The sequence below is a fragment of the Cellulosilyticum ruminicola JCM 14822 genome, assembly GCF_001311925.1.
GTDB classification, from domain to species: domain Bacteria; phylum Bacillota; class Clostridia; order Lachnospirales; family Cellulosilyticaceae; genus Cellulosilyticum; species Cellulosilyticum ruminicola.
In genome coordinates this window covers 57672-167734 of record NZ_BBCG01000002.1, presented here as the reverse complement: position 1 = coordinate 167734, position 110063 = coordinate 57672, and the positions used below count along the sequence as shown (strand labels likewise).

Here is a 110063-nt window from a genome sequence, read left to right as displayed (position 1 = left end):
ATAAAATGAATATTGTAAAAAATTTGGTAAAATGTTAATATATTTATGCATAAATGAATTCAAACTTATTCTAAAATTGCACTTATGAATAGTTAGGAGGGATTGCATGAATAAAAAAGAGATGATTGCCATGCTTTTAGCAGGTGGACAAGGAAGTAGGTTAGGCATTCTAACTAAGCAGATTGCTAAACCTGCTGTAATGTTCGGTGGAAAATATAGAATTATAGACTTTCCACTAAGCAACTGTATTAATTCAGGTATTGATACAGTTGGAGTACTTACGCAGTATGAACCACTTCTTCTTACAAGGCATATAGGTATTGGTATACCTTGGGACTTAGATAGAAGAAATGGTGGGGTAACAGTTTTACCACCATTCGTAAAAGGAAATGAAGGATCTTGGTATTCAGGAACAGCCAATGCTATATATCATAATATTCGATATATAGATGAATATAACCCAGAATATATTTTGGTTCTTTCAGGAGACCATGTTTATAAAATGGATTATAGCGCAATGCTTGAAGAACATAAGAAAAATAATGCGGATGCTACAATTGCAGTTATTGAAGTTCCAATGGATATTGCAAATCAGTTTGGTATTATGAACACAAATGAAGAAGGAAGAATCGTCGAGTTTGAAGAAAAGCCAGCAAAGCCAAAGAGTAATTTAGCATCTATGGGTATTTACATCTTCACATGGGATGTACTTAAAAAGGCTTTAATTAAAGATAATACTATTCATGAAGCAAGCGATTTTGGTAAACATATTATTCCAGATATGATTAACAGTGAAAAGAATGTATATGCATATAAATTCAATGATTACTGGCGTGATATCGGAACAATTGAAGCTTACTGGAAAGCGAATATGGAGCTTACAGAAACAGTACCTGTATTTAATTTATATGATGAGTTTTGGAAAATTTATACTAACATTGAGCATCAATTACCACAGTACATTGGTGAAGGTGCCAAGGTAAGTCAATCCCTTATATCAGAGGGGTGTGAGGTCTATGGGGAAGTACATAATTCAGTATTAGGACCAAGAGTGATTATTGAAGAAGGTGCAGTTGTAAAGAATTCAATTATTATGGCTGAAACTGTAATTCGAAAAGGTGCACAACTTGACACATGTATCGTATCTGAGAAATCAGAGATTGGTGAAAACACTGAGATTGGTGTAGGAGAAAATGTGCCACATATTACTAAAGCACGCATTTATTCAAGTGGTATTACAGTTATTGGCGATAATACAGTTGTACCTGCTAATATTATAATTGGCAAAAACTGTGAAGTAGGTGGACATACACTTGAAGAACATTACTTAGATGGAGTATTAGAAAGTGGACATTCATTAATTGTGTAAGGGGGGAATGAAATGAGAGCTATAGGTATTGTATTAGCAGGTGGAAAAAGAACAACACTTGGTGTACTTACAAAACAAAGAAATGTAGCGGCTATGCCAATTGGTGGGTCATACCGTTCTATTGACTTTGCGCTTAGTAATTTAAGTAACTCAGGTATTAAAAAAGTAGCAGTTATTTCCCAATATAGTGCAAGATCACTTGCTGACCATATTGGATCATCTAAATGGTGGGATTTCGGAAGAAAAAAGACAGGTCTTTTCCTATTTACACCTAATATGTCTAGTCAAGACGCTTTTGGCTTTAGAGGGACAGCTGATAGTATCTTCCAAAATATTGAGTTCCTTAAAAAGAGTAATGAACCATATGTCGTCATCACATCCGGCGAAGAGATATATAAAATTGATTATGAGAAGGTAATTAAATATCACGAACAAAAAGGTTCTGATATAACTATTATATGTAAGGATATGAAAACTTACGAAGTGCAAGATTATGGTGTCATTGGATTAGATGAAAATGACAGAATGATAGAGTTTGAAGAAAAACCATTAGATCCTCAATATACAACTGTATCACTAGGTGAATATGTAATCGGTAGAGAGCTTCTTATTAGATTACTCGAGGAACTAGAAGCAGATGGACGATATAGCATTGTTAATGATATCGTTATGCGTTATCGTAAAAAATTAAAAATTAATGGTTATCGCTATGAAGGATATTGGAGAAGAATTAGAGATATTCCAGAGTTTTATCATCTCAATATGGATTTCTTAACACCAGAAGTACGTGGATTATTTTTTAATGAATATCCATATATTTCAACTAAAGCTAAAGATGAACCACCGGCTAAATTTAATGCACAATCAAGCATTTCTAATAGTATTATTAGTGGTGGAGATATTATTAATGGAAAAGTTGAGAGTTCTGTGCTCTTTAGAAGAGTATTCATTGGTGAAGGTTCTGTTGTAAAGAACTCGATTATTATGGAAGGTGCAACAATTGGTAAAGGCTGTATTATTGAAAATGCAATATTAGATAAGCAAGTATTTGTGTCAGATGGTCAAAAAGTAATCGGTACGAAAGATAAGATTATTTTGCTTGAAAAGAGAAATATTGTATAAAATGCATAAAAAAAAGACGAAAAAAAAAATTATTTATAGTTAAATAAAATAAATGACTTATGGAATTATGAACCAAAAGAAAAAAATATTGACTATTTATTGAAAATAACTTATAATTCAAATAATAATAGATATATAAATAGGATAGCCGACAAAAGGCGCTAGATAAAAACAGGGAGGATTTGCTCATGGAAATTACAGATATCAGAGTAAGAAAAATTAATAAAGATGGAAAAATGAAAGCAGTTGTATCAGTAACATTTGATAATGAATTCGTTGTTCATGATATCAAAGTTATTGAAGGAGATAAAGGACGTTTCATTGCTATGCCAAGTCGTAAAACACTTGATGGGGAATTTAGAGACATAGCTCATCCTATTAATTCAGAAACAAGAGATCGTATTCAAAATCAAGTACTTGAAAAATATGAAATGATTTTACTTTCTGATGAGGTTGCTATTGCAGATGAAAATGATTTAGATATTCAAGAATAATTGAAAAGCAAAAGATGTTGTACTCATTTACAGCATCTTTTTTATGTAATATTATAATTAAAAATAAGTGTATGAGGATGATTATATAAGTATTGCATAAATTATAATAAGGTGAGAAAATACAAAAGGAATACAAACGTGAAAGGAAGAGTAAAATGAGAACAAAAGCATTAATACTTGCTGCTGGTCAGGGGACACGTATGAAATCAAATGAACTTAAAGTTCTTCATACTGTATTTGGTAAAGCACTTGTAGAATATCCTATTGAAGCAGCAAAATATGTAGGTGTGGAGGAAGTATGTATTATTATTGGGCATAAAGCAGAAAATATTAAAGCTAAGCTTGGTGAAGATATGACATATGTACTTCAAAAAGAACAATTAGGAACAGGGCATGCGGTGATGCAAGCTAAAGAATTCATTGAAGATGCAGATGAAGTCCTTGTTTTATGTGGGGATACACCACTTATTACAGGGGAAACTTTAGAAAAAATGTTAGCATTCCATAGAAGTGAAAACAATGCATTAACAGTATTATCAGCAATTATGGACAATCCAACAGGATACGGGCGTATTGTAAGAGATGAAAATGGCCATTTATTAAAAATCGTTGAACAAAAAGATGCCAATGAAGAAGAAAAACAAATTCAAGAAATCAATGGCGGAATGTATGTATTTAACGGTAAGTTATTGAATGAAGCTTTATCAAAAATTACAAATGATAATGTACAAAATGAATATTACCTTACAGATACAATAGAGATTTTACGCAATGAAGGTTATCTTGTAGATGCTGTAGCAACAGAAGAAAGAGACGATATTACAGGTGTAAACTCTAGAACCCAACTTGCAGCAGTAACAGAAATAATGAAACAACGTATTAATACAAAACATATGGCAAATGGGGTAACACTTGTTGACCCTAATAACACATATATTTGCCCAGAAGTTGTAATTGGTAAAGATACAATTATCGAACCAGGTTGCATGTTAGAAGGCAAAACAGTTATTGGTGAAGGATGCCGTATTGGTTATAATTCAAAACTTAAAAATACAGAACTTAAAGATAATGTAGAGGTAGAAATTAGTGTGATTTTAGATAGTTTCGTAGATGAAGGCACACATGTAGGGCCATTTGCTTATATTAGGCCAAATTCACATATTGGTAAAAATATTAAAGTTGGAGATTTCGTAGAAATCAAAAATGCTAATATTGGGGATGGTACAAAAATTTCTCATCTTACTTATGTTGGAGATGCAGATGTAGGATCTAATGTTAACTTTGGATGTGGTACTGTAGTTGTAAATTATGATGGTCAAAAGAAATATCGTACTTCAATTGGAGATAATGCATTTATTGGATGTAATACAAACCTCGTATCGCCAGTAACAGTAGAAGACAATGCTTATACTGCAGCAGGTTCAACAATAACTGCCACAGTTCCTAAAAATAGTTTAGCAATAGCACGTGCAAAACAAGAAAATAAACTAGAATGGGTTACAAAAAAATGCAAAAAATAGATTAAAACATGGTATATTGTTACGAAAATAAATTGTACGCTTTGCATTTTGTATACAATCGTGGTATAATATTTGTGGAAAACATGGTCGTTATATTGAAGGAGGACTAACTCAAATGATTAGAAATTACACTGATATTAAAGTGTTTACTTGCAACGCGCATCCAGTACTTGCCCAAGAAATTGCTCAAAAATTAGATGTTACTCTTGGTAAATCAGAAGTTATGAAATTTAGTGATGGTGAAATTAGCGTTAAAATTGATGAAAAGGTACGTGGTACAGATGTTTATATCATTCAACCAACATCAACACCAGCTAATGAACACCTTATGGAATTATTAATTATGATTGATGCTATGAAACGTGCTTCAGCAGGACGTATCACAGCAGTACTCCCATACTATGGTTATGCAAGACAAGATAGAAAAACTAGAGCCAGAGATCCAATTAGCTCAAAATTAGTAGCAGATATTCTTCAAACTGCTGGTGCAGATAGAGTACTTACAATGGACTTACACTGTGCACAAATTCAAGGATTCTTCAACATCCCAGTAGATCACTTAGTAGGAATGCCACTTTTAACAAAATACTATGCAGACAAATTAGGTGAACACGTAGATGATGTTGTAGCTGTATCGCCAGACCTCGGTAGTGTAGGAAGAGTTAGATCTTTTGCAACTAAATTAGATATACCTCTTGCTATTATTGATAAGAGAAGACCAAAAGCTAATGTATCTGAAATTATGAATATCATTGGTGATGTTTCTGGTAAGCGTGTAATTTTAGTAGATGATATGATTGACACAGCAGGAACAATTTGTAATGCAGCAAATGCGCTTAAAGAAAGAGGAGCAACAGCAGTGTATGCTTGTTGTACACATGGAGTTCTCTCTGGTCCAGCGATGGAAAGAATCGAATCTTCAGCTATTGAAGAACTTGTAATTCTTAATACAATCGCTATTCCAGAAGAAAAGAAAATTAGCAAGATCAAAGAGATTTCAGTAGCACCTATCTTTGCTGATGCTATTAGACGTATTCACGAAGATTTATCAGTATCTAAATTATTTGATTAGTAGAGTTTAAAATCACCGTGTGGGGTGATTTTTTTGTTTTAATGAGGTTTATTGTGGGAAGACTTTTAGTGGAAGGAAATAATTACGAGGCATAGACAGAGAAAGAATATCTCATACTGAAAGTAGAAAATATAAAGTTTTAAAATAGCTATAAGTAAATCTATAAATTGGTAAATAGCATAAAATCGTGTTATGATAAAGAGAAAGAAAATTTGCAAATACAAAAATTTGGAGGAACATATGAAGTTAATAGTAGGACTTGGTAATCCGGGTATGCAGTATGTGGCAACTCGTCACAATATTGGATTTGAGGTTATAGATAGCCTTGCAGAAACGTATGATATACAAGTTAATAAAAATAAATATAAAGCCCTTATTGGAGAAGGTAGAATAGGTGGCGAACGTGTTATTTTAATGAAGCCTCAAACATTTATGAATTTAAGTGGTGAGGCTATTCGTGCATGTATGGATTTTCAAAAGTTAAGCAATGAAGATGTAATTGTTATTTATGATGATATTTCATTAGATGTAGGACAAATTCGAATTCGCGCTAATGGTAGTGCCGGTGGACATAATGGAATTAAGAGTGTCATTGCATATATGAATACACAAGAATTTCCTAGAATTAAAGTAGGGGTAGGACAAAAACCACCAGGGTGGGATCTTGCAAATTATGTGTTAGGGAGATTTTCAGAAGATGATATGAAAATTATAGGGCCTAAACTTAATGATGTTGTAAAGGCTGTAGAATGCATGGTAACAGCGGATATTAATAAGGCTATGAATGTATATAACAAAAAATAAGTTGGTGATAAATTGTGGCATATAAATACAAGGGGCTCGTAGAGCCTTTAAAAGAACTTTCGGGTATGGAAGAAGTGTTGAAGTTACTTCAAAGTAATAAGATGGCTAATGTAAAAGTTACAAATATGGTAGATGCATGTAAAGGACATTTTATTTATGGATTAAGTGAATTTACAAATCTTCCAACTGTAGTTATTACTTATGATGAGGTAAGTACAAAACGAATATTTGAAGATTTAGCAGCACTTAAAGGTGAAGAAAAAGTATATACTTATCCTTCAAGAGATATTCTTTTTTATAATGCAGATGTGCATAGTATGGATATTACATCTGCGCGTATTCGTGTAATTGAAGCACTTAATAATAAAGAAGATATTACTTTAATTATTCCAGTACAATCATTACTAAATCCACTTTCTCCAAAAGCAACCTGGCAGTCTTATTGTAAATGTATAAGGGTGGGGGAAGTTATTAATGTTGCAGCGCTTCAAAGCAACTTAGTACAAATAGGGTATGAAAGAGTAGGCAGCGTAGAAAGTATCGGCCAATTTGCTGTAAGAGGTGGCATTATTGATATTTATCCACCAACTATGGATGAACCTTATCGCATAGAGTTATGGATGATGAGATAGATTCTATTCGTAGCTTCAATGTGCAGACACAACGTTCTATAGAAAAGGTAGAAGAGTTTTTAATTGTACCAAATCAAGAAATCGTTTTTGCAACGTCTTTATTAAGAGATGCTGTACCAGCTATTAGAGAAGATCTTCAAAATGTTGTAAAAAAACTTCGAGAAGAAGGTAAGAAAGATAGTGTAGATAAAATTAAGGAGCAAGTTGAAGAAGCTATTGAGCAAATTGAAAATGATATTAGCCCTAAAGGTTTAGAAGTATATGTTCCTTATACCGATTTGGAAATGGTATCTATCCTAGATTATTTACCAAAGAATACACTTGTTTTCATTGATGAACCTATTAAAGCAAAAGATAAAAGTGAGCGTACTTTGTTTGAATATCGTGAGAGTATGAAAGATCGTTTAGATTACGGACATATTTTACCAAGGCAAATAGAACTTATTTTTGAATATAAAGCCATTGATAAGCGTTTAGAACAACTAAAAAAGGTATATTTACTGAAGTTTGAAGCAAGTGAAAAAGACTTTCCAGTAGATTTTAATATGCCTTTAGATGTTTATGAGCATAGTAATGTCTATCGTAACGTGGATATACTAGAGGAAGATTTGAAGAAATGGAAAGATGATAGGGAAAGGGTTATGATTTTATGCGGTATGCGTGCTAAGATGCAACGCTTAAGCGACGTGTTAGAAGAACGTGGACTTAGCGTAAGTCAAACAGAAAATTCTGAGGAACAAGTATTACCAGGACAAATTCTTCTTTATAAAGGGGCCCTTGAAAAAGGATTTTATTATAAAGATTTAAATTGGCATATTGTAGCAGATAAGGATTTGTTCGGACAAGATAAGAAGCCTAAAAAACTGAAAAAGAAATATAGTGGTGCTAAAATACAAAGTTTCTTAGAATTGATACCTGGAGATTATGTAGTACATGAAATGCATGGCATTGGTGTGTTTAAGGGCATTGAACAGATTGTTTTTGAAGGAATTAGCCGTGATAATTTAAAAATTGAATATGCGGATAATAACATTCTCTATGTGAACATTAATCAAATGGATATGGTGCAGAAGTATGTAGGAGCAGAGGGAAAAGCGCCTAAGCTTAGTAAATTAGATGGTTCTGAGTGGCGAAAGTCTAAAGCAAAAGTTAAAAGTGCTATTAAAGATATTGCCAAAGATCTCATTAAACTTTATAGTCAAAGACAATATAGCCGTGGCTTCAAATATGATCCGGATAATGTGTGGCAGAGAGAGTTTGAAGAAATGTTTCCATATGAAGAGACAGATGATCAATTAGAAGCTATTGAAGATGTTAAAAAGGATATGGAAAGTGACCGTATTATGGACCGTTTAATTTGTGGAGATGTTGGATATGGGAAAACGGAAGTTGCTATACGTGCTGCTTTCAAAGCGGTGCAAAGTAATAAACAAGTAGCCTATTTGGTGCCGACAACCATTTTAGCTCAGCAGCATCATAAACGTTTTGCTGAGCGTATGGCGGATTATCCTATTAATGTAGAGCTTTTATCTAGATTTCGTACAGCTAAACAGGTTAAACAAACTATTGAAGGACTTGCAAGTGGAAGAGTAGATATCGTTGTAGGTACCCATAGGTTACTTTCTAAAGATGTTAAGTTTAAGGACTTAGGACTTGTAATCATTGATGAAGAACAACGTTTCGGTGTAACGCATAAAGAAAGACTTAAACAAATGCGCACACAAGTGGATGTTATGAATTTAACGGCTACACCTATTCCAAGGACACTTCATATGAGTCTGATTGGTATACGAGAAATGAGTGTCTTGGAAGAAGCACCTCTTGAAAGAAAACCTGTTCAAACTTATGTTATTGAATATAGTGAGGACTTTATTAAAGATGCAATTAATAGGGAACTTGGACGAGGTGGTCAAGTTTATTATCTTCATAATAAAGTTAAAAATATTGAAGAAGAAGCTATGAAGCTCCAAAGACTTATTCCTCATGCGAGAATAGCATTTGCACATGGTCAGATGAGTGAACGCGAGCTAGAGAAGATTATGGTATCATTCATTGAACAGGAAATTGATGTTTTAGTATGTACAACAATTATTGAAACTGGTCTAGATATTCCTAATGCGAATACAATCATTATGAATGATGCAGACCGTATGGGACTTAGTCAGCTTTATCAGCTCCGCGGACGTGTAGGACGATCTAATAAGATGGGATATGCATATTTAATGTATCAAAAGAACAAGGTTCTTAAAGAAATTGCTGAAAAGAGACTTCAAGCAATTAAGCAGTTTACAGAATTGGGCGCAGGATTTAAAATCGCTATGCGTGACCTTGAAATACGTGGTGCAGGAAACCTTTTAGGTGCTCAGCAACATGGACATATGGAAAGCATCGGATATGACTTGTATTGTAAGATGCTTGGTGAAGCTGTAAATGAAGAAAAAGGTGAAATTACTGAAGAAGAGTTTGAGACAACTATTGAGATTAAGATTAATGCCTATATTCCAAATAGCTATATACCAGATGAAGTACAAAAACTTGATATTTATAAGAAAATTGCTTCTATCCAAACGGAAAATGAATATATGGATGTTATAGAGGAAATAGAAGACCGCTATGGAAATATTCCACAATCAGTTTATAATCTATTAGACATTGCTATGATTAAAGCGATGGCTCATGATATATATATGACACTTGTATCGGAAAATCAAAAAATTGTTACTTTTAAATTTAAAGAGAATACGAGTTTAAATACAGAGTTTATTCCTGAAATTGTAGGTGCTTATTGTGGTAACATGAAGTTTGTCTCAGGCAAAGAAGCTATGATTAAAATACTTGTACAAGATGTGCCTAAGAAAGAGTTATTGGCTTATATTAAGAATGTGTTACGTGAGTTTAAAAAATTGAAGAGTGACAATTAATAAGCTATAATAAGAAGTAAATAGAAATAATATATTTATATAACCAACTTATATAAAGCTATAACAAAAGCTTAAGGAGAGAGATGCAAGTGAAGGGCAAAAAGACAATATTAGCTTATATATTAATAATTGTTATGACAGCTATGGGTGTAACGGGCTGTATGAAGTCAGAACAAACTGTAGCGATTATAAATGGTGAAAAAATTTCTGAACCTGTATATAGAATTTGTTTATGGATTACACAAAGATATTTTGAAAGTGTAACAACAAATATATGGGAAATGGACAGTGTAGAAGGGAGAACACCTGAAGAATATGCAAAGGACAAAGCACTTAATTCGTTAAAACTTTCAGTAGTAGCTAAGCAAAAAGCAGATGAATTGGGTGTAAAACTCACAAAAGCTGATAAAAAACAAATTAAAGATTCTGCAAAAGGCTACATGAAAGATAATGAATCATTTGTAAAAGTCTTTAAGATTAGGCAAAAAGACTTTGAGCAATTTTTAAGTTATAGTGCAGTATTTGATGAAGTGATTCGAAGACTTGGTGAAAACTATATACCAAATGAAGATGAACTTAATAAAGCTGTTAAAGAGATTAAAGCTCAAAAAGAAACGGTGACAATAGAACACATTCTTATTTCTAATCGTAATGAACAAGATGAATTATTACCGAGTGATAAGAATGAATCTGCTAGAAGAGAGTCTGAAACAGTATTAGCTAAAGCACTTGTAGGGGATGAGAGTACGTTTAAAGATCTTATTACAAGTTATTCCGAAGATGAAGCAGTAAGTGATAATCAAGGAAGTTATACAATACTTAGAGGTCAAGTAGATGAAGCAATAGAAAATGTGGCATTTGAAAAAGGTACAGTAAATGAAGTGTATCCTCAAGTTATAGAGACTGCCAACGGTTATGAAATTATAAGAATTGTAGAAAGAAACTTTTTAGATGATACTGTGGCAGAAGAAGAAGCACTTAATCAAATACGTACACAATTTGCAACTAATGAATTAAATGAAATTAGTGAAACACTGAAAATTGAAAAGTTACCAGCATATGATAATGTTAATATAATGAAATAATAATGGGGGCAGAGACTTGAATAAAATAAGGTTACAGATGATAAATTTGTAGCCTTATTTTTGTATAAATAATTGTAAAAAACTAACTAGATATGCATATTTTTGTAAATTATGTAGCATAATACATATAAACGAAGATATGAAATATATATTTTTTTAGACATTAAGGAGGTTGTTTTGTTTGAAAGCAACAGGCATCGTTAGACGAATAGACGACTTAGGACGTGTAGTTATTCCAAAAGAGATAAGAAGAACGTTGCGCATTAGAGAAGGCGACCCGCTAGAAATTTTTACTGATAATGAAGGGCAGGTTATACTTAAAAAGTATTCACCTGTAGGCGAACTAAGTTCGTTTGTAAAAGAATATGCGGATGCTTTAGCACAAGCTACAGGGCATATTACATGTATTGCTGATAAAGATCAAGTTATAGCTGTTGCCGGAGGCTCCAAAAAAGAATTTTTAGATAAAAGTATTAGTAGTAATTTAGAAAAGGTGATTGAAAGTCGTGCGATATTTAAAGCATCTAAGGATGATGCTAAATTCGTTCCTATTTTATCTGAAGGTAATACAGATGTCTATCAATCAGAAGTGATTTCTCCTATTATATGTGAAGGAGATGCCATTGGTGCAGTTATTTTCCTATCTTCAAATAAAGATGAGATGGGAGAAGTTGAAGAAAAACTAGCTTATTCCGCATCAGGATTCATTGGAAAACAAATGGAACAATAGAAATAAAGGCCAATAACTTTTGAAGTTACTGGCTTTTTCTATGAAATTTAAGTAGAATTAAGATGTTTAAAAGTGCAATGCGTGAAGATATGGTAAAATGTTAAATAGAGTTTAGAAATCTATAACAGCCATATGGAAATATAATATATTAAGGAGTAGATTATGGAAAAGAAATATACTTATGAGGAATTTCTAGAAATTATAGCTCAGTTAAGAAGTGAAAATGGATGCCCTTGGGATAAAGAGCAAACGCATGAAAGCCTTAAAGCCTGTTTATTAGAAGAAAGTTATGAGTTAGTAGATGCAATTCAAAATAAGGATATTACTAATATGCGTGAAGAGCTAGGAGATGTTTTACTGCAGGTTGTAATGCATGCACAGATAGCAAAAGAAGCTAATGAATTTACTATGGAGGATGTAGTAAATGATATAGCAAGTAAAATGGTATATCGTCATCCACATGTATTTGGTGAAATGAAGGATGTAAATACTGCAGAAGATGTACTTGTGAACTGGGAAAAATTAAAACAAGAAGAAAAAAATGAAGAAACACCCCTTGAAGCAATGGAGAGAGTTGCGAAAGCATTACCAGCTCTTACAAGGGGCCAAAAGGTTTACAGAAAGGCTAAGAAATCTAAGCTTATAAATGAGGATGTTTTAGGCACTATTTCAGCGATGAGAAAGAGGCTTGAAACCCTTGAAAATACCCTACAAACAACAGAAAATGTGCAATTTGATGAAGAAATAGGAAATTTACTGCTTGACATAGTAAAATTATCCACTTTTTTTAACATAAATGCGGAATTTGCCTTGACAAAGTCAGTGGAAAAGTTTATAAATAGATTTAGATATATTGAAAACTAAGGTTTTGCGCAAGGAAAACAGGTTTTAAATTGGTTTTATAGAAACCGTTTAGAGCGGACGTGGAGCATTGAGCAAGACTAGTCTTCAATACATATATCCATGTGAAATGCATGAATAGAGGAGGAAGAAATAATGAACAAATCTGAATTAGTAGCAGCTATGGCTGTAAAAGCAGAATTAAGCAAAAAAGATGCAGAGAAAGCTCTTAAAGCATTCGAAGATGTTGTTATGGAAGAACTTAAAGCTGGGGGAAAAATTCAATTAGTAGGTTTCGGTACATTCGAAGTTACAGAACGTAAACCACGTGTTGGTAGAAATCCAAAAACAAATGAAGAAATGCCAATCCCAGGTGGAAAAGCTCCTAAATTTAAAGCTGGTAAACAACTTAAAGACATCGTTCGTGGCTAATTAAGAGTTTGATGTTTATATAAGTAAGAGATATGTTGTAGATTATATTTACAATATATCTCTTCTTTTTTGCCCACAAGTCTGACCATCTTTTCAACAACCTTTATATTCCTTTTTGATTTGAATCACATATTTATAAATTGGCGATGGGTATACTAAGTCTATAAACAATATGAAAAGAGAGGACAAATAATTAGAGAGGGTATTTAATATGATAGCGAAACAATTTATAGATATAAAATCACCGTTAACAGATGAAGTAATAGGTAAAGTTCCTGCAATGAGTAGAGAAGACGTGGATGAGATTATTCAGAGGGCAAAGAATGGCTTTAAAATATGGCGTGATAAACCACTTCATGAGAGAGTGGAGTATTTATATAAAGTAGCTGAGTTGTTATTAGAACATGAAGTGGAACTTACAAGTTTACTGATTAAAGAAGTTGGTAAAGATCAAAAGAGTGCAAAGTCAGAAGTAGTCAGAACAGCAGATCTTATTAAATTTACAGCAGATACAGCTAAAAACATGCATGGGCAAAATATAAATGCAGATAGTTTCCCGGGTGGAAATAAAGGGAAGTTTGCGATTATTAAACATGTACCTATAGGTGTAGTATTAGCCGTTTCACCATTTAACTATCCTGTGAATTTAGCAGCATCTAAAATAGCGCCTGCATTAGTGAGTGGCAATGCGGTTGTTTTCAAACCGGCTACACAAGGAAGTTTATCAGGGAGCTTTTTGGCTAAATTATTTATTGAAGTAGGACTTCCAGAAGGTGTATTAGGGATTGTAACGGGTAAGGGAAGTCAAATTGGAGATTATATTGTAACACACTGTGATATTAACTTTATCAATTTTACTGGAAGTACAGAAGTTGGTAATCATATTGCAAAAGAAGCAAAGATGGTGCCGCTTCTTATGGAGCTTGGCGGAAAAGATGCAGCTGTTGTTTTAGAAGATGCAGATTTAGATTTAACTGCAAGTCATATTGTAGGTGGAGCATTTGCATATTCAGGACAAAGATGTACAGCTATTAAACGTGTTATTGTTGTAAATGAAGTAGCAGATGCCTTGGCAGAAAAAATAAAAGAACAAATGAAGAAACTTAAAGTAGGAAATCCTGTGGAGATAGAGGGTACATTAGATGTAGTACCTCTTATTAATGAAGGATCGGCTGATTTTGTAGAAGGACTTATTGAAGAAGCGAAAATAAAAGGTGCTAAATTACTTTGTGGTGGAGAAAGAAAAGGTAATTTAATTACACCAACATTGTTTGATTATGTTACAACTGATATGCGCCTTGCGTGGGAAGAACCTTTTGGTCCTGTACTCCCGATTATTCGTGTGAATTCAGAAGAAGAAGCTATTCAAATTACAAATGCTTCGGAATATGGTCTGCAAGCTTCAGTATTTACAACAAATATGCATAGAGCTTTTGAAGTGGCAGATAAATTAGAAGTAGGAACTGTGCAAATTAACAATAAAACAGAACGAGGCCCAGACCATCTACCATTTTTAGGTGTAAAAAGTTCTGGTATAGGTGTACAAGGAATCTCGTATTCAATAGAGGCTATGACTCGTATTAAATCTACGGTTATTAATTTATAGATTTTAAAAAGTTGTTTATGGAACATCCATAAGCAGCTTTTTATTATGTCTTAATTTAATTAGGGTATAAGAGGGGTAACTTTCATTGGTAGCTAGTGATACTTCAGCTAGGAAGAAAACTTATTATAATATACTCAATAAGAAAAAGAGATTTAAGTGTAATAAGGAGAAGGTAATGAAGGTAAAGGGTTGTAGTAATTGTCAAAGAAAACTTTGTGCAAGCAAGGTATCTATATTTGAGAATTTAGATTGTGAGGAATTTGAAAAAATTGTAAATAAGATAAAGCATTATTTGTTCAATAAAGGTGAAATGATTTTTAATAAGGAAGATGTTTCAGATGCACTTTGTTTTGTAAATACGGGTAAGATTAAGTTATATAAATATACGAGAGATGGTAAAGAACAAATATTATATGTGCTATCAGAGGGAGAATTTTTTTGAGAGTTAGAACTTTTACGTAGTTCTACATATAAATTTAATGCTAAAGCAATTGAAAAAACAAATATATGTGTTCTTAAAAAGCGTGAAATAAAAGATATTATTATGCAAAATCCGGAGATTGGGATTAAGCTACTAGAAAATGTAAGTGCACGTTTAGCCTCAGTTGAATCACTAGTACAAAACTTAGCTACTAATGATGTGGATTCTAGGATGGCTTATTTACTTATGGATTTAGGTGAAAAGTATGGGAACATAAAAGAAGGAAAAGTTATAATTAAATTACCTATTTCTAGAGAAGAAATGACTAATTATATAGGAATAACCCGTGAGACAATTAGTAGAAAGCTAAAGAAGTTTGAAGAAGAGGGACTTATAGAAATCGTTGGGACTAAAACGATTATTATTTTAGATTAAGAAGGAATAGAAGCATATGTATAAAATACATTAAATGTTTTTATAAAAATGATATAATTTGATTCAAATCACATTCTTTAAAATGCGTTGCAGATATAATTAACTTATCAAAAACGCAAAACATAAATAGGAGTGATTAGAAATGAAGATTGTTTATTATAGTACATCAGGAAATACAGAAGTAATGGCACAGTTAATGAAAGATGGAATTGAAGCAGCAGGCAAACAAGCAGAGCTTATAGTGGCAGCAGATGCAAATGCAGATGAGATTGCAAATGAAGAAGTGATTATTTTAGGATGTTCAGCATACGGCGCAGAACAATTAGATGAAGAATATATGGAACCATTAGTAAATGCATTAAGTGATAAAGTAAATGGTAAAAAAGTAGCTTTATTTGGTTCATATAGCTGGGGTGAAGGTGAATGGATGAAAGAATGGGAAGAACGTATGAAATCATATGGTGCACAACTAGTGGGAGATGGATTGATTATTCAAGAAACACCAGAAGATGATGAAGCAGTAGAAGCTTGCAAAGTTTTTGGCAAAATGCTGGCGAATTTATAATAACTAAATCGGCTATAATTGATATTATTTAGAAAAAAAGGTATACTAAATAAGTAGGAAAAAATCTACACATAAAGTGTAGATTTTTCTTTATATATAAGTTTATATAAATAAAATGATGCGTAAAGACAAAATAAGTATTTATAGAATCTATAGGAAGATATAGATTTTTATAAGGTACTATTAATATTTAAGGAGGTTCATATGCGTATTGATAAATATTTAAAATTAAGTCGTATTATTAAAAGAAGAACAATTGCGCAAGAAGCTTGTGATGCAGGACGTGTTATGATTAATAACAAAGTAGCTAAAGCAAGTACTGATGTAAAAATTGGTGATGTGATTGAGATTAGATTTGGTGAACAAACTACTAAATATGAGGTAGTACAAATCAAAGAGCATGTTAAGAAAGAAGAAACAGCTGACTTGTACCGTATTGTGTAATAAAACAATTTTACCTTCATATAAATAGATAATAGGTAATTAGCTATTGTATGAAAGGGTGAAATGAAATGGAAGATAAAATGTCTAAGAAGCATGTTATAAATATGATTGATAGACAAAGACTTTCTATAAGTGGTGTAAGTGATGTGTTCTCATTTGATGAAAATATAATAGAGTTAGAAACAAGTAGAGGTTATGTAGATATCAAAGGAAATGGTTTGCATATTGTAAAAATGACTTTGGATGATGGTGAATTGATTGTTGAAGGGACAATAGATGATCTAGTGTATCATGATAGTCAAGGTTCTGGAAAGAAGAAAGGTTCCATCATGTCAAAACTATTTAAGTAAGATGGTGATGATGGATGAATGAAATTGTAAGTAGCCAAGCTTTATTGTTTATAACCTCTATTGAAATAGGTATCATTTTGGGAATGCTTTTTGATATCATAAGAGTTACACGAAAGATTGTAAAAATCCCTGATTTACTGGTACAAATAGAAGATGTGTTGTATTGGATTGTAAGCGGTCTGGTTGGTTTTTATATATTGTATATTACTAATTATGCTGCCATTAGGCATTTATATTTGTGGGTATGATATTAGGTGCAGTATTTTACTTCGCCACATTTAGTATAGTATTTATGAAAGCTGCAACAGCCGTAATTAACTATGTAAAGGCTTTGCTAAAAAGGCTCTGGCAGCTTTTTTAATCCCTGTAAGATGGTGTGTTAAGACAGTTAAACGACCTATACGATATATAAATAATCAAATTGAACTTAAAAAAGAAAAACAATATTTTTTTGTATCATAAAAAGAAACGTATTAAATATCAACAAGAAGCAGATAAGCGTACACAAAAATTAGTAGATGCTAAATTTAAAAAGATTAATCTAGAAGAAAAACAAAAAGAAAGAGCAGCTGAGAAACTTAAACGAGAAACAGAAAAACAAGAAAAGGCAATTAAAAAACTTGATGCAGCTAATAAAAATAAAACAGCTAAATAGGTTATATAAAATACTGTAAATAATCCATTTACAAAATACTGTGAATTTACTAAGATGTAAGTAGGAAAAATAATACAAAAGCAGGGATGTATATGAAACAAAAGAAGCTTGTTAAAAAGATTACATTTGGTATTACAATCTGTTGTTTAACAGGATTAATGATTAGTACATATCAGATTAATAAGTTGACTAGAAAGATAGAAGTTGATATTACAAATAATAGAGCAGAATTAGAAAAACAAAAAAATAAACTTACAGAGCTTAAACAAGAAGTAAAAGAAATGGAGTCGACTGAATATATAGAACGTGTAGCTAGAGAACAATTAGGAATGGTGGATTCTGATACAATTATTATTAGAGCAAAACCGTAGCCTTGACAAATAGAAAAATAGATTTATACTGAGTTTATAAATAGTGCGGGGTGGAGCAGTTGGCAGCTCGTCGGGCTCATAACCCGAAGGTCATAGGTTCAAGTCCTATCTCCGCTATGTAAAGCAGTATCACGACAGATTGTGATGCTGCTTTTTTTATGAGCAGAAAAAATGCTATGTACTTTTGGTTTAATAAAAGTTTATAAAAAGATAAAAAAGTGTTGAATATATACTAGAAGGCAATATATGATTAAAGAGAATAGACAATAAGGAGTGATAAGATGTTAGAAATGGAACAGCTACAAGTGTCGCTAATGCCATACAAAACAAAATTAATAGAAATGGGGAACTCTCTTTGACATCGATAAGTGTAAAAAGCGAATAGAAGAGCTGGAAGCATTATCTATGCAAACTGAGTTTTGGAATGATATAGACCGTGCACAACAAACTTTGCAGCAGCTTAAAGGTTATAAAGATACAACAGAAAAGTATGATAAGCTTTGTGCTAATTATGAGGATGTACTTGTACTCATTGAAATGGCTAATGAAGAAGATGATCAAGAATTAGCAGGCGAAGCAGTGGAAAGTGCAAAACAATTTGAAGAAGATTATAATGAAATGCTTATTGCTACACTATTAGATGGTGAGTATGATAAAAATAATGCAATCTTAGAACTTCATCCAGGAGCTGGCGGAACAGAGGCTTGTGATTGGGTAGCAATGCTGCTTCGTATGTACACAAGATGGGCAGAGAGCCGTGGCTTCAAGGTGGAAGTACTAGATTATTTAGATGGAGATGAAGCTGGTGTAAAATCAGTTACTTTACAAATCAGTGGTGAAAATGCATATGGTTATTTAAAATCAGAAAAAGGTATTCATCGTCTTGTACGTATTTCTCCATTTGATTCTTCAGGCAGAAGACACACATCTTTTGCATCTTGTGATGTAATGCCAGAAATTACAGATGAAATTGAAGTAGAAGTACGTATGGAAGATTTACGTATTGATACTTATCGTTCAACAGGAGCTGGTGGACAGCACGTCAATACAACGGATTCAGCTGTACGTATTACACATATACCAACAGGAATCGTTGTACAATGTCAAAATGAACGTTCTCAGATTCAAAACAGAGAAAAAGCAATGCAAATGTTAAAGGCTAAACTTCATGAAAAAGAAGAGCAAGAACGCATGGATACATTAGATGGAATTCGTGGAGAAAAGAAAGATATTGCATGGGGAAGTCAAATTAGATCTTATGTATTCCATCCATATAATATGGTGAAAGATCATAGGACAAGCGAAGAAACTGGTAATACAGGAGCCGTGATGGATGGAAATATTGATAAATTTATGAATGCATATTTAGCTTGGATTCACCAAAAAGATTAATTAGATATAGGGGGCTGTTTTATGACTACGAAGCAAATTGTAGTATTTCAATTACAAGGGCAAAAATTTGGTATAGATATTATGAGTGTATTAGAAATCCTAAATTATAGTACAATTAGAACGGTGCCAGAAGTGCCGTCTTACATTCAAGGTATTATTAATGTAAGAGGAACTGTTTATCCAATTGTAAACTTATGTACAAGATTAGGACTTGAAGCATTTAAAGATGAGAGTAGTTGTCAGTTTATATTGCTTAATTTAGAAGATGTTAGAGTAGGTTTTATGGTAGATAAAGTCTTAGAAATACTTACAATAGAAACGAAGGACGTAGAACAAGGACCACAAATTACTGAAGTAGATAAAGTAAGTTGTGTAAATGGCATTATAAAAGAACAAGAGCATATTATTTTACTTTTAGATATAGATATTCTTATTTCAGAAAGTAAGCAAATTGTATTAAAGTAAATATATAATCAATGCAAGAAGAGGTGGTTAAACACCTCTTTTTTATAAAACATATTATGAGTAAAGAGGAGATACTTATATGAAAAAAATAATTGTAGCAACTCAAAATCAAGGCAAGGTAAAAGAAATCAAAGCAGTACTAGGAGATTTACCAGTAGAAGTATATACAATGGGCGAAGTAGGATTAGACATGGAAATCGAAGAAAATGGAACAACATTTGAAGCAAATGCTATTATTAAGGCAGAAGCTTTAAAGCAGCACACAGATGCTATAGTTATAGCAGATGATTCAGGACTTGAAATTGACTATTTAAATAAAGAACCAGGTGTATATTCAGCAAGATATTTAGGGAAAGATACACCATATACAGAGAAAAACCAAATCATCTTAGATCGTTTAAAAGATGTTAAAAGAGAAGAACGTACAGCAAGATTCGTATGTGCAATTGCGATGGCTATGAAGGGAAAAGAAACACAAACAGCGGTAGAAACAATTGAAGGTTATATTGGATATAAAGCTCAAGGAACAAATGGTTTTGGATATGACCCTATATTCTTCGTACCAGGACTTGAACGTTCAACTGCTGAACTTACAATGGAAGAAAAAAATAAAATTAGCCACCGCGCAAAAGCACTTCGCACTATGAAAGAAAAGATTAAAGATATGTTAGATTAATTTTAGGGTACGCAATAAAGGAGTTAGTGAATGAAAGTATTAGTAATAAGTGACACACATAGAAATATTAGTAATGTGGAAGAAGTATTAGAACAAGTGATTCCAAGAGGTGTAACGACTATTTTACATTGTGGAGACAATATTGATGATGCAAGAAGACTTCAAAAATTATATCCAGAGCTTACTATACATGCAGTGTATGGCAATTGTGATGGGTTAGGATATGGAGATGACTATACAAAAATTGTGGAAGTAGGAGGCGTACCTATATTTATGACACACGGTCATCGCTATGATGTAAAGTGGGGAGATTATGAAAATCTTATGTTAGACGCCCAGGCTTATGAAGCAAAAGCGGCAGTATGTGGTCATTCTCACTGCGCCCATGTAGAAAAGCATGGGAGTTTTATTGTGTTAAATCCAGGAAGTATGAGTGAACCAAGAGATGGTTTTGGATATTCATATGCTATTTTAGACATAGAAAATAAAAAAATAACAAATATTGCAATTATGCAAATGGATCGAAACCATTGTATATCAATGCATCCGGCGTGTAGAAATGTTTTTTATAAAAAAGTTAAAAAAAGTGTTGACGTATGCAAAGGTCTTAGATATAATATGTTTTGTCAGTGAGCGAGACACGCCAAGAGCGAAACGCTTGTTGATAAAACATATGAGATATGCGGGTGTAGTTCAATGGTAGAACTTCAGCCTTCCAAGCTGACTACGTGGGTTCGATTCCCATCACCGCTCTGTGTATCCATAGCTCAGCTGGATAGAGCAACGCCCTTCTAAGGCGTGGGTCCGGGGTTCGAATCCCTGTGGATACGGTATATGGTGGGTATAGCTCAGTTGGTAGTAGCACTGGATTGTGGTTCCAGGTGTCGTGGGTTCGAGCCCCATTACCCACCTTGGGTTATGAATTTCATAACTGTTAATGTAGGGTTATCGCCAAGCGGTAAGGCACAGGATTTTGATTCCTGCATTCGAAGGTTCAAATCCTTCTAGCCCTGCTTGAGTTAGGTTTTTACCTAACCATGGGTCACTAGCTCAGTCGGTAGAGCACTTGACTTTTAATCAAGTTGTCCGGGGTTCGATTCCCCGGTGGCTCATTACTTGACAATCAAGTCACAATGTGATAAGATGTTAAAGTAGTTAATTAATATGCGGGCGTGGCGGAATTGGCAGACGCACTAGACTTAGGATCTAGCGCCGCGAGGTGTAAGGGTTCGACTCCCTTCGCCCGCATGTGATATAATAAAAGTATAAAGTGATATGCGGGTGTAGTTCAATGGTAGAACTTCAGCCTTCCAAGCTGACTACGTGGGTTCGATTCCCATCACCCGCTCTGTGTATCCATAGCTCAGCTGGATAGAGCAACGCCCTTCTAAGGCGTGGGTCCGGGGTTCGAATCCCTGTGGATACGGTATATAGGGTTATCGCCAAGCGGTAAGGCACAGGATTTTGATTCCTGCATTCGAAGGTTCGAATCCTTCTAGCCCTGTATTTTGAAAGTTGTAGAATTTGATCTACAGCTTTTTATTATTTTGCAGATTAATAAATATAATATAAGAAGAGGTGCTGTAATAGAAATTTTTTGCAGCACCTCTTTGCTTTAATAAAGTGATTTGAGTTTTATGGCTTACCGTGTAAAGCAAGCTGATTATTTTTGTAACGTGCATCAAAAGTAATGTCTTCACCAAACCAATTTGGGGCAGTAAAAATATTAGCGGCTTCTTCACTATTAAATTCAACTTCAACAGTAAGCAAACCTTCTAAAAAACCGTGATATAAGTCTAATTCGGCCGTTAGATTATTGGTAAGTGGTATATAATATCTTGTTTTTTCTATAGCAGTACCTTCAACTTTGTTTAATAATGACAGATATTCTTCGTGACTAATAGGCATTTCAAATTCATTACGTATAAGATGTCCAGCAGATTTGACAGTTAAGAAGAAATCTTCATTCATTTGACGTAATCTTATAACTGGTTTAGTGCTTATATAAGCTTGTGTCAGTTTTTTATAGGTATAAAGAGAAAGATCAGGTAAGTTTTTGACTAAGTATTTGCGTTCTATTTCCATATAAATGCTCCTTTATGCGTGATAAATATAGTATATAGCATAAAAAGTAATGATAAAAGAAATATATTGTATTAGAATAGTATAGGAAACATATTATAAGAGAAAAATGTAACAGAAAGGATGTTATAAATGAAAGTAGCAGTATATTTTGCAACTGGTTATGAAGAAGTAGAAGCATTAGCAGTTGTAGATGTTTTAAGAAGAGGCGGCGTGGATGTAAGTATGGTAGGCGTAACAGGTAAAGCTGTAGCTAGTGCTCGTCAAATTAGTATTAATATGGATCAAACAATTGATGAAGTGAATCATGATGAAATTGATATGATGGTATTACCAGGAGGAATTCCAGGTGTAGATAATTTAAAAGCTAATGAAACATTAGTAGAAAATTTAAAAGCATTTAAAAAAGAAGGTAAATGGATTGCTGCTATTTGTGCGGGACCAACTATCTTAGGTGAACTTGGATTATTAGAGGGTGAAAAAGCAACTTGTTATCCAGGGTGTGAAGATGCATTAACTGGTGCAACTGTTGTCAATGAACGTGCAGTAGTAAGTAATAAAATCATTACAGGAAAAGGGGCAGGTGCGGCTTTAGAGTTTGGACTTGCTATCTTAAGTGTCATTAAAGGTGAAGAAGCAGCTTGTAAGATAGCTAAAGCTATGATTGTAAGTGAATAATATATAAAGGTGTTACAAGTATAATGTGCACTACATGTAACACCTTTAAAATAAAGTATAAATTTTATAAGAACGACATATTAATAGAGTAGTTTATTAGGGATATACATATTAGAATTTAAATATGGAAATATGTATGCGTTTAAAAATCTCTATTAAATCTTCTTCATGAGCAACACTGATGCGTAACTCCTCAAAGGCACTTGTTACTTTATGAATATTAAGTTTATAAATATGCGCAATCATTTCTGACGTATAATATGATGCATTTTGATACTGCCATTGACGTTTAATAAGGTGACAGATGTCATGAGGCAAGTGGCATATAAGCATAAAAATACTTGTACGGTCTAAGGTAGTTAGATTGTGCTCCGTCATAATTTGAGTAATACTATGAGGAGAGATTTCAAAAAGATTTGCAACCTCATCGATATTATAAGGTGCTGGTGTTGTTTTTAAAAAAGTATCTATTGCCTCTAATTTTGGTCTAATATTAGTGTTATATATTTTGTCAAAAGTTGTGAGAGACATATAGCTACGGGAAAATTGATCCATGCTATTACCCTTTCCTCTTATCAAAGTACATATTACAAAGTATTACATATTAATATTATATTGCAGGGCATACTGTAATTCTAGATGTAATACTTGGAATATGTGAGAGTCCTAGAAAGTGCTAAATTATAAATTTATAAAACAAAAAGACTAAAAAATTTCAAAAAAATAAAAAATTAATATGAAATATTGTAAAATATATTATAGATTTTCTCATAAGACTATGGTATAATAACGAAATGTTAGTTTAAAATGCTATATTTATGCGTATACATTATTAAAACATGTGATTTTAACCTTAAGGAGGATAAATTTTAATGAGTACACAAGTAGAAAAAATGGAAAAAAGCCAAGTAAAACTTACAGTAGAGGTAGAAGGCGCTAAAGTTGTTGCAGCAATCGACAAAGCTTATGAAGCTATGAAAAAAGACTTCCATATACAAGGATTCCGTAAAGGTAAAGTACCAAAAGCTGTGATTGAAAAAATGTATGGTGTAGAAGTATTCTATAACAAAGCAGCAGACATCTTAATCGATGAAACATTATTCGATGCAGTAGAAGAAAACAAAATCGAAATGGCTGCACGTATCAGAAATAACGAATTAGTAGTAGAAGAAATGTCTAAAGAAGGCATGAAATATACAGCTATCATCACAGTTAAACCAGAAGTAACACTTGGAGATTACAAAGGATTAACAGTAGAAGTAGAAAAAGCTGAAGTTACAGATGAAGAAGTAGACGCTAAAGTAGCTGCTGAAGCACAAAAAAATGCTCGTGAAATCACAGTAACAGATAGAGCAGTTATGCCACAAGATAAAACAACAATCGACTTCGAAGGTTTCGTAGATGGTGAAACATTCGAAGGTGGGAAAGGAACAGATTATCCATTAGTAATTGGTTCAAAATCATTCATCGATAACTTCGAAGATCAATTAATCGGTAAAAACATTGGTGAAGAAGTAGAAGTTAACGTTACATTCCCAACTGAATACCATGTAGCAGCACTTGCAGGTAAACCAGCAATGTTCAAAGTAAGAGTTAAATCTATCACAGTAAATGAATTACCAGAAATCAACGATGAATTTGCAGCAGATATTTCAGAATTTGAAACATTAGCTGAATATAAAGCTGATGTTAAGGCAAAACTTGAAAAAGAAAAACAAACAGCTAACAAAGCAGCTGCTGAACAACAAGCAATTGACAAAGCTGTAGAAAATGCTAACATTGAAGTACCAGAAGCTATGATCGAAGAAAACGTTGATAGAAACGTACAAACATTCGCTAGCCGTATGCAAGCTCAAGGTTTACAATTAGAGCAATACTTACAATTCACAGGACAAACAATGGATGCTTTCAGAGAAAACTTCAAAACTGACTCTGAAAAACAAATCGCTACACGTCTTGTACTTGAAAAAGTTGCAGAATTAGAAAACATCACAGTTTCTGATGAAGAAGCAGATGAAGAATTAAAACAAATGGCATTACACTACAACATGAAATTCGAAGATATCAAAAAATCATTTGATGGATTCCAATTAGAATCTTTAAAACAAGATATCAAAGTTCAAAATGCAGCTAAAGTTATTACAGAATCTGCCAATGTTGTAGAAAAATAATAAGTAATCTTAAAAATGCGAGTTAGGAAATAAAGGGAGTAATCCCGTTATTTCACAACTCGGCATTTGTGTATTGTCAGAAATATTTGGTACAATATATAATAAAGATTATAGTTAGCAATATAAAATGATGTGAGGAGGCTATGAAAATGAGTTTAGTTCCAATGGTCGTTGAACAAACCAATAGGGGTGAACGTTCATATGATATTTATTCAAGACTATTAAAAGACCGTATCATTATTTTAGGAGATGAGGTTAATCAAGTAACAGCTAACCTTGTAGTAGCTCAATTATTATTCCTTGAAGCCGAAGATCCAGATAAAGATATTATGCTCTATATCAATAGCCCAGGTGGATCAATTTCTGCTGGTATGGCTATTTACGATACAATGAATTATATCAAGTGTGACGTATCAACAATCTGTATGGGTATGGCAGCAAGTATGGGGGCTTTTTTACTCGCAGGAGGAACAAAAGGCAAACGTTTAGCGCTTCCAAATGCAGAAATTATGATTCACCAACCACTTGGTGGAGCAAAAGGTCAAGCAACAGATATTCAAATTACAGCAGAACATATTATTCGTATTAAAAAACGTATGAATACAATGATGGCTGAATTTACAGGTCAAGATTATGAGACAATTTGCAACGACACAGAGCGTGACAATTATATGACAGCAGAAGAAGCACTTAAATACGGTTTAATTGATAGAGTAATTGAATCTAAATAGTAAAAAGGAGGTGCAGAATGCCAACAAAGTTTGATGATACAAAACAACTTAGATGTTCATTTTGTGGTAAAACACAAGAACAAGTTAAAAGACTTATAGCAGGACCGAATGTATATATTTGTGATGAGTGTATTGAGTTATGTTCAGAAATTATTGAAGAAGAGCTTGAAACAAGCTATGAAGAATCAGATTTAATGGATATTCCAAAACCACAGGAAATTAAAGCACATCTTGATGAATATGTTATTGGTCAGGAGGAAGCTAAAAAAGCATTGGCGGTTTCTGTATATAATCATTACAAACGTATTAATAAAGCACCTAGTAAAAATGATGATGTTGAGATTCAAAAAAGTAATATTTTACTTTTAGGTCCTACAGGTTCAGGAAAGACACTTTTAGCACAAACACTTGCAAAAATGTTAAATGTACCATTTGCTATTGCTGATGCTACTTCATTAACAGAAGCTGGTTATGTAGGTGAGGATGTTGAAAACATCTTATTAAAACTTATCCAAGCTGCTAATTATGATGTAGAAAAAGCCCAAATGGGTATCATCTATATTGATGAGATTGATAAGATTTCTAGAAAATCTGAAAATCCATCTATTACACGTGATGTAAGTGGTGAGGGTGTACAACAAGCACTTCTTAAAATTTTAGAAGGAACTGTAGCATCTGTACCACCACAAGGTGGAAGAAAACATCCACATCAAGAATTTATTCAAATTGACACAACTAATATCTTATTTATCTGTGGTGGAGCTTTTGATGGGCTTGAAAAGATTATTGAAAACAGAACTGGTAAGAAAACAATGGGATTTGGTGCAAATGTCGTAAGTAAGAAAGATAAAAGTGTAGGAGAAATCTATAGACAAGTGGAACCTCAAGATCTTATTAAATTTGGTTTGATTCCAGAGTTTATTGGACGTATTCCTGCAATCGTTTCATTAGATAGCTTAGATAAAGATGCACTTATAAAAATCTTAACTGAGCCTAAGAATGCTCTTGAGAGACAATATAAGAAATTATTCCAATTAGATAATATCAATCTAGAATTTGATAAAGATGCATTAGTTGCAGTAGCAGAACTTGCTATTGAGAGACAAACTGGTGCAAGGGGACTTCGTGCAATCTTCGAAAACATTATGAGAGATATTATGTATGAAGCACCTTCTATGGGTGATGCATTAGAAAAAGTTATTATCCATGAAGAAGTAATCAAGGAAGGTAAGCAACCTACACTTGTTTATAATGATCGAACAAATCCTAGAGATAAAAATAAAAAATCTAATAATGAGTCAGCTTAATTATTTAAAGTTAACTTTAAATGCAAATACAAGTTTGTTTTCTAAGCTAGGACGTAGTATTAAGCTAAAATAGGTGTCTAAGAAAATATTTTTAGGCACCTATTTCTATTTTATAAATTGTATCCTTTTTTTGCTTATGGGCAATACTTGAATAAAGTATATTACTATGAGCAGGAGGACTTTTTATGTTAGAAAAATTAATGATAGGTGTACAACTAGTTTTTACATGTGTAATAGGAATGTATTTCTTATTACAACTTAAAAGTCAAACAACTACTAAAGCTAACATATATACTGAGTCAAGTAGAAAGTTAGAAAAGATGCGGGCCCTTAGAGCAATAAGTTTAACAGAGCCTTTGTCTGAAAGATTAAGACCAAAAGAAGAAAAAGATATTATTGGGCAAGAGGAAGGGATGAAAGCACTTAAAATTGCTTTATGTGGTCCAAATCCCCAGCATGTTTTAATTTATGGAAATCCTGGTATTGGTAAGACGGCAGCAGCACGAATTGCCTTAGAGATTGCAAAGTATTCACCAGGATCCCCTTTTGCGTTGAATGCTAAGTTTATAGAATTAGATGCTACAACGCTAAGATTTGATGAAAGAAGCATTGCAGATCCACTTATTGGCTCTGTTCATGATCCTATTTATCAAGGGGCAGGAGCTTATGGACAAGCAGGAGTGCCTCAACCTAAACCTGGAGCTGTAACGAAAGCACATGGAGGAATTTTATTTATTGATGAAATTGGAGAGTTACATGGTGTACAAATGAATAAACTTCTTAAAGTGTTAGAAGATAGAAAAGTCTTTTTGGAAAGTGCTTATTATTCAGAGGAAGATGAGAATATTCCTAAAGATATACATGATGTATTTAGAAATGGATTACCAGCAGATTTTCGTTTAGTAGGTGCTACAACTAAAAGACCAGAAGATCTACCTCCGGCACTTCGTTCAAGATGTATGGAAATCTTCTTTAAAGATTTATCTTATAATGATATTCTATCTATTGTAGATCATACGGTAGCTAAAGAGGATATTGAGATAGAAAATGAAGCTAGAACACTTATTGGTGAGTACTGCGAAAATGGCCGTGATACAGTTAATATGTTACAAACTGCATATAGTTTAGTGAAGCTAGATGGTAAGATGAAAATTTGTGCTAAGGATGTAGAATGGGTTGTAAAAGCAGGGCATTATCATAAAAGATATAGCAAAAAAGTAGATGCTGCTAAAGCAAGCATAGGAAAGGTAAATGGATTAGCTGTTACTGGTTTAAATACTGGACTTTTATTGGATATAGAAGCTATAGCTTTTCATATGAAGCAAAAAGGGGGTAAACTAAAGATTACTGGTATTATTGAACAAGAAGATTTAAAGATGCGCAGTAGTACGGGTAAGCGAAAAAGCATGGCCGCAAATTCTATGGAAAATGTACTCACAATTTTAGAAATGAGATATAATGTAAATATAGACGAATATTTACTACATGTTAACTTTACTTCGGGTTTACCTGTAGATGGCCCATCAGCTGGATTAGCCATTTTATGTGCGTTATATTCTGCAATATTTAATAAGGTTATTCCAAATGAAGTGGCTATAACAGGGGAAGTATCTATTCAAGGACTAGTCTGTCCGGTTGGCGGAGTATATGAAAAAATTATGGCAGCTCAGGAAGCAGGTGTTAAAAAAGTAATTATTCCTAAAGATAATATGCAAGAATTATTTAAAGAAATAGATATAGATGTTATACCTGTAGAAACCGTAGAAGAAATGATCACATATGTTTTTGGAGAAAACATTATAGATGTAGCAAATCGTGCCATTCATGCGTAAGAGAATATAATTTAGGTTAATGCCCAAGTAGAAACAATGCAAAAATAAAGAGGGTGGATATATGAATAAAGAAATAAATGCAATTCCGGTATTACCACTTAGAGGAATTACTATTTTCCCCAAAATGGTAATGCACTTTGATGTAGGCCGTACCAAATCATTAAAGGCTATTGAAGAAGCTATGAAAGATGATGAAATGCTTTTTGTAGTTGCACAAAAAGATGCTAGTGTGGATGATCCTAAAGAAGGTGATTTATACACAGTAGGTACTATTGTACACATTAAACAAATGGTTAAAATATCTGAAGGACAAGTTAAAATCCTTGTAAAAGGTAAATCACGTGCTAAGATTGTTAGCCTTACAGATGATGACTTTATAGCAGCGAACATTGAAGTTATTGAAGAAGAGAAAGTAATGGATACAGAATATGAAGCATTACTTCGTACAATAGGTGAACTTTTTGAACGCTATGCAGAGCTTAGCCCAGGTATTACGGATGAAGTGTTATATGGTATATTAGGGGTTAAAGATAGCGTAGAAATGATTGACCTTATGATTGGGCATATTCCTGTAGAAGTTGAGAAAAAACAAGAAGTATTAGGATGCTTAGACTTGAATGAGAGAATGTATAAGGTAGCTGAAATATTAAATTCAGAGATTGATATCTTAGATATTCAGAAAGATATTTATAGTAAAGTTAAAAGGAATATTGATAAATCTCAAAAGGAATACTTCTTAAGAGAACAAATCAAAATTATACAAGATGAATTAGGTGATAAAGATGGGCTTCAAGCAGATTTAGATAAATATGAAGCCAAACTTAAATCGCTTGAATTACCAGAAGAAGTTAGAAATAAGATTGAAAAAGAAATCAATAGACTTAAGAAAACTGCTACAGCTTCACCGGAGAGTGGTACAATTAGAGGATATATTGAGACTGTATTAGAATTACCATGGGGCACAGAAACTAAAGAAAATTTAGATCTTAAAAAAGCGTCTACAGTACTTGAAAAAGAGCACTATGGCTTAACTAAGGTTAAAGAGCGTGTGCTTGAATATTTAGCTGTTAAAAAGTTAGCACCGAATGGTGAACCGCCTATTATTTGCTTAGTAGGGCCACCAGGGGTAGGTAAAACTTCTATTGCAAAATCTATTGCGAAAGCAACTGGTAGAAATTATGTACGTGTCTCATTAGGTGGCGTACGTGATGAAGCTGAGATTAGAGGACATAGAAGAACTTATGTAGGGGCTATTCCAGGGCGCTTTGTATATAGCTTGACAGAAGCTAAAACTATGAATCCACTTATGTTATTAGATGAAATAGATAAGATGTCAGGAGATTTCAAAGGTGATCCAGCAGCAGCGCTTCTTGAGATTTTAGATAGTAATCAAAATAATGCATTTAGAGATCATTATTTAGAGGTTTCTTTAGATTTATCAAAAACTTTATTTATTACAACAGCAAATACTTTATCAACGATTCCAAAACCACTTCTCGATCGTATGGAAGTAATAGAAGTAAATAGCTATACAGAATCAGAAAAATTAGAGATAGCCCAAAAATATTTATTACCAAATCAATTAAAAAAACATGCTTTAACAACTAAGAATGTAAAGATTAGCAAAGCTAATATGTTATATTTAATTAGCAATTATACTAAAGAATCAGGTGTAAGAAATCTTGAGAGAACATTAGCTAAGATTTGTAGAAAAGTAGCACGTGAAATGGTAGAAAATGAAGTTGAAGTCGTTCAAATTACACCTGCTAAGTTAAAAGATTACTTAGGAGCATCTGTTTATACTTATGATAAGAAAAATGAAAAGTCTGAAGTAGGTATAGTAAGAGGTCTTGCATGGACTAGTGTGGGTGGCGACACATTATCTATTGAAGTTGGGCGTATGAAAGGTAAAGGAAGATTACAACTTACAGGAAAATTAGGAGATGTAATGAAAGAGTCTGCACAAGCTGCAATAAGTTATATCCGTTCACAAGCGGATAAATTAGGTGTAGCAGAAGATTTCTATGAAAAAGAGGATTTACATATCCATATTCCAGAAGGTGCTGTACCTAAAGATGGGCCATCAGCAGGAATCACGATGGCAACAGCTATGATTTCAGCGCTTACAGAAAAGCCAGTTAAAGCTAATTTAGCTATGACAGGTGAAATTACAATTACAGGACGCGTTTTACCAATTGGTGGTTTAAAAGAAAAATTACTTGCTGCAAAACGTGCTAATATTAATGAGATTATTGTACCTGTACAAAATAAGAAAAATGTAGATGAAATGGATGCAAGCATTATAGAAGGCTTAAATATTGTGTATGCTACAACAATGAATGATGTACTTGCACATGTATTTGCATAAAAGAGGCAGCATAAAGGAGAAATTAAATGAACGTAACAAAAGCAGAAATGGTTATTACAGCAGGGAAAGCATCACAGTTCCCAGTACATGAAATGCCAGAAATCGCATTTGCAGGAAAGTCAAATGTAGGGAAATCATCACTTCTTAACACATTATTAAACAGAAAAGCATTAGCTAGAACCAGTTCGCAACCAGGTAAAACACAAACAATTAATTTTTATTCAGTTCAAGATACTTATATGTTTGTAGACTTACCAGGATATGGATATGCTAAAGTATCTAAATCAGAAAGAGAAAAATGGGGTAAGCTTATTGAAGGTTATCTTCAAGAGAGAGAAAACCTTAAAAAAATCATTTTATTAATTGATATCAGACATGAAGTAGGTGCAAACGATAAGATGATGTATGATTGGATTTCACATTATCATGATGAAGTAATCGTAGTAGCTACAAAAATGGATAAAATTAAACGTAGTCAAGTTCAAAAACATTTATCTGTAATTCGTAAAGGATTAGGATTAACACCTCAAGATAAACTTATTGCCTTTTCTTCAGAGACAAAACAAGGTAGAGAAGAGTTATGGAAAATCATTGAAGAAAAAGTAGAGGTAGTAGAATAAAATTTATTGATATATACATGGGGGGAGATTATGAATAAATTTGATAAATACTATTTAAGACAAGGCAGATTAGAATTATCTATGTTAGATGAAGATGATGATAAAAAAGTGAAAGAAAGAGAGAAAGCAATTTTATCACTTGAAGAAGATAACGGTGTAGAAGCTAGAGAGCCACGTATTAGGCTAACAGATGACATTTATAATACACTTCAAACTATGGGAAAGTTTCTGACTGAAAAAGAGGAAGAAACAGTGAATCAAAGAAAAATAGAAGAAGTACTAGGCAGCACCATGCAGGTGAGTAGCAAACGTTATGATTGTTTAGTAAATGGTGAGGTTGTAAAATCTGTACAAGCTAAACAATTAGAGGATGTTGTAAGGGCTGCGAAAAGTAATTCCGAAATATCGAATGTTAAAGAAGTATCACCTATAATAAATTTTGAGGAGGCTATAAAAGGCGTTACAAGATTTAGAAGAGAAGCCATTTTTGAAGATGATAATTATGAGGATAAGCAATTAGCACAGAGTAGTATTGATCAAATTTTATTAGAATACTTCGGAGAAGTAAAACCACGCTGTGATTATACAAAACGATTAAAACAACATATTGATGAAAAAATCGAATTAATAAAAAATTATCAATAAAAACTTGAAAATTATTTGTAAATGTGTTGACACTTAAAAGTTAATATGATATTATAATTTTTGTCAGGTGAGGAAAACAAGCACTTGATAAAAGTTATAATATATGCGCGAATGGCTCAGTTGGTAGAGCATCTCCTTGCCAAGGAGAGGGTCGCGGGTTCGAGTCCCGTTTCGCGCTCTTTGTCGGGGTGTGGCTCAGTTTGGCTAGAGCGCTGATTTGGGATCAGGAGGCCGCAGGTTCGAGTCCTGTCACCCCGATATAAACAAAAAGAGTTATGAGTTTTAGTCTCATAACTCTTTTTGTTTATAATCGTATAGTTATATTTATTAATATAGCAGTTTTGTAGAAAAATAAGATAAAATTTCCATTGACATACTTCTAAATTTTCCAGTATTCACTAACTGTTGAAAAATATTTGAAAGTAGCTTTTACAAGCTGAAAATGACTTTAATAGTAAGTTGGATATCTTTCTTTTTAGTATGATTAAGCTTTGTACTTTAGGTACTTCATGCCATGCAAGATGTAGCAAAAGATAAGTGATAATGCCTGTAACCATTTGCAATAGATCACTAAATAAAATATTAAGCTGATTTAGTACCAAATTCCAGCCTCTATATCTCAGCGTCTATATCTCAGCGTCTATTTTTGTGTAATTTTCATCGTGGCGAGATACAACATTTTTTGCAGACTTTGGTCTGTTGGGAAAATAAGCTTAGTTTTAGTAACCTTTCTATATTGACTATTTAGACTTTCAATGATGTTTGTTGTATACATGATTTTTCTAGTTTCAGGCGGAAACATAAATAGTGTAAATAAGCTATCTCAGTGATCTTCCCAACTCTTTATAGCACTAGGATATTTCTTATCCCATTGTTCCTTGAATTCTAATAGATTATTTAAAGCTGTTTCTTCATTTATTGCAGAGTAGATTGATTTTAAATCTTTTGCAAAAGCTTTTTGATCTCCAAAAGCAACATATTTCATACTCGCACGTATTTGATGAATGATACAACGTTGATGCTTTTGAATGATTTGAGCCTCAAACTCTCTATTTTAATCTCTAGGAATATTTATCTCAACAGAACCTAATTCAGATTTAACAGTTTTCTTACTGTAGCCATTCTTGCTATTAGTAGTAGTCTTAGCTGAAATCTGATATTTGTCATATCCTAATTTTTCTTCTAATTCAACTTCAAGGGCTTCCTGAAGTACATCTTTAAACATTTCTTTTAATAAATTTAATACATCATCTGTGTTAGTAAAATGTTGATCTTTAATAAAATCTCTTACTAAATCCTTTGGTAATACTGGCATAAAAATCTCCGCCCTAAGATACATTTGATTTTTTATAAGCATTGCCTTAGGAAAGAGCTTTTAATCAGTTTACACACAATTTTATACAGGCTCAAATAAGGAATTTTTAAAAGAAGGATATGAAGTTGAAGCAACAATTTATTCAGCAAATAACTAAATGAAAAACAGACTAAAAGCAATTGCGTTTAGTCTGTTTTCATTAGTGCTTGTAAAATTTCGCCATAAAGGTTTGTAGCATTTTCTCTCCAGTTGCTACAAAGCTCTACAGCTTGTTTCTTAGAACCCACACTGATACTTAAATCAATAAGTGTAGAATTGTTTTCTGTTACTGTACAGTGTACAACAAAGTCATTACTTTTATTTGGCATATATTCGGCATGAATATCAAATTCGCTTTTGAGCTGACGCCAGTTTTTTTCTATAAAAGCATCTAATTCTTTTCTGATAAAATCAGGGATTCTTGAAGCGAAGAATTCTAGCGTTTCTCTACCTTTATCACTAATCTCAAAATAAGAAGTGGTATTTTGTTTATAACTTTCAATGAAATTAGAGTTCTCAAGTTCAGTTAAATATTGCTGAAGTGAGAAATAGTCTGTGTATCCCCTTTCAAGGATAATCTGTGACATTTGAGATAAGGAAAGAGGCATTTTTACCTGAGATAACAGATAGAGGATGATGAGTTTATTGATTGTAAAATCTTCATGATTTAAATTCACGGTGTGCCTCCTTACAACATTTATTACTATATATTGTATCTTAAAAAAGATTAAACTCAATATGTGTTTAAAGATTTACCTTGATAGATGTCAGCCTCTTTTAAATAACGGTTTAAATCATTAAGAACTTTTTTCTTATTTTTAGTCCATAATGGTTCAATAAGATGTGCTGCTGGACCATCTCCTGTGAGTCTGTGGATTACTAAATCTGGAGGTAATATACAAAGTATCTCTCCAATTAAAGTAATATATTCTTCTTCAGAAAGAATTGGAAATAGATTTTCTAAATAATATTTACCTAAAGGGGCATTATCTAGTACATGTAACATGTGAAGTTTAATGCCCTGGAGTGGGAGTTTACTTACGTATTTTGCAGATTCCAGCATTTGCTCTCTGGTTTCATGAGGTAAACCTAAAATTAGATGGACAACAGTTTCAATATTATGTGCATGTAATTTTTGTACGGCTTTTTCAAAACAGATTAGTGGATAAGCGCGATTGATTAGTTTAGCTGTATCTTCATGTATTGTTTGAAGTCCTAGTTCTACCCAAAGGTGTGTACGCTCATTGAGTTGAGATAAGTACTCAATGATTTCATCATCTAAGCAATCTGCCTAGTGGCAATAGCAAGGCCAACGACGCCAGGGAAACTTAGTGCTTCTTCGTATTTAGCTTTAAGAACTTCTACAGGTGCATAAGTGTTGGAATAAGATTGAAAATAGGCAATGTATTTTTTTGAATCACCCCATTTAGCAGATAGGAGAGAAACAGCACTCTCAAGCTGTCTTGTAATATCGCCTTTTGTTTTTGGAGTGAAATCACCACTGCCTTGGCTGCTACAAAATATACAGCCTTTAGTGGCAACACGGCCATCACGGTTAGGACAGGTGAAGCCAGCATCTATAGAGAGCTTAATAACCTTTTCACCATGTCTTTGACGCATGAAATTATTAAGACTATAAAATCGTTGGGTTTGCATATGAAAATCCTCTTTAAAGTTAAAGTTCTTATGTAATTTAAAATATCACTTAAGTAATAAAAGAAAATCTTTTATTACTTAAGTTTATTATGATATAGAAATTAGTTCAGTGCAAGAAGCATTTCTTCCTTACGTTGTCTAATTTGTTCACAAGTATTTATAATGTGTAACCATTGATCATCAGTTGTGGCAGTACGAGAGAAGGCGATAAAATCATCACGAAGTTTTTTAGTAAATATTTTTTTGATGGTATCAACTTCTGCATCATTGGCAGCATTACCTAATGCATTCATAAATTCTGAAGCACGGCTACCTGTGATAAAGGGTAAATAAGGTTGTATAAAGTCTAGTTCTTTTTGTAAAGCATTATATTGTAATTCAAAAGGATTACCTTTTACATTATCCATATAAGCGTAAAATGCATCTAAATTTAAAAAGGTAACATTTTTAAGTGAGGAATAATCAAAGTGAGCAAGAAGGTCACGGAAATCTAAGATGTGATTTTTAAGCTCTTGTTTGGTAAGCAAAGTTGCCATTATAAAGTCCCCCTTTAAATAAAAAGAAATAACTATCTACATAGCTTATTATATCCAACAACGAATCAAAAAGTGTATGTAAAATTTACTTTAAAGAAAAAGTAAGTTGTAATATATTAAAAAGAGAAGGAAATCTAAAAGAGGTGAAAAAATGGAAAAAAAGCAGGTTGTGGTAATTGATGATGAAGAACATATTTTAGAACTTATAAGATATAATATGGAAGCAAATGGATTTCTAGTAGAAACTTTTACAAGTGTAGAGTGTGCAAAGCCTTATATTGAATCAGAAAAGATAGATGTAATTTTACTAGATATTATGTTGCCTGGAATGGATGGAATCAGTGCACTGCAACAGTTTAGAAGGAATATAGAGATTCAAAACATCCCCATTCTTTTAGTAAGTGCAAAAAGTGAGGAAATTGATAAAATATTGGGGCTTGAATTGGGAGCTGATGATTATATTACAAAGCCTTTTAGTGTAAGAGAATTAGTGGCAAGAGTTAAAGCCATTGTAAGACGTAACGAGAGAGGTGCTGTGAACTCTAAAGTAGAGGTACATAAGTTAAGATATAAAGGTTTAGAATTAGATGTTGAAAGTCGTGTACTTACTTTTAAAGGAGAAATTATTGAACTTACTTTTAAGGAATTTGAAATTTTAAAGCTTTTAATGAGTAATAAAGGAAAGGTACTCACAAGGGAAACGATTTTAGATAAAATATGGGGTTATGATTACTATGGTGAAACACGTACGGTGGATGTACATATTCGCTATTTAAGATCCAAGTTAGAAGAACATGGACTTGGAGGATTTATTGAAACAGTACGTGGTGTAGGCTATAAGTTTATAAGGGAGTAGCATATGATAAAGAAGATAATAGCTCCTATTTTCATGGCATTTATGAGTATAGGAGTAATGGTTTCTACAGAATTATTATTATTGTTTGCTGATATAAAAAGTAAGATACATAATATGAATGAAATAAGTTTGATATGTAATCATACACTTTATCGTATATTAATTGAAATCATAGTGATTGGTATTATTTTGTATGTTATTATCTATAGACTCATAAAGCATATAGAAGTAGCTGTTAAACAGCTTACAGATGATGCTAAAAAATTTAAGACAGATACCATGTATATTTATTCTATTCGTGATTATGAAATAGAAGAAGTAAGAAGTTTAGCAGCAGCTTTTGACTATATGATAGAGGAATTAGGAAGTACAATTCGTAAATTAAAGCATCAAAAGGAAAAGTTAGAAATAATGATTGAAGCATTAGAAGAAGGTATTGTTGTCCTAAATAAAGAAGGAGACATTGGTCAAATTAATGGATTAGCTAAGGAAATGCTTCATTTACAGGAAGATTTAAAGAAAAAGACAAAGTTAAAAGACTGTGCATGTCATGAAAAATTAAGAAGCTGTGCATTAAAAGCTTTGAAAAAAGGTGGTTGCCATATGGTTGAAGTAGCCTTGGATGATCAGATTGTATTTTTAAGTGTAGTACCTATAGGAAAAGTAAGAGAAGCTTATGAATATTTACTTGTCATAAGGGATGTTACACAGCTTAGAAAACTAGAGGACATGCGTTCACAATTTGTAAGTAATGTTTCTCATGAACTTAAGACGCCACTTACAAGCATTCAAGGCTTTGTAGAAACTCTTCAAAGTGGTGCTGTAGAAAATCCTAAGGTGGCCTATAAGTTTTTAAATATTATTGATATAGAAACTAAAAGGCTATATAGATTGATTCAAGATATTCTAATACTTTCTGAGATTGAAAATATGGAAATACGTCAATATGGAGAAGCAGATGTAGTAGATATTATTAATGAGGTGATTGATTTAATTGGCAGCGAAGCTAAAAAGAAGGCAATCGAAATAAGTCTTGAGATACAGTTAAGACTAAAGGTGAAAAATATTAGTGAAGATCATATCAAACAACTTGCAATGAATCTGATTTCTAATGCAATTAAATATACGGATCATGGAAAAGTAAAAGTAATAGTTGGAAAAGATTTTATTAGTGTAGAAGATACTGGGATTGGGATACCAGAAGAGAGTGTACCACATATTTTTGAAAGGTTTTATCGTGTGGATAAGAGCCGCTCACGTCAAAGAGGAGGTACTGGTTTAGGCTTATCTATTGTAAAACATATTGCGCAGCTTTATAATCTTAAGATTCATATAGAAAGTAAAATAGGAGAAGGAAGTAAGTTTACTGCAAGTATACCGAAAGATAAAATAGAAGAATAAGCTACAAAAAAGACATAAGCCTCAATATACATGGACTTATGTCTTTGTGTTTAAATATATTAAATGGCTTTAAAGTTTTCACCATCTTTAGGTGGTCTTGGACCAAAGTATTGATAGAAGTCAACTTTTAAGTTACCATTAAAGAGTTTACGTTTTTTATTAGCTTTTTTACCATAGTCACGTTCAAATGTATCTACACTTGTAATGGCATATAAACTCCAAGTAGGATTTGTATCCATAAGTTTACGAAGGTCTCTGTGGATTTGCTCAATACGAGATATATCACTAATACGTTCACCGTATGGTGGGTTAACGATAACAACACCATAATTACCGTGTGGTAAGCTTGTTTTGTGAACAGGTTTTGTGAAGAATTGAATATATTCACCTACACCAGCAGCTTCTGCGTTTTCTCTTGCTTTACGGATATTGTTACGGTCGACATCAGAAGCATAAATAATAGGGCTACCTTTTGTATCAATTGCTTCACGGGCTTCCTGGCGAAGTTCATCCCAGAGTTTTTTAGGAACTTGTGGCCAGTAAGAAGAAGCAAATTGACGGTTTAAGCCAGGTGCAATGTTTTTAGCAAACATTGCAGCTTCAATAGCGAATGTACCAGAACCACAACATGGATCATAAAGAATACGTCCTTTTTTCCAGTAGCTGATTTGTAAAAGTGCAGCAGCCATAGTTTCTTTAAGTGGTGCTTCTACATTGTTTACACGATAACCACGTTTGTGAAGACCTTCACGGCCAGTTGTATCGATTGTTAAAGTTGCTACGTCTTTTAAAATAGAAACTTGTATTGTATAAGATGGACCTGTTTCAGGAAACCAATCAATACCATAAGCTGATGATAAACGTTTTACAATAGCTTTTTTAGTAATAGCTTGGCAGTCTGAGATACTAAATAATTTAGATTTAACTGATTTACCATTTACAGTAAACTTAGCATCTTTAGTAATCCATTTTTCCCAAGGAAGTGCAGCAACTTGGTCGAATAATTCTACGAAAGTAGTTGCTTTGAATTCTCCCATTTTGATAAGTACACGGTCAGCACTACGTAGCCAAAGGTTAGAGAGGGCAATTGCTTCTACGTCACCAGTATAAGTTACTTTACCATCGCTAACACTATCTATTTCATAACCTAAATCTTCTACTTCACGTCTTACCATAGTTTCAAGACCGAAGGTAGAGGTTGCAATGAGTTCAAATGTTTTCATATAATTCTCCTCTTAAGTAATAATACTCTTATTTTACATCATTCAAAAAGACCTGTATAGACTAAGGGAAAAGTTAAAAAGTATTTGAAAAAAATTCAAAATATATCAAAAAATTATATAATTAATAAAATGATATATAATAGTTTGATATATTTTAAAAAGTATGTATAATTATCCAAGGTGGTAAAAATCTATGTAAACTAATTTACATTAAGTTTTATAAAGTTATGCTAGAAAGTAGGAGAATAGAAATGGCAAAGTTTTTAAATGGTGGTAGAGTATTAAAACTATGTATGACAGTTGCACTTGCAATGAGTTTAATCGTTTCAGGGGGAATTATCTTTGCAAATGATGGTAACAACAAAACAATTCAAATCATTGCAACATCAGATGTGCATAATCAATTTTATGGTTACGACTATGCAACAAACTCAGAACTTACAAAAGGTGGGGTAACAAGAGTTGCAACTGTTGTTAATGGATTTAGAAAAGAAAATCCAAATACAATCGTCGTAGACAATGGGGATTTAATTCAAGGAAATTCATCACAACTTTTTATTGATGATAAAGAAAATCCACAACCTATGATTATTGCTTTAAACAAATTAGATTTTGAAACAATGACTTTAGGAAATCATGAATTTAATTATGGTATCCAGCGCTTAGAAGAGATATTAGCCGATTTAGAAGATACAACTGTTTTATGTGGTAACGTATATAAACCAACAGGTGAAAGATTGGGAAAATCTTATAAAATCGTTGAAAGAGACGGTATTAGAGTAGCTATTATTGGTTCAGTAACACCACACATTGTAAAATGGGATGCAACTAAATTAAAAGGTTATAAAGTAACATCGCCTTTAGAAGAAACTCAAAAAGCAATTAAAGAAATCAAAGAAGGTAATCTTGCAGATATTATGATTGCTACAGTGCATATGGGTAAAGATGGAGAATACGGTGATGATAGCGCAGCTGAAATCGCTGAAAAATGTCCTGAACTCGCAGCAGTAATTGCTGGACATGAGCATGCTGTACGCGAAGATGAAAGAGTAAAAAATATCCCTATTACAGAACCGGGAACAAATGGTCAATATGTTTCTGTATTAGATATTACAGTAGATAATAATAAAAAAGTAGAAAAAGTGATATCTCGCCTTGTTAGTACAGATCAAGTAGAAAAAGATGCTGAACTTGAAAGATTACTTACACCTTACCATGAAAAAGCAGTAAAAGATGCTGAAACAATAATTGGTGAATTAAAAGGTGGTGCACTTATCAAAAAAGATGATATACAAGGTGTATGTCAAGGACAAATCGAGGATAATGCACTTATCGATTTAATCTTAGAAGTTCAAACTTACTATGCTGAAAAAAGCGGTAAAATCCCAGCTAAAGCACATCACGTAAGTGGAGCAGCATTATTTAGCACATCAGCTAATGTACAACCAGGTAAAATTAAACGTGCTGATACAGCTAATATGTATAAATATGATAATACATTAAAAACACTTAAAATCAATGGTAAACAACTTAAAAAATACATGGAATGGTCAGCAAGTTACTACAATACATTTAAACCAGGTGATTTAAATGTATCATTCAATGAAAATGTTAGAATGTACAACTATGATATGTTCAGTGGTGTAAAATATGATATCGACATTTCTAAAGAAGCTGGAAATCGTATTAAAAATTTAAAATATACAAATGGTGGCGAAGTAAAAGATACTGACGTAATCTACTTAACAGTAAATAACTATCGTTGTGACAGCATCCTTTTAGCAGATTTATTTAAGGGTGAAGAAAACGTAGAAGTTGTATACGACAACAGCACAGAATTAGTTGCTAGTATTAGAGAACTTATCGGTCAATATATTCAAACTGTGAAAAAAGGTATAATCAAACCACAAGTAGATAAAAACTGGAAACTTACAGGATATAAAATTGATAAAAAACAAGAAAAAGTTGCAAGAGAACTTGTAAATTCAGGTAAACTTCAAGTGCCAATATCAGCAGATAGTAGAACACCAAATGTTAGAAGCTTAACATGGACAGATGTACAAGCAGTTCTTAAAGTTGAAGCACAAGCAAAAGCTAAAAAATAATAACGACTATTTAATGAAGTAGACAAAAAAGAGTTGAGATGAAATTAATTTTCATCTCAACTCTTTTGATTTATAGGCTTTTATTTAAGATAAGTAGTTTTATTGACTTTGAAGTGCAATAAGTTCATCTGAATTAGCTTTTACGAGGTTTGCATAGACTAAAATATTTTGGAATGAAACTGTAAGTTCTTCTAAAGTAGCTGTAATATGTTCTATATTTGCGCAAGTTGCAAGGCTACCTTCATAAGTTGTGCTTGTTGATGTTTTTACAAGGTTGATCTCATTTTCTAAGTTAGAAATAAGCTGCTCTGAATCCATGATTTGTTGAATCATATCACTTTGAAGAGCACGCATTTTATCAAAGTCATTTTGTGTAGGAGATAAAAACTCAAGGTTATCTTTCACAATAACTTCTGTTTCATTAAGTGCATTTAAAGATTCATCTGTATTTAAGTTAATGTTATGTAAGCTTGTATTAATATAGTCAGCTGAACTATTTGATTATTCTGCAAGCTTTTTAATCTTAGAAGCTACTACAACGAAACCTTTACCAGATTCCCCAGCACGGGTAGCTTCAATAGAAGCATTAAGGACAATCAGATTTGTTTGTTCAGATACATCATTAATGATTTTTAAAGCAGAAGAGATTTCTTCTGTAGTATTTAATGATGCGGCAAAAAGAGATTTGCTTTATTACTTGAAGCACTAATTTCTTCAATTTTAGAAACAAGATTATTAATATAGGGTTATTATAATTTCTCAATAAAGTGTTTTTTGTTTTTGAGCATTTATAATAGACTAATGCATTTGACTTTGTTTTATTTTGTTCTAATATTAAGGTTGGTGATATGTTAAACCTCTCTAGTAAAAACATGAATACTGGATTATCGATAATATTTGTGAAGAAGTTTATAGTATTATAGAAAAAATATTATTATCTTACAAAATAATTAAATGAAAGGGGCCTATAATGATTTATTTCATAAGTGATAAAGGAAATTTAAGTGAAGAAATGTGGCAAGAATGTATGAGACAACGTATGAGAGAAGGGGTAGAGTATATTATTATTAGAGACAAAGGGCACTTTGAAACTCAGCGTGTTAAGAAACTTATGGATTATAAGAAAAAATATAGTGAAATTAAAACAAAGATTATTGTACATAGTGACTTTAAATTGGTACAGGAAACAGAGGCAGATGGGATTCATTTACCTTATGAATTATGGAAAAAATATAGGAAAGAAGAAGTATTTAAGAGGTGGCATCAAGGTAAATTGGTAGGTATTTCTATACACAATATAGAAGAAGCTAAAATCGCAGAGCAGCAAGTAGATTATATGATCCTAAGCCCAGTTTTTCATCCCTCATGCAAAGCGATAGAAGGAAAGGGTATTGCATGGTTTAAAGAAATCCAAGAACAGATAAGCACGCCAGTAGTAGCTTTAGGAGGTATTATCCCTGAACGTGTTAAAGAATTATATAAAGTAGGAATTAAAGATATAGCTGTGATGTCTTATTTAATGTGCAGCGAGAATAATTTGCGGGATTTAAGAGGGGAAAATATTTAGGGGTTTAGGGGGGATTTTAAATTAAATTGAATATTATATAATTGAATAGTATAATAAATTATATAATATAGATAATTTTCTATACGTACATAATGGGTATTGTATATGAAGTATTGGCACTTTGTAAGCAGTACAAGGGGGGATTTGTATGGCAGAGAAGTTAGTGATTACAATTGGGAGAGAATATGGCAGTGGTGGACGAGAGATAGGAAGAAAACTTGCCCAGGCGCTAGGAATTAAATTTTATGATAAGGAAATTATAGATTTAGCAGCCAAAGAAAGCGGTATAAGCAAAGAGGTTTTTGAAAAAGTAGATGAAACAGCAGTAAGTAGCTTGTTATATTCTATTGTTTCAGGAAGCTATATGATGGGGAGTCATGCAGCACCTATATTAGATTTACCTATTAATGATAAACTTTTTTATTTTGGAATCTAATATTATTAAAAAAATTGCAGAAGAAGAAAGTTGTGTCATTGTAGGGCGTTGTGCCGACTATATTTTAAGAGACTGTAAAAATTGTATCAATATATTTGTGCATGCACCACTTGAAACAAGAATTCAACATGCTATTAAATATTATGATTTGCCACAAGATAAAGCAGAACAAAAGATTAATAAAATAGATAAGAAACGTGCAACTTATTACAATTACTATACGGGCAATAAATGGGGACAAACACAGCTCTATCAACTATCTATAGATAGTAGTGTATTAGGTATAGAAGCTACAGCTGAATATATTGAAAGCTTTATAAAATCATATATAGAAAAGGCGTGAAATATAGGGAATGCTAAATAATAAAAAAAGAAACTATTTATAGAGAATCTAAAATAGTTTCTTAAAATGCACTTATGAATAATAAAAATAAGAAAGAATCACTCTACAATATCTTCTTCCATAATAGAAGTAGGAGCGGAATCTGTTAGAGATGAATCTGCACTTGAACTTACATCCGTATCTGTTGGTGTAATTTCAGCAGCCTCATCATTACTTGTAGAAGAATCTGCTGAATTGGATTCTGTGTTTTGTGTATAATCTTCATCACTAAATTCATCTACGAAGATATCATCTTGGTTTGAAATGTCAAGTTTTTCATAAGTAGATAGAACTTGTGCATTTGCATCATCAGAGAGTGCAACTTTTACAGCATCCATTAACATATTAGTAGCTGGAGAAGTTGTAGCATTTGCAGGAAGTTCAGTAGATTGTGTAGCTGTAACATAAGTATTTACGTAGTCGATGCTTGCTACAAGGTCATCATAAAGGCTAGTAGAATCATTAGATAAGTCAGTTAATGATACAGAAGTAATCTGTCCATCTGTAACCTGTACAACCAAATCCATTGTTGTGTCAGAAAGAGATATTCCTGCTATGTACTGTCCATCTTGATACGTATCTGCTGGTGCAAATGTTTGAGCACTTGCTTTATTTCTAAAGAGTAAGAAGATAAGTAGTAGTATAGCAACTAAAATAATAAGAACAGGAATTTTAAGGTCTTTAAGCTTAAATACTAAAAACTTAGGATTAGACATAAGTACCCTCCTTTTAAATAAGATGTCCTAATACATATATATGACGAGCTGTTTAAGATATGCAAATTAATGTAATTTTATTAAGACTTTAGAAAAATACAGGTTAAAAGCTTGTACAACAAATGTGCCTATGATAATATAGTAAAGACTAGAAAGCACTGTGAGAGAATAGGCAGTGAGACAAAAATTCATAAGAGAAAGAAGGCTTATATGATGAAAGACTTAGCACAATTAATCGATCATACTGCATTAAAAGCAACAACTACAGAAGATGATATTAGAAAGCTTTGTAATGAAGCTATTGAACATAGTTTTAAAACAGTATGTGTACCTACTTGCTATGTAGGTATGGCAAATCAATTATTAGCAGATACAGGTGTAGGCGTTACAACAGTTGTAGGTTTTCCTTTAGGAAACGAAACACCAGCAGCTAAGGCTTTTGAAGCAAAAGAAGCTATTTTAAATGGTGCAACAGATGTTGATATGGTTATCAATGTAGGTGCATTAAAAGATGAAAAGTATGATTATGTGAAATTCGATATTGAAGAAGTTGTAAAAGCGTGTAAACAAACAAATCCAAATACAATTGTGAAAGTGATTGTAGAAACATGTTATCTTACAAGTGAAGAAATTGAGAAAGTAACAGAAATCGTTGTAGAAGCAGGAGCAGACTTCATTAAAACATCAACAGGATTTGGAACTGGTGGTGCAACAATTGAAGATGTAAGTCTTATGAGCAAAGTAGCAGCTGGACGCATTAAAGTAAAAGCATCAGGTGGTATCGGAGATGCACAAACTGCAAAAGCTATGGTAGAAGCAGGAGCAGAAAGACTTGGTGTAAGCAGAAGTATTGCAATTGTAACAGGTGCAAAAATACAGGAAAACGGAGATTACTAATCGGAAAGGGTTGGGTACATGAGGATGTGCCTGCCCCTTTTTGTTTTAGTGCATAGAATTGGGTTAAGGTTATAGAAATTTATGCCGATACATATAAGAGTATAATGTCACAAAATACGAATTGAAAGATTTATGGTAAGTATTTGAATATAGAGAGGGAAGTGAGTACATGGAAGAAGCAATTTTATTAGATGTAGGAACTGGGGAGTTAGAGGTCATTGTCTTTGTTGTAAATGGAAATAGCTATTGCATTAATGTATTAAAGGCAAGAGAAATTATTCAATTAAGTGAAGTAAGACCAGCAGCAGATCAGAATAAGAGCATTTTAGGACTTACAAATGTACGTGACCAAGTTATGACAGTTGTAGACTTAAGCTATATCTTAGATAAAAAACAAACAGACTTATCAGAGAGAAAAATGGCACTTGTTTGTGAGTTCAATAAAAAACAAGTTATGTTTGCTGTAGACAGCATTGCAGGTATTCAAAGAATTAAATGGTCTGATATTACAAAACCAGACTCATTAGTAAGAGCTTCATTAGCAGTAGGAAATATCTTAACCGACAATGGTATCTTATTAATGTTAGACTTTGAAAAAATTATTGCTGATTTATCAAAAGATCAAATGGCAGAAATGAAAAATGGTATCGTTTTAAAACAAGAACGTCAAGCTAAACGTATTTACATGGCAGATGATTCAAAAACAATTCGCGAACTTTTAAAAGAAACTTTAGGTGCAGCAGGTTACACAAATATTGTAGAGTTTGATAATGGTAAAGAGGTATTAGAAGCTATTTATAAACTTAAAGAAAAATATGGTAATGAATTTAATCAAGAGATTGATTTATTAATAACAGATATTGAAATGCCTATTTTAGATGGACATACTGTAACACGTAAAATTAAAGAAGATGGTATTTTAAATACATTACCAGTTGTAATCTTCTCATCACTTATTACAGCAGATTTACACCACAAAGGTGAAAGAGTTGGTGCAGATCGTCAAATTAGTAAACCTTCTATCGGAGAACTTGTAGAAGCAGTAGATAGTTTATTATTTTAATAGTGCAAGGGGTTGACTAAAGCAGAAACTTTGGTACAATATAAAAATAATACACTATTAAATCGATGACAAGAAGAAGTAGAAGCTTACCCATCAGAGAGTGAATCCAGGCTGAAAGTTCACAAATAGCTTTGAAGACATCTTGGAGAGTGTCTCTGAAACATTATAAGTAGGAGGCGACGCCTAAGCAGCGTTATCCGCTTATAAAGTGCAAAGTATTTTTGTTTATGGTTATACTATAAAAGCATATACTTTGAAACAGGGTGGCAACACGGTAATATCGTCCCTGACAGTTATGTCAGGGGCGTTTTTTATTGCATAAATTAGTTATTTAATAAGATGTACAAATGAAAGGAGTAAGTTATGGAACTTCGTGCCCTTAAAGGAACCAAAGATATCTTTGGAGAAGAAATGAGAAAATGGTTAGACATGGAAGAAATCATTAGAGGCTTATGTGACGATTTCTGCTTTAACCAAATTAGAACACCAATGTTCGAATTCACAAACCTCTTTAAAAGAGGCGTTGGTGAAACGACAGATGTTGTAAATAAAGAAATGTATTCTTTCACAGACAAAGGAAATAATGATATTACCCTTAAACCTGAAAGTACAGCAGCCGTAGTAAGAGCTTTCTTAGAACATAGCATGTATGCAGATACACAACCTACTAAACTCTACTACATCTCACCAACATTTAGGTATGAAAGACCACAAGCAGGTCGTCAAAGACAATTCCACCAATTCGGTGTAGAAATGTTTGGAACAGATTCACCAACAGCAGATGCTGAAGTTATCGCTTTAGGTTCAACTTTACTTAAAAGATTAGGAATTAACAAAGTAGAGCTTCATCTTAACTCTTTAGGTGGACCAGAATGTAGAAAAAAATACAATGAAACACTTAAAAACTTCTTATACGAAAAAAGAGAACATCTCTGTCCTCTTTGTCAAGAAAGAATGGAAAAAAATCCACTTCGTGTTTTAGACTGTAAAAACCCAGAGTGTCAAGAACACTTACAAAATGCTCCAACTACATTAGATTCATTAGATGAAGGATGTAGAGCACACTTTGAAGAACTTCAAAGCTTACTTACAGCTATGGGTATTCCATTTGTAATTGACCCAGGTATTGTACGTGGTCTTGATTACTATACAAAAACAGTATTCGAATTCGTTTCAAACGATATCGGAGCACAAGGAACAGTTTGCGGTGGAGGACGTTACGATAGACTCGTAGACGAAATCGGAGGCAAACACGTACCAGCAGTAGGATTCGGTGCAGGTATGGAAAGACTCGTAATCGTTCGCGATGCAGAAAACAAAGACGCACTAAAACCAGCTGCAAGAGATATCTTCATTGGATTCAGAGGAGACGTAGCCAAAGTTGAAGCCATCAAACTTGTTAACTTATTAAGACAAGAAGGTATCAGCGCAGAAACAGATCACCTCGCAAGAAGTATCAAAGCACAAATGAAATATGCAAACAAAATTAACGCACGCTACTCAGCAATCATCGGCGAAAGCGAACTAGAAAACGGCGAAATCCAACTCAAAGAAATGGAATCAGGAGACGCTGTAACTATTCCACTTAACCAATTTGTACAAGTAGTAAAAAACACAATCAAAGGCGTAGAAGACTAATATTTTACCCTTTAACCTGCTTGCAAGTAGACTAGGCTTACGGTGAGAAAGACTAGGCGATGTGCGGTGAAACGAGCACATAAACTCGAAAGCATAACCAATCAGGTAAACATAAAAGGTATATGCTTCAAGTTTACACCAAGTAAACTTACAAGCCAACCCAGTCTAATCAAGTACAACACATTAACAAAATCCCAGATAAAGCACTTGACCTATCTGTCAAGCAAAAAACATCATCTAAAAACATAGACGAAAATTTTACTTAATAGGAGACCAGGGGATGGAGGTGTGAGTGTGACTGAAGATTTCATTACGGAGTGTTTTGGAAGAATAACTTAGCCAATTTTTGATGGCACTTAGTGCTGCTGTTTGACCGAAGCGATAGCGGAGGGAGTTCAGCACGTTTATCAAAAAATGAGCTTAGTTATTCCCAAAACACGCAGTTAGAAATCGGAAGTCACACTCACACTCACACCTCCGGCCCCGGCCCTCCTCATTAAGTACCCTAAATAGGAGGCTCATTATGTCAGAATCAATGCAAGGTTTAAAAAGAACTCATCGTTGTACAGAACTCAGTGCCGCTAACGTTGGCCAAGAAGTTGTTGTAATGGGATGGGTACAAAGAAGAAGAAACTTAGGACAAATTTTATTCATCACACTTCGTGACCGTTCAGGTCTTTTACAATTATCTTTTAATGAAAACACAGAGAAAGAAGTATTTGAAAAAGCTGAAACACTTAGAAGTGAATATGTAATCGCTGCTCGCGGGACAGTAGTATCTCGTGGAACAGATGCAAATAAATCAATGCAAACAGGAGATATCGAAATTGATGTGAAAGAACTTCGCATCCTTTCAGAAGCTGAAACAACACCATTCGAAATCTTAGAAAACATTGATACAAAAGAAGAACTTCGTTTAAAATATCGTTACCTTGACCTTAGAAGAGCTGATATGCAAAAAAATCTTATTCTTCGTAGTAAAGTAGCACAAAGTGTACGTCGTTTCCTTGAAACAGAAGGATTCCTTGAAATCGAAACACCTATGCTTACAAAATCAACACCAGAAGGTGCGCGTGACTATTTAGTACCATCTCGTGTACACCCAGGTAATTTTTATGCATTACCACAATCACCACAATTATTCAAACAATTACTTATGGTATCAGGGTATGATAGATATTTCCAAATCGTAAAATGTTTCCGTGACGAAGACCTTCGTGCAGATCGTCAACCAGAATTCACACAAATCGATATGGAACTTTCTTTCGTAGATGCTGATGACGTTATGGGTGTAAACGAAAGACTTATTCATCAAGTATTCAAAGAAACTATGGGTATCGAAGTACAACTTCCAATCCAAAGAATGACATATGCTGAAGCTATGGATCGTTTCGGTAGCGATAAACCAGACCTTCGTTTCGGTGTAGAACTTAACGATTTAACAGACATCGTTAAAGGGTGTGGATTTGCTGTATTTGAAAATGCTATCGCAAATGGTGGCACAGTAAGAGCTATCAATGCCAAAGGTATGGGAGACTTAGGACGCAAACAAATTGATGCATTAGTTAAATACGGACAAGACTTTGGAGCTAAAGGTGTAGCTTGGCATCAAATTAAAACAGATGGAGAAGAAAAATCTTCATTCGCTAAATTCTTAAATGAAGAAACAATTGCAGCTATCAAAGAAAAAATGGGTGCAGATAAAGATGACCTTATTTTAGTAGTAGCGGATAAACCATCAGTAGTATTTGCTACACTTGGTGCACTTCGTCTTGAAGTGGCTAGGAGACTTAATCTTATCAATAAAGATGAATTCAGATTCGTATGGATTACAGAATTCCCACTTCTTGAGTATGATGAAGAAGCAGGAAGATATGTAGCTATGCACCACCCATTCACAATGCCAATGGATGAAGATTTACCACTTATGGAAACAAATCCAGGTGCAGTAAGAGCAAAAGCTTATGACCTTGCACTTAATGGATGCGAACTTGGTGGCGGTAGTATCCGTATTTACCAAAACGATATCCAAAAAAGAATGTTCAACCTTCTTGGATTCACAGATGAACAAGCAGAAGAACGTTTTGGATTCTTATTAAATGCATTTAAATATGGTGTACCACCACACGGAGGACTCGCATTCGGTCTTGACCGTATGATTATGCTTATGGCTCAGGCTGAAAGCATTCGTGACGTAATTGCATTCCCTAAAGTAAAAGATGCAAGCTGTTTAATGACAGAAGCACCAGGTTTAGTAGATCAAAAACAATTAGATGAATTAGCAATTGCTATTCAAGCTGCAGTAGAAGAAACTGTAGAAGAATAATAAAATTTATATAGAAAAGTTGTCTTAGAAAGTTTCCAGGGCAGCTTTTTTATATGTAAGTAAATAATTTTTACATTTAACTTAATAAAATTAAAGTTAAGTAAGATGTAAGTAAAAAATTTTTATTTACATATGGTAGAGTTGAAGCATATGCTAGGAATATGTTTAAAATGTATAGATTTGATACACAAAACTATAATGAAGAGGCATGATTTTTATTTTACGTCAAATTGACGGAAAATAAATCAAATTATTTGAAAATTTATTCGTTTTAACTATTGTTAAATTTAAGTGGATTAAGTATAATGAAGATACCATAAAGTTAATTGTATTTCATTTTATAGATACAAGGGCGCGTACGTTGTGTATGTGCCTTTTTGTATCTATTTTTATAATTTAATATAAATTTAAAATATATACAAAAGATTGTATAATAAGTAGGAGAAAAACTATAGAAAAGAGGAAGTAAGATGAGTAAAGTAGAGGAAGCATTAGCAATATTTAAAGAGGGATTTTCTTGTTCACAGGCTGTATTTGCTGCATATGCAAAAGATTTGGGAATGGACTATAACATGGCGCTTAAAGTTTCTCAAGGATTTGGTGGTGGCATGGGCGGCATGAGAGGTGAATGTGGCGCAGTAACAGGAGCTTATATGGTTATTAGTTTATTATATGGACGTACAGAGGCTAGTGATGGTGAAGCAAGACTTAAGACTTTCAGACTTGTAAAAGAGTTTTCAACACGTTTTAAAGATAAACATGGCTCAAGCGTCTGTGGAACACTCCTTGAGAATCGTTCAGGTAGTCATTTTGAAATGTGTGGTGATTTTGTAAAAGACGCTTGTGAAATTTTAGAAGCGCTTGTTGGGGAAGATTTATAATATTTAGTATAGTTTGATAATCTTTTTAGGGAAATAGCTAATAAAAGATAGACATAAAATTAGGGCTACCATATTATGGTAACAATTAAACAAAATAATATGTATTTTTATAGGTACATAGTGCATTGATAAATCAGAACCTTTTCCAGTATAATAAAAAAGTAATCAAATCCTATTATATAAAAAGAGTTGTCAGCTTTTTCCAATGTTATTAAGTTAACATTGTGTTAGAAACGTACTCTTTAGAAAAAAGAAGTTGAAGATTCATTTCTGCAACTTCTTTTTTATTTTTAGGCACTACAAATAAACAGATTTGCATCTGTCTCAAAATTTCTATTTAATCATAAAAATTTATGCTACCCTATAAAAGAAGCTATGAAAAATCTTGATAGTTAGATGTCGTTTCCTAGGCCTGTCAGGCCTTATAGGAATAAGATTTTTTGCAATTATGACTTCTACATTTTTTTAGACTTGTCAATATTTTTTTCAAAAAAGATCCCTATACCATTTGATTAGTATAGAGATCTTTTTTGTCATCTTAACTTAATGACATTGCAGCTTTTGCTGACAACTTTTATACTGTTAATAAGTATAAAAAACAGAAGATGATATTTTTGGTATAAGTTACAAAGATTATTCTCTAAGTTTGATGAAAACTAACCAAAGACACTAAAAAGATAGTAATTATTTTATGAAAAAGCTTAATATTATACGGTTATCTTATAAGTTAGAATATCTTATTATTAAAATAACAGTTATAAAATTAACGTATAAAGGAGAAATGTATGTTAACTAAAACATTAGCAAGGGACGTATTAGGCACAACAAACGAGAAAGTACAAAACTATTTTAAAGCACAATTAAATGAACAGTTAGTATATGACAGCCAATTTATAGATATAGCATTAAATAATGTAATTGCTGTAGGAGGATTTGCTTTCTATGTACCAGCAATTAACGAAATACTTAAAGATGAAGTAGTAAGTCAATATGTAGATGGCTTAGATAGAAAAGCATCACACTTATTTAATATTGATGGAAATAAAGTAAGTTATTATACATACAAAGATGGTAATGTTACAGAGCAAACATTAAAGGCTCAAATTGCAGAAACAATGGTTGAAATCTGTAAAAACTATAAAACTTGGGCTGGAAGCATCAATGAAAAAGGTGAACACGTTATTGACTTAACAAAACCAGTACCAGGCCCTCACTTCTATACAAATATGTTATTAGGTGACCGTATGAATTTTGAAGTAGCACTTCAAACAACACCTAAAAGTGTAGTTGATAGATTCGGTGCAGGAAGCTTTAGAGCACATGCTGCAACTCAAGTATTAGCTACAAGATGGGATATGTTACCAGAAGAAAACGGTTTTCCAGCAAATAGACAATTCTACATCGTAGAAAACGGAAAACAAATTTTCTACTCAGCAGATGTATTAGATGAAAATATTGAAACAGCTACATGTAAACATGGTCAAAACTACACAGTTATTGAGTACACAACAAAATGTGGTCTTAAAATCACAAGAACTATTTTCTTAGTTCCTCAATATGAAGGGTTACCAGTAGCAACAGAAGTACAACGTATTGCAATTGAAAATACAACAGGTACAAAAAGAAATGTAAAACTTGTAACAACTGGTATGCTTGCAACAACTGCACCAGGAGCATTAATGGAAGACGTTGTTTACTCAACAGTTATCATGCAATCAAGAGTAATCAATGATGAAGAGGGTAACTTAATCGGTTATGCACCAAGCTACTATCCAATCAATGCTAGAGCAGATGTTCGTTTCACAACATTCATGGCATTTGAAAAAGGTGTTAAAAAATACGCTACAGAACTTTGTACAAAATACAGTGAGTTCGTAGGAAGCGGTAACTTATTAAAACCACAAGGACTTAGAAAACTTTCTAATAACTTAAATACAAAAGGACCAGGTTTCTTCGCATTAGGATGTAACTTAGAAATCGATGCAAATGATACAGTATATGGTGATCATTTCGTAGGTCTCGTTTCTAAATTTGATAATAAAGAAGTGTCATCAAACGTTATTGATGAAGAACTTGTAAACTTACAAAATAAATTTGCTACAAAAGAAGTTGTTGATAATGCTTTAAGAGAGCAACAAGAAGGATACAAAAAATATAGCACATACTTACAAGTAGAAACTAGCGATGCTGATTTCGATAGCTATGTAAATAAAAATTTACCATTCCAAGTATTATATCAAACATTCGTATCACGTTCATTTGATCTTACACAAAAAGGTTACCGTGAAATTGGTTTCAGAGAAATCCAAGATATCTTCGTTTCTCAATATTACTTAATTTCTATGGGTGAAATCAAATATACAAAATCATTATTAAGCGAATGGATTGAAAAAGTATTCGAATATGGATACTGCTACCACAACTTCTTTTGGAAAGGTAAAGAAGCAGGTAAATGGTCAGATGATGGTTTATGGCTCGTACAAGCAGTTTACCGTTATGTAAGCTATAGTGGAGATAAAGCATTCTTAAATGAAATGTATGAAATCCCAGAATCAAATGGTAAAAAACGTAGTGTATATGACACATTAAAAGCAATTATCAAATACTCATCTGAAATCTCAGTAGGTGAACACGGATTTCCACTTATTGACTTCGCAGACTGGAATGACTGCTTAAAAGTAGATGATAACTACTTAACAGGTCCACAAAAAGAACAAATGGATGGGCCATTCAAAGGTTACTCAGAAAGTATTATGAATGCATTCTTATTAAAAGTAGCTATAAACGAAATGGAAGAGTTCGCTAAATTCCAAAATGATGAAGCATATATGCTACATTTAACAGCTGTAAATACAAAATTAGCTGAAAATATCCAAAAATATGCATGGAAAGATGACTTCTTCGCAAGAATCTTATTCAACAGATTCGGTGATGAAATCACATACTTAGGTGCTAACAATGATGGATTTTCTTCAGATCCAGAAATTAATGGTACATACTTCTTAAATTCATTCAGCTGGTCAGTATTATCGAGGTCAGCAACAGATGAACAAATTAAAGTAATGTTAGATCGTATTGAAACATACTTAAAAACACCATTTGGACTTAAACTTATGAGCCCAACAGATCTTTCAAAAATTGCTAAGAGTACAGCAACAGGAGAATACTTCCCTGGGGATAGAGAAAATGGTGGTATTTTCAAACATGCTACAATGATGGCAACAGCAGCTATGTTGCAAGCAGCAAAAGTTGTAGAAGATGTAAAACTTGCTGAAAGACTTAGAGATGTAGGTTACTGGATGGTTAAACTGGTATTACCATACAAAACATTAGAAGATCCATTCAAAAAATGTGGTAATCCAAGATGGTGTACACAATACAATAACAGCCAAACAGGTGAAAACATTGGGCCAACACTTAGTGGTACATCTACATGGCTTACAATTACATTATTCGAAATGTTAGGTATCGAATATGACAATGAATCACTTGTATTAGATCCAATCTTAGATGAAAAAGAAACTAATGTAAAATACACACTTAGATTCTATACATCTGAATACACAATCAATATTACAAAACCAGAAGGGTTTACTCGTTTAGCTAATAGCAACTACTCACTTACTGTAGACGGAAGTGCAGTAGAAGGAAACCGTGTGAAATTAGTAAATGATGGTAAATTACATCAAGTTACATTAAGTTTTAATTAATAAGCTCAGAAAGAAAGGAGGGCTTTAGGCCATGGGTTATAGATTTATAGATTATAAAGGCTCATTCAAAATGGTAAATCCAGATCAAAATAGTTATGCATACTTCCCAATTGCCAATGAGAAAGGTGTCATGTCTAGCGTGACACCTATCCTAAACGGGGACTGTAAAATGGGACAAAATACATTTTTACTTGCACCAGTAAGTGCAGAAGAATTACATAACAATAAGTCTTCTAGAAATTTCTGGATTGATGTAGATGGAAAAGGGGCTTGGTCAGTAACTGGCGCATCAGCTATGCAACAAGCAAAATTATTTACAGATGATAAAGATGAGACAGTATTAGAAGCAGGAATTATGTGGCATAAAGTAACACGTATATCTGAAGAGATGGGTGTTAAAGCGGAAGTTACTTCATTTGTACCAAACTTAGTAGAAGCAAATGGAGAAGTTACAGAAGATACTGTAGAGCTTATGAAAGTAACAATTACTAATATTGGAAATGAACAATTAGTATTAAGACCTACAGCAGCTATTCCACTTTATGGCCGTTCTGCAACAAATTTAAGAGACCATAGACATGTAACTTCACTTTTACATCGTATTCAAACTACAGAATATAGTGTACTTGTAAATCCTACTTTAACATTTGATGAAAGAGGACATAAAGTTAATACTATAACTTATGGTGTATCAGGAGCTACAGAAAGTGGTGAAATGCCAGTAGGTTTCTTCCCCGTTGTAGAAGATTACATTGGAGAAGGTGGATCATTTGAAGTACCTGAAGCAATTATGAAGAGTAAAGAGCCAATTATTGGTGCAAATGTAAAAATAGATGGGTATGAAGCAATCGGTGCATTATCTTTTACAAAAATAAAATTAAATCCAAGTGAAAGTAAATCTTATATTGTAGCAATCGGCTTTGCAGAAGAAGGCATAAACTACGAAGAGATGGCTAAAAAATACTTAAGTAGAGAAAGCTTCGATAAAGCATTAGAAGCAACAAAAGCTTATTGGGATGAAAAAATCAATATTAATTACCATACAGGAGACGAAACATTTGATAACTGGATGTACTGGGTAAACTTCCAACCAATGCTTCGTAGAATCTATGGCTGTTCATTCTTGCCACACCATGACTATGGAAAAGGTGGACGCGGATGGCGTGATTTATGGCAAGACTGTTTAGCATTATTATTCATGGATCCAAGTAGCGTTCGTAAAATGTTAAAAGATAACTTTGGCGGCGTTAGAATCGATGGAACAAATGCAACAATCATTGGAACTAAACCAGGTGAATTTATTGCAGATAGAAATAATATCACACGTGTATGGATGGATCATGGGGCATGGCCATTCTTAACAGTAAATCTTTACTTACAACAAAGTGGCGATTTAGCATTCCTTTTAGAAAATCAAGCATATTTCAAAGACTTACAGGTTGAAAGAGGTACAGCTAAAGATGAATTATGGAATATGGCACAAGGCAATATTCAACGTGTACAAAATGGAGAAGAAAAATATGAAGGTACTATTTTAGAGCATCTCCTTGTACAACATTTAACAGCATTCTTTGATGTTGGCGAACATAATAATCTTAAATTACATGGCGCTGACTGGAATGATGCTTTAGATATGGCAGATGAAAAAGGGGAAAGTGTAGCATTTACAGCTCTTTATGCTGGTAATATGAAAGCAATTGCACAGCTACTTCGTGAAATCAAAGCACGCTTAAACAAAAATGAAATTGAAATCGCAGAAGAATTAAAAGTACTCATTGAAGAAACAGAAGTTATTTATGATGATGTAGCAGGTAAAAATGAATTATTAGCAACATACTGCAAACAAGTAAGACATGCAGTAAGCGGTAAAAAAGTAGCTGTAGATATCGAAGAATTGGCTGCAAATCTTGATAGAAAAGTAGCTTGGATGTTTGAACACATTAGAAAAGCTGAGTGGATCACAGATGGCGAAGCATGTAGCTGGTATAACGGTTACTATGACAATCATAGTAACCGTGTAGAGGGTAAATTTGACGACAATGTACGTATGATGCTTACAGGACAAGTGTTTATAGTAATGTCAGGCATTGCAACCAAAGAGCAAGTTAAAGAAATCACTGTAGCAGTAGATAAATATCTTTATGATGCAGCAGTAGGCGGTTACAAATTAAATACAGACTTCCATGAAGTTAAAACAGACCTAGGAAGAATGTTTGGTTTCGCTTATGGACATAAAGAAAATGGAGCTGTATTCTCTCACATGGCGATTATGTATGCTAATGCTTTATATCAAAGAGGTTTTATAAAAGAAGGTTATAAAGTAATTGAAACACTTTACAAACATTGTACTAACTTCAATGCAAGTAGAATCTACCCAGGTGTACCAGAGTATATTAATACACGTGGTAGAGGAATGTATCATTATTTAACAGGTGCAGCAAGCTGGCTTATGTATACTGTCGTAACTGAAATGTTTGGTGTAAAAGGTGAATTAGGTGATCTCGTATTACAACCTAAATTGCTTTTAGAACAATTTGACCAAGATAATAAAGTAAGTATTGCTTTTACATACGATGGTAGACAATTTGAAGTAACATACATCAACAATGGCAACAAACCATCTAATGAATGTGAAATTGAATCAGTATACTTCAATGAATGGCCATATATCATTGATGGGAACAAAGTTGTAATCAAGCGTAATATGATTGAGGAGTTAGATACTGGCAAACAGTACAAAATTAAAGTTGTTTTAAATTAGGTATAAGAAAAACTAATAGTATTAAGGAGCTTACTATAAAGATTTTATAGGGGCTCCTTGTTTTAATATTTACATAAGAAGTTAAAAAATATAGTATAATTATGTAAAAATGTTACACAATTGTAATGCGATTATGTAAAATTAAAATTTATGGGGTGAACAAATGTTTAAAGTACAATTAGTAGATGATGAACCTATTGTAAGAAAGGGGCTTAAGGAATTAATCCCGTGGGAAGATCTAGGTTTTGAAGTAGTCTGTGAAGCTGAAAATGGTGAAGAGGCTATTATGCAGCTTAAAAAAAGGGAAATAGATTTAACAATTGTAGATATTGAGATGCCTATTATGACAGGAATGGAATTTATGGCAAAGGTAAGAGAAGATGAAAATGATTTAGAAGTTATTATATTAACTGCTTATGGTGAATTTGAATATGCCAAAAGCGCTATTAAATATGGTGCATTAGATTATATTTTGAAGCCTTTAGAAGAAGAAAAAATCATATTAGTTTTAGAGAAAGCAAAAGAAAAACTTATGGATAAAGAACGTAACAAAAAGATGTTACAAGTATTTACTGAATTAAAAGGTGAGAAGAGAAAGAAACGTCAGCTTTCTAGAGATAAGGATAAACAGCTTGTTAAATATATTATGCAAAGTGATGAAAGAGCCTTTGAAATTTTACACAATATTTTGGAAGAAGAAAGAAGTTATGGGGACTTAGAAAGAGAAAGTATGTGTGTAAGATTCTCTTATATCCTAGAAGAGATTGTTGTAAAAATTAAAGAACGATTTATATATTTGGGTAAACTAGAAAATGTAGATGCCTATTTAGATTATGGACAAGATGAGCAAACAGAAAAAGAAGTACTTATTGACTGTTTTAATAAGAAAATCAGTAGTTTATATAGTATGTTTGAGGAAAGTAAAGTCATGTACAAAGATAATATAGTTATGCAAGCTTGTCAGTATGTTATTGAGCATGTGGATGAAGAAATTAATTTAACCATTATCAGTGAGAAATTAGCTATTAGTAAAAATTATTTCTGTACACTCTTTAAACAAGAAACAGGCGAAAATTTCTTAAGTTATGTAACAGGCATGAAGATGAAGAGAGCAAAATTCTTGCTTAAAGAAAAAAAATTATCGTGTTTATGAAGTAGGTGAAAAATTAGGTTATACAGATACAACTTATTTCACAAGGTTATTTAAGAAATATACAAATATGACCCCTAACGAATATAAAAAGGCAGTGTATGAATAAATGAATAGGCATTTAAAGAGAAAACCTACTAATAGTATTAGCTGGGTGCTTATGAAAAGCTATCTTGTAACAATGACTATTTCTTTAGTATTGGGAATAGGTATATTTTATTTAGCTCTGCAAAAAGAAGTGGATTATAAGTTCCAAACCAGTGACATGCAAGCACTTAATACATTTTCATTTTTATTATCTAAAAAGATGATGGAAAGTGAAAGAGTCTCTTATAACCTTGTTATTAATGATAATGTGCAAAGTTTGTTAAAAGAAGTTTCAAGTGAGAGAGGTAAGAATTTAAGAGAAATTCTAAGAAAAGAAATTACTAATCGAGACGATATTAAATCCATTCATATTGTGGATTTGTATGGAAATGTATATTCGGAGTATCAAGAGCCTGCATATAACAAGGATAATGAAGCGTTTAGCAAGCAACTTAATTTAGAAAAAGTCAAAAATAAAAAGGGAGCAGCTTACTGGGAAATAGGACAAAATATACTACAACCAAGTAAGCTGCCTACCCTTTATATGACACGCCTTATTAATTCTAAAGAAGATATGCAGCCTCTAGGCTATATTGTTATTTATTTAAATCAAGATAACCTTAAGCAAGAGTGTGATAATATTTTAGCCAATATTACCTTAGATATTATTATTCAAGATGGATTAGGACAAACCTTATGCATGGCAGATGAAAGTAGGATAAGTGCAGTTATTAAGGCTAAAGATGAAATTAGATGGGAAGAAAATAAGTATTATTATATTAAAAGAAATCACAAAAAATATTACTATGTAGTAGAAAAAATGCCGATTATAGAAGGCTATATTGTAGGGCTTAATCATCAGTCGCGTACAAATTATAACATTAGTATTATTTTAATCTTTGCAGTAATGAGTAATATTATTTTTATTATTATTGCCTCTTTAATTATTAAACGAAAAGTAATATGGCCTTTAAAATTCATCGCTAATAAAGCCAGAATTGTTGGTGAAGAAAAGAAATTAGATCAAGACTTCTATATGGAAGAAGGCTATTTAGAGGTGTATGACATTAGTGATGCCCTTAATGAGATGATGGGGCAAATTAATGAGCTGATTATAGATGTAGCGCAAAGAGAAAAGCTTCAAAAACGTTTAGAACTTTCTATTATTAATCATCAAGTAAAACCACACTTTTTATATAATACTTTAAATGCAGCCAGCATATTGGTGGCTATAGAGGAGAAAGACACAGCCAATGAGCTTATTAAAACGTTAGCTAAGTATTATAGAGCATGTTTAAGTCGTGGAGACGAATGTATAACTATTGTAGAGGAAATACAGATTGTAGAAGAATACATTAAGATTGTCATTATTAGAAAACCAAATAGTGTAGTAATGCACTATAATATTGATGAAAGAACTTTAGAATTTAAAATTCCTAAGATTACAATTCAATCATTAGTAGAAAATAGTCTTAAATATGGTGTAAAAAAAGCAGGGGTACCTGTACAAATTAATGTTTCTACAAGTTTTGATGAAAAAACAACAGAATGATTGTTACTGTAGAAGATGATGGAAATGGAATGAGTGAAGAAGTTATTGAAAAAATTATGAAAGGTGAGAAATTGGAAGCAAAATCAGGATTTGGACTAAAAGCAATTATCGCACGACTTTGCCTAAATTATGACATAAAAGATACAAAAGAAGTCATAGAAATAGAATCAAAATGTAAAGAATATACAATGATAAAGCTTTATATTCCTGTTTAATTGTATAATGTCATAAAAAAATATATAAAAGATAATTTTTTATGGATTATCGTAATTTTATGAAGTTAAAAAATAATTGTATAAGATTTATAATTTATTTATCAAATTCAAACAAAGGGTGAGATAAATATGAATAAAAAATTATTATCTAAGCTTTTAGTATCAGCATTATTAGTAACTTCATTAGCAGGATGCGGTGGCACAACAACAAACACAGCAAATGCTAGTGCAGAAGGCAGCAGCGCATCTCAAACTGGAGAAAAAACAGTTGTAACAATGTGGATTATGCCTAACAGTGGTACACCTGATGAAGATTTCATGGAAATCTTAAAACCATTCTTAGAAGCAAATCCAGATATTGAAGTACAACCAACAGTATTAGACTGGGGTTCAGCTTGGACAAAATTAACAACAGCAGCTACAAGTGGTGAAGGTCCAGATATCACACAACTTGGTACAACACAAATCGCAGCTATCGCAGCTATGGGGGCTTTAGAAGAATTAACACCTATTTATGATCGTTTTGGTGGAGCAGATGCTTTCTATGAGGCTACACTTCCAACAACAAAAATCTTAGGTGCTGGAGATGAAATGTATGCAGCTCCATGGTTCATCGATACAAGAGCATTATTCTACAGAAAAGACGTTTGTGAAGCAGCTGGTGTAAATCCAGAAACAGATTTCGAAACATGGGATAGCTTCAAAGAAGCTCTTACAAAAATGAAAGATGTGGAAATCGATGGTAAAAAAATCACACCACTTGGTATGCCAGGTAAAAATGACTGGAACGTTATCCACAACTTTGCACCATGGATTTGGGGAACAGGTGGAGAATTCATCGCTGAAGATAATACAACATGTGTAATCAACTCAGACGAAGCTGTTAAAGGTGTTCAATTCTACACAGAACTTGCAACAGAAGGATTACTCAGTATGGCAGGTCTTGAGAAAAACTCAGCTGAAATCGAAGCTACATTTAATGAAGGTGAATTCGGAACAATGTTCTCTGGAGCATATGAAATCGCAACTTTAAGAAGAGAAAAACCAGAACTTGCTGAAAAAGTTGGAACAGCACCATTCCCAGCAGGTCCAGAAGGTAGATATGCATTCTTCGGTGGCAGTGGATTATCAGTATTTAAAACATCTAAAAACAAAGAAGCAGCTTACAAAGTTATCGAATACTTAATGACACCAGAAGCACAAGTTGCATACCAAGAAAAATGTGGTAACTTACCAACAGTTAAAGCAGCTTATGAAACAGAATTCGTTGCAAACGAAGAAATGCGAAAGGCTTTCAAAGAACAAGCTGACTTTGGTAAAGCTTATCCATCAGTTGCAGGTTGGGGTCCATCAGAAACAATTCTTCAAAAAGGTTTAAGTAATGTTTGGGACAATGTTATGGGTGTATTCGGTGCATACGATCCAGCTAAAACAAAAGAAATCTTAGATCAAACAGCTAGTGAATGTACAGTAATTTACAACGAACAATAAATTACATGCATTAAATACACTGGTGCGGGAGGTAAAAAAAGTGAGTAAAGTAGCAAAAGGGCTAAATAAAAAAGGCACAGTCAAAAAAAGTTTGTTATCACAAATCAAGAAAAATAAGCTTGCATATGGTTTAATTGCACCAGCACTCATTGCAATGTTTGTTGTTCACTTAGTCCCTATCGTTTCGGGGATTTGGATGTCATTTTTAAAACTTAATCAATTTACACTTAAAAAGTTTTTAAGGGCACCTTTTATAGGACTTCAAAACTATTGGACTGTGTTATTTGATCCTACAAGTACAATTCGTTCAGGATTTATTGATGCACTTAGAAATACAGCAATCTTTTCAGTAATCTGTAGTTTCCTTGTAATTGGTATTGGTTTATTATTAGCAATATTACTAAATAGAAAATTCAGATTCCAAGGGCTTGCAAGAACATTATTAATGACACCTTGGGTAGTACCATCATTCGTTGTTGGTTTATTATGGGGATTCATGTGGCAACAAGACGGGGTAATCAATAAACTTCTTGTAGATATATTCCACTTCCTTCCAGAAGGTCCTTATTGGTTAACAGGTCCTAAAGTCCTTATTGCAATTATTATCCCTACAATTTGGAGAACAGTACCTTTCGTAATGCTTATGCTTTTAGCAGGTTTACAACAAATTCCTGTAGATTATTATGAAGCTGCAGAAATTGATGGTGCTAATTCTTGGCAACAATTTAGAAGCATCACCTTACCTTTATTAAGATCTGTTTTATCAATTCAAATATTAAATGGTATTATTAACTATATTTACTCATTTAATATCGTAGCCATGATGTTCGGTCACGGAGCAGGTTTCCCAGGAAAATACGGCGACTTACTTATGACAAATATTAATCGTAACTCATTCCAAATCTGGCAATTCGGTCCTGGTGCAGCAGCAACAGTAATCGTTATGATTTGTGTATTAGGATTAGTTGCATTATGGTACAAAGTATTCCAAGATGATTTGGTGGTGAATGACTAGTGAATAAAACAAAAAGCTTATCTGAATATAAGAGAAGAAAAAGAATAATTGATGGAATTGGAACTGCTATTGTATGGCTATTCGTAATAGCAGCCCTCTTTCCAATCGCATGGATGATTTTAACATCATTTATGACACAAAGTGATATTGCCACTGGTAGAATAGGTATACCTAACCATTGGAAAAACTATGTAGATATGTGGAAAAACGTTGATTTCTTCAATTACTTCAAAAATAGTGTAATTGTATGTGGAATTACAACAGTTGTAGCTTTAGGTATCGCAACATTTGCAGGATATGCAGTAGCAAGATTTAAATTTCCAGGTTCAGGGATATTCGGTGCAGCTGTACTTGCAACACAAATGGTACCAGGGATTATGTTCTTATTACCACTTTATCTCATGTTTATTAAAATTCAAGACACTTTAGGAATTCAAATTATCAATACATACGCTGGATTAATCTTAGTATATTCAGCATTCTACATTCCATTTAGTATCTGGATCTTAAGAGGTTTCTTTGCTGGGATTCCAAAAGAATTAGAAGAAGCAGCTATCATCGATGGATGTAGTGGATTTGAAGCTTTCTTAAAAGTAATTTTACCAATCGCTAGAATTGGACTTATTGCAACAGGTATTTATATTTTCCTTATGGCATGGGACGAATTATTATTCGCTTGGGTATTAACAACTTCATCAGATGTTGCTACAATCCCAGTTGGTATTCGTCTATATGTTGGAAATTACCAAAACCGTTACGACTTATTAATGGCAGCTGGTTGTGTAACAACATTACCACCACTTATGATTTTCTTCGGTCTTCAAAAACAATTCATCAGTGGTATGACTGCTGGAGCTGTAAAAGCTTAATAAATGATATAAAAACAACCTTGTATTTTACAAGGTTGTTTTGTGTGTTTATAATTCCATATATAAAATAGAGTAATAAGGAGATAGGCAAATGGAAGACGATAAAATAATTGATAGAATCATTGTAGGAATTGTGGTATTTTTGGGGCTTATTTTAAGTATATTATTATTTAGGATTCATGCAGATGTACAAAAGAAAAATAATTATGCACGCTTAAATCAAGAAAAAAAGATTATTAAAATATGGACTTTGCATGGTGATATGCAGACAATGTTAGAAGAAGTGACCCAAAAATATGAAAATGACACTATAGGCTTTGAAATTACAAGTTTTAAGAATGAAGTTTATCAATCAAATATTCAAAACGCAGCCATTACAAATGAATTACCAGATATATTTTTTACTTGGGGTTATAGTAATTTAGAAAAGTATGTGAAGTTAGGTTTAGTTGCAGATATTACACAAAGTGTAAAAGAAACAAATTTTGAAGAAACCTGTTTGCCAAAGGCTTTTGATGGAATGACTTTTGAAAATAAAATTTATGCATTACCTATATATGGATGGAATGTTGGTCTATTTTGTAATAAAGCATTATTTAAACAATATGGTGTAGAATATCCTACAACTTATGAAAAGTTTATTAATGCAATTAAGGTATTTAAGACACATAATATTACGCCATTAGCAGGAGGAATGAAAGAGCAGTGGTTAAACTCTTTATATTATATGGCACTTGTTTTAGGTGAAGGAGATATAAATGGTATTTATGATGCTGCAATGGACATGAAAAAGTTTGATACACCACAATTTAAGAATGCAGCTAAGAAGATGGCAGAGATTTCACGTTTAAATCCATGGCAAACTACGTATATGGACAATGATGCTTATGATGCAAGTTATTTGTTTGTACAAGGAGGAGCGGCAATGCTTGTATATGGCAGCTGGGTATCTTCTAGAATTGCAGGAGACGAATCGATTATAGCAGATGAAGTAGAAGTTATGCCGTTTCCAAATGATAATCCGGGCTACAATATAGGCGGTTATTCAGATTTAATGGTTATTAGTAAAAATAGTCAAATGGCTGAAGATGAAGAATTAAAGAAATTATATTTAGATATGATGTATGATATTTCACAGTTAGCTATTACAAAGTATGGTGTAGGATTACCAGCTTATAAAGATCAAGTGATAAACCCTGTACAGTTTAAAACATTATATGGTTGTTCTAAAATTAACGAAGAAAAAGGAGAACATCCTGCGTATGATCAGATTTTAAATGTAGATCAAAGTACTATTTATTATGATGCATTAGCGCGTTTAGTAAAAGGTGAAATGGATGAAAATCAGTTTATCTCAAGAATGTCTGAATAAAAATTAGTTTAGTTAATTTTATCAAGTCTTATCGTAATATTATGGGCTTACGTCAAGTAGAGTGTTCTCGTATACTATAGTATATAGACAAAAGTGGATTCTAGAAAGGAGAAATACATGAAAAAATACGGTATTTTAATTGGGCTAGGTTTCATGCTTGTAGGGTGTCAAAATATCAATAGTGTACAAGAAACACAAAGTGTACAAGTAGATATGGCAATCTCAGATGGGGACAAAGACATAAAGAAACTAGATAAAGTGGCTGATTTTGAAAATGAATTTGAAATTTATGATGATACATTAATGGAAAAAGCTAATGGCTGGAGTAATGGTAGCATGTTTGATTGTACATGGCGTGAGAGCAATGTACAATTTAATAATGGAAAAATGCAACTTAGCATTAATGATGATGGAGAAGGTGCTTCACCTAAATGGTCAGGTGGAGAATACCGTACAAGAAAATTCTTCCACTATGGTATGTATGAAGTATGTATGAAACCTATTAAAAATATAGGTGTTGTTTCATCATTCTTTACATATACAGGCCCTAGTGATAATAATCCATGGGATGAGATTGATATCGAGTTTTTAGGAAAAGATACAACAAAAGTGCAATTTAACTATTTTACAAATGGTGTAGGTGAACATGAATATCTTTATGATTTAGGATTTGATGCTTCAGAAGGATTCCATGAATATGGATTTGAATGGCAACCAGAGGCAATTACTTGGTATGTAGATGGAAAACCAGTATATACAGCAACAGACAATATTCCTCAAACACCTAGTAAGCTTATGATGAATACATGGCCTGGTACAGGTGTTGATAGCTGGTTAGGACACTTTGAGGGTAGTGTACCGTTAACAGCTGAATACGAGTGGATGAAAATTAAAGAGTATATAAACAAATAAGGAGATTTAAGATGAAACAGTACCAAGAGCCTAAAGATAAACTCAAGCTAAATGGTATACAAAAGTTAGGCATCTTAGTAGCAGGCATTTTAAGTATCGCAATAGTAATTTGCATAGGGATTTTAGTAGTTATTTAGTTAGAAATTTATATATAGAGGTAAAATATAATATTGAATTTAAAGGAGACATTTGAATAATGTCTCCTTTTTTGTATGTTGTTTTAAATGGATCATCGATGAGATTGACGATATTCAAGAGGTGTTTGTCCAACATTTTTTTTAAAGATGTTATTAAAATAGCTGGAGCTGTTAAAACCAGTATTTAGAGCAATATTTAAAATAGAATCATCTGTATTAATAAGAAGTCCTTTGCTTTTTTCAAGGCGAAAGTTTTGTATATATGTGCAAAAAGATTGTTTCATGACTTGCTTAAAAATAGTACAAAAATAACTTTTATTAATACCAAGATAATTGGCTACCTTTTGTAATGTAAGGGGCTTATCATAATTTTGCTCAATGTAGATAATGGCCTTAGTAACATGATAGCTATAATCATCTATAGTTTCTTTATTTAAGGTATGTTGATGAGAACCTTCTATTTTACTAGATACAAGCTTAGTTTCGTGAGCATATAGGCTGTCTAGCAGGATTAATAAATGGGGCATACAATGAAGAGGTTTAAAGACTAACTGTGAGTCACTTTTAAGATTGGTTGTATAAGGACCAATGACAAAGCAGCCTTCTTTAATATGCGACATATTTAAAGGATAGAAGGTCAAGTAAATATCTTTTGCTAGTGGGTGGTGAATTACCCTTTTTTCTGGCAGTGAACAAATTAACGAAGTTAATAGTTCTTTTGTTGTATATTTTTTTAGAATATCTAAATTCATATCTGAACAACCAAAGCGGTAAATATCAGATATAGCATTTAGATTCGTAAAAAAACGAATAGGCAAAAGTGTACAATGGTGAAAATGTTCCATTGTAGTCATTATTAATTCAAGATTTAACACGTTGTCCTCCTATTTACCTAAAGATATTACAAGGAATCTAAATATTTTATAAGACGCGATAATGATTTCTTGTTAAGATATTATTATAAGTGAAACTGATTATCAATATCTCAACTTAAATATTATATCATTATGAAATATAAGATGTCAAAAGGAGGCTTACTGGTGAAGCATAGGATAAAGAAAAGATATCTTGTAGCCATACTTATTATATTAGCAGTTATTTCTTTATTTGTAGGGGTAAGCAGCCTTACAATAAATGATATTTTAACTTTAAAAGAAGATAAGATTCAGCTCTTAATGATTAGTAGGCTGCCACGCCTTATAGCTATTATTGTAGCAGGGGTAGGATTAAGCGTCAGCGGGCTTATTATGCAGCAAATTAGTAGAAATAAGTTCGTTGCACCAACGACAGCAGGGACAACAGACTTTGCAAAATTAGGTCTTTTAGTAGGAATGATTTGGTTTGGTGAAGCGGGAACAATGGCTAAATGATGATTGCTTTTATCTTTTCTATGGTAGGGACAGTTGTCTTTACGAAAATGATTAAATCAATCAAAGTGAAAAACGTGATATTTATTCCATTAGTAGGGATGATGTTAGGGAAAGTAGTAGGCTCAATCACAGCTTATTTCGCTTATCAATACGATTTAGTACAAAATATTTCATCTTGGATGGAAGGTAACTTATCACTCATTATGTCAGGAAATTATGAACTGCTTTATTTAAGTGTACCTGTAGTAGTTGTAGGATTTATATATGCTAATAAATTTACAATTGCAGGAATAGGAGAAGATTTTGCAACAAACCTAGGACTTAACTATAATCTCATTGTAAATGTAGGACTAGGAATTGTAGCACTTATTACATCTGTAACAATGATTACAGTAGGGAATATTCCTTTCTTAGGTTTAATTATTCCTAATATTGTTACAATGTACCAAGGAGATAACTTAAAGAATTCTCTTTATCATACAGCACTTTTAGGACCAATTTTCTTACTCATTTGTGATATTGTAGGACGACTTATTATTTATCCATTTGAGGTATCTATTGGTATGATGGTAGGAACAAGTGGTGGTGCGTTATTCCTTTATATTATTTTAAGGAGGGCAAAAAATGAAGGTTAAAGCCCAAGATAAAAAGATTTTAGTCGTGTTAATCATAGCAAGTATTACACTTATTGCATTATATTTATTAACAGAACTTAATCCAAATGCTTATGGCTATGCCCTTTCAAGACGTATTCCAAGAGTATATGCCATTATTTTAACTGGAGCAGCAGTAGGCTTTTCGTCACTGGTATTCCAAACAATTACCAATAATCATATTTTAACACCAAGTATATTAGGGCTTGATTCATTATATATGCTACTAAATACAACAGTTGTATTTTTATTCAGCTCAACACATAAATTAATCGTTAATGCCAATACAAACTTCTTATTAACAACAGGGGTTATGCTTGGGACATCAGTGATCTTTTATAAACTTGTATTTAGTAAGAAAAATAATAATATCTTTTTCTTATTACTTATAGGGGTTATCATTGGAACTTTATTTGAAAGTTTAACAACATTTATGCAAGTTTTAATGGACCCAAATGAATTTTTAACAATTCAAGATAAATCACAAGCAAGTTTTAATAATATCAATATAAAGGTATTAACATTTGCAACAATTGCTATAGTAGGTTCATTCATCTACAGCGCAAGATTTATGAAAGTATTAGACGTTATGGGACTTGGGAGAGACCAAGCTATTAACTTAGGTGTAGATTACGATAAAATAGTAAAACGTATGCTTGTAGTAATAGTTATTTTAACAGCCACATCTACAGCACTTGTTGGACCAATTACTTTTTTAGGACTATTAGTTGTAAATATTGCAAGATATATGATGCATTCGTATAAACATAGTACACTAAGCTTTACGATTCTTTTAATAAGCATTGTAGCTTTAGTCGGAGGTCAGTATGTGGCGGAACACTTATTGAAGTTTGGTGTCAGCGTAAGTATCATTATTAACTTTATCGGTGGTATTTACTTTATTTACTTATTAATGAAAGGACGTACACAATGATACAAGTGAAAAACATTTCAAAAATGTATGATAGTAAAAAAGTAGTAGATAATGTATCACTGGAAATTCCAGAAGGAAAAATCACTTCTTTCATTGGCCCAAATGGTGCAGGGAAAAGTACAGTACTTTCTATTATGACACGCTTAATGAAACGTGATAGTGGTGAAATTTTAATCGATGGTAAAGAAATTACTACATGGGATCAAAAGGCACTTGCAAAGAAAATCGGGATTTTAAAACAATCTAATAATATCAATATGCGCCTTACAATTCGTGAGCTTGTAAGTTTCGGACGTTTCCCTCATTGTGGGGGGAATTTAAGCGCAGAAGATGAAAAACAAGTTGATGAAGCGATTGGCTATATGCAGCTCACAGATCTTCAAGATTGCTATTTAGATGAACTCAGTGGTGGACAAAGACAAAGAGCATATATTGCAATGGTTATTGCTCAAGATAGTGAATATATTTTATTAGATGAACCACTTAATAATTTAGATATGAAGCATTCAGCAGAGATTATGAAAATTTTAAGAAAGCTTGTAGATGAACTTGGTAAAACAGTTATTATTGTAATCCATGACATTAATTTTGCTTCATGTTATTCAGATTATATTGTAGCCCTTAAAGATGGTAAGATTGCCAAAGAAGGACCTACACAAGAAATTATTCAAAAAGAAATTTTAGAAGAAATCTACGAAATGCTATTTAATGTACAAGAAATTAATGGACAAAACATTTGTATATATTTCTAAAAGATAGATTTTAGTAGATTCTAAGGGTCTACTAAAAAAAAAGTTTTAATGAGAATGAAACTCATAAATTATAGTAAACAATTATAGATATAGAGACAAAAGGAGAAATTATAATGAATAAAAAATTAGTATTTACAGTACTTGCAGTGATGACATTAGCTTTCACAGGATGTGGGGCAAATCAAGTAGCCACATCAGGAGAAGTAACAGCAGTAGAAAATCAAGTAGAAGCAGGAACAGTTATAGTAAAACATAACTCAGGAGAAACAGAAGTTCCTAAAAATCCTAAAAATATCGTTGTAGCAGAACTTGGGATTTTAGATTCACTTCAAGCTTTAGGCGTAGAAGTAGCGGGGATACCAACTAGTAGTAAACTTCCAGCATATTTAAGTGAAAATATTGGAAAAAATATAGCCAATGTAGGGTCATTAAAAGAGTTAGATATGGAAGCAATTTATGCGCTTCAGCCAGAACTTATTATCATTGGTGGTAGACAAGCTAGTTATTATGATGAACTTAGCAAAATCGCCCCAACAATTAATCTAGCAGTAGATAATGCCAATTATATGGAATCATTTAAAACAAATATGAACTACTTAGGTGAAATCTTTAATAAAGAAGCAGAAGTAGCAGAAAAAATTGAAGCAGTAGAAGCAGATGTAGAAGTGTTAAAAGCTAAAGCAGCAGAAAAAAATGTAAATGGACTTATTGCTCTTGCTAATGACGGTGCATTTAGTGTATATGGACCAGGTTCAAGATTTGCAATCATCCATGATACAGTTGGTATAAAACCAGTTGATGAAACAATTGCTGTATCAACACATGGTCAAAATGCATCATTTGAATATGTAGTTGAACAAAATCCGGATTACTTATTTGTAGTAGACCGCGCGGCTGTAGCTGGAGGCGGAACATCAGCAGCACAACTATTTGATAATGATCTAATTAAAACAACAAATGCTTATAAAAATAATCATATCATTTATTTAGATGCTAATGTATGGTATACATCAGGCGGAGGCTTTACATCTACAGAGATAATGGTAAATGAAATTTCACAAGCGCTTGATCAATAATGAAGTTTAAAAGAGAAAATGCAGAAAAAGGCATTTTCTCTTTTTTGTTACATAGGAGATAGGGTTAAAAAAATATATTAAGAAAATATTGACTTTTATATAGCGTGATTTAAGATAGGAATATAAGCAGTAAATTATGTAAGAATTTTATTGGAGCATATTTTAATACATCTCATTCTACAAGAAATCATATAACACTTAAGATATTGACTACTAACAATAGTATATTGTATATAAAGTATAAGTAGAATATATTATAAAAAGGGGGAGTTAAGATGAAGAAAGAAATGCAATCATTAGAAAATGTAAAAGGTTTTACAACAGAAACAGAAAAAGAATTACAAGAGATTATGGGTGGTAGTGTGAAATTAGTTGAGCTAATTAAGCAGCCTGGAATGATATTATGCTATGGGGTATTTCCTATTAATGATAAAATTAAACAAATTTTATCATAATATATAAACATTAGTGAAGCATATAGCTAATTGGAACAGCGTGATTAAAAGAGGAGATTAATACTCCAATGTCATTTAGTTAAGACATTGACCTTAGAATACTTCTTAAATACCCAAGTATTTAAATCGGTACTTGGGTATTTTTTATGTAAAAAAGCTTGATAAAAGCTATAAAATTTGCTAATAAAAACTTTAAATTTAATGAGTGGGACAAGTGAAAATAGTTTTAAACCAACAGGAAAGTTAAGTGATAAAAGTGCTAAGGTTATTTTAAACCGCATAGCTAAATTAGAAATACCTTTAAAATGGCAGCATGTTTGTTATGCTATTAATTCAAGTAGCCAAATGGATAAAATTAAGGAATATGATGCCATTAGTTTTGGATGGGGTAACTATTGATTTTGAACAATTTACAGATACCAGTCTTAAACAGCCTTATGTCACTTTTTTAAAAGAGCTTAAATCAGCTCTTAAAGTTAAAGGGAAAAAATTAAATGTAGCGGTGCAGCCAATTACATATTTTAAAGGATATGATTATAAAGGTATAGGCAGCGTAGCAGATCATGTTATTCTAATGACCTGTGATTATGGTGCTAAGAAATTAACACAAACAGATCAACAAATGGGAATTAAGAATACACCAATTAATGAGGTATATGCAACCTTAACAGAAGCTGTGAGTGTTATAAGTAAAGATAAGATTGCATTATAAATTAGTTATGCTAGTACGCAGTGACAGATTAAAAATAATAAGGTAATTAATAGCACAGCCTATATACCAAGTTATACACAGATTCAAAATCGCTTAAATCAATCTGGTACCAAAAGCTTATTTGATGAAATGAGTCAGGACACTTATGCGACTTATGTAGCTAACTATATCTCAAATGTAATCTGGTATGAAGATGAAAGAAGCGTTACGGCTAAAGTAGACCTAGCGAAACTTTTAGGGATAAGTGATATTTCTTATTGGCGTTTAGGAAATATGGCAAATTAGGAATAAATGACATAATATATGGATATTTATTAATAGGAGACTACAAATTAGTGGAAAATGCATTAATGGTTTAATGCATTAGAAATTAATAAAGTAGGTGAAAAGATGATTAAAAAGGTGCCTGCAATTGATTTCTATAAAATGCCTCTTGTAGTAACAAATCATGCAGTAGAGCAATGGGCAGTGCGTGTAGATGGGTCGTTACCAGATAATATAGGAGAAGCCAAGCTTACACTTAGAGGGCGAATCTTACATACGCCACCTAAGCATCTCACAGAGAATTTTTATGAGATTGAAAATCACATTATACTTGTGGCATTTATATCAGGAAACAAAATCATCATTCCTACAATCTATGGCTCAAGATTACGCATACCTGCGTTAAATAATTTTAAAGTATACCTTCAGAATAGGAAAAAATACGGAAAATTAAATTTAAGGTAATTTAGAAAGGTGTTACTTATTGAACTAAATCATATAAGTAACACCTTAAGCATGCATAAAATAAGAACTATAAAATGGTTAATATTTAACAAATTGTTAATACTACATTAAAATAAGTTATAAAAAGATATTTTTTAGTTGAAAATGATGATATTTTCTAATAAAATAAGAGTAAGCAGTAAACAACATGCAGAGGTGGTGGAATGGCAGACACGCTAGATTCAGGTTCTAGTGAGATTATCTCGTGGGGGTTCAAGTCCCCTTCTCTGCACGTTAATTTGTGGTATTTTAAATTTCTACATAGGAAGCCCTCAAAGCCCATAATCTCAAGGCTTGGAGGGCTTTTTTTGATGTGTTAGTTATTAAATTTAAGTAAGTATAGTCCAAAAAATATTTAAATATCTTTAGTTGTATTTAGATTGATTTAATTCTATTTAAAAATAAAGTGAGGGAAAAATGAGGGAAAATAATTAGCTTGTAAGCTCTGAATATAAAGCGTTTTGGCGATCGGCAGATGCTATTTTGGTATCCTGTAAGACATGAGCATAGATATTCATAGTAGTTTGAATATCAGCATGACTGAGAAGTACTTGAATTGTTTTAATAGATTCGCCGCTTTCAATCATGCGAGTAGTAAAAGTATGTCTTAAAGCATGGAAATTGATGCCACGGTAGGTCGTATGTTCTAAACCATTAATATAAGTTGTAATAGGATTGATTTTTGCATGATTACAAAGTCTTTTGTGAATATCGATTATAGTACGTGAAGGAATAGACTTTCCAATGGGTGTTTCAAATACATAACGTGAAGAAATATCTTTTACAGTACCTTTAGGCTTAATGTGACTAAGTTCATCAATCAGAAAAGAAGGTAAAGGAACTTCACGTATACCTGAACGAGTCTTTGGTTCTTTGGTAATAAGTTTCTTTTCATAATTACCATTGATATCATATTCATTATAGGTACGAATGGTTTTGCAGACTTTTAGAATACCAGTTTTAAGGTTAACATTTTGCCAACGAAGTGCAAGTAGTTCGCCTTGACGGAGCCCAGTAAAAAGGGCAGTTAAAAATAAAAGGCGATAAGGTTCTTTTTCTGTAGCAAGAATATAAGCACGCTGTTGTTCTTTTGTTAAGATTTCTACTTGTCGTTTAGGCTTCTTTTTGTTAGGAACGACTACACCTTTTGCAGGATTAATACGTATTAAATTATTTCTAATTGCGGATTCAAAAGCAGCAGAGAGTACAAGATAAGATTTTTTGATTGTGGAGTGTGCAAGATGAGATTGTGCATTTAAAAATTCTTGCACTTGCATTTGGGTAACGTTTATAAGAGGAGTATTCCCTAGAACAGATGGCTTAATATATTTGTTATAAACCATAACATAGAGATTAAAAGTTCCAACGGATATTTCATGAATTTTTATTGTAAATAGATGTTTGTATGTCCATTCTGCAACTGTATAACTTTCATCAGATAAGATATTTCCATAAGTATGGAATTGAAGTTTATAGTTTTCTAATTTGGTTTCTACGATTTTTTTAGTCTTCCCAGTAAATTCAACACGTTTTCCATTGATAGTATCTTGAGCACGCCAATGTAAAACAATTTCTTTACCAGTTTCTTTATCAATTTTTGTTCGTTTTATAATTGATGCCATAATGAAAGTGAGGCATGGAAGGATGCAGGATCTGTTTTGAGAGAATTGCGTAAAGCAACAGGTTTGTCAATTCATAAAGTTGGTAGAGTGGTTGGAGTATCAGGTGGATATATTGCGAAAATAGAGCGAGGAGAGAATAATCCATCAGAAGCAGTACTAATAGGTTTAGCAGAGCTTTATCATAAGGATGTTCAGGAACTATTTAAACTATATAACAAGGTAGAAAGTAGTGAAACAGATTTATTTGCAAGGTTACATCCAGAGATTAGAAAAACAGTTACAGCTATATCTAGTGATAAAGATATAACAGATGAAGAAGCTTTAGAAATTGCAAAAAGGATAGAAGAAATAACAAAGGAAATCTTAAGTAGAGAGGATAAGTAGGATGATTGAATATACGAGAGGTATATTAAGAAGAATCATGCACTGGTATGAATGGTAGGCTGTTTTTTATATGCAATATAAACATTGTAAAATCAAGGGATAAAAATTATGAAATTATCTCAGATAGAATAATTCCGCTTAAATTGGATAAATTAATTGAGGTTAATTTTAAACAATTTAAGGAGTGGAAGAAATGAAAAGAACAAGTAAAGGTATATTATTCTGCACAGTGTTTGCATTTATATTCTTATTCTGCATAGGGGTGCATGCACAGTCTAATATGCAAAATGGACAAAATAAAAATATAGTAGATGTATTAAAGAAGGATGATAAACAGTTTTCAACAATTATGAAAGCTCTAGATGCAGCAGGGCTTACAGATACATTAAAGGATGAAGGGCTTTATACTATATTTGTACCAAACAATCGTGCTTTTGAACAATTACCAAAAGGTGCTCTTGATAATCTTTTAAAACCAGAAAATAAAGATCAGCTTAAGGATGTACTTACTTATCATATCACAAAGGGAAAATTACCATCAGAAGAAGCTGCTAAATTAAATAATCAAGAAATCACTATGTTGAATGGTAAGCCTGTTAAAGTAGAAGTAAAGGGAAAAGATATTTATATTCAAGGTGCAAAAGTGTTAAGAGCAGATATGGATGCAAAAAATGGTATTATTTATGTGATAGATACGGTCATTATGCCATAACTAAGATAAAAATAAACAATAAAAATAAAAATAAAAATAAAAGGCGATGTTACGAAATAATTTATAATTTCACAACATCGCCTTTTTACAGTATGCGTTATTAATAGATGAATATTAATGTGATATTGATATAGATAAGTCTATAATATAAGTAAAAAATTTACAAGTTAGTTAAGTGATATAAATTATGAATTAGATTATTTTGAATAATAGTTGTTTTATTTACAGTTTCCTTAGATTGTAAATTTAAAATGTTAGTAGGTAGTAATATAATGAGTTTGATGTAAGTTACAAATGTAAGTGCTTAAATATGGTTATTTTGCATAAGCCTATAAAGGGAGGCGGACATAGTATGAAAGAAGAAAAGAAGAGTTTTATGGAGCAGATGGCAACTTTGATTGTAGATAAGCGAAAAGGATTATTTTTAGCATTTGTTATTGCTATTATTTTTTGCGCCATTGCCTCTACATGGGTGCATGTAGACAATGATATTACAGATTATTTGCCAGATGCAACGCAGACAAGACAAGGCTTAACGATTATGGATGATGAATTTATCACCTATGGCTCTGCTAAGATTATGGTGGATAATGTATCTTATGAGAAGGCAAAGCAAATTGCAGATTCATTGGTAATTATAGATGGTGTAAAATCTGTAGAATTTGATGATACAAGTGCACATTATAAAGAAGCTAGTGCTCTGTTTAATGTAACATTTAATGGGGAAGAAACGGATACAATTAGTGTAGAAGCTATGAACAAGGTAAAAGAAAAATTAGCAGCATATGATACATATATTTCTAGTGCAGTAGGTGCAGGAAAAGCAGAACTTATTCAAAATGAAATGAATACCGTTATGGTGATTGTAGCAATTATTATTTTAGTCGTGCTGTTATTTACAAGCCAGACTTATATGGAAGTACCTGTTTTGATTATTACCTTTGGTGTAGCAGCTATTTTAAATAAGGGAACTAACTTTTTATTGGGTGAAATTTCATTCGTATCTGATTCCATTGCAGTAGTACTTCAATTAGCATTAGCTATAGATTATGCCATTATTTTATGCCATCGTTATACAGAAGAACGGGAGCATTTAGAGGCAAGAGAAGCAGTTATTATGGCCTTAAGTAAAGCTATACCTGAAATATCCTCTTCTAGTTTGACAACTATATCTGGTATGGGCGCTTTAATGTTCATGCAGTTTAAATTAGGTTTTGACTTAGGTAGTGTGCTTATTAAAGCGATTTTATTTAGTTTATTATCTGTGTTTACTTTGATGCCTGGATTACTTATGTTATTTTCACCTTGGATTGATAAAACCCATCATAAAAATTTTGTGCCCAATATTACGATTTGGGGTAAACTCAGTATGAAATTACATTTTATTTTACCACCTATTTTTATCATATTTTTAGTAGGAAGTTTCTTTATTTCTAACCGATGTCATTATGTATATGGTTACTCAACATTAACGACTATTAAGCGAAATAATACTCAGATATCTGAAGAAAAAATAAGAAATACATTTGGGGATGATAATTTATTAGTCGTTATGGTGCCAGCAGGAAATTATGATGTAGAGGAACGTATGATTCGTGAAATGGAGCAATTAGACTTCGTAGATTCTGTGCAGGCATTAGCCAATACTGAAGCTATGGATGGTTATATTTTGACAGAAGGTCTAACGCCACGTCAGTTTGCTGAGATTACAGACTTAGATATAGAGGTAGCTAATGTGCTTTATTCAGCGTATGCAGCTAAGGATGATAATTATGGCAAGATTGTAGCAGGCATTGATCATTATAGTGTACCACTTATTGATATGTTTGGGTTCTTATATGAAGAAAAGCAAGAAGGCTATATAACCTTAGAGGGAGATATGGCAGAGGAACTTGAGGATATTAATGAACAGCTTACAGATGCCAAATTACAGTTAAAAGGTAAGAATTATAGCCGTATTTTATTACATACGAATTTAGATGAAGAAGGAGAAGTGACTTTTAGTAAGATTGATAAACTGCATGAGATTATTAATCAGTATTATGAAAGAGGTGGATTTGTTATAGGAGATTCTACAAGTGATTACGATTTAAGCTCTAGTTTTACTCGTGATAATATGATTATTAATATTTTATCAGCTCTTTTTATAACGATTATTCTGATATTTACTTTCCAATCAGCGGGGCTTCCTATTTTGCTTATGGCGATTATAGAAGGGAGTATATGGATGAACTTCTCAGAGCCTGTTATTGTGGGAAAGAATATGTTTTTCTTAAGTTATTTGATTGTGAGTTCTATCCAAATGGGGGCAAATATTGATTACGCTATCGTTATTACAACTAGGTATCAAGAATTAAAGCGTATGATGCCTCGAAAAGAAGCAATTATTGAATCACTTAATCAATGCTTTCCAACTATTATTACATCAGGATGTATTTTAGCGGCAGCAGGTGTATTTATAGGATTTTTATCTTCTGAAGAAGCAATCTCTTCTATTGGACTTTGTTTAGGACGAGGAACAATTATTTCAATTATATTAGTTATGAGTGTTTTGCCACAGCTTCTTGTATTAGGTGATTTTATTATTGAAAAAACTGCCTTTACTATCAATTTACCCGATCATGGGAGAGGGCTAAAAGGGAACTTTGCTATGGATGGCTATGTAAAAGGTTATGTATCAGGTATGATTGATGGTGATTTCAAAGGAACGATTCAAGGAACTTTAAGCGCAGCAGTAGAGGGAGAAAAGAAGGAGGGGACTGAAAATGAAAAGACGAAATAAATGGACTGCATATTTGACCAGTGTATGTTTGTTTTTTTCAATATTGGGAAATAGCAGTACCCTTTTTGGAAAAGTGGATACTAGTATTCAAATTAGCTCTGCACAAGATTTAATCAAGTTGGCAGAAAACTGTACTTTAGATACATGGAGCAAAGAAAAGGTAGTTAAGTTAGTAAAAGATATAGATATTTCAGAAATAGACTTTAAAGGAATACCTATATTTGGTGGAACATTTGAAGGCAATGGATATATGATTAGTGGGATGAATTTATCTGGTAATGGGAGTAATCAAGGTTTCTTTCGTTATATAGAGGAGGGAGGAAATGTTAAGAATCTTATTATCAGAGGAAATGTTATAGGGAATGGCAGCAAAAAAACAATAGGTGGTCTTGCTGGTCAAAATAAAGGACTTATTAAAAATTGTACCTTCGTAGGACGTGTAGATGGAGAAAGCTATATAGGTGGTTTAGTAGGCATTAATGAGGTAGAAGGTAAAATTATTGGTGGTACCATGGAAGGGATTGTAGCGGGAACCCATTATGTAGGTGGCATAGCTGGTGAAAATCTAGGGACTATCTTAAAAAGTACTAATAAAGCTAAGGTGAATAATGTAGCTAGTGAAGTTGAACTCACTTTGCAAGACTTAGGGAATATTACAGACTTAAAACTAAATTCTTCAGAAAATATAGCGGCCAATACAGATGTAGGCGGAATAACAGGTTTTTCTACAGGTATTCTTCAAGAATGTAAAAACTATGGTGCCATAGGATATGAACATATTGGTTACAATGTAGGTGGCATAGCTGGTAGACAATCAGGTTATATTAGTAATTGTTATAATTATGGTGAAATCTTTGGACGTAAAGATGTAGGGGGTATTACTGGCCAGGCTGAACCATATATTACATTACAATTTTCTGATGGGAAATTAAATAGCCTACAAGATGAACTTGATAAATTACAGAGATTGATGAATAAAGCTATTGACCATGCTAATGGATATTCCGATGAAATGGGTGATGAACTTAAATCTACAAAAAGTTATATTGACTCAGCTATTGACAGTACTCACTCTTTAACCAATCAGACAGAAGACTTATATAATAAAACAATCGATAGTGTCAATGATATGAGTGCCAGAGTCAGTGACACTTTAAATCAGCTTACAGATGTATTTGATAAGGGAAGCGGCATAGGAGATGATATTACCAAGGCTATAGATGAGTTAAAAGAAGCTTTAGATGAATTAGAACTTACATCTGACCAAGGCAAGAAAACTTTAGATACTTTAAATGAAACATTAGAACGTCTTAAAAAGAATGGTCAGGAATATACAAATGCATTAGAAACCATTTCTCAGACTATAACTGCATTAAATGACAGTATAGGGGATAAGGATGAAATGGAAAGTGCTCTTAAAGAGTTATCTAGAAGATTTGAAGAACTTACAGATAGTTTTCGCACTATAAGTAGGGATGTGACAAATCTTAAAGAGGGTATGGAATTACTTGAAAAATGGATGAAAGAAAATAAAGGTTGGAATAATCTTGTAAAAGGTTTAAGTGATGTAAGTGAATCTTTAGAGGAAGTTAGTCATGCAACCCGTGAAGTTACAAATGCCATTGAAAAAGTATTAAAAGCAATAGATGAAGATGAAATGAGCAAGGCCCTAGAAAATCTGCACAATGCTTCAACTAAGTTAACTAAGGCAATGAAACATTTAGAAACAGCATTAGGTGCTATTGATAGTAGCGATATACTAAATAGTGATTTCGAAAAAATGATGAATGAAGCTAAGGAGGCAACTAGTCAGATACAAGAAAGTATGAAAGAAGTTAATAATGGTTTAGAGCATATTGAAAAGGCTACATCTAATGAAGAGGTTAAACAGGCTTTTAAGGAATTAGAAACAGGATTTAATCATATGAGCAAAGCACTTGAAAAACTAAATGCTGTCACAAAGCAAATCAATGAGGCATTAAAAGGTTTACAAGAAGAAAATGAATCAAGGAAGTTTAAAGATATTAAAAATCAAATCAGTGATGTATTAAAAGGTATGTTCCAGTTATTAGATGAAACGACAAAAGCTATGGTAAATATGCAGCAGGCTATGCAACGTATAAATAATCAGATTCAAATAAAGAAATTAAATGAAGCAGGAGATAAGTTGGAAACAGCTGTACAAGAGTTGGTTGCAGCTACTAAAAACACAGATTATGTTATAACTGACTTTCAAAATGTATTGGATGAAACTAGAAAAACGGTGTCTCAAGCAGATAAGATGACAGATAAAATTCAAAGAGCAGTAGATACTTTACATAAGGTAAGTGAAAAAGGATTAGATATGGCAAAAGATATAGAAGATATTGTGACTAACTTAGTAGATAAGCCAAGTATTACTTTGCCAAATATTGACAGTAAATATAGACAAACTACAGATGATTTGAATTATTGTCTGGGAAATATTTCTGATGCTATTGGTAATTTAAATAATACAATGCAAGTGAATAATGATTTGTTATTAGATGATTTAAAAAGTATTAGTGACCAATTTTATGTCGTCATGAATCTCATTATTGATGTAACTTTAGAAAATGCAGAAGCAAATGAAGAGAAAGATGTGCAGGAGAAGTTGAATGAATTTCATGAGGATATTTCAGACCAAGATACTACTAATAATACTCAAGGAAAAGTGGCAAAATGTAGTAATTTAGCTGAAGTACAAGGGGATGTCAATGTAGGAGGTATCACGGGTTCTATGGCTATTGAATATGACTTTGACCCTGAAGATGATGTTATTAAAAAAGGGCAAAATTCTATGAAATTCCAATACTTATCTCGAGCTGTTGTAAGGAATTGTACTAATAAAGGTGAGATTACTGGTAAGAAGAACTATGTTGGTGGCATTGTGGGACGTATGGATTTAGGATCTGTAATAGATTGCAATGGCTATGGAAGAATTAAAAGCACAGCGGGAAATTATATAGGTGGTATAGCAGGGGCTTCCTATACACATATTAAAGAAAGCTTTGCAATGTGTGTGCTCTCAGGTGGTAGCAACATTGGAGGCATAGCAGGCTATGGTAGCAAGATGACAAATAATTATGCTATGGTAGAAATAGAAGATTATGAAGAATGTGTAGGCGCTATTGCAGGTAGTGTGGAAAATATGAAAAATCAAGCTAATAATTATTTTATAAATAGAGGAGTAGCAGGTATTGATAGCATTAGTTATCAAGACAAGGCGAGTCCTATAGCATATGAAGAGTTTAGCAAGATTCCGGATTTACCTGAAGAATTTACTTCATTAGCACTTACTTTTGTAGTTGATGATAAAGTTGTAAAAAGAGTACCGTTTAAGTTTGGCGAAAGCGTAGATGAAAGTAAGTTGCCAAAAGTACCAGAAAAACAAGGCTATTATGGAAGATGGCCAGAATTTAATTATAAGACATTAACATTTAGCACTACATTAGAGGCTATTTATACATCATATACAACTGTTGTTGAAAGTACTACAAGTGAAGAAGGTAAAGCACTTGCCTTAGTAACAGGTAATTTTGATGGAGATGCAGTACTCAGTGTAACAGATACACAAGTGGTTCCGCCTAGTGAAGCTGGTGGAAAAGCTAAGATATGGGAAATTGTCCTTAGTGATAATTTAGTAAGTGACAATAAAGGTGATGAAAAAGAGAAAGTACCAACCTATGAGTTGCGTTTATTAGTTGGTGAGAAGCAAAAAGCCCAGATTTATAAATGTGAAGATGATGGAACATGGAAGAAAGTAAATGCTAAGAAAAATGGCAGTTATATGATTGTAGAAATGCAAGGGGAAAGAAGTATATATTGTATTGTTTGTAAAGAATCTATTAAACAAGTTGTGTGTTTAATAGGTGGCATAGCATTGATGATAGGTGCTATAATCATCTTCATCAAAAAGAAGAAATTATATAAAAAAAATAGAAATAAAATGGCTCAGCAACAGTCTATGTAAAAAAGAAGCTATCGCAAAGAATGTTATTTTGCGATAGCTTCTTTTTACATTAAGGATGTTTAGTAAGTTCTTTGCAAGTAACTTCTGGATGATGATATCTTGTACGCTTTTGGGCGAGACCTTGCCAATCAATAGCGTGTTGTGGACACCATTGAATACAGGCCATACATTTTTCACAAGATGTACCAAAAGTAGGTTTGCCATCTATTAAGCTTACATTATGCATAGGACAGACGGATTGACAAATACCACAGCCTTTACAATCTTCTGAAACTGTATATGTACGTGCCTGAGGACCGAAATTTTGAATGGCTTTTTGAAGACGAGGTTCGTCATCTGCTTTATAAAATAGTCCCTTTGATAATATGATTGGTGGATGATTCATTAAGAGATCATTACTGATTTTTTTGATCTTGCGGTTAGATAAAGCAAGTACTAATTTTTGATAAAGTTTAGGAGGTGCATCATAGGAAATAATATAGCTTCCAGGATATATAAGCATATATTCATAACTTACAGTGCCATTAGCATCGTTAATAAGTTTACGGATATCTTCTGTAGCATGACCACGGTTACCGCCACAGCCAATAATCGTGAATATTTTTTGAGAAGGTTTTAAGTAAATATCTTGAAAACATTGGGTAATAACAGATGGAATATGAGAGTAATACGAAGGAAAGCAGAATCCTATTAAATCATAATTGTTAATAGATACCTTATCATAAAGCAAAGTTGTAATTTCTTTAAAAGTAGTATTGGGAAGCAGACTACTTAATTTTTTGGCTGTCATATAGTTATTACCAGTTCCAGAAAAGTAATAGATAATACCTTTCATTGAATTACCTCCATTCTGACTAATTTTAATAATTTTAAAATTCAATTCAATTATATCATTAGATATTTAAAATTAATATCTTTTAATATACTCCTAATAGGTAGATATTAAAAGATGAGTAATGCCTAAGAGAATGGTTACAATAATTAAGATATCTAAATAATATGTAAAGGAAGGGTAAGATGCTTTTAATTTTTGTAGGTGGTTTCTTAATGGCTTTAGCAGATAGTGTGCCGGGAGTATCAGGAGGTACAATTGCTTTCCTAATGGGCTTTTATGATAACTTTATCAATTCTTTAAGTACTATATTTTCAAGGAGCCGTAATGCCAAGCTTAAAGCTTTAAAATTTTTGGTTAATCTAGGACTTGGCTGGATTATAGGTTTTGTAGCAGCAGTATTTGTTTTAAACGCTGTATTTGAAACATATATTTATGAAGTGAGTTCTTTATTTATAGGTTTTATTGTTTGTTCTACTCCTATTATTTTAAGAGAGGAATGGCAAGTCTTAAAAGGAAAATATTTAAATTTGATTTGTACTATAATAGGAGTAGTTATTGTAGTAGTGATTACGTATTTAAATACGCAGTTTACGGGCAACAGTGGGATTAATTTAAATAACTTAAGCATTCCCCTTATTATTTATGTATTTGTAGTGGGTATGATTGCTATATCAGCTATGATTTTACCAGGAATATCTGGCTCAACATTGATCCTTATATTTGGACTGTATATACCTATTATGAGTGCAGTCAAAGAAGTACTGACACTTAACTTTAGATTTTTGCCTATACTTATTATATTTAGCATTGGGGTAGTAACAGGAATCGTAGTGGTTATTAAGGGGGTTAAAGCAGCCTTAAGGCATTATCGCCCTCAGACAATCTATACTATCTTAGGCTTAATGCTAGGCTCTCTATATTCCATCTGTATAGGTCCCACAACAATGGAAGGTGACTATTTACCTATGAGTGTGGCTAATTTCAGCATTATATTCTTTTTAATAGGAGGCCTCATTGTCTTAAGTTTACAAGGCATAAAAGAATACAAAAATATTAAAACCAAATAAAAAAGGATGCCACAAACACCATGTCATTTAGTTAAGTGATATTATATAAAAAAGGTCATTTACGAATAGTTAAATATTTGTAGATGATTTTTTATAGCTTAAGTTTTGTCTAAATATATAATTTTAAGCATGGCAAATAGACAGAATACTTATTTTGTCTAAAAAATTGATAAATACCTATTTTATGCTACTCTATAATTGAAGCTTACCGCTTTTTTTAATTTGATCTTGCGGGGGGCAGAGTGGTTTTCACGAATAGGTAATACATTCTTTTGAATGAGGGCTTCAACATCAGGTGGATGTATATTTTTATCCCTAAAGAATTTTTTGCAGATATGATTATCGGAGATGTTTTAAAAGCTAACCCAGAACATACTCGCATATTAATGGAAGCTGGTATGTACTGCCTCGGATGCCCATTTTTACAAATGGAATCATTAGGTGAAGCTTGTGCAGTTCATGGATTAGACCTTGAAACATTACTTGTAAAATTAAACGCATAATCATAGTTGAATTGAATGGATTAATAAAGGAGTATGTATTCATTAATAAAGGTGAGTGCATTTTTTTTGTAAAAAATTTTTGTCTTAAAAATAAAAATGAGAATCTATTTTAATTAAAAAAATAATTAAAATAGAGATAAAATATAGCTTTAGGTACCAAATTATGGTGGAAAACTAGATATAATAAGCATAAGAAAAACGAAAAATATATAGAGAAAAGAGAGCGTAAGGCATTATGAATTTAGAAACATAGTTAAAACAACATGAGGGAATTAAGTCAGAAATCAAAGAAATTAAGGCGATTACTTTAAAAGAAATGATGAAAATATGAAAGCAATTATTTTAGGGTATTTGTTTATAATAATAAAGAATAAATATTTGATTGCGTTAAGAGAATATAGCACACGATAGTGTAATGTTGACAATGATAAGAATGAAAATTATAATGAGATTGATAATTACAAATGTAGTTAAAAACCAAGTATTACAAGTTTCGCAAGAATTAATAGAGAAACAGGTGCAATTCCTGTACGATCCCGTCACTGTAATAGGGAGTCCTAAAATATTATGTCACTGAGTATATGGTTTGGGAAGGCATTTTAGGATGAAGAACTTAAGTCAGGAGAACTGCTTGTAATAGACATGATATGATTCTTACGGTGAATAAGAAGCATTATATATGTGTTTATAAAACGCCCATAATTTTATGAGTGCTTTTTTTGTATGCATTTTTCTCCGGGTATTTATATCAGATAATTGGTAGCTTAAACAAATTAGAAAGGAGAAAAATGTCTAAAAAATATCTTATCAAAAGACTTATTCAAGTTTTAATTGTCTTATTTGGAATTAGCTTTTTTACATTTGGACTCACATATTTATCACCTGGTGACCCAGCAGAAATCATGCTGACTGAGTGTGGAAATATTCCAAGTCCAGAGCTTTTAGAACAAACACGTATAGAGCTAGGACTTGATAAACCGTTCTTAGTACAATATGGCAGATGGTTAAGGGGTGTATTAGCTGGTGATATGGGAATGTCTTATTCTATGAAAATGCCTGTGGTAGATAAGCTTGTGCAATGTTTTTGGCCAACATTTAGAATGGCTACTATGTCATTAATTATAATGATTGTTATCTCAGTTCCGCTTGGAATAATAGCTGCTATCTATCAAAATAAGTGGCCAGATTATTTTGTAAGGGTCCTTACATTTCTAGGCGTATCAATCCCTAATTTTTGGCTTGGCTTAATTTTCTTAAGCTTTTTTGGTGTGAAACTCCAATGGGTCACTGTTTCTGGAGGTCGCACAGATTTTAAAGGATTAATATTACCGGCAGTAACGTTAGCAATTGCTATGGCTGCTAAATATACAAGGCAGGTTAGAGTAACAATTCTTGAAGAATTACATCAAGACTATGTAATTGGTGCACGTATGCGCGGGATTAAAGAGTGTACTATTTTATGGCGCCATGTATTACCCAATGCATTATTACCACTTGTCACATTAGTTGGTTTATCTTTTGGAAGTTTACTAGGAGGAACGGCAGTTGTTGAAATTATTTACAACTGGCCTGGTATGGGGAATATGGCTATAAAGGCTATTGCGTGCAGAGACTACCCCCTTGTACAAGGCTACGTTTTATGGATTGCATTAATTTATATGGGAATCAATATATTAGTTGATTTATCTTATGCATACCTAGATCCTAGACTAAAGGAGGGGAGATAAATGGAAATTATTAAATTTCTAAAGAAACATATGCAGTTTACTATATTTCTTACACTTGCCCTTGTGATTATAGGTATTGCTATTTTTGCGCCATGGATTGCACCGTATGATCCATATGAAACAATTATGCAAAATTCTTTGAAGGCACCTAATAAGATTAATTTATGTGGTACAGATAAATTAGGAAGAGATGTATTATCTCGTGTAATTTATGGAACAAGGACTTCTCTTACAATGGTAATTTGCTTACTGAGTATAACCTTTGTAATAGGAACGACTTTAGGTGTGATAGCAGGGTACTTTGGCAAAATAGTAGATGAAGTGATTATGCGCTTAGCGGATATGATGATTTCATTCCCAGGATTAGTATTAGCTATTGCTATAGCTGGTTTATTGGGGCCGAATATGGTCAATGCGGTTATTGCTATAGCAGCAGTAAGCTGGACTAAATATGCACGCCTTTCAAGAAGTTTAGTTTTAAGGGTGAAAGAAAGTACCTTTATAGAAGCGGCAAAAATAAATGGAACGAAGACAAGTAAAATTATTTTTAAGCATATACTACCTAACATTATAAATGTGATGGTGATATCAGTAGTTACTGAAATAGGAACAATGATGTTAGAACTTGCCTCATTATCCTTCTTAGGATTTGGGGCACAAGCACCTACACCTGAATGGGGGATTATGCTTAATGAAGGTAGAACATACTTAGCTAAGGCACCTTGGCTTATGGTGTATCCAGGGATTGCAATAGTTATTGTTGTAATTGTTTTTAATATGCTAGGAGATAGCCTGCGAGATATTTTAGACCCTAAGCATAACTAGAAAAGGAGAAGATATAAGATGAGAAGAAATTGGTTAAAGAAAATTGCTGTAATGACATTATGCATGGCATCAATAGTAGGTTGTGGAAATACAAATACTACAAATGATAAGGTGCAAACAGCAACAAAAAGTAAAGAAACAACAATAGGTGTTACAAGCTTTGCAGACACATTAGAGCCTACAGAGCAATACTTTAGTTGGGTTGTATCAAGATATGGGGTAGGTGAAACTTTAGTTCGCTTTGACCAAGAAGGAGAGATGGTACCTTGCTTAGCAGAAAGCTGGGAAAATAGTGGGGAAGGTAAAGTATGGACATTTAAAATTCGTGAAGGTGTAAAGTTCTCTAATGGGGAAGAGATGACAGCTGAGAGTGTCAAATCATCTTTAGAGCGTACCTTTGAAAAAAGTACTCGTGCTAAAGATTTCTTTGAGCCTGAAAGTATAGAAGTAAATGGTAGGGATTTAATCATTACAACTAAAACACCTGTGGCAACATTGACAGGAAGTCTTGCAGACCCATTATTCTTAATTGTAGATACAAATGCGGATCAAGATAAATTTGCTACAGATGGGCCAATTTGTACGGGGCCTTATGTAGTAGAATCATTTAATCCTACAAATGATTGTGTTGTAGTTAGAAATGAATATTATTGGAATGGGGAAGTACCATTTGATAGAGTTACGTTTAAGTGTATTGATGATCAAACAACACGTTCTATGGCACTTCAAACAGGAGAAGTGCAGCTTGCCTATAATTTAAAAACAGAAAATCTTGCCACATTTGAAAATAATGATGCTTACAATATTCAAAGCCTTGCATCTTTAAGATCAACTTATGCTTTTATGAATCAAAATGGCGCATTAGGAGATATCAAATTACGCCAAGCACTTGTTCGTAGTTTAGATAAAAAACATATTGTGAATCTTTACTTGAAGGTGGTGCAATACCAGGGAAAGCGCCAATCCCACCAACATTAGACTTTGGATTTGATGAACTTGTAGATGAAAATATTTATGATGTAGAAAGTGCAAAAGCATTATTAGCTGAGGCTGGCTATGTAGATATTAATAATGATGGTTATGTAGAGAAGCCAAATGGTGAAATCCTTGATTTAAACTTTGTGATTTATACAAGCCGTGAGGAATTAAATGTCTATGCCCAAGCAGCACAAGCTAATTTAAAAGAAGTAGGAATCAAAGTAACACTTAATACTGTAAGTTATGAAACTTTATTAGATATGAGAGATTCTGGTCAATACGACTTATTGATTTGGAATGTATTAGTTGCTAATACTGGAGATCCTGAAAAATATCTCCGTGAAAACTGGTATAGTGCATCACATACTAATACAACAGGCTACAATAATGCGGAAGTTGATAAATTATTAGATGAACTTGCCGGAACATTTGATGAAGCTAAAAGAAAAGAGCTAATCATACAAATTGAGCAACTTATTATGAATGATGCAGCTACAGTGTTCTTTGGATATGAAACAACATATCTCCTTTCATCAACTGCGTTAACAGGTGTAGAAATGTACCCTATGGATTACTATTGGTTAACTAAAGATATTGCACCAGTACAGTAAAGGAGTAATCATATGTTGCAGATTAAGAATTTAGCTGTACAGTATAAAAATGAGCTGCCAATGATTAAGGATTTTAATCTTTCAGTAGAGGAAGGGGAAATCATTAGTATCGTTGGGGAAAGTGGCAGTGGGAAGACAACGGTGATTAGAGCCATTATGGGCGCACTATCTAGAGAAGGTAAAATAAGTAGTGGAGATATATTATTTTATAATCAATCTTTATTAGGGAAATCTCGTGAAGAGTGGCAAAAGCTTAGAGGTACAGAAATATCTATGATTTTCCAAGATTGCGGCAGTACTTTAAATCCTATTCGAAAAATAGGCAGTCAATATGTAGAGTATATTCGGATGCATACTAAAATGTCTAAAAAAGAAGCATGGGATAAAGCAGTAAGTATGTTAGATAAAATGAAGCTGGCAGATAGCGAAAATATCATGAACAGCTATCCACATCAGTTAAGTGGTGGCATGCGTCAGAGAGTTGGTATTGCCATGGTCATGACTTTTAATGCCAAGTTATTACTGGCAGATGAACCAACTAGTGCGTTAGATGTAACGACTCAGGCACAAATTGTACGTGAAATGATGGCACTTAGAGATAATTTTGGGACAAGTATTATTATGATTACTCATAACTTAGGTGTAGCAGCTTATATGTCAGATAAAATTGTTGTCATGCAACAGGGTAAAGTAGTAGATATGGGAACAAGAGATGAAGTCATTAATTATCCAAGTAGTGACTATACCAAAAAGTTATTAGCCGCAGTGCCAGAAATGGAGGGAGAAAGCTTTGTTTAAAGACTTGGAAATTGTATTACAAACGCAGCATATTGTGAAGCAATTTAAAACCTCTAAAAATCAGATGTTGGTAGCTTGTAATGATATTAATCTAACAGCATATAAAGGAAAAACATTAGGTATTGTAGGGGAAAGTGGTTGTGGTAAATCGACTTTTGTACGACTACTCACTCAGCTTGAAACACCTACAAGTGGCAAAATCCTTTATCATGATAAAGATATTGTGCATTTCTCAAAAAAGGAAGCATGGTTAAACCGTCAAAATATACAGATGGTATTTCAAGATCCTATGGCATCTTTTAATCCTAAGATGAAGATAATAGATATTTTGACAGAGCCTCTTTTAAACTTTAAACGTATTAAGCGAAGTGAGAAAGAAACTAAAGCTAAAGAATTACTAGAGATGGTAGAACTTCCAGCAGACTTTATGTATAGATATCCTCATAGTATGAGTGGTGGACAACGTCAAAGAATCAGCCTGGCAAGGGCACTTTCTTTAGAACCAGAGGTTTTAATATGTGATGAAGCCACATCGGCATTAGATGTGTCTATTCAAAGAAATATTATCCAATTATTAGTACGTCTGCAAAAAGAAAAAAATATTACTATTATATTTATTTGCCATGATCTTGCACTTATTAGTTCCTTTTCACATCAGATTGCAGTAATGTATTTAGGACATATTGTAGAAGTAATTCCAGGTGAAAAGATAAAAGATGGTGCCAAGCATCCTTATACGCGTGCATTAATAGATTCACAATTTAGTGTACATTTAAGTCAAGATAAGCAGATTAAAGCACTTGATGGAGAAGTACCAAGTCCATTAGACATTCCGCAAGGATGTCCATTCCAAAGTCGCTGTAAGTATTGCAAAGAGGAATGTAGAAAAGAGAAACCAGTTTTAAAAGAAGTTGGAGTAGGACATCAAGTAGCTTGTCAGTATAGCAAATAATAAATATAAAAAGCTGTCGCAGAAAACTAAGTAAGCGGCAGTTTTTTTATTAAGCAGCCTATTTAATTAAAGTGATTATAAGGAGAAAAAAGTATGGATTTAAAAAGTATGTTAGAACAAAAAAATAAGAAATGGAAAAGCGAATTTAAAATTACAGAGACACATAGTTTGCCTATGTATGTTATATGTGGTAAAGAAACCGGAAAGACTTTGGTTATTACAGCAGGAGTACACGGATGTGAATATGTAGGCATGCTAACTGCACGTAAATTATATAAGAATTTAAATTGCCAAGAAATGAGAGGACAAGTTATTATATTACCATTAATTAATGAGGAAGGTTTCTATGAAGAATCTAAACAAATAGTTCCAATGGATGGTAAAAATTTAAATAATGTATTTCCAGGAAGAGCTGATGGAACTATAAGTGAAAAAATAGCTTATGCTATTGAGAAAGATATTTATTATCATGCAGACTTTTTAATTGATTTACATGGGGGCGATTATAATGAGAAGATGAGCTCATTGGTATTTTTCCCAGTAGAAGCAAAAGAACGTGTGAATGCTATAGCGAAAGAAGCGGCAAAACGATTACCGGTTTCCTATCGCGTACAATCTATAGCAAAAGATGGATTATATAGTTATGGGACTCAATGTGATATTCCTGCTGTATTGTTAGAAATTGGTGGCGAAGGAAAATGGCAGGAAAGCGAAGTGACTCATTGTGAAAAATGTGTTTATCATTTAATGGATTATTTAAAAATTATAGATTTTAAAGAAGAACGTAGCAGTCAAAAAGAAATAACGCAGGTAATTTATGAGGTTGCACAGGCAAATGGTTTTTGGTATCCGATGATTTCACTAGGAAAATATGTCTCAAAGGGAGAAATACTTGGGGAAATACGTAACTTAGAAGATGAAGTTTTAAAACGATATACAGCAGCTTTCGATGGTGAAATTTTATATTATACAGTTGCACTTGGTGTAAAAGAAGGAGATTCACTTATTGCATATGGTAGAGAGTAATCAGTAAATTAAAAAGCTATTTTAAGTAGAATAGGTAAAATAGCTTAATATATATGAGTTTTGATATATTTAAGGTAAGGTAGATTTCAAAGAAGAAGGATTTCGGAGAGAAAAGAGAAGCAGCTCAAAGAAATGTTCTATAACTTCTTGAGATTCGTTCATACCATTTTTAAAGTTCAATGAAGCTCATACAGATATGATTATAAGAAGTTCTTCTGGAACAGAGCAACTAATTTTAGAATAACTTTTTTTAGCCAATGACTGATAAAAGGCTTCAAAGATACAAGATTTAGTTTTAGCAACACGTTTATCCATTCGCATCACTCTTTAGATGTATTGGATGTTTTAATGAAAGTGTCTAAAAACTGACAGATTCACTAAAATGATTAGGATTGTAATGGATTTAAGGTCATAAAATAATAGTAGCTAAGAATTATTAAGCCATCTAAATCTAAGTTCAACGAGCCCGCCATAAAAAAATGCAAGTCCTAGTGTCATGAGTAAGTCAAGGACTGTAGAAATAATTATAAATGCCATATCACTATGTATAACCATTTTGTTTATCTACCTTTTTTGAAATATATATTCATTAGAATGTACAGTAATGAGACATTAATTCATAAAAATAGATAATTAATGACTTTGTTAAAAGGTATAAAATAATGTTTGTTTAAAATATTGCGTATTATTATAATTAAATACATAGATAGGAAATATAGTCACTGACAAATATTAAATATAGATATGGAGTTAAATGAAATATGGATTTTAAACATGAAATTGTTATGCCCAATGAAGATTTAAACTTTCGTGTATTTTTATTTGAAGGCCAAGAGGGGAATTATAAAGTCACCAAGCACTGGCATCAATCTGTAGAAATCTTTGCAGTGTATGAAGGAGAAATGGATTATTATATCAATGATACCCAGTATCATTTATCGCCAGGTAAGTTTATGCTTTTAAATTCCAATGAGATACATTCAGTAGTTGCACCAGAAGCAAACTATACAATTGTCTTGCAGATTCCCTTAACAACTTTTGAAAAGTATATAAAAGATCAGTACATATTGTTTTCACATAGTCCAAGAGAAGAAGATAAGGCTATTATGAATCTCATTAAGCAGATTTATGATAAGTATAAGGCTAAGGAGATAGGCTATGAATTTGAGGTACAAAGCCAGTATTTTAAATTATTGTATGAACTAGTTACAAAGTACCGTGTGGAAAATGTAGCGGAAGCATTAATTCTATCTAATAAGAAATTAAATCGCCTTTCTAAGGTTACAGCTTATATTAAAGAACATCATGCAGAAAAACTTTCATTAGAGCAGGTTGCAAAAATATTTGGTTATGCCCCAGCCTATTTATCTCGTATGTTTCAACAATATGCTAAAGTTAATTTCAAAAATTATTTAAGAGAAATTCGTTTAGAAAGTGCTTACAAGGAAATGCTTAATAGTGACGAGACTCTAAGTGAAATTGCACTAAATAATGGATTTCCAAATGAGAAGGCTTTTTGTAAAGCGTTCTTTGATAAGTATGGAGAAAAGCCAAGTGAATATCGCAAATGTCAAAAAAGTGCCATTAAATAGTTAAGACTTTGGTAGAAGGACAAATATTAAAATGCTACAATTTTTATATAAATAAAGGTTGTAGCATTACTTTTTTGGATAAATTGACGGAGGGGAATATGGAAAAATATCAAGTTTCAGATGAAAAATTTAAAGCTTATGGTAGAGTTTTAGTAGGTTATGACTGCACACAACTTATGAAAGAAATGGAACATAGTCCAGTGCCAGAAGATGTGATTTATGAGCCTTCTGTATTTGAACTTGAACAAACAGCAGTAGCTAAAGAATTCGCTAAAAAAGCCTATGGGGAAATGCCTATTCAGCTTGGATACTGCAATGGTCACAACCAAAAATTAAATGCAGTAGAATATCATAGAGATTCAGAAATTAATATTGCTGTAACAGACTTAATCTTATTAGTAGGTAAGATGCAAGATATTACTTCTGATTTTACATATGATACAAATAAAATTGAAGCTTTCTTTGTAGCAAAAGGAACAGTTGTAGAACTTTATGCTACAACGCTTCACTATGCACCATGCGGTGTAGATGGCAATGGCTTTAAAAATGTCATTATTTTACCAAAGGGAACAAACTATGAAAAAACAGGAGATATTGGAAATGCCAACGATGATAAACTTATGACACATCGCAATAAATGGCTCATCGCTCATGAAGATGCACATATTGAAGGTGCTTTCGTAGGATTAGTTGGAGAAAATATTGAGATTAGATAAATATTAAAATTTAGATTAATAAATATTAATTAGCAGAAAGATAGATATAAACATTTAAAATAAATAATACATAGTAGAGGGGATACCATTATGCAAAATATCATTAACAATATGCCAAACGCAAAAATCGGGGTTGTAGCAGTAAGTAGAGACTGTTTCCCAGAAAGTTTATCAGTAACAAGAAGACAAAATCTTATTGCTGCATGTAAAGAAAAATATCCAAACATGGATGTATATGAATGTCCAATCTGTATCGTTGAAAGTGAAATTCATATGGTGCAAGCTTTAGAAGATATCAAAAAAGAAGGCTGTAATGCACTTGTTGTATATCTTGGAAACTTCGGACCAGAAATCTCTGAAACATTACTTGCTAAACATTTTGAAGGACCAAAAATGTTCGTAGCAGCTGCTGAAGAAAGCGGAAATAACCTTGTTCAAGGTAGAGGGGATGCTTACTGCGGTATGCTTAATGCAAGCTACAACTTAAAACTTCGTAATGTAAAAGCATATATCCCAGAATATCCAGTAGGAACTGCAGAAGAATGTGCTGATATGATTGCAGAATTCGAACCAATTGCAAAAGCAGTTATTGGTTTAAATTCACTTAAAATCATAAGCTTCGGACCACGTCCACTTAATTTCCTTGCATGTAATGCACCTATCAAACCACTTTATGATCTTGGTGTAGAAATCGAAGAAAACTCAGAACTTGATCTTTTCGAAGCTTACAACAAACATGAAGGGGATGAAAGAATTCCTGCTATCGTTAAAGAAATGGAAGAAGAACTTGGTGTTGGTAATAAAAAACCAGAAATCCTTGTTAAACTTGCTCAATATGAGATTACATTAAAAGACTGGGTAGAAGCACACAAAGGATACCGTAAATATGTAGCTATTGCAGGTAAATGCTGGCCAGCATTCCAAACACAATTTGGTTTCGTACCATGCTACGTAAATAGCCGCTTAACAGCACAAGGTATTCCAGTATCTTGTGAAGTAGATATCTACGGTGCACTTAGCGAATTCATCGGAACAGTAGTAAGTAATGATGCAGTTACATTATTAGATATTAATAACTCTGTACCACAAGATTTATATAATGAAGATATTAAAGGTAAATTTGACTATACATTAAAAGATACATTCATGGGATTCCACTGTGGAAATACTGCATCTAGCAAATTATCATTCTGTGAAATGAAATATCAAATGATTATGGCTAGAACACTTCCAGAAGAAGTAACACAAGGAACTCTTGAAGGAGATATCATCCCTGGAGATATTACATTCTTTAGATTACAAAGTACAGCGGATACTAAACTTAGAGCTTACATTGCACAAGGTGAAGTATTACCAGTTGCAACACGTTCATTCGGTGCAATCGGTATCTTTGCAATTCCAGAAATGGGTCGTTTCTACCGTCACGTACTTATCGAGAAAAACTTCCCACACCATGGTGCAGTAGCATTTGGTCATTTCGGTAAAACACTTTATGAAGTATTCAAATACATTGGTGTAGATGTAGATGAAATTGGTTATAACCAAGCAAAAGGTGACAGATACCCAACAGAAAATCCATTCTAGGATTTAGGAGGAAGAAATATGTACTATATTGGTATAGATTTAGGGACATCAGCAGTAAAACTTCTTCTTATGAATGAAGAAGGGCAAGTTAAAAATGTGACATCCCTTGAATATCCACTTTACTTCCCACACTCAGGCTGGTCAGAACAAAATCCAGCCGACTGGTGGGAAGCAGTTCAAAAAGGTATTAAAGTTTTAATAAAGGATATTGATTCTAAAGAAGTAAAAGGTATGAGCTTTGGTGGACAAATGCACGGACTCGTAGTGCTTGATGAAAATGATGAAGTTATTCGTCCAGCTATTTTATGGAATGATAACCGTACAGCCAAACAAAGCGATTATTTAAATGAAGTGATTGGTAAAGCTAAACTTTCAGAGTGCACAGCTAATATTTCATTTGCTGGTTTCACAGCACCTAAAATTCTTTGGATGAAAGAAGAAGAGCCAGAAAACTTCGCACGTATTAAAAAGATTATGCTTCCTAAAGATTACATCGCATATAAATTAACAGGTGTACATTGCACAGATGTTTCAGATGCGTCAGGAATGTTACTCTTCGATGTTAAAAACAAATGTTGGTCTAAAGAAATGATGGAAATTTGTGATGTCAAAGAAGAACAACTTGCACAAATCTTTGAAAGCTATGAAAAGGTGGGTACTGTTCTTCCAAAGTGGCGGCTAGTCTTGGACTATCTGAAGATGTAGTTGTAGCGGCGGGAGCTGGAGATAATGCAGCAGCAGCGGTAGGGACAGGAACTATTGGTGAAGGACGCTGTAATATTTCACTTGGTACATCTGGTACAATCTTTATTGCAAGTAGTAAATTCCGCGTAGATGATCATAATGCATTACATTCATTTGTACATGCTGATGGCGGATATCATTTAATGGGATGTATGCTAAGTGCAGCTTCTTGTAATAAATGGTGGATGGATGAAATCATCAAAACAAAAGAATATGCTAAAGAGCAAGAGGGAATTGATAAACTAGGTGAAAATGAAGTATTTTTCTTACCATACTTAATGGGAGAACGTTCACCACATAATGATCCTAATGCAAGAGGGGCATTCGTAGGAATGAGCTTAAATACAACAAGAGAAGATATGACACAAGCTGTCTTAGAAGGTGTAGCATTTGCACTTAGAGATTCTTTTGAAGTTGCTAAATCATTAGGTATCAACATTGAAAGAACTAAGATTTGTGGTGGTGGTGCTAAGAGCCCACTATGGAAAAAAATGATTGCAAATATCTTAAATGTTGAAGTAGATGTCATTGATAATGATGAAGGTCCAGGACTTGGTGGTGCTATTTTAGCAGCAGTTGCTTGCGGTGAGTTTGCATCTGTAGAAGAAGCAAGTCAAAAAATCGTTAAGATTGTAGAAACAATTAAGCCAGATGAAGCTCTTGCAGCTAAATATGAAGCAAGATATCAAAAATTCAAAGCAATTTATCCAGCTCTAAAATCAGTATTCTAAGAAAAAATAGTTGATTAAAAGATAAGAGTATAGTCGTTTTATCACTGCAAATGGTAAGGCGGCTATATTTTTTTGTTTAATTTTTTTGAATATAAATAATATACTATATAAAGATAAACTCATAAATAGAGATAAAGATGAAGAGGGATGTATATGAAAGACAATTAACTTTAAAGGAATTAGTAAAGTCTTTTGGTTAATGGTACTTTTAATGGTGTGTGCAGGAGCCTGTGAACAAGCTGTAAGACAATGGGAATCTATTTTGGCGGAAAGAGGATTAGGAGTCAGTAAAGTCATTGGCGATTTAGCAGGGCCGATGCTGTTTGCTACTTTAATGGGAACCTCACGAGTTGTATATGGTAAGTATGGAGAAAAAATAGATTTTAGTAGGTGTATAATTTATAGTGGCAGCTTATGTTTGATTACTTACTTAATCATTGCATTAGTTCCTATTCCAGCAATATGTTTTGTAGGCTATGGTTTATGTGGTTTATCTGTAGGAATTTTAATGAAAGACAGTATGACTAAAGACAGAAGTGTTAAACTGTGACATTGAGTTAATCTTAAAAAAGGCATACACTAAGCTTAGATAAAGAGGGACAGCAAATTCCTAAGGAGATGAGAACTATGTTTACAAATAGGCTTGGTATTATTATGAGAAATGTTGAGCAAATAATGGAAGGGCAATCTAAAGGAAAGCAGCGAAAAGTTCAGGTGGGACCTTATAGAGTAGAGCAGGAAGTAGCGGATAAATTAGAAGAGATTAAGTTTAGAGGAGGAAGATTGAGTTAAGAGATAAATGATACTTAATCATTTAGGTTTAGGAATAAAATAAAATTAACTAAATATCCACGTAACTATTAGTAATTTAAAGTGAAGGTACTAAATAGTTAGGTGGATATTTGCGTTATATACTAATATATAACTGAATATTGTGATTTTGCAATACAGCTTTAAAGTGTAGTAAAGTTTAAATAAATTTAATATATTGACAAAATAAAAGGTAAGGACTACCATTTAAATGAAGTATTACAGTATGTAGAAAAGCGTGGTGAAAAAATGGCAAAACGAGAAGTATTTGTTTATCTTTTGCTAGGATTTTTAGAAAGCGGTAAGACGTCAATTATTACAGAGTTCATTGAAAAGGCTAAGTTTCGTACCAATGAAAAGAGCCTTATTATTGCCTGTGAAGAAGGGGAAGAAGAATATGACCCTAAGTTTTTAAAAGAAGCCAATACAGATATTGTATATATTGAAAAAGAAGAAGAGTTAACTACGGAATTCATTGCGGAGTGCGATGCAAAATATAAGCCAGATAAAGTATATATTGAAATGAATGGTATGTGGATTCTAGATTTATTTAATCGCCTAGCTTTTCCAGATACCTGGGTAGCAATGCGCAATATTGCTTTAGTAGATGCGAGTCAGTTTGAATTACAGTTTAATAATATAAAGGAATATATGATGATGCATTTTAGAGCAGCTGATTTTATTATATTTAATCGTTGCAACGAAGCTGTTAAACAAAGCAGCATCAAACGTATTGTTAAAATGGTTAATCCAGAAGCTCAATTAGCATTTGAATCTGTAGATGGTAAGCTCTCAATTGTTCAAAATGAGGAATTACCATTTGATATTAATAAACCACTTATTGAAGTAAGTTAGATGATTATGGCATTTGGTATATAGATGCTATAGAAAATAAAGAGCACTATCAAAATAAGAAGATTAAGGCAGAAGGTTTCATTTGTTATATGACACCACACAAATGCTATGCTTTTGGAAGATGCGGGATGACATGCTGTACTGATGATATTTCCTTTATGGGATTTGTATGTGTTGGTGATAATTTGGAAAGAACTAAAGAACAGTGCTGGGGTGAAATAGTTGGGCATCTTGAGTATATAAAAGTTAAAACTAAGGAAGGTACGAAAGAACAAATCCGTATGGTCATTGAATCGTTTAAACCAATGAAGATGCCAGAAGATAACTTAGTTTATATGAACTATTAATGGAAACAGTAAGCTATAGGAATGATAAGATTATAGATTAAAGGAGACAAAACATGATTAAAGTTAATATTATTTCAGGTTTTTTAGGTGCAGGTAAAACAACACTTATTAAAAAGCTCATTAAAGAAGCTTTTCAAGGTGAAAAGTTAGTTTTAATCGAAAATGAATTTGGTGAAATTGGTGTAGATGGGGGCTTTTTAAAAGAAGCAGGCATTGAAGTTCAAGAAATCAATGCAGGGTGCATTTGCTGCTCATTAGTAGGAAACTTTGAGAAGGCTTTAGAAAAAGTGATTGAAACTTATTCTCCAGAGCGTATTATCATTGAACCATCAGGTGTAGGTAGGCTTTCAGATGTGCAAAATGCTATTTTAAATTTACCAGAAAGCTATGGTATTGAGATTGAATATAGTGTAGCTGTTGTAGATGCTAATAAATGCAAAATGTATCTTCGTAACTATGGAGAGTTTTATGAAAATCAAATCAGTAGTGCACAAAGCATTGTTTTAAGCCGTACACAAACTATAGCAGAAAGTAAACTTGAAACATGTATAAATGAAATCCGTAAAGTCAATCAAGAGGCAACCATTATTACAACACCTTGGGACCAATTAACAGGTAAACAAATTTTAGGCGCTTTCACAAAATGTGATTTTACAACTATTTTAGAAGCTCACGAAGAACATCATTCGCATGAAGATTATCATCATCATGAAGGAGAATGTCATTGTCATGCATGTGAGGAAGAAAGACATCATGAACATAAGCATTATCACGAATGCTGCGAAGAAAGTGAACATACACATAGCGAAGTACATCATCACCACGATTGTTGTGAAGGGCATACCCATGATCACGAGCATCATCATGCAGATGAAGTATTTATTAGTTGGGGAACTGAAACTTGTCGTAAATTTACAAAGGAAGGTCTTGAAGATATCTTAAGAACTTTTGAATTGGAGGGGAATTATGGCACAGTTTTAAGAGCTAAGGGAATTGTAGAAGCTGAAGATGGTACATGGTTACACTTTAATTATGTACCAGAAGAAACAAGTGTAGTAACAGGACCAGCAGAATATACAGGACGTATTTGTATCATAGGTGTAGGTATTGAAACAGCAAGATTACAAGAATTATTTGCTTAGTTTATAGGTAGCTTAAATAAGTGTGAAAACTTGTTGTAAAAAGTAGAAATTTGTATCAATAGCTCTTGATAGTACGTATAATATAATAACTTATTTTATAAGAACCTTGGAAATCAAGTGGGATGCTTGTATAAATAGGTGAAAATAAGGTTATGCTTCTAAACGAGGTGAGTATATGATTCTAGTACAATGGGATTTAAACAAGGTGAGTTTAGAGTGGTTAGAGCATCAAGGCTGGAAGTACGTAAGACACATTACAGAGAACTGGGTAGAAATGTGTTTAGGCGGACAGAACTAAAGCAAAAGTAGTATATATGATATAATGAATGATAAGGCTAATAAGGTGCTTGGCAAAGCATTTTATTAGCATACATAGATATTGGGGGAGCATATGAAAAAATATCTTATTAAATATTGTGCATTACTTATAACACTGTGTATATTACGTTTTGGTATTGCATTAATGACAGGAGCACCATTTGTAGATGATGTTTCACTTATTACATTAATAGGACTTTTAGCATTTGCAGTTATTTTGGATATACAAAATAACCGCTTAAAAAAGAAACAAAAAAAGGACATGCAGGGCTAGAATAGAAAGGATAAAAAATGTATATAACCCAAATGGAATGGCATGGTTGGCTCTTTGAAATACAAGATAATGACCAGCTCTTTGGTAAAACAAAGGTAGAAGCAAGTAGAGATGATATTGTAGAAGAATTTTATATTGCTGCAGATTATTTAAGTGAACGTACTTGCGAAGAATTATATGAAAACTATTTATATGTCTATGGTGAAGGCTAAATAGGTTAATGAAATGTGATTGTAAACAAATGTTATGATATATAGTTTACAATCACATTTTTGTTTGTTATTATAAAAATATAATAAATTTTTGTAATATTTTAATAGGGAGTGTTAAATATGAAAAGTAGACAGTTAACTAAAATTGCAATTTGTATCGCTTTACTTTGCGTATCAGCATACATATCATTTCCGTTACCTTTTACACCAGCTATGGTAACAGCAATGACCATTGTTATTAATATGATTGCCTTTACATTAACACCTAAAGAAGCTTTTATAACTGTAGGGATTTATTTGTTAATGGGAAGCATAGGATTGCCTGTATTTGGAGGAGGGGCATCTGGTATAGGTAAGATTTTAGGGCCTACGGGTGGCTATTATTTTGGCTTTTGGATTGCACCAGTTGTGATGAGCATTGTAAAAGGAAAGGGTGTAAGTTTTAAACGATATTTAGTTGTGACTATTTTTGTAGGTCTTACAATCATTTATGCCTTAGGGGCTATTTTCATGAGTTACTATCAACAAGTTAGTATGGGTACAGTAGTAATGAGTGCAATAGTGCCATTTATTCCAGGAGATCTTATTAAATCTGTGGCGTCAGTTTACATTAGTATGGCCCTTAAACGAGCTTTACCAACATTAAGAGAGGCTTGTTAAAAACTGAGATCACTTGAAGAAAAGAAGAAATAAAAGTAGCTGTAGCGAAATGGTTTGGGATTTCGTTGCAGCTTTTTTGTATTAATAATTTTATAGGTTAATACGCACAAGTTTTTTTAGCAAAATAGGTATGATTTAAGTGAGTTTAGTAAGAATATAGATTATTAATTTGAAATTAGTAAAAATTAGTTTTACTATAAAAGAAGGAATTTCATAAATAGAGAAATTCATTACATTAAAATAATAAAGCTAAAGAGGAGATGGGTATATGAAAATCGGTTTTATCGGCGCGGGTAATATGGCAAAAGCTATGATGGGGGGCATTATAGCCAATGGCATTTTTACAAAAGATGAAGTCATTGCATCAGATGCTTTTGATGTAGCTTTAGAAGCAGCTAAAGAAAGCCTAGGCATTACAGTAACAAAAGATAATAAAGAGGTAGCACAAAAATCTGAGGTACTTGTACTTTCTGTAAAACCTCAATATTATGAAACAGTTATTAAAGAAATTAAAGATGTTGTAGATGAAACTAAACTAATCATAACAATTGCACCAGGTCAAACACTTAAAAGACTTGAAGGTTTATTTGGAAAAGCACTTAAAATCGTGCGTACAATGCCTAATACACCTGCTCTTGTAGGAGAAGGTATGACAGCAGCTTGCGCAAGTGAAAAAGTTACAAAAGAAGAACTTGATTATGTTTGTAATATTTTAAGAGGCTTTGGGAAAGTTGAAGTAGTAGGTGAACATTTAATGGATGCTGTCGTATCTGTAAGTGGTAGTTCACCAGCTTATGTATATATGTTTATTGAAGCTATGGCAGATGCGGCAGTAGCAGATGGCATGCCACGTAAACAGGCATATGAATTTGCAGCCCAAGCAGTTATGGGAAGCGCCAAAATGGTATTAGAAACAGGAAAACATCCTGGAGAATTAAAAGATATGGTATGTTCACCAGGAGGTACAACTATAGAAGCTGTACGTGTATTAGAAGAAAAAGGACTTAGAAGTACAGTATTTGAGGCTATGAAAGCTTGTACAGCTAAAGCAAAAGGAATGTAGTAGACACATAGGAGACACAATGAATAAAGAGAATATTAAGCAGTTAACAACCATTCTATTTGCTTGGGGCTTAGGATTTATGCTTTCCAGTGTTGTAGGTTCAGATGGTATACGAGAAAATGTACAGCTTCAAACATTGATTATAGGTGGAATGATGATGTTACTTGCAACTGGATTACGCTTTAAGATAAATAAGAATAAATCAAAAAAGAGATGCCTTAAAAAGGCAATGTCATTAAGTTAACATTGTGTTAGAAACGTACTCTTTTTCTATTTTTAGACACTACAAATAGACAGATTTGCATCTGTCTAAAAAATTTCTATTCAATTATAAAAATTTATGCTACCCTATAAAGGAAGCTATGAAAAATCTTGATAGATAGGTATCGTTTCCTATACCTATTAGATCTTATAGGTATAGGATTTTTGAACTTTTTTATAAAAAATCAAAAATTTTATCCACAGAAGGCAACTTTTGGAATTACTTTTTTCTGTTCAATAGCCAAGTCTTGCATAAGCCATTGAAATTGCTCGTGCGTAATACTTAATACATCATTTTCCGTGCTAGGCCATTGAAAACGTCCAGCTTCTAAACGTTTATAACCCAAGTCTAAGGTCAGTATGACCACAGGCTAGGTATACTTTGTCAAACCCTTTTACATCATTAAGCATGGGTTACCGACTGAATCAACAAACCTAATAACTCAGGAGAGAGTAAATTATTGATTTCTAAAGTAAAATCTTTTATATGTAAAACAGCATCAGGATTAGATCGAACTAGATGAGCAGGTATGCGATCTGAGGCCATAGGCTTTGGAGTTAAAGTTGATGTTGGCTCTAATTCTTGAACAAGCTGCATGCGTACACGACTTTGCCAGTAAAAAAATTGTTTTTCGTTAATGTTATTCGCAATACACCATGCTTTTTTAGTCATGTTACTGTTATTGCACTCATTAATGAGTGCAGCCTAGTTGTTAAGTCGTATTTGATAAGTAGTTTTATCTATGATGGAGCACCTCCTAAAAACTAATAGTTTATTAAAGTTCTATATCATTGTCTCAAAAAACTACTAGTTTTCGAGGTACGAACTATTTACCGCTTACTTTCGACCACTCATACCAGCATAATCATCAACAGTTTGATCAGGTAAAGAAATCGTTGTAGTATCTAAAAGTTTAATATCTGAAAAGTAGTTCAATAATAAAGAGGAATGACGTTCTAAAGCATTAGCATAGATTAAAGCAAATGCTCTCTGTAGTAATTTTTTTAGAAATGGAATACTTTCATTTAACCTTTTTAAAATAGCTTGTTTACTTAGAGATACACTATTTTGAATAGAAGCACACTTTTCAGCAATCACTTCTTCAGTAATATTTTTATAGTCTAACAAGCCCAAAGGTTTCAGGTAAAAGCTTAGAATGACGTTTCATAAGAACAGATGATTTTACAATTTCTTCGATAATAGATGATATAAAAAGTTTAAAAAGTCTAGATAGTTAACGCATATGATTCCAATATTATATCAAAAGAAATGATAGAAGATATAAAGGAGGAGAGAGAAGAGAATAGGGGGATAGTGTCATAAAATCTGTAAAATATGTAAACGGGTGTTATGGACTAGTCAAACTAGAGAATAGCACCGTTTGCATTGTGATTAGAAAACAATGTCTGAACCATAATTATTTTGATTTCTTGTTTTTTGACCCATAAGACTTTTTGTTTGAATTAGTCTCAGGAGTAGCACCTTCTGCTCCTGCAAGTTTACTAGCTGCTAAACGTTTGTTAATTGATTTTTGATGTGACATAAACAAGACCTCCTTAGATTTATTATCAACTTCTTTTGTTGATAACTACATTATAGTCCCGTAGCGGGATAATTCAAGCCTTTACCCCTTAAAAAAATATTCTATGAAACTTTCAAGAATATCAAAGGATTGGAACATTTTGCTTGTATATATTTAAAAGAAGAAGTGCATAAAATAAACATAAAATTTAAAAGTTAACAAGAGGAGCAAAAAGATTTTGTGTAAATTGGAAGTTAACTTAAAAATTATGAGTTTTTTAAAGGGTTATTGACTTTATAATCAAGACTTTATAGTATGTGAAATATAAAAGATTAGATTAAACGAAGGTAAAGATGGAAAGAGAAATCATGGTTTATACAGATGGTGGTGCTAGAGGCAATGGGAAAGATAACTGCATTTCAGCATGGGCCTATACACTAAGTTATGGTGACCATTATTAAAGAAGATAAAGGTGCAACATAGATGATTTAGTGAATTTAGTAATGGATGAATTATTGATAAAAACACGATAAATAATTACAAAAAAATAAAAAAAGTTAAAATAAATATTGAAAAAAGTATAATTTATTAATATAATGTATAAAAATCATTACACACTTTAAAGTGCTAAAGTGAATAAAATAAATTTTAGGTGCATACATAAAATTTAAAGATACTATAAAAGAAAGAGGGAAAGAGCAATGGGTATGAATTTCAAAGAAAAACTTCCAATTCCTATGGAGGTAAAAAAACAATATCCTGTATCAGAAAAAGTTAAAGCAATCAAAGCTGAAAGAGATGCAGAAATTCGTAAAATCTTCACAGGAGAATCAGATAAATTCGTTGTTATCGTAGGACCATGTTCTGCAGATAATGAAGATGCAGTATGCGATTATGTGAGCAGACTTGCAAAAGTTAACGAAAAGGTATCAGATAAATTAATGATTATCCCTAGAATTTACACTAATAAGCCAAGAACAACAGGTGAAGGTTATAAAGGGATGCTTCATCAACCAGATCCAAATAAAGCACCAGACTTATTAGAAGGAATCATTGCAATTCGTAAAATGCACGTACGTGCCATTGAAGAAACAGGGCTTACATCAGCTGATGAAATGCTTTATCCAGAAAATCACAGATATTTAGATGATATTTTATCATACGAAGCAATTGGGGCACGTTCAGTAGAAAACCAACAACACAGACTTACAGCAAGTGGTATTGACATTCCAGTAGGGATGAAAAATCCTACAAGTGGTGATTTATCAGTTATGTTTAACTCTATTATTGCAGCACAAAAATCTCATAACTTCATTTACCGTGGTTGGGACGTAACAACAGATGGTAATGATCTTGCACACGTTATCTTACGTGGTTCTGTTAATAAAAGAGGGGTATCAATGCCTAATTACCACTATGAAGATTTAATGCTTATGCTTGAAATGTATAACAAATTAAATCTTAAAAATCCAGCAGCTATCATTGATGCAAACCACGCAAACTCTGGTAAAAAATATATGGAACAAGTTCGTATTGTCAATGAAATCCTTCACAGTAGAACATACAATGATGAGCTTAAAAAAGTTGTTAAAGGTGTCATGATTGAAAGTTACATTGAAGGTGGCACACAAAAAATCGGTCCAGACCAAGTATATGGTAAATCTATTACAGACCCATGTCTTGGTTGGGAAGAAACAGAAAAATTACTTTACCAAATTGCAGAAAAATGCTAGTTAAAAGTAAGAAATAAAAGAAAGACTCTTAGTTGATAGTATCAAGCTAAGGGCTTTTTTTATATGTAATAAATTTTTCATGTAAGAAGTGTCACAAATTGAATGGGCCTGGCGTTATAAAAGCAAAATGGAAAATTCAGTCTATATTATGTGGTGAAGAAGAAATCGTAGTAAATAGAATATAACAGGTGATTAATTGTGCTGCAAGCAAGAAGTGTAATTAAACGTGCTTGAATACTTTTGAAGATGTTATATAATGGAATGGCTATAGTTTAAAACAGATAGCATTTTACGCAGGGGATAATAAGATGATATAAAACTAAAATAAGAGGCTTGGAGGTAAAAAATGAAGAAAGCAAAATTTTTAGGGACGCTTGTGGCAATTGGTGTCATTGGCGGCTTAGGCTACAATGCGGTAGATCAGCAAAAGTTAGTTGATTTCACTCAGAAGTTTAATCAAATACAGGAAAGTAGAGAAACTCAAGAGGAAGTTTCAGAATTAACTAGTGAAGAAAGTACTCAAGAGGTTAAAGAAGAAGTAGCAAGTAGTGATTCTAATGAGGCAGCAGAGGTAACATCAGAAGTAAGCGCACAGGATTTAGAGCAAGTAGAAGCTATTACGCATAAGATTGAAGTAGCAAGTAGAGCGTTTGAATCAGTTGGTATGAAAGATACATATGGTAGAATGCGCAGCGGACAAAAGAAAAAATGGTTAAAGCTTATTAATGAAAATGATTACTTTGGTGATGATGCTATGCAATATCAAATAAGTAATGTTTATGAGTTAGGTGATAATCAATATTACATAATAGGATGGTCAGCACCTAAAGCTGATATACTTAAAATTGCGGATAAATGGTCTGAGGCTGAAAAAGAAACACATTTAGCAAAAGAAGCTTTTGAACTTGTACTTAGCGAAGAAAATGGTAACTACTTCGCAACAAAAGCAATTTACCCAAGTGAGCAAATTTTATCAAGTGATGAAGTGGCTTTATATAAAAAAGAGGAACAAGCTGAAAGTAATGTGGATATTCAGTATAAAAAAGTGAATAAATTAAATGGCGTAAATGACTATGTGGATTATTTAGACAAAGCTATTAGTGGTATAAAAGGCAAAGTAAATGGGACAGTCACACTTAATGATGCAGGACAAAGTGAGGTCACACAATATGTACAATACGCTATTGAAAACTTAGCAACTACAAAAACTGAGGCTAAAGAAAATGTTATTGATGTTAAACCAGAGCTTATTAAAGAAATGAAATCATCTATGACAACTGCTAAAGATCAGTTTAATAAACTTTTAAATGATAATGATATGAGCTTTAATAAAAGCTTAAATACAGTTTTAAAATTACAAGTAGAAGATACAAACTTTAAAAAGCCTATTTTCATTCAACTTCCTAAAAAAATGGATGATTTAGAAGGTGTAACAGGACTTCGTGTTGTAATTGATGAAAATAGTTACATATATATTCCAGGAGAAGATTTAGAAGCTCTTGCAGGACTTAAAATTAGAATTGAACGTTTACATGATAAAAAAGGCTATGACATCAGCTTTATTAATGAAAATGCTGAAATCATTCCACAACTTGAGCAAACAATCACATTTGCATTTAAAGCAAAAGATGAGTTTACAACAGTTGTAAAAATCAATGGTGAAGAAGAGCAAAACTGGGGTGGACAATATGAAAATGCTACAAGTAGCATTTCATTTGGAACAAAATACTCAGGAATTTATAAAATAGTAGATAACAATGTGAAAATCAGAGATATTGCACATCTACCAAGTAAACAACAGTCAGCTATTAAATTCATGGTATCTAAAGGTTATTTAACACTTGAAAATGATTGTTTCAATCCAGAGCATACATTTTCACGTTATGAGTTTGCTGAGGCACTTGTAAAAATGTTCTTTGCTTTAGATACCTCACTTCAAACAGAGTTTAAAGATGTGCCAGTAGATAATGCATATTATTCATATGTAGCATCAGGTGAAACTTATGACATTATCAAAGGGTTCCAAGATGGCACATTTAAAGGAAATACAAAAATTTTAAGAGAGCAAGTTATTTCTTTATGTGCAAGAACAATTGCTGATCAAAAAGGTTATGTATATCCAGAGCATACAGAAGATTATTTAAAATTTGCTGATGTAGATGAAATTGGCAAATGGGCAATAGATGATATTGCTTTAGCTGTACAAAGTGGTTTAATTACAGCTGGTGGCAGCTTAACACCAAAAACACAAATTACAAAAGCAGAAAGTGCAGAAGTTTTATATGAACTCTTTATGCTATTATATGAAACAACACCAGATAATGTGGCAGAAATGCCAATAGAACAAAAAACATATTCTATTTTAGGGACATTCCTTGTACTTGCATTAGCTTTATTATTTATTTGGAAAGTAATTAAAAGATTTGTAATCGCCCTTACAACACTTGCATGTACAATTGCAATTATTATTGCAATTTATATAGGATTTGGAGGATTCTAAGGTATACCAAATAGGTGGCTGGGTTATTGTCAGCTTAGAAATTGCTCCATAGGAAGTTTCTAAGCTGACAATACCTCAGTTCAATATTTGGATATCTTAAAGGCGGAAAAGAAAAGTTAATATATCCACTTTGATAATTAGTGTAGATTTTTGACTGTATATAGTTTTATCTACACTTATATATCATAACAAAAGAGCTAACTTGAAATGGATTATAATTTCAAGTTAGCTCCTTATTTTTTAGCTATTTATTTTTATAAGAGTTGTTTTAGAACTTTTTATAAGAGGGGCAAAGATGTATTTAATGTAAAGGTGTTTAGCA

107 protein-coding genes, 13 tRNA genes, 6 pseudogenes, 1 riboswitch and 1 other annotated feature are annotated in these 110063 nt (G+C 32.7%); of the genes and pseudogenes, 108 read left to right on the top strand and 18 right to left on the bottom strand.

Annotation, left to right across the window (positions count from 1 at the left end; genetic code table 11):
• The first annotated feature begins 106 nt into the window (after window positions 1-106).
• From JCM14822_RS01670 to JCM14822_RS01510, 35 genes and pseudogenes are all read left to right on the top strand, one after another.
• The gene (locus JCM14822_RS01670) at window positions 107-1369 is read left to right on the top strand and encodes a glucose-1-phosphate adenylyltransferase (RefSeq protein WP_054739056.1); all 1263 of its coding nucleotides are present in this window, start codon (window positions 107-109) and stop codon (window positions 1367-1369) included.
• Window positions 1370-1381: 12 nt separating this feature from the next.
• Window positions 1382-2491 carry a glucose-1-phosphate adenylyltransferase subunit GlgD gene (gene glgD / locus JCM14822_RS01665; protein ID WP_054739054.1) on the top strand — a complete coding sequence of 370 codons (1110 nt, stop codon included), beginning with the start codon at window positions 1382-1384 and terminating at the stop codon, window positions 2489-2491.
• 188 nt (window positions 2492-2679) lie between these two features.
• Window positions 2680-2985: a septation regulator SpoVG gene (gene spoVG, locus JCM14822_RS01660; RefSeq protein WP_054739052.1), complete on the top strand. Its 306-nt coding sequence runs from the start codon at window positions 2680-2682 to the stop codon at window positions 2983-2985.
• 155 nt (window positions 2986-3140) lie between these two features.
• Complete coding sequence (gene glmU / locus JCM14822_RS01655) at window positions 3141-4505, top strand: bifunctional UDP-N-acetylglucosamine diphosphorylase/glucosamine-1-phosphate N-acetyltransferase GlmU (RefSeq protein ID WP_054739049.1); 1365 nt, start codon at window positions 3141-3143, stop codon at window positions 4503-4505.
• Window positions 4506-4620: 115 nt separating this feature from the next.
• The gene (locus JCM14822_RS01650; protein ID WP_054739048.1) at window positions 4621-5577 is read left to right on the top strand and encodes a ribose-phosphate diphosphokinase; all 957 of its coding nucleotides are present in this window, start codon (window positions 4621-4623) and stop codon (window positions 5575-5577) included.
• Between the two features lie 240 nt (window positions 5578-5817).
• Window positions 5818-6381, top strand: a complete 564-nt coding sequence (pth, locus tag JCM14822_RS01645; protein ID WP_054739045.1) for an aminoacyl-tRNA hydrolase — start codon at window positions 5818-5820, stop codon at window positions 6379-6381.
• 65 nt (window positions 6382-6446) lie between these two features.
• Window positions 6447-7033, top strand: a pseudogene (locus JCM14822_RS21420) (transcription-repair coupling factor); the annotation flags it as partial.
• Entirely contained in the window at window positions 7034-9934 is a 2901-nt protein-coding gene (gene mfd, locus JCM14822_RS01640) for a transcription-repair coupling factor (protein ID WP_408606169.1), read from the top strand.
• 89 nt (window positions 9935-10023) lie between these two features.
• Window positions 10024-11019: a peptidylprolyl isomerase gene (locus JCM14822_RS01635; protein WP_172674747.1), complete on the top strand. Its 996-nt coding sequence runs from the start codon at window positions 10024-10026 to the stop codon at window positions 11017-11019.
• Window positions 11020-11200: 181 nt separating this feature from the next.
• Window positions 11201-11749 carry a stage V sporulation protein T gene (gene spoVT / locus JCM14822_RS01630; protein WP_054739042.1) on the top strand — a complete coding sequence of 183 codons (549 nt, stop codon included), beginning with the start codon at window positions 11201-11203 and terminating at the stop codon, window positions 11747-11749.
• A gap of 162 nt (window positions 11750-11911) precedes the next feature.
• Window positions 11912-12613, top strand: a complete 702-nt coding sequence (gene mazG / locus JCM14822_RS01625) for a nucleoside triphosphate pyrophosphohydrolase (RefSeq protein ID WP_083461211.1) — start codon at window positions 11912-11914, stop codon at window positions 12611-12613.
• Between the two features lie 132 nt (window positions 12614-12745).
• Entirely contained in the window at window positions 12746-13021 is a 276-nt protein-coding gene (locus tag JCM14822_RS01620; protein WP_054739041.1) for an HU family DNA-binding protein, read from the top strand.
• A gap of 211 nt (window positions 13022-13232) precedes the next feature.
• The gene (locus JCM14822_RS01615; RefSeq protein ID WP_054739039.1) at window positions 13233-14627 is read left to right on the top strand and encodes an NADP-dependent glyceraldehyde-3-phosphate dehydrogenase; all 1395 of its coding nucleotides are present in this window, start codon (window positions 13233-13235) and stop codon (window positions 14625-14627) included.
• 175 nt (window positions 14628-14802) lie between these two features.
• The gene (locus tag JCM14822_RS23430; protein ID WP_330377228.1) at window positions 14803-15069 is read left to right on the top strand and encodes a cyclic nucleotide-binding domain-containing protein; all 267 of its coding nucleotides are present in this window, start codon (window positions 14803-14805) and stop codon (window positions 15067-15069) included.
• 102 nt (window positions 15070-15171) lie between these two features.
• Entirely contained in the window at window positions 15172-15483 is a 312-nt protein-coding gene (locus tag JCM14822_RS23425; RefSeq protein ID WP_330377227.1) for a Crp/Fnr family transcriptional regulator, read from the top strand.
• 142 nt (window positions 15484-15625) lie between these two features.
• Complete coding sequence (locus JCM14822_RS01605) at window positions 15626-16048, top strand: flavodoxin (RefSeq protein ID WP_054739036.1); 423 nt, start codon at window positions 15626-15628, stop codon at window positions 16046-16048.
• A gap of 204 nt (window positions 16049-16252) precedes the next feature.
• Complete coding sequence (locus tag JCM14822_RS01600) at window positions 16253-16492, top strand: RNA-binding S4 domain-containing protein (RefSeq protein ID WP_054739035.1); 240 nt, start codon at window positions 16253-16255, stop codon at window positions 16490-16492.
• Window positions 16493-16572: 80 nt separating this feature from the next.
• Complete coding sequence (gene yabP / locus JCM14822_RS01595) at window positions 16573-16842, top strand: sporulation protein YabP (RefSeq protein ID WP_242861362.1); 270 nt, start codon at window positions 16573-16575, stop codon at window positions 16840-16842.
• 14 nt (window positions 16843-16856) lie between these two features.
• Window positions 16857-17090, top strand: coding sequence for a spore cortex biosynthesis protein YabQ (gene yabQ / locus JCM14822_RS01590; RefSeq protein WP_054739030.1), 234 nt, complete (start codon window positions 16857-16859; stop codon window positions 17088-17090).
• A gap of 203 nt (window positions 17091-17293) precedes the next feature.
• The gene (locus tag JCM14822_RS01585) at window positions 17294-17497 is read left to right on the top strand and encodes a hypothetical protein (RefSeq protein WP_054739028.1); all 204 of its coding nucleotides are present in this window, start codon (window positions 17294-17296) and stop codon (window positions 17495-17497) included.
• A gap of 92 nt (window positions 17498-17589) precedes the next feature.
• Window positions 17590-17868 carry an FtsB family cell division protein gene (locus tag JCM14822_RS01580; protein ID WP_054739027.1) on the top strand — a complete coding sequence of 93 codons (279 nt, stop codon included), beginning with the start codon at window positions 17590-17592 and terminating at the stop codon, window positions 17866-17868.
• 44 nt (window positions 17869-17912) lie between these two features.
• Window positions 17913-17985 (top strand) — tRNA-Met (locus JCM14822_RS01575).
• Between the two features lie 164 nt (window positions 17986-18149).
• Window positions 18150-19260 (top strand): peptide chain release factor 2 gene (prfB, locus tag JCM14822_RS01570; RefSeq protein WP_177326918.1). Its coding sequence is split into 2 segments (ribosomal slippage): window positions 18150-18224 and window positions 18226-19260, totalling 1110 coding nucleotides; the frame shifts between segments, so codons are not numbered across the junction.
• Window positions 19261-19281: 21 nt separating this feature from the next.
• On the top strand, window positions 19282-19725 hold the full coding sequence (locus tag JCM14822_RS01565) for a chemotaxis protein CheW (RefSeq protein WP_054739022.1): 444 nt from the start codon (window positions 19282-19284) through the stop codon (window positions 19723-19725).
• A gap of 79 nt (window positions 19726-19804) precedes the next feature.
• Window positions 19805-20401 (top strand): XTP/dITP diphosphatase, encoded by a 597-nt coding sequence (locus JCM14822_RS01560; protein ID WP_054739020.1) that lies wholly within the window; start codon window positions 19805-19807, stop codon window positions 20399-20401.
• 30 nt (window positions 20402-20431) lie between these two features.
• On the top strand, window positions 20432-21034 hold the full coding sequence (locus JCM14822_RS01555) for a metallophosphoesterase family protein (protein WP_054739019.1): 603 nt from the start codon (window positions 20432-20434) through the stop codon (window positions 21032-21034).
• Window positions 21035-21083: 49 nt separating this feature from the next.
• Window positions 21084-21153 (top strand) — tRNA-Gly (locus tag JCM14822_RS01550).
• Between the two features lie 4 nt (window positions 21154-21157).
• Window positions 21158-21231: transfer RNA gene (locus JCM14822_RS01545), tRNA-Arg, on the top strand.
• A gap of 7 nt (window positions 21232-21238) precedes the next feature.
• Window positions 21239-21312, top strand: a tRNA-His gene (locus JCM14822_RS01540).
• A gap of 30 nt (window positions 21313-21342) precedes the next feature.
• Window positions 21343-21414 (top strand) — tRNA-Gln (locus tag JCM14822_RS01535).
• 26 nt (window positions 21415-21440) lie between these two features.
• Window positions 21441-21513 (top strand) — tRNA-Lys (locus JCM14822_RS01530).
• A gap of 54 nt (window positions 21514-21567) precedes the next feature.
• A tRNA-Leu gene (locus JCM14822_RS01525) sits at window positions 21568-21649 on the top strand.
• Window positions 21650-21678: 29 nt separating this feature from the next.
• Window positions 21679-21749, top strand: a tRNA-Gly gene (locus JCM14822_RS01520).
• A 4-nt stretch (window positions 21750-21753) separates the two neighbouring features.
• Window positions 21754-21827 (top strand) — tRNA-Arg (locus JCM14822_RS01515).
• A gap of 6 nt (window positions 21828-21833) precedes the next feature.
• Window positions 21834-21905: transfer RNA gene (locus JCM14822_RS01510), tRNA-Gln, on the top strand.
• Between the two features lie 131 nt (window positions 21906-22036).
• Here the strand turns inward: JCM14822_RS01510 and JCM14822_RS01505 are convergent.
• Window positions 22037-22486, bottom strand: coding sequence for a CYTH domain-containing protein (locus tag JCM14822_RS01505; protein ID WP_054739017.1), 450 nt, complete (start codon window positions 22484-22486; stop codon window positions 22037-22039).
• A gap of 129 nt (window positions 22487-22615) precedes the next feature.
• Between JCM14822_RS01505 and JCM14822_RS01500 the strand changes: the two genes are divergently transcribed.
• Entirely contained in the window at window positions 22616-23161 is a 546-nt protein-coding gene (locus tag JCM14822_RS01500; RefSeq protein ID WP_054739015.1) for a DJ-1 family glyoxalase III, read from the top strand.
• A 111-nt stretch (window positions 23162-23272) separates the two neighbouring features.
• Here the strand turns inward: JCM14822_RS01500 and JCM14822_RS01495 are convergent, their stop codons facing one another.
• Window positions 23273-23716, bottom strand: coding sequence for a hypothetical protein (locus tag JCM14822_RS01495; RefSeq protein WP_054739013.1), 444 nt, complete (start codon window positions 23714-23716; stop codon window positions 23273-23275).
• Between the two features lie 317 nt (window positions 23717-24033).
• Between JCM14822_RS01495 and tig the strand changes: the two genes are divergently transcribed.
• The 9 genes from tig (at window position 24034) to JCM14822_RS01450 (ending at window position 33093) form a co-directional block, all read left to right on the top strand.
• On the top strand, window positions 24034-25332 hold the full coding sequence (gene tig / locus JCM14822_RS01490) for a trigger factor (RefSeq protein WP_054739011.1): 1299 nt from the start codon (window positions 24034-24036) through the stop codon (window positions 25330-25332).
• A gap of 149 nt (window positions 25333-25481) precedes the next feature.
• Window positions 25482-26063, top strand: coding sequence for an ATP-dependent Clp endopeptidase proteolytic subunit ClpP (gene clpP, locus JCM14822_RS01485; protein WP_054739009.1), 582 nt, complete (start codon window positions 25482-25484; stop codon window positions 26061-26063).
• A 17-nt stretch (window positions 26064-26080) separates the two neighbouring features.
• Entirely contained in the window at window positions 26081-27370 is a 1290-nt protein-coding gene (gene clpX, locus JCM14822_RS01480; RefSeq protein WP_054739007.1) for an ATP-dependent Clp protease ATP-binding subunit ClpX, read from the top strand.
• A 185-nt stretch (window positions 27371-27555) separates the two neighbouring features.
• A complete protein-coding gene (lonB, locus tag JCM14822_RS01475) occupies window positions 27556-29202 on the top strand; it encodes an ATP-dependent protease LonB (protein ID WP_054739005.1) in 1647 nt (548 codons plus the stop codon).
• A 61-nt stretch (window positions 29203-29263) separates the two neighbouring features.
• Window positions 29264-31570, top strand: a complete 2307-nt coding sequence (lon, locus tag JCM14822_RS01470; RefSeq protein ID WP_054739003.1) for an endopeptidase La — start codon at window positions 29264-29266, stop codon at window positions 31568-31570.
• 26 nt (window positions 31571-31596) lie between these two features.
• Window positions 31597-32190 (top strand): ribosome biogenesis GTP-binding protein YihA/YsxC, encoded by a 594-nt coding sequence (gene yihA / locus JCM14822_RS01465; RefSeq protein WP_054739001.1) that lies wholly within the window; start codon window positions 31597-31599, stop codon window positions 32188-32190.
• A 30-nt stretch (window positions 32191-32220) separates the two neighbouring features.
• Complete coding sequence (locus tag JCM14822_RS01460) at window positions 32221-32835, top strand: hypothetical protein (RefSeq protein WP_054739000.1); 615 nt, start codon at window positions 32221-32223, stop codon at window positions 32833-32835.
• 105 nt (window positions 32836-32940) lie between these two features.
• Window positions 32941-33013 (top strand) — tRNA-Gly (locus JCM14822_RS01455).
• Window positions 33014-33019: 6 nt separating this feature from the next.
• Window positions 33020-33093: transfer RNA gene (locus tag JCM14822_RS01450), tRNA-Pro, on the top strand.
• A 308-nt stretch (window positions 33094-33401) separates the two neighbouring features.
• Here JCM14822_RS01450 and JCM14822_RS18945 read toward each other — a convergent pair.
• The 5 genes and pseudogenes from JCM14822_RS18945 to JCM14822_RS01425 all read right to left on the bottom strand — a co-directional run.
• A pseudogene (locus JCM14822_RS18945) lies at window positions 33402-34150 on the bottom strand (transposase); the annotation flags it as partial.
• 185 nt (window positions 34151-34335) lie between these two features.
• Complete coding sequence (locus JCM14822_RS01435) at window positions 34336-34866, bottom strand: DUF4364 family protein (RefSeq protein ID WP_054738998.1); 531 nt, start codon at window positions 34864-34866, stop codon at window positions 34336-34338.
• A 56-nt stretch (window positions 34867-34922) separates the two neighbouring features.
• A complete protein-coding gene (locus tag JCM14822_RS23420; protein ID WP_330377231.1) occupies window positions 34923-35456 on the bottom strand; it encodes a TIGR01212 family radical SAM protein in 534 nt (177 codons plus the stop codon).
• An 11-nt stretch (window positions 35457-35467) separates the two neighbouring features.
• Window positions 35468-35845 carry a hypothetical protein gene (locus JCM14822_RS23415; protein ID WP_330377225.1) on the bottom strand — a complete coding sequence of 126 codons (378 nt, stop codon included), beginning with the start codon at window positions 35843-35845 and terminating at the stop codon, window positions 35468-35470.
• A gap of 101 nt (window positions 35846-35946) precedes the next feature.
• Window positions 35947-36381, bottom strand: a complete 435-nt coding sequence (locus tag JCM14822_RS01425) for a hypothetical protein (protein WP_054738997.1) — start codon at window positions 36379-36381, stop codon at window positions 35947-35949.
• 151 nt (window positions 36382-36532) lie between these two features.
• Between JCM14822_RS01425 and JCM14822_RS01420 the strand changes: the two genes are divergently transcribed.
• On the top strand, window positions 36533-37237 hold the full coding sequence (locus JCM14822_RS01420) for a response regulator transcription factor (RefSeq protein WP_054738996.1): 705 nt from the start codon (window positions 36533-36535) through the stop codon (window positions 37235-37237).
• A gap of 3 nt (window positions 37238-37240) precedes the next feature.
• Complete coding sequence (locus JCM14822_RS01415) at window positions 37241-38638, top strand: PAS domain-containing sensor histidine kinase (RefSeq protein WP_054738995.1); 1398 nt, start codon at window positions 37241-37243, stop codon at window positions 38636-38638.
• Between the two features lie 59 nt (window positions 38639-38697).
• Here the strand turns inward: JCM14822_RS01415 and JCM14822_RS01410 are convergent, their stop codons facing one another.
• Window positions 38698-39861, bottom strand: a complete 1164-nt coding sequence (locus JCM14822_RS01410) for a THUMP domain-containing class I SAM-dependent RNA methyltransferase (protein ID WP_054738993.1) — start codon at window positions 39859-39861, stop codon at window positions 38698-38700.
• 251 nt (window positions 39862-40112) lie between these two features.
• Here JCM14822_RS01410 and JCM14822_RS01405 point away from each other — a divergent pair, with 251 nt between their 5' ends.
• On the top strand, window positions 40113-41966 hold the full coding sequence (locus JCM14822_RS01405) for a 5'-nucleotidase C-terminal domain-containing protein (protein WP_054738991.1): 1854 nt from the start codon (window positions 40113-40115) through the stop codon (window positions 41964-41966).
• A gap of 99 nt (window positions 41967-42065) precedes the next feature.
• Here JCM14822_RS01405 and JCM14822_RS01400 read toward each other — a convergent pair whose 3' ends face one another.
• Complete coding sequence (locus JCM14822_RS01400; protein ID WP_054738989.1) at window positions 42066-42371, bottom strand: hypothetical protein; 306 nt, start codon at window positions 42369-42371, stop codon at window positions 42066-42068.
• Between the two features lie 99 nt (window positions 42372-42470).
• Window positions 42471-42614, bottom strand: a pseudogene (locus JCM14822_RS24745) (methyl-accepting chemotaxis protein); the annotation flags it as partial.
• 322 nt (window positions 42615-42936) lie between these two features.
• Between JCM14822_RS24745 and JCM14822_RS01395 the strand changes: the two are divergent.
• From JCM14822_RS01395 to JCM14822_RS22970, 3 genes are all read left to right on the top strand, one after another.
• Window positions 42937-43533 carry a thiamine phosphate synthase gene (locus JCM14822_RS01395; RefSeq protein ID WP_054738988.1) on the top strand — a complete coding sequence of 199 codons (597 nt, stop codon included), beginning with the start codon at window positions 42937-42939 and terminating at the stop codon, window positions 43531-43533.
• A gap of 148 nt (window positions 43534-43681) precedes the next feature.
• The gene (locus tag JCM14822_RS22975; RefSeq protein WP_306307273.1) at window positions 43682-43969 is read left to right on the top strand and encodes a cytidylate kinase-like family protein; all 288 of its coding nucleotides are present in this window, start codon (window positions 43682-43684) and stop codon (window positions 43967-43969) included.
• A complete protein-coding gene (locus tag JCM14822_RS22970; RefSeq protein ID WP_306307272.1) occupies window positions 43959-44312 on the top strand; it encodes a cytidylate kinase-like family protein in 354 nt (117 codons plus the stop codon). The genes JCM14822_RS22975 and JCM14822_RS22970 overlap by 11 nt, the downstream gene beginning before the upstream one ends.
• Window positions 44313-44410: 98 nt before the next feature.
• Here JCM14822_RS22970 and JCM14822_RS01385 read toward each other — a convergent pair whose 3' ends face one another.
• Window positions 44411-45067 (bottom strand): hypothetical protein, encoded by a 657-nt coding sequence (locus JCM14822_RS01385; protein WP_054738985.1) that lies wholly within the window; start codon window positions 45065-45067, stop codon window positions 44411-44413.
• A gap of 210 nt (window positions 45068-45277) precedes the next feature.
• Here JCM14822_RS01385 and deoC point away from each other — a divergent pair, with 210 nt between their 5' ends.
• From deoC to JCM14822_RS22370, 17 genes and pseudogenes are all read left to right on the top strand, one after another.
• On the top strand, window positions 45278-45964 hold the full coding sequence (gene deoC / locus JCM14822_RS01380; RefSeq protein ID WP_054738984.1) for a deoxyribose-phosphate aldolase: 687 nt from the start codon (window positions 45278-45280) through the stop codon (window positions 45962-45964).
• Window positions 45965-46133: 169 nt separating this feature from the next.
• Complete coding sequence (locus JCM14822_RS01375) at window positions 46134-47027, top strand: chemotaxis protein (protein WP_054738981.1); 894 nt, start codon at window positions 46134-46136, stop codon at window positions 47025-47027.
• Between the two features lie 56 nt (window positions 47028-47083).
• Window positions 47084-47318 (top strand) — a binding site (T-box leader).
• A gap of 72 nt (window positions 47319-47390) precedes the next feature.
• Window positions 47391-48665 (top strand): histidine--tRNA ligase, encoded by a 1275-nt coding sequence (hisS, locus tag JCM14822_RS01370; RefSeq protein WP_054738979.1) that lies wholly within the window; start codon window positions 47391-47393, stop codon window positions 48663-48665.
• A gap of 523 nt (window positions 48666-49188) precedes the next feature.
• On the top strand, window positions 49189-50991 hold the full coding sequence (gene aspS / locus JCM14822_RS01365) for an aspartate--tRNA ligase (protein ID WP_054738977.1): 1803 nt from the start codon (window positions 49189-49191) through the stop codon (window positions 50989-50991).
• Between the two features lie 470 nt (window positions 50992-51461).
• Entirely contained in the window at window positions 51462-51872 is a 411-nt protein-coding gene (locus JCM14822_RS01360; RefSeq protein ID WP_054738975.1) for a C-GCAxxG-C-C family protein, read from the top strand.
• A 785-nt stretch (window positions 51873-52657) separates the two neighbouring features.
• Complete coding sequence (locus JCM14822_RS01355; RefSeq protein ID WP_054738973.1) at window positions 52658-55582, top strand: GH36-type glycosyl hydrolase domain-containing protein; 2925 nt, start codon at window positions 52658-52660, stop codon at window positions 55580-55582.
• Window positions 55583-55613: 31 nt separating this feature from the next.
• Window positions 55614-58343, top strand: coding sequence for a GH36-type glycosyl hydrolase domain-containing protein (locus tag JCM14822_RS01350; RefSeq protein WP_054738971.1), 2730 nt, complete (start codon window positions 55614-55616; stop codon window positions 58341-58343).
• A 163-nt stretch (window positions 58344-58506) separates the two neighbouring features.
• Complete coding sequence (locus JCM14822_RS01345) at window positions 58507-59496, top strand: response regulator transcription factor (protein ID WP_054738969.1); 990 nt, start codon at window positions 58507-58509, stop codon at window positions 59494-59496.
• Window positions 59497-59521: 25 nt separating this feature from the next.
• Window positions 59522-59602: pseudogene (locus tag JCM14822_RS24350) on the top strand (AraC family transcriptional regulator); the annotation flags it as partial.
• A gap of 51 nt (window positions 59603-59653) precedes the next feature.
• On the top strand, window positions 59654-61132 hold the full coding sequence (locus JCM14822_RS01340; RefSeq protein WP_054738967.1) for a sensor histidine kinase: 1479 nt from the start codon (window positions 59654-59656) through the stop codon (window positions 61130-61132).
• The gene (locus JCM14822_RS01335; RefSeq protein WP_054738965.1) at window positions 61129-61347 is read left to right on the top strand and encodes a sensor histidine kinase; all 219 of its coding nucleotides are present in this window, start codon (window positions 61129-61131) and stop codon (window positions 61345-61347) included. The genes JCM14822_RS01340 and JCM14822_RS01335 overlap by 4 nt, the downstream gene beginning before the upstream one ends.
• 129 nt (window positions 61348-61476) lie before the next feature.
• Complete coding sequence (locus JCM14822_RS01330; RefSeq protein WP_054738964.1) at window positions 61477-62838, top strand: sugar ABC transporter substrate-binding protein; 1362 nt, start codon at window positions 61477-61479, stop codon at window positions 62836-62838.
• 40 nt (window positions 62839-62878) lie between these two features.
• Window positions 62879-63853 carry a carbohydrate ABC transporter permease gene (locus JCM14822_RS01325; protein ID WP_054738962.1) on the top strand — a complete coding sequence of 325 codons (975 nt, stop codon included), beginning with the start codon at window positions 62879-62881 and terminating at the stop codon, window positions 63851-63853.
• Window positions 63853-64722 (top strand): carbohydrate ABC transporter permease, encoded by an 870-nt coding sequence (locus tag JCM14822_RS01320; protein WP_054738960.1) that lies wholly within the window; start codon window positions 63853-63855, stop codon window positions 64720-64722. The genes JCM14822_RS01325 and JCM14822_RS01320 overlap by 1 nt, the downstream gene beginning before the upstream one ends.
• A 91-nt stretch (window positions 64723-64813) precedes the next feature.
• Window positions 64814-66094 (top strand): ABC transporter substrate-binding protein, encoded by a 1281-nt coding sequence (locus tag JCM14822_RS01315; protein ID WP_054738959.1) that lies wholly within the window; start codon window positions 64814-64816, stop codon window positions 66092-66094.
• A gap of 117 nt (window positions 66095-66211) precedes the next feature.
• Window positions 66212-67006 carry a beta-glucanase gene (gene bglS / locus JCM14822_RS01310; RefSeq protein WP_083461206.1) on the top strand — a complete coding sequence of 265 codons (795 nt, stop codon included), beginning with the start codon at window positions 66212-66214 and terminating at the stop codon, window positions 67004-67006.
• A gap of 11 nt (window positions 67007-67017) precedes the next feature.
• Window positions 67018-67143 (top strand): hypothetical protein, encoded by a 126-nt coding sequence (locus JCM14822_RS22370; protein ID WP_278287154.1) that lies wholly within the window; start codon window positions 67018-67020, stop codon window positions 67141-67143.
• Window positions 67144-67235: 92 nt separating this feature from the next.
• Here JCM14822_RS22370 and JCM14822_RS01305 read toward each other — a convergent pair whose 3' ends face one another.
• Window positions 67236-68018: a helix-turn-helix transcriptional regulator gene (locus JCM14822_RS01305; RefSeq protein ID WP_054738957.1), complete on the bottom strand. Its 783-nt coding sequence runs from the start codon at window positions 68016-68018 to the stop codon at window positions 67236-67238.
• 165 nt (window positions 68019-68183) lie between these two features.
• Between JCM14822_RS01305 and JCM14822_RS23405 the strand changes: the two genes are divergently transcribed.
• The 11 genes from JCM14822_RS23405 to JCM14822_RS01260 all read left to right on the top strand — a co-directional run bounded on the left by JCM14822_RS23405 (window position 68184) and on the right by JCM14822_RS01260 (window position 74095).
• A complete protein-coding gene (locus tag JCM14822_RS23405; protein ID WP_330377223.1) occupies window positions 68184-68513 on the top strand; it encodes an iron chelate uptake ABC transporter family permease subunit in 330 nt (109 codons plus the stop codon).
• On the top strand, window positions 68510-69148 hold the full coding sequence (locus JCM14822_RS01300) for an iron chelate uptake ABC transporter family permease subunit (protein WP_330377222.1): 639 nt from the start codon (window positions 68510-68512) through the stop codon (window positions 69146-69148). Before JCM14822_RS23405 ends, JCM14822_RS01300 begins: the two co-directional genes overlap by 4 nt.
• Window positions 69138-70100, top strand: coding sequence for an iron chelate uptake ABC transporter family permease subunit (locus JCM14822_RS01295; protein WP_054738955.1), 963 nt, complete (start codon window positions 69138-69140; stop codon window positions 70098-70100). The genes JCM14822_RS01300 and JCM14822_RS01295 overlap by 11 nt, the downstream gene beginning before the upstream one ends.
• Window positions 70100-70852 (top strand): ABC transporter ATP-binding protein, encoded by a 753-nt coding sequence (locus JCM14822_RS01290; RefSeq protein WP_334291629.1) that lies wholly within the window; start codon window positions 70100-70102, stop codon window positions 70850-70852. Before JCM14822_RS01295 ends, JCM14822_RS01290 begins: the two co-directional genes overlap by 1 nt.
• 113 nt (window positions 70853-70965) lie before the next feature.
• Window positions 70966-71928 (top strand): siderophore ABC transporter substrate-binding protein, encoded by a 963-nt coding sequence (locus JCM14822_RS01285; protein ID WP_054738950.1) that lies wholly within the window; start codon window positions 70966-70968, stop codon window positions 71926-71928.
• A gap of 275 nt (window positions 71929-72203) precedes the next feature.
• Window positions 72204-72383: a hypothetical protein gene (locus tag JCM14822_RS01280; RefSeq protein WP_054738948.1), complete on the top strand. Its 180-nt coding sequence runs from the start codon at window positions 72204-72206 to the stop codon at window positions 72381-72383.
• A 177-nt stretch (window positions 72384-72560) separates the two neighbouring features.
• On the top strand, window positions 72561-72782 hold the full coding sequence (locus tag JCM14822_RS20895; protein ID WP_172674745.1) for a hypothetical protein: 222 nt from the start codon (window positions 72561-72563) through the stop codon (window positions 72780-72782).
• Window positions 72748-73095: a glycosyl hydrolase family 18 protein gene (locus JCM14822_RS01270; RefSeq protein WP_172674744.1), complete on the top strand. Its 348-nt coding sequence runs from the start codon at window positions 72748-72750 to the stop codon at window positions 73093-73095. Before JCM14822_RS20895 ends, JCM14822_RS01270 begins: the two co-directional genes overlap by 35 nt.
• A gap of 129 nt (window positions 73096-73224) precedes the next feature.
• Window positions 73225-73380 (top strand): hypothetical protein, encoded by a 156-nt coding sequence (locus JCM14822_RS19890; RefSeq protein ID WP_157047580.1) that lies wholly within the window; start codon window positions 73225-73227, stop codon window positions 73378-73380.
• A 105-nt stretch (window positions 73381-73485) separates the two neighbouring features.
• The gene (locus JCM14822_RS01265) at window positions 73486-73824 is read left to right on the top strand and encodes a hypothetical protein (RefSeq protein ID WP_054738942.1); all 339 of its coding nucleotides are present in this window, start codon (window positions 73486-73488) and stop codon (window positions 73822-73824) included.
• Between the two features lie 189 nt (window positions 73825-74013).
• Window positions 74014-74095, top strand: a tRNA-Leu gene (locus JCM14822_RS01260).
• A gap of 199 nt (window positions 74096-74294) precedes the next feature.
• Here the strand turns inward: JCM14822_RS01260 and JCM14822_RS01255 are convergent.
• Entirely contained in the window at window positions 74295-75485 is a 1191-nt protein-coding gene (locus JCM14822_RS01255) for a tyrosine-type recombinase/integrase (protein WP_054738941.1), read from the bottom strand.
• A gap of 36 nt (window positions 75486-75521) precedes the next feature.
• Between JCM14822_RS01255 and JCM14822_RS01250 the strand changes: the two genes are divergently transcribed.
• From JCM14822_RS01250 to JCM14822_RS01235, 4 genes are all read left to right on the top strand, one after another.
• A complete protein-coding gene (locus JCM14822_RS01250; protein ID WP_054738938.1) occupies window positions 75522-75869 on the top strand; it encodes a helix-turn-helix domain-containing protein in 348 nt (115 codons plus the stop codon).
• A gap of 193 nt (window positions 75870-76062) precedes the next feature.
• Window positions 76063-76581 carry a fasciclin domain-containing protein gene (locus JCM14822_RS01245; RefSeq protein ID WP_054738936.1) on the top strand — a complete coding sequence of 173 codons (519 nt, stop codon included), beginning with the start codon at window positions 76063-76065 and terminating at the stop codon, window positions 76579-76581.
• Between the two features lie 352 nt (window positions 76582-76933).
• A complete protein-coding gene (locus tag JCM14822_RS01240) occupies window positions 76934-79363 on the top strand; it encodes an efflux RND transporter permease subunit (protein WP_054738934.1) in 2430 nt (809 codons plus the stop codon).
• Window positions 79347-83354 (top strand): methyl-accepting chemotaxis protein, encoded by a 4008-nt coding sequence (locus JCM14822_RS01235; RefSeq protein ID WP_054738933.1) that lies wholly within the window; start codon window positions 79347-79349, stop codon window positions 83352-83354. Before JCM14822_RS01240 ends, JCM14822_RS01235 begins: the two co-directional genes overlap by 17 nt.
• A 49-nt stretch (window positions 83355-83403) precedes the next feature.
• Here JCM14822_RS01235 and JCM14822_RS01230 read toward each other — a convergent pair whose 3' ends face one another.
• Window positions 83404-84189: an EFR1 family ferrodoxin gene (locus tag JCM14822_RS01230; RefSeq protein WP_054738931.1), complete on the bottom strand. Its 786-nt coding sequence runs from the start codon at window positions 84187-84189 to the stop codon at window positions 83404-83406.
• 182 nt (window positions 84190-84371) lie between these two features.
• Between JCM14822_RS01230 and JCM14822_RS01225 the strand changes: the two genes are divergently transcribed.
• The 23 genes and pseudogenes from JCM14822_RS01225 (at window position 84372) to JCM14822_RS01125 (ending at window position 103968) form a co-directional block, all read left to right on the top strand.
• On the top strand, window positions 84372-85256 hold the full coding sequence (locus JCM14822_RS01225; RefSeq protein ID WP_330377219.1) for a DUF368 domain-containing protein: 885 nt from the start codon (window positions 84372-84374) through the stop codon (window positions 85254-85256).
• 299 nt (window positions 85257-85555) lie between these two features.
• Window positions 85556-85759 (top strand): DUF1858 domain-containing protein, encoded by a 204-nt coding sequence (locus JCM14822_RS01220; RefSeq protein ID WP_083461205.1) that lies wholly within the window; start codon window positions 85556-85558, stop codon window positions 85757-85759.
• 471 nt (window positions 85760-86230) lie between these two features.
• Window positions 86231-86408, top strand: a riboswitch (cobalamin riboswitch).
• Window positions 86409-86547: 139 nt separating this feature from the next.
• Window positions 86548-87486, top strand: coding sequence for a nickel ABC transporter permease (nikB, locus tag JCM14822_RS01215; RefSeq protein WP_054738929.1), 939 nt, complete (start codon window positions 86548-86550; stop codon window positions 87484-87486).
• A complete protein-coding gene (gene nikC, locus JCM14822_RS01210; protein ID WP_054738927.1) occupies window positions 87487-88311 on the top strand; it encodes a nickel transporter permease in 825 nt (274 codons plus the stop codon).
• Between the two features lie 18 nt (window positions 88312-88329).
• Window positions 88330-89900, top strand: a pseudogene (locus JCM14822_RS24740) (ABC transporter substrate-binding protein).
• Window positions 89901-89912: 12 nt separating this feature from the next.
• Entirely contained in the window at window positions 89913-90698 is a 786-nt protein-coding gene (locus JCM14822_RS01200; protein WP_054738924.1) for an ABC transporter ATP-binding protein, read from the top strand.
• Entirely contained in the window at window positions 90691-91650 is a 960-nt protein-coding gene (locus tag JCM14822_RS01195; protein WP_054738921.1) for an ABC transporter ATP-binding protein, read from the top strand. The genes JCM14822_RS01200 and JCM14822_RS01195 overlap by 8 nt, the downstream gene beginning before the upstream one ends.
• Before the next feature lie 93 nt (window positions 91651-91743).
• Complete coding sequence (locus tag JCM14822_RS01190) at window positions 91744-92676, top strand: M14 family metallopeptidase (RefSeq protein WP_054738920.1); 933 nt, start codon at window positions 91744-91746, stop codon at window positions 92674-92676.
• Window positions 92677-93437: 761 nt separating this feature from the next.
• A complete protein-coding gene (locus JCM14822_RS01185; RefSeq protein ID WP_054738918.1) occupies window positions 93438-94268 on the top strand; it encodes an AraC family transcriptional regulator in 831 nt (276 codons plus the stop codon).
• A 98-nt stretch (window positions 94269-94366) separates the two neighbouring features.
• Window positions 94367-94984, top strand: coding sequence for a DUF4867 family protein (locus tag JCM14822_RS01180; protein ID WP_054738916.1), 618 nt, complete (start codon window positions 94367-94369; stop codon window positions 94982-94984).
• Between the two features lie 102 nt (window positions 94985-95086).
• Window positions 95087-96568: an L-fucose/L-arabinose isomerase family protein gene (locus JCM14822_RS01175; RefSeq protein ID WP_054739065.1), complete on the top strand. Its 1482-nt coding sequence runs from the start codon at window positions 95087-95089 to the stop codon at window positions 96566-96568.
• 18 nt (window positions 96569-96586) lie between these two features.
• A pseudogene (xylB, locus tag JCM14822_RS24345) lies at window positions 96587-98043 on the top strand (xylulokinase).
• Window positions 98044-98242: 199 nt separating this feature from the next.
• Window positions 98243-98593: a hypothetical protein gene (locus JCM14822_RS01165; RefSeq protein WP_054738914.1), complete on the top strand. Its 351-nt coding sequence runs from the start codon at window positions 98243-98245 to the stop codon at window positions 98591-98593.
• 77 nt (window positions 98594-98670) lie between these two features.
• Entirely contained in the window at window positions 98671-98835 is a 165-nt protein-coding gene (locus JCM14822_RS19885; RefSeq protein ID WP_157047579.1) for a hypothetical protein, read from the top strand.
• 267 nt (window positions 98836-99102) lie between these two features.
• The gene (locus JCM14822_RS01160; protein ID WP_054738912.1) at window positions 99103-99708 is read left to right on the top strand and encodes a GTP-binding protein; all 606 of its coding nucleotides are present in this window, start codon (window positions 99103-99105) and stop codon (window positions 99706-99708) included.
• Between the two features lie 11 nt (window positions 99709-99719).
• Entirely contained in the window at window positions 99720-100055 is a 336-nt protein-coding gene (locus tag JCM14822_RS01155) for a TIGR03943 family putative permease subunit (RefSeq protein ID WP_330377230.1), read from the top strand.
• Between the two features lie 53 nt (window positions 100056-100108).
• Window positions 100109-101197 (top strand): CobW family GTP-binding protein, encoded by a 1089-nt coding sequence (locus tag JCM14822_RS01150; protein ID WP_054738909.1) that lies wholly within the window; start codon window positions 100109-100111, stop codon window positions 101195-101197.
• A gap of 175 nt (window positions 101198-101372) precedes the next feature.
• A complete protein-coding gene (locus tag JCM14822_RS22365) occupies window positions 101373-101495 on the top strand; it encodes a hypothetical protein (RefSeq protein WP_278287153.1) in 123 nt (40 codons plus the stop codon).
• A 93-nt stretch (window positions 101496-101588) separates the two neighbouring features.
• Window positions 101589-101789, top strand: a complete 201-nt coding sequence (locus JCM14822_RS01145) for a hypothetical protein (RefSeq protein ID WP_054738907.1) — start codon at window positions 101589-101591, stop codon at window positions 101787-101789.
• A gap of 17 nt (window positions 101790-101806) precedes the next feature.
• A complete protein-coding gene (locus JCM14822_RS01140; protein WP_054738905.1) occupies window positions 101807-102001 on the top strand; it encodes a hypothetical protein in 195 nt (64 codons plus the stop codon).
• 120 nt (window positions 102002-102121) lie between these two features.
• Window positions 102122-102661: a biotin transporter BioY gene (locus JCM14822_RS01135; protein ID WP_054738903.1), complete on the top strand. Its 540-nt coding sequence runs from the start codon at window positions 102122-102124 to the stop codon at window positions 102659-102661.
• 268 nt (window positions 102662-102929) lie between these two features.
• Window positions 102930-103724 carry a pyrroline-5-carboxylate reductase gene (gene proC, locus JCM14822_RS01130; protein ID WP_054738900.1) on the top strand — a complete coding sequence of 265 codons (795 nt, stop codon included), beginning with the start codon at window positions 102930-102932 and terminating at the stop codon, window positions 103722-103724.
• A gap of 19 nt (window positions 103725-103743) precedes the next feature.
• A complete protein-coding gene (locus tag JCM14822_RS01125; RefSeq protein WP_054738899.1) occupies window positions 103744-103968 on the top strand; it encodes a hypothetical protein in 225 nt (74 codons plus the stop codon).
• Between the two features lie 211 nt (window positions 103969-104179).
• Here JCM14822_RS01125 and tnpB read toward each other — a convergent pair whose 3' ends face one another.
• The 4 genes from tnpB to JCM14822_RS22360 form a co-directional block, all read right to left on the bottom strand.
• Window positions 104180-104353: an IS66 family insertion sequence element accessory protein TnpB gene (gene tnpB / locus JCM14822_RS24735; protein ID WP_083461204.1), complete on the bottom strand. Its 174-nt coding sequence runs from the start codon at window positions 104351-104353 to the stop codon at window positions 104180-104182.
• A 35-nt stretch (window positions 104354-104388) separates the two neighbouring features.
• Entirely contained in the window at window positions 104389-104682 is a 294-nt protein-coding gene (gene tnpA / locus JCM14822_RS01120) for an IS66 family insertion sequence element accessory protein TnpA (protein WP_408606167.1), read from the bottom strand.
• 141 nt (window positions 104683-104823) lie between these two features.
• A complete protein-coding gene (locus tag JCM14822_RS01115; protein WP_157047577.1) occupies window positions 104824-105084 on the bottom strand; it encodes a hypothetical protein in 261 nt (86 codons plus the stop codon).
• A 319-nt stretch (window positions 105085-105403) separates the two neighbouring features.
• Complete coding sequence (locus JCM14822_RS22360) at window positions 105404-105529, bottom strand: hypothetical protein (RefSeq protein WP_278287152.1); 126 nt, start codon at window positions 105527-105529, stop codon at window positions 105404-105406.
• A gap of 680 nt (window positions 105530-106209) precedes the next feature.
• Here JCM14822_RS22360 and JCM14822_RS01110 point away from each other — a divergent pair.
• Entirely contained in the window at window positions 106210-107241 is a 1032-nt protein-coding gene (locus JCM14822_RS01110) for a 3-deoxy-7-phosphoheptulonate synthase (RefSeq protein WP_054738892.1), read from the top strand.
• A gap of 346 nt (window positions 107242-107587) precedes the next feature.
• Window positions 107588-109741: an S-layer homology domain-containing protein gene (locus tag JCM14822_RS01105; RefSeq protein ID WP_054738889.1), complete on the top strand. Its 2154-nt coding sequence runs from the start codon at window positions 107588-107590 to the stop codon at window positions 109739-109741.
• The last annotated feature ends 322 nt before the right edge of the window (window positions 109742-110063 follow it).

What these genes read in the sequence shown, in the direction of transcription:
- JCM14822_RS01670 (WP_054739056.1), top strand. Translation starts at nt 107, where the DNA reads ATGAATAAAAAAGAGATGATTGCCATGCTTTTAGCAGGTGGACAAGGA.
- glgD (WP_054739054.1), top strand. Translation starts at nt 1,382, where the DNA reads ATGAGAGCTATAGGTATTGTATTAGCAGGTGGAAAAAGAACAACACTT.
- spoVG (WP_054739052.1), top strand. Translation starts at nt 2,680, where the DNA reads ATGGAAATTACAGATATCAGAGTAAGAAAAATTAATAAAGATGGAAAA.
- glmU (WP_054739049.1), top strand. Translation starts at nt 3,141, where the DNA reads ATGAGAACAAAAGCATTAATACTTGCTGCTGGTCAGGGGACACGTATG.
- JCM14822_RS01650 (WP_054739048.1), top strand. Translation starts at nt 4,621, where the DNA reads ATGATTAGAAATTACACTGATATTAAAGTGTTTACTTGCAACGCGCAT.
- pth (WP_054739045.1), top strand. Translation starts at nt 5,818, where the DNA reads ATGAAGTTAATAGTAGGACTTGGTAATCCGGGTATGCAGTATGTGGCA.
- mazG (WP_083461211.1), top strand. Translation starts at nt 11,912, where the DNA reads ATGGAAAAGAAATATACTTATGAGGAATTTCTAGAAATTATAGCTCAG.
- JCM14822_RS01620 (WP_054739041.1), top strand. Translation starts at nt 12,746, where the DNA reads ATGAACAAATCTGAATTAGTAGCAGCTATGGCTGTAAAAGCAGAATTA.
- JCM14822_RS01615 (WP_054739039.1), top strand. Translation starts at nt 13,233, where the DNA reads ATGATAGCGAAACAATTTATAGATATAAAATCACCGTTAACAGATGAA.
- JCM14822_RS23430 (WP_330377228.1), top strand. Translation starts at nt 14,803, where the DNA reads ATGAAGGTAAAGGGTTGTAGTAATTGTCAAAGAAAACTTTGTGCAAGC.
- JCM14822_RS23425 (WP_330377227.1), top strand. Translation starts at nt 15,172, where the DNA reads ATGCAAAATCCGGAGATTGGGATTAAGCTACTAGAAAATGTAAGTGCA.
- JCM14822_RS01605 (WP_054739036.1), top strand. Translation starts at nt 15,626, where the DNA reads ATGAAGATTGTTTATTATAGTACATCAGGAAATACAGAAGTAATGGCA.
- JCM14822_RS01600 (WP_054739035.1), top strand. Translation starts at nt 16,253, where the DNA reads ATGCGTATTGATAAATATTTAAAATTAAGTCGTATTATTAAAAGAAGA.
- yabP (WP_242861362.1), top strand. Translation starts at nt 16,573, where the DNA reads ATGTCTAAGAAGCATGTTATAAATATGATTGATAGACAAAGACTTTCT.
- yabQ (WP_054739030.1), top strand. Translation starts at nt 16,857, where the DNA reads ATGAATGAAATTGTAAGTAGCCAAGCTTTATTGTTTATAACCTCTATT.
- JCM14822_RS01580 (WP_054739027.1), top strand. Translation starts at nt 17,590, where the DNA reads ATGAAACAAAAGAAGCTTGTTAAAAAGATTACATTTGGTATTACAATC.
- JCM14822_RS01565 (WP_054739022.1), top strand. Translation starts at nt 19,282, where the DNA reads ATGACTACGAAGCAAATTGTAGTATTTCAATTACAAGGGCAAAAATTT.
- JCM14822_RS01560 (WP_054739020.1), top strand. Translation starts at nt 19,805, where the DNA reads ATGAAAAAAATAATTGTAGCAACTCAAAATCAAGGCAAGGTAAAAGAA.
- JCM14822_RS01555 (WP_054739019.1), top strand. Translation starts at nt 20,432, where the DNA reads ATGAAAGTATTAGTAATAAGTGACACACATAGAAATATTAGTAATGTG.
- JCM14822_RS01505 (WP_054739017.1), bottom strand. Translation starts at nt 22,486, where the DNA reads ATGGAAATAGAACGCAAATACTTAGTCAAAAACTTACCTGATCTTTCT.
- JCM14822_RS01500 (WP_054739015.1), top strand. Translation starts at nt 22,616, where the DNA reads ATGAAAGTAGCAGTATATTTTGCAACTGGTTATGAAGAAGTAGAAGCA.
- JCM14822_RS01495 (WP_054739013.1), bottom strand. Translation starts at nt 23,716, where the DNA reads ATGGATCAATTTTCCCGTAGCTATATGTCTCTCACAACTTTTGACAAA.
- tig (WP_054739011.1), top strand. Translation starts at nt 24,034, where the DNA reads ATGAGTACACAAGTAGAAAAAATGGAAAAAAGCCAAGTAAAACTTACA.
- clpP (WP_054739009.1), top strand. Translation starts at nt 25,482, where the DNA reads ATGAGTTTAGTTCCAATGGTCGTTGAACAAACCAATAGGGGTGAACGT.
- clpX (WP_054739007.1), top strand. Translation starts at nt 26,081, where the DNA reads ATGCCAACAAAGTTTGATGATACAAAACAACTTAGATGTTCATTTTGT.
- lonB (WP_054739005.1), top strand. Translation starts at nt 27,556, where the DNA reads ATGTTAGAAAAATTAATGATAGGTGTACAACTAGTTTTTACATGTGTA.
- lon (WP_054739003.1), top strand. Translation starts at nt 29,264, where the DNA reads ATGAATAAAGAAATAAATGCAATTCCGGTATTACCACTTAGAGGAATT.
- yihA (WP_054739001.1), top strand. Translation starts at nt 31,597, where the DNA reads ATGAACGTAACAAAAGCAGAAATGGTTATTACAGCAGGGAAAGCATCA.
- JCM14822_RS01460 (WP_054739000.1), top strand. Translation starts at nt 32,221, where the DNA reads ATGAATAAATTTGATAAATACTATTTAAGACAAGGCAGATTAGAATTA.
- JCM14822_RS23415 (WP_330377225.1), bottom strand. Translation starts at nt 35,845, where the DNA reads ATGCAAACCCAACGATTTTATAGTCTTAATAATTTCATGCGTCAAAGA.
- JCM14822_RS01425 (WP_054738997.1), bottom strand. Translation starts at nt 36,381, where the DNA reads ATGGCAACTTTGCTTACCAAACAAGAGCTTAAAAATCACATCTTAGAT.
- JCM14822_RS01420 (WP_054738996.1), top strand. Translation starts at nt 36,533, where the DNA reads ATGGAAAAAAAGCAGGTTGTGGTAATTGATGATGAAGAACATATTTTA.
- JCM14822_RS01415 (WP_054738995.1), top strand. Translation starts at nt 37,241, where the DNA reads ATGATAAAGAAGATAATAGCTCCTATTTTCATGGCATTTATGAGTATA.
- JCM14822_RS01410 (WP_054738993.1), bottom strand. Translation starts at nt 39,861, where the DNA reads ATGAAAACATTTGAACTCATTGCAACCTCTACCTTCGGTCTTGAAACT.
- JCM14822_RS01405 (WP_054738991.1), top strand. Translation starts at nt 40,113, where the DNA reads ATGGCAAAGTTTTTAAATGGTGGTAGAGTATTAAAACTATGTATGACA.
- JCM14822_RS01395 (WP_054738988.1), top strand. Translation starts at nt 42,937, where the DNA reads ATGATTTATTTCATAAGTGATAAAGGAAATTTAAGTGAAGAAATGTGG.
- JCM14822_RS22975 (WP_306307273.1), top strand. Translation starts at nt 43,682, where the DNA reads ATGGCAGAGAAGTTAGTGATTACAATTGGGAGAGAATATGGCAGTGGT.
- JCM14822_RS01385 (WP_054738985.1), bottom strand. Translation starts at nt 45,067, where the DNA reads ATGTCTAATCCTAAGTTTTTAGTATTTAAGCTTAAAGACCTTAAAATT.
- deoC (WP_054738984.1), top strand. Translation starts at nt 45,278, where the DNA reads ATGATGAAAGACTTAGCACAATTAATCGATCATACTGCATTAAAAGCA.
- JCM14822_RS01375 (WP_054738981.1), top strand. Translation starts at nt 46,134, where the DNA reads ATGGAAGAAGCAATTTTATTAGATGTAGGAACTGGGGAGTTAGAGGTC.
- hisS (WP_054738979.1), top strand. Translation starts at nt 47,391, where the DNA reads ATGGAACTTCGTGCCCTTAAAGGAACCAAAGATATCTTTGGAGAAGAA.
- aspS (WP_054738977.1), top strand. Translation starts at nt 49,189, where the DNA reads ATGTCAGAATCAATGCAAGGTTTAAAAAGAACTCATCGTTGTACAGAA.
- JCM14822_RS01360 (WP_054738975.1), top strand. Translation starts at nt 51,462, where the DNA reads ATGAGTAAAGTAGAGGAAGCATTAGCAATATTTAAAGAGGGATTTTCT.
- JCM14822_RS01355 (WP_054738973.1), top strand. Translation starts at nt 52,658, where the DNA reads ATGTTAACTAAAACATTAGCAAGGGACGTATTAGGCACAACAAACGAG.
- JCM14822_RS01350 (WP_054738971.1), top strand. Translation starts at nt 55,614, where the DNA reads ATGGGTTATAGATTTATAGATTATAAAGGCTCATTCAAAATGGTAAAT.
- JCM14822_RS01345 (WP_054738969.1), top strand. Translation starts at nt 58,507, where the DNA reads ATGTTTAAAGTACAATTAGTAGATGATGAACCTATTGTAAGAAAGGGG.
- JCM14822_RS01340 (WP_054738967.1), top strand. Translation starts at nt 59,654, where the DNA reads ATGAAAAGCTATCTTGTAACAATGACTATTTCTTTAGTATTGGGAATA.
- JCM14822_RS01335 (WP_054738965.1), top strand. Translation starts at nt 61,129, where the DNA reads ATGATTGTTACTGTAGAAGATGATGGAAATGGAATGAGTGAAGAAGTT.
- JCM14822_RS01330 (WP_054738964.1), top strand. Translation starts at nt 61,477, where the DNA reads ATGAATAAAAAATTATTATCTAAGCTTTTAGTATCAGCATTATTAGTA.
- JCM14822_RS01315 (WP_054738959.1), top strand. Translation starts at nt 64,814, where the DNA reads ATGGAAGACGATAAAATAATTGATAGAATCATTGTAGGAATTGTGGTA.
- bglS (WP_083461206.1), top strand. Translation starts at nt 66,212, where the DNA reads ATGAAAAAATACGGTATTTTAATTGGGCTAGGTTTCATGCTTGTAGGG.
- JCM14822_RS22370 (WP_278287154.1), top strand. Translation starts at nt 67,018, where the DNA reads ATGAAACAGTACCAAGAGCCTAAAGATAAACTCAAGCTAAATGGTATA.
- JCM14822_RS01300 (WP_330377222.1), top strand. Translation starts at nt 68,510, where the DNA reads ATGATGATTGCTTTTATCTTTTCTATGGTAGGGACAGTTGTCTTTACG.
- JCM14822_RS01295 (WP_054738955.1), top strand. Translation starts at nt 69,138, where the DNA reads ATGAAGGTTAAAGCCCAAGATAAAAAGATTTTAGTCGTGTTAATCATA.
- JCM14822_RS01285 (WP_054738950.1), top strand. Translation starts at nt 70,966, where the DNA reads ATGAATAAAAAATTAGTATTTACAGTACTTGCAGTGATGACATTAGCT.
- JCM14822_RS01280 (WP_054738948.1), top strand. Translation starts at nt 72,204, where the DNA reads ATGAAGAAAGAAATGCAATCATTAGAAAATGTAAAAGGTTTTACAACA.
- JCM14822_RS01270 (WP_172674744.1), top strand. Translation starts at nt 72,748, where the DNA reads ATGATGCCATTAGTTTTGGATGGGGTAACTATTGATTTTGAACAATTT.
- JCM14822_RS19890 (WP_157047580.1), top strand. Translation starts at nt 73,225, where the DNA reads ATGAGTCAGGACACTTATGCGACTTATGTAGCTAACTATATCTCAAAT.
- JCM14822_RS01265 (WP_054738942.1), top strand. Translation starts at nt 73,486, where the DNA reads ATGATTAAAAAGGTGCCTGCAATTGATTTCTATAAAATGCCTCTTGTA.
- JCM14822_RS01255 (WP_054738941.1), bottom strand. Translation starts at nt 75,485, where the DNA reads ATGGCATCAATTATAAAACGAACAAAAATTGATAAAGAAACTGGTAAA.
- JCM14822_RS01245 (WP_054738936.1), top strand. Translation starts at nt 76,063, where the DNA reads ATGAAAAGAACAAGTAAAGGTATATTATTCTGCACAGTGTTTGCATTT.
- JCM14822_RS01240 (WP_054738934.1), top strand. Translation starts at nt 76,934, where the DNA reads ATGAAAGAAGAAAAGAAGAGTTTTATGGAGCAGATGGCAACTTTGATT.
- JCM14822_RS01235 (WP_054738933.1), top strand. Translation starts at nt 79,347, where the DNA reads ATGAAAAGACGAAATAAATGGACTGCATATTTGACCAGTGTATGTTTG.
- JCM14822_RS01230 (WP_054738931.1), bottom strand. Translation starts at nt 84,189, where the DNA reads ATGAAAGGTATTATCTATTACTTTTCTGGAACTGGTAATAACTATATG.
- JCM14822_RS01225 (WP_330377219.1), top strand. Translation starts at nt 84,372, where the DNA reads ATGCTTTTAATTTTTGTAGGTGGTTTCTTAATGGCTTTAGCAGATAGT.
- JCM14822_RS01220 (WP_083461205.1), top strand. Translation starts at nt 85,556, where the DNA reads ATGTATATTTTTATCCCTAAAGAATTTTTTGCAGATATGATTATCGGA.
- nikB (WP_054738929.1), top strand. Translation starts at nt 86,548, where the DNA reads ATGTCTAAAAAATATCTTATCAAAAGACTTATTCAAGTTTTAATTGTC.
- nikC (WP_054738927.1), top strand. Translation starts at nt 87,487, where the DNA reads ATGGAAATTATTAAATTTCTAAAGAAACATATGCAGTTTACTATATTT.
- JCM14822_RS01200 (WP_054738924.1), top strand. Translation starts at nt 89,913, where the DNA reads ATGTTGCAGATTAAGAATTTAGCTGTACAGTATAAAAATGAGCTGCCA.
- JCM14822_RS01190 (WP_054738920.1), top strand. Translation starts at nt 91,744, where the DNA reads ATGGATTTAAAAAGTATGTTAGAACAAAAAAATAAGAAATGGAAAAGC.
- JCM14822_RS01185 (WP_054738918.1), top strand. Translation starts at nt 93,438, where the DNA reads ATGGATTTTAAACATGAAATTGTTATGCCCAATGAAGATTTAAACTTT.
- JCM14822_RS01180 (WP_054738916.1), top strand. Translation starts at nt 94,367, where the DNA reads ATGGAAAAATATCAAGTTTCAGATGAAAAATTTAAAGCTTATGGTAGA.
- JCM14822_RS01165 (WP_054738914.1), top strand. Translation starts at nt 98,243, where the DNA reads ATGGTACTTTTAATGGTGTGTGCAGGAGCCTGTGAACAAGCTGTAAGA.
- JCM14822_RS19885 (WP_157047579.1), top strand. Translation starts at nt 98,671, where the DNA reads ATGTTTACAAATAGGCTTGGTATTATTATGAGAAATGTTGAGCAAATA.
- JCM14822_RS01160 (WP_054738912.1), top strand. Translation starts at nt 99,103, where the DNA reads ATGGCAAAACGAGAAGTATTTGTTTATCTTTTGCTAGGATTTTTAGAA.
- JCM14822_RS01150 (WP_054738909.1), top strand. Translation starts at nt 100,109, where the DNA reads ATGATTAAAGTTAATATTATTTCAGGTTTTTTAGGTGCAGGTAAAACA.
- JCM14822_RS22365 (WP_278287153.1), top strand. Translation starts at nt 101,373, where the DNA reads ATGATTCTAGTACAATGGGATTTAAACAAGGTGAGTTTAGAGTGGTTA.
- JCM14822_RS01145 (WP_054738907.1), top strand. Translation starts at nt 101,589, where the DNA reads ATGAAAAAATATCTTATTAAATATTGTGCATTACTTATAACACTGTGT.
- JCM14822_RS01140 (WP_054738905.1), top strand. Translation starts at nt 101,807, where the DNA reads ATGTATATAACCCAAATGGAATGGCATGGTTGGCTCTTTGAAATACAA.
- JCM14822_RS01135 (WP_054738903.1), top strand. Translation starts at nt 102,122, where the DNA reads ATGAAAAGTAGACAGTTAACTAAAATTGCAATTTGTATCGCTTTACTT.
- proC (WP_054738900.1), top strand. Translation starts at nt 102,930, where the DNA reads ATGAAAATCGGTTTTATCGGCGCGGGTAATATGGCAAAAGCTATGATG.
- JCM14822_RS01125 (WP_054738899.1), top strand. Translation starts at nt 103,744, where the DNA reads ATGAATAAAGAGAATATTAAGCAGTTAACAACCATTCTATTTGCTTGG.
- JCM14822_RS22360 (WP_278287152.1), bottom strand. Translation starts at nt 105,529, where the DNA reads ATGTCACATCAAAAATCAATTAACAAACGTTTAGCAGCTAGTAAACTT.
- JCM14822_RS01110 (WP_054738892.1), top strand. Translation starts at nt 106,210, where the DNA reads ATGGGTATGAATTTCAAAGAAAAACTTCCAATTCCTATGGAGGTAAAA.
- JCM14822_RS01105 (WP_054738889.1), top strand. Translation starts at nt 107,588, where the DNA reads ATGAAGAAAGCAAAATTTTTAGGGACGCTTGTGGCAATTGGTGTCATT.